Consider the following 114,731-nt stretch of genomic DNA (forward strand, 5'->3'; position numbering starts at 1 on the left):
TCCTGCCGCACGGCACCGGCAAGACCTCCCGCGTCATCGTCTTCGCGACGGGTGCCGCTGCTGAGGCCGCCATCGCCGCCGGCGCCGACGAGGTCGGTGGCGACGAGCTCATCGCGAAGGTCGCCGAGGGCTACACCTCGTTCGACTCCGCGGTCTCGACCCCGGAGCTCATGGGCAAGGTCGGTCGTCTCGGCAAGGTGCTCGGCCCGCGTGGCCTCATGCCGAACCCGAAGACCGGCACCGTGACCCCGAACGTCGCGCAGGCCGTCAACGACATCAAGGGCGGCAAGATCGAGTTCCGCGTCGACAAGCACGCCAACGTGCACTTCGTCGTCGGCAAGGCCTCGTTCACCCCGGAGCAGCTCGACGAGAACATCACGACCGCGCTCGAGGAGATCAACCGCCTCAAGCCGTCCGCCTCGAAGGGCCGTTACGTCATGAAGGGTGCCGTCTCGACGACCTTCGGACCGGGCATCCCGCTCGACGTCAACAGCATCTGAGTCACTGACCCAGTGAGAAGGCCCCGCACCGGTTCGGTGCGGGGCCTTCTGCGTACGACGCGCGTCCCGGTAGCGTTGCATCGTGCGCACCCTGGTCAACGCCCTGCGGCTCATCGCCGTGATCGCCGTCGCCGCCGCGATCGTCGCGCAGTTCCTGCGGAGCGTCGAGAGTCCCGATTACAACGTCTTCAACTTCTTCGGGTACTTCACGATCCAGTCGAACGTGATCATCGCGGTGGCGTTCGCGGTCACGCTCGTCACCGCAGCCCGGCGGAAGCGCCAGGGCCTCGGCCTCTCGGTGTTCCGGGGCGCCGCGACCGTGTACATCGCCACGACCGGCATCGTCTACAACACGCTCCTGGTCAACGCGGCGCTCGACAACTCCTTCACCGTGCAGTGGTCGAACGACGTCCTGCACAAGGTCCTGCCGGTGTACGCCGTCCTCGACTGGCTCCTGTTCTCGGATCGCGCGAAGCTCCTGCTGCGCCACGTCTGGTGGTTCCTGATCTACCCCGCGGTCTGGCTCGTCGTGATCCTGGTCCGCGGAGCGACCGACGGGTGGGTGCCGTACCCGTTCCTCGACCCGGCGCAGGGCTACGGCGTCGTGGCGCTGTACTCGTTCGGGGTCGCGGTGTTCATCGCGCTGATGGGCGTCCTGGTGGTCGGGATGAGCCGGCTCCGGCTCGTCAAGGTCTGACCCGTACCCCCGGGGAACCGGCGGAGCCCCGTCGGGTCCGGGGCTCCGCCGACCCGGGTGCAGTCCGCACCGTCCCCCTGGACGCGGGATGCACCCGACCGTGGCGTCCGATGGGCGAAGCGCTCCGTTGCGCTCCGGGACACCACGGGTCGACCGGCCGAGAACGGATCAGGAGCCTCGGCCAGCGTCGACCATGCACGACGAACGGGTCGAGGAGCATGGAGCGATGACGGCGGCCGGGGTCCGGGGCTGCTGTGGACGTCAGCATACGACCAGCGGGCGCGCTGGTCCAGAGGTACTACGAACGGGCGCTGCGGAGCCGGTCGAGCACCATGTCGGCGAGGGTGATGAGTCCCCGGATCTGGTCGTCGTCGCGATCGATCCACCGGCACTCGGGCTCATCGGCGATCGGCACGAAGTCGTCGTGGTGCTCCCAGACGAACAGGGTGCGCTCGGCGCCGAGGACGTACTGCTGCCACCAGATCTGCCGGAGGTAGTGCCGGGGGACCCGCTTCCACCCGTTCGACGTGGTCTTGATCTCGGCCAGGAGGAGCCGCCCGTCGCGGTCCTGTCCGACGCCGTCCGGTGTCGCGAGGTGGGCGCGGTTCGCGGCCGCGTGGAACAGGTGCGCCGAGGGCTGGATGCCGTGCGTGGCGGCCACCCAGGCGGCGATCACGGGCTCGCGGTCCTTGCCGTGCTCGGTGTACGCGTTGCCGGAGAACCGCGAGCCGTAGCGCTTGTCGGTGACGACGGCGTCGACCGCACGGAGTGACGCGAGCCGGGCGACGTCGGTCGCCGTGATGCCCGCGGCGCGGGCGCGGAGCCACGCGACGCGGTCCGAGGAATGCGCGACGATCCGCTCGGTGTGGCCGCGCAGGGCGGTGAACGAGTCGTGCACGACGGTGACGGACGTCGTGGAGCCGGGCACGGCCTCCAGGCTGTCGCCCCACAGGGTGGGCTGCACGATCGTCACCCGACGATTCTCACCCCGACCACCGTCAGGACCGAAACCGGCGCGCGGTCAGGAGACCAGCTCGCGGCCCTCGGCGAACGCCACGAGTTCGTCGACCCCGGCGGGGGAGAGCGCGTAGCCGATGGCGAGCGCGGCGGCGCCCTGCAGTGCGGCGATGCCCCCGGCCCGGGACGGCGCGATCACGAGGTGCTCGGTGGCGAGGGGCATCGACCGGGAGTACACGACCTCTCGGACGCCGGCGAGCAGGTGCTCCCCGGCCTGCGTCATCGACCCGCCGAGCACGATCACCGACGGGTTGATGAGGGAGATGCAGGTCGCGAGGACCTCGCCGATGTCCCGACCCGCCTGGCGCACGGCACCGATCGCGTCGAGATCCGAGCGGTTGACGAGCTCGATGACGTCGGCACTCGTGTGCACGTCGTGCCCCCGCGCGCGGAGCGCTCGGGCGATCGCCGGGCCGGACGCGACCGCCTCGAGGCAGCCGGTGTTGCCGCAGTGGCAGGGCATGTCGCCGGCGCGGGAGACCCGGACGTGCCCGATGTCGCCCGCGGTGCCCTGCGCGCCGCGCTGGAGCGTGCCGTCGGACACGATCCCGGAGCCGATGCCGGTCGCGACCTTGACGAAGAGCAGGTGGTCGACGTCCGGCCACCCGTGCTCCCGCTCGCCGAGCGCGGCGATGTTGACGTCGTTGTCGAGCAGCACGTGGGCCTGGATGTGCTGCCGGAGCCACGCCGGTACGTCGAAGCCGTCCCAGCCGGGCATGATCGGCGGGTTCGCCGGACGCCCGGTGGAGAACTCGACCGGGCCGGGGACCCCGATGCCGATGGCGATGACGTCGTCGCGGGCACGGCCGACCTCGTCGAGGAGCTCGTCGATGGCCTGGACGAGCCAGGTGAGCGTCGGCACCGGGCCGGCCGCGATGTCGATGCGTGCCTCGCGGGTGGCGAGCGGTGCGGCGACCAGGTCGGTGACCGCGACGCGACCGTGGGATGCGCCGAGGTCGGCGGCGATCACCAGGCGCGACGTCGGGCGCAGGGCGACCTGCGCCGGCGGGCGGCCTCCGGTGGACGCCGCCGTCTGGACCGGACCGACCAGTCCGACCTCGCTCAGGGCGTCGAGGCGCACGCCGATCGTCGAGCGTGCTGCCCCCGTCAGTGCGGCGAGTTCTGCCCGGGTCCGCGGCACGCCGTCGCGGAGGATCTGGAAGAGCTCGCTCGTCCCGACCGGAGGCGACGCTGCCGTCCGTGTCAAGTCGACCATGGAGGGAGTGAAACACACATCGAACGAGGCGCGCAACGAAGTCCGTCGAAGATTTGCGGACTTCTGCTTGACCGCCGACAGAAGTGCTCGTAGTGTGACGCTCGGTCGACGTCGACCACACCACTCGATGAGGAGAACACTGGTGACCCAACCGCTTTCGGTCCAGCTCTACACGGTCCGCGACGCGCTCAGTGCCGATCTGCCCGGCACCCTGCAGCGCATCGCCGGCATCGGGTTCACGAACGTCGAGCTCTTCGGCTACGTGGACCGCGCCGACGAGTACGCAGCCGCCCTGAAGGACGCCGGCCTCGCCGCGCCGAGCGGTCACGCCCGGCTGCTCGACGCCGGGGAGCAGGACCTCGAGCGCATCTTCCACGCCACCGCGACGATCGGCACCCAGACGCTGATCGACCCGCACATCGACGAGGCCCGCTGGACCACCCGCGAGGACGTCGAGGCCATCGCCCGCGAACTCAGCGCACTGGCGCCGCGTGCGGCCGACCACGGGCTCACCCTCGGCTACCACAACCACGCGTTCGAGTTCTCGAACCGCATCGACGGCGTGAGCGCCTACGAGGTGTTCGCCGGCGCCCTCTCCGACGACGTCGTGCTCGAGCTCGACACCTACTGGGCGAAGGTCGGCGGCGACGACCCGGTGGCCGTCATCGAGCAGCTCGGCGACAAGGTCCAGTTCCTGCACGTCAAGGACGGCGACGGCTCGCACGACGACAAGAAGCAGGTCGCGGTCGGCAACGGCATCATGCCGATCCGCGAGATCATCGCGGCGGCGCCGAACGCACTGCACGTGATCGAGCTCGACGACCACGAGGGTGACGTGTTCCAGGCCGTCGCCGACTCCTACACCTTCCTGCAGGGAGCGAACGCATGACCGACACCGCCGTGACCACTGCGGTCAAGAAGTCCACCAAGACCGGACCGGTCGGCGTCGGCGTCATCGGCGCCGGGGTCATCTCCGACCAGTACCTCGGCAACCTCACCGTCTTCCCGGACGTCGAGGTCCGCTTCATCGCCGACATCGACGAGCCCCGCGCCGCCGCCCAGGCGTCCAAGTGGGGCGTGCCCCGCTCGGGTTCGGTCGCGGAGCTCCTGGCCGACGACGACATCGAGATCGTCGTCAACCTGACCATCCCGGCCGCGCACGTCGAGGTCGCGCTGCAGGCCATCGCCGCCGGCAAGCACGTCTGGGGCGAGAAGCCCTACGCCCTCGACCGCGAGAGCGCCGCGCAGCTCCGTGACGCAGCGGCCGCCGCCGGCCTGACGGTCTCCGTCGCCCCGGACACGTTCCTCGGCGCCGGCCTGCAGACCGCGCTCCGCACCATCCGCGACGGCCGCATCGGCGCACCGCTGAACGGTCTGACGCTCTTCCAGAGCCCCGGCCCGGAGTCGTGGCACCCGAGCCCCGAGTTCCTCTTCGTACACGGCGCGGGACCGCTGTTCGACATCGGCCCGTACTACATCACGACCCTCGTGCAGGTGTTCGGCCCGGTGGCGAAGGTCACGGCGACCTCGTCGAAGTCGCGTGCGACGCGCACGATCGGCTCCGGCCCGAAGGCGGGCACGGAGTTCCCGGTCGAGGTCCCGACGAACCACTCGGCCCTCATCGAGTTCGAGAACGGCGGGAGCGCCCAGAGCGTGTTCTCGTTCGAGTCCGACCGCGGCCGGACCGGCGTCGTCGAGATCGCCGGCGAGACCGGGACCGTCGTGTTCCCGGACCCGAACAACTTCGACGGCGACACCGAGCTGTACGCGCTCGGCGCTGACGAGCCCGAGACGATCGCGGCCGTCGGCTCCACCTACTCGCGCGGCACCGGCGTGGTCGACCTGGCCCGCTCGCTCCGTGCGGGCGAGACGAACCGGGTTCCCGGGGCGCTCGCCTTCCACGCTCTCGACGTGATGGTCTCCATCGCGGAGAGCGCCGAACGTGGCGAGGCGGTGCTCGTTGCGAGCACCGTGTCGCCCTCCCCGACCCTCGACGAGGGCTGGGACCCCGCGGAGCAGACCCTGGTCTGACCCGTGGACCCCGCGGGGCAGACCCTGGTCTGGCCCGCGGGTCCCGCGGAGCAGACCCTGGTCTGACCCGCACACCACACAGCAAGTACCCGAAGCACCACCCACTGCACCATCTCAACGACGAGAAAGTAGAGAGTCATGCGCACTGCCATCCGCGCACTGGCCATCACCGCGGCCGCGGCACTCACCGTGACCGGCCTCGCAGCCTGCTCCTCCGGGTCGTCCGGTTCCTCCGGCGACTCCAAGACGCTCACCTACTGGGCGTCGAACCAGGGCACGTCCCTCCAGAACGACAAGGAGGTGCTGACCCCCGTCCTCAAGAAGTTCACCAAGGAGACCGGGATCAAGGTCGACCTCCAGGTCATCGGCTGGAACGACCTGCAGACGAAGATCCAGACCGCCGTCACCTCGGGCCAGGGCCCGGACGTGGTCAACATCGGCAACACCTGGGCCACCTCGCTCCAGGCGACCGGTGCGTTCCAGGAGTTCGGCTCCTCCGAGATGAAGGCGATCGGCGGCGCCGACAAGTTCGGCAAGGTCGCGCTCTCCACCGGTGGCGCCCCCGGCAAGACCGTCACCAGCGTCCCGCTCTACGGCCTCGCCTACGGCCTGTACTACAACAAGCAGATGTTCAAGGACGCCGGCATCGAAGCCCCCACCACGTGGGAGGACCTCACCGCCGACGCCAAGAAGCTGACCACCGGCGGCAAGTACGGCTTCACCATCGCGGGTGGCTCGTACACCGAGAACGCGCACTTCGCGTTCATCAACGCCGCGCAGAACGGTGGCGAGTGGTTCAACAAGAAGGGTGACCCGACGTTCACCTCGAAGGCGAACGTCGACGGCATCAAGCGCTACCTCGACCTGATGCAGACCGACAAGGTCGTCAACACGTCGAACGCGCAGTACGACAACGGCACGCAGGCGGTCTCGGACTTCGCGAACAAGAAGGCCGCGATGATGCTGACGCAGAACAACGCGAACGCGACCATCACCTCGAACGGCATGTCCGCTGACGACTTCGGCGTCGTGCCCTTCCCCGCCCCGACCGGCGCGAAGGACATCGCGAGCTTCCCGGCCGGCATCAACCTGTCGATCTTCAAGAACACGAAGAACAAGGACGGCGCGCTCAAGTTCGTCAAGTACATGACGAGCGCCGACACGCAGGCCACGCTCGACAAGCCGTACTCGGCGCTGCCGGTGCTCGCCTCCGCTGCCGACTCGGTCACCGACGAGCAGACGAAGACGTTCCTCGACATCTACAACAACAAGGCAGAGCCGCTGCCGCTGGTCCCCGCTGAGGACCAGTTCGAGTCCACCGTCGGCAAGGCGATGAACGACATGTTCGCCAAGATCGCCACCGGCGGCACCATCTCGGACAGCGACATCAAGTCCGCGCTCCAGACCGCCCAGGACCAGGTGTCCCAGGCGAACGGCTGATCCAGCCCAGCCTGGAGGCCCGGGTCGCGTCCGCAGGACGCGTCCCGGGCCTCCGCCCCCAGCTCCACAGCCGCTGCCACGGCTGCACAGCACCCGAAACCACCTGAAGCCGAAAGGCCCTGCCCATGTCCACGACGGTCCTGCCTGACTCCGAGGCCCCCGACCTGACGCACACGAAGGCGCCGACACTGTCGGGTCCGCCGCCCCGTGGGAAGCGGAAGGTCCAGTGGCTGCCCTACGCCCTCGTCGGGCCCGCCATCCTCTTCGAGCTCCTGATCCACATCGTGCCGATGCTCACCGGCATCTGGATCAGCTTCGTCCAGCTCACCAAGTACTTCATCGCGAACTGGGGCGCGGCGCCGTTCGCCGGCCTGCACAACTACGCGGTGGCCGTCGACTTCAACCAGGCGATCGGCAAGGGTCTCCTGAACTCGTTCCTCATCACCTGCGCCTTCACGGTGCTCGTGGTCGGGCTCTCGTGGGGCTTCGGCATGATGGCCGCGGTCGCGCTGCAGAAGCCGTTCAAGGGTCGCGGTCTGTTCCGCACCCTGTTCCTGGTGCCCTACGCGCTGCCGATGTACGCCGGCGTCATCACGTGGAAGTTCATGTTCCAGCGTGACTCGGGTGCCATCAACCACATCCTCGTGGACCAGCTGCACCTGTTCAACGGCACCGGGCCGTTCTGGCTCATCGGGAACAACGCCTTCGTGGCCGTCGTCGTCGTGGCGATCTGGAAGACATGGCCCTTCGCGTTCCTCATGTTGATGGCCGGCCTGCAGTCGGTTCCGTCCGACGTGTACGAGGCCGCCTCGGTCGACGGCGCGAAGCCGTTCCGTCAGTGGCGCTCGATCACGCTGCCGATGGTCCGTCCGGTCAACGTCACCCTGGTGCTCGTGATGTTCCTCTGGACCTTCAACGACTTCAACACGCCGTACGTCCTCTTCGGCTCGACGGCCCAGCCCCCGGCGGCCGACCTGCTCAGCTTCCACATCTACAACGCGTCGTTCATCACCTGGAACTTCGGTTCCGGTGCCGCGATGAGCGTGCTGCTGCTCCTCTTCCTGCTCGTCGTCACCGGCATCTACCTCGCCGTGACCAACCGGAGGTCCGTCCGTGCGTGAAACAGTGGGCGCAAAGTCCTTCAAGGTCATCGTCCTGGCACTCCTGACCGTCTTCACGGTCGTGCCGCTCTACGTGATGATCACCACGGCCATCAAGCCGCTCGGTGACGTGCAGAACGACTTCACGTGGATCCCGACCAACATCACGTTCCAGCCGTTCATCGACATGTGGTCGACGGTCCCGCTGGGGCAGTACTTCATCAACTCGCTCGTGGTCTGCACCGTCGCCACGGTGTTCTCGCTGATCATCGCGACGTTCGCCGCCTACGCGGTGTCGCGCTGGAACTTCAAGGGCAAGAGCACCTTCACGACCGCGGTGCTCTCCACCCAGATGTTCCCCGGCGTGCTGTTCCTGCTCCCGTTGTTCCTCATCTTCACGAACCTCGGGAACTCGCTCGGCATCCAGCTCGTCGGCAGCTGGACCGGCCTGATCATCACGTACCTGACGTTCACGCTCCCGTTCTCGATCTGGATGCTCGCGGGCTACTTCGAGACCATCCCGCGCGAGCTCGACGAGGCCGCGATGGTCGACGGCTCGGGCCCGATGGGTGCACTGTTCCGGATCATCCTGCCGTCGGCCCGTCCGGGTCTGGTGGCGGTCGGGATCTACTCGTTCATGACCGCGTGGGGTGAGGTCCTCTTCGCCTCGGTGATGACGAACGGCAACGGGCAGACGCTCGCGGTCGGTCTGCAGCAGTACTCCACGCAGACGAACGTGTACTGGAACCAGATCATGGCGGCGTCGCTCGTCGTGTCGATCCCCGTCGTGATCGCGTTCCTCGTGGTCCAGCGGCAGTTCGTCGCCGGCCTGACCGCCGGCGCGGTGAAGTAGCCGCCGGCGCCGATCGGACCCGCACAACGAAAGACGGTCCGCACCACGGTTTCCCGTGGCGCGGACCGTCTTCCGTTGTGCGACGCCACGCCGAACCGGACGCGCACCGCGGACGCGCACCGCGGCGCGCACCGCGGCGCGAACCGCGCCCCGCACGACAGGATGGACGCATGACAGACGTACGAGGGCGGCAACTGCTGCCCGGACAGACCAGCCGCGTGCACGTGTACGACGTCGCGTCGCGCTCCGCCAGGCTCGTGTTCGAGTCCGGCACGGTGCTCGTCGAGGCGCCGAACGTCCTCGACGCCGACACTCTGGTGCTGAACGCCGACGGGGACCTCTGGCTGCTGCGGCTCCCGGAACCGGGCACCGTGCTCGACGAGACCGCGCTCGAGCGGGTGCCGATGCCCGGCGTGCCCGAGATCAACAACGACCACGTGCTCGACCCGTCCGGCGACTCCGTCGTGGTCAGCGGCCGGGACGGCGACCTGTACCGCGTCCCGCTGCCGGCCGGGGGAGCGGCGGCGACCCTCACCAACACGACGACCGCGCTGCCGGTCGTCCGCAAGTTCTACCTGCACGGCATCGCCCCCGACGGGTCCTCGCTCGCGGCGATCGTGGGGGAGCTGACCGAGGACGGCACGTGGACCACGGACGTCGCACTGGTCGACCCCGCCACCGGCGACCCGACGTTCCTGACCCGTGACGAGTACCCGGACGACGGCGTCTCGTTCGCCGGGGACCTGCTCGTGTGGAACTCCGAGCGCTTCACCCCGGGCACCGCGCAGCTCGTGTCACTGTGGCCCGGTGCGACCGACCCCGTGCGGATCACGAACGACGACCGGGTGAACTGGTTCCCGCACGTCTCGCCGGACGGCGCCCACCTGCTGTACCTGTCGTACGAGCCCGGCGTCCAGGGGCACCCGGCCGACCACCGTGTGGAGCTCCGGCTGCTCCCGGGCACCCTGGTGCGCGGCGCCCGGATCGCGGTGCAGCCCGAGACCCTCGTCACGCTCGACGGCGGCCAGGGCACCGTCAACGTGCCGCCGTGGGCGCCGGACTCGTCGTGGTTCGCGTACTGCGACTACCCCGCCTGAACGCCGGAACGACAACTGCGCAGCCGGGGGACTGCGCAGTTGTCGTTCCAGTGAGGTGCTGCGGCTAGACCTCGCGCACCTGCCCCTGCTTGATGTGCAGGCGACGCTCGGCGCGCTTCGCGACCCAGGAGTCGTGCGTGACGATGACGACCGTCAGGCCGCGGTCCTTCCACTGCCGCTCGATGAGCCCCATGATCTCGTCGCGGGTGCCCTCGTCGAGCGCGCCGGTCGGCTCGTCCGCGAGCAGCACGCTCGGGTTCTTCACCAGCGCACGCGCGATCGCCACGCGCTGCTGCTGCCCGCCGGACAGCTCCGCGGGGAGGTGGTCGAGCCGCTCACCGAGCCCCACCTCCTGCAGGGCGTCGGTGGCACGCTGGCGGATCTCCGTCCGGGAGCGGTTCGCCAGCGACCCGGCGAACGCGGTCTCCACGTTCTCCAGCGCGGTCAGGGTCGGGATGAGGTTGAAGCTCTGGAAGACGAAGCCGATCTCCGTCGCCCGCAGGTCCGTCAACGCTCGGTCGCCGAGCTTCGCCACGTCGCGGTCGCCGAGGGCGACCGACCCCGCGCTCGGCCGGTCCAGGGCGCCGAGCATCTGGAGCAGCGTGGACTTCCCGCCGCCCGTCGGCCCCTGGATCGCGACGAGCTGGCCCTGCGGGATGGTCAGGTCGACGTTCGTCAGGGCGGTGACGGTGCGGTTCTTCTGCTTGTACGTCTTGCTGACGTTCGTCAGCCGGTACATCGGGACGGAGGCTCGGCTCGCCTCGTCGGAAGCGGCTGCGGTCTCGGTGGTGGTCACGGTTGCTCCTGTCGTCGGTTCGGTCGCGTCGGTCTCGGTGGACATCAGGCCACGCTCCGCAGGGCTTCGGCCGGGCGCAGACGCGAGGCTCGCCAGCCGCCGAGGGCGCCCGCGATGAGGCCGCCGAGGATCGCCAGACCGATCGCCAGGAGGATCACCTCGACGGTCACGGGGGCGTGCAGGACGACGTCCGTGGTCGACGCGGTGCTCGCACCGCCGCCACCGAACCCGCCGGCCGGGGCGCCGCCGGTCGTGCCGGTCCCGGCTGCCGCCGTCGCCGCGCCGCCCGGCATCCCGCCGCCGGTGCCGCCGGCTCCACCACCGGTCGTCGAGCTGGCGCTCGCCGAGATCGTCGGGGAGATGACGTTGACCACGAGGATGCCGATGAGGCCGGCGGCCGCGCCGATCACACCGCCGATGAGACCCTGCACGAGGGACTCGCCGGCGACCTGCCGGGTGATGCGGCCGTTCGACCAGCCGATCGCCTTGAGGGTGCCGAACTCACGGGTGCGCCGGGTGACGCCGGAGATCGTGAAGAGGATCGCGATGAGGAACGCCGCCGCGAGGACCAGGATCGAGAGCCAGGTGCCGAGGTTCGAGACCAGGCTCGACGCGGTCGAGAGCGAACCGGAGACGCTCGAGGCGAGGTCCGACTCCGTGGAGACCGTGGCGCTGGTGAGCTTCGCCTGCAGCGCGGACTTGAGCGTGCTGACGTCCGAGGACGACTCCGCGGACACGTAGATCGAGGTGACCTTGCCGTCGAGGTCCGCGAGGGCCTGGGCGGTGTCGAGCGGGACGTACGTGTTCGAGCCGGTGGTCGACGCCGAGCCGGTCGAGGCGACGATCCCGATCACGGTGAACTTCGTTCCACCGATCTCGAGGGTGTCGCCGACGGCCTTCGACTCGCTCTTCGCGTAGGCCGAGTCGAGCACCACGACGTCCTTCCCCGCGTCGGCGGACGTGAACGTGCGGCCCTTCGTGATCTCGGTGCTCGTCAGCGGACCGACGGTGTCCCCGGTGACCGGGATGCCGGTCACGGTGAAGGAGTCCACGTTGAACGAGCCGCCGCCGAAGCCGCTGCCGCCGGTGCCGCCGCTCGGCGGGCCCTGCTGCGTGGAGGTGCCCGAGTCGGTCGAGCCGCTGTCGCTGGAGCTGCTGTCGCTCGAGCTCGAACCCTGCTGCACGGAGCCGGAGAACGTGCTGTTCTCGAGGGTGAGGACACCGGTCGCGGCCTTCACGCCCGAGGTGTTCGTGACGGTCTTCACGTTGGCGGCGGTGAGGGTGCTCGTGCCACGCGTGACGGCGAGCCGCGACTGCGACAGGTTGGTGCTCCCCGAGGAGCCCGACGAGCTCTGGCCGCCGAAGTCGAAGCTCGGCCGTCCGGTGCTCGACGACGTCGGCGTCTCGGTCTTCGAGACCGTGATGTCGGTGCCGACGCCGTAGACGGACTGCAGCACGCTCGACTGCGCCGACTTCACACCGCTGGAGATCGAGGACACGATGACGACGAGGGCGATGGCGAGCGCCATGCCGATCGCGATGATGACGGTCTGCTTCTTGCGGTTCGTGAGTTCGCGCCTGAGGTAGGTCAGGAACATGGTTCTCCTCGGTGGTGGGCCGGCACACAGGTCACCGGCCGCGCATCGGGAGCGCGGCGGGGCCGACCCAGGAGAAGTTAGGCAGCGCGGTTATGGGCGTCCCCTCGCGTTCCTATGAGGTCGCTAAGGGCGGTGGTCAGGAGGCGTCGCCGTAGCTCCGGCGCAGGTGTTCGGCGTAGCCACCGGGGGTGCGCCCGGCGAAGCGCCCGCTCGTCACCACGGGCAGCTCGGTCGTCGCGTCCACCCGGAGCCCGAGCGCGCGCGCCCGTTCGACCAGGCGGACGTCCTCGTGCTCGGGGACGGGGTCGAACCCGCCGAGGGCGACGTACGCCGTGGCGAGCACCCCGAGGTTCGCACCGTGCACGTGCCCGAGGGTCGCGCCGGGCGGGTGCGCCGTGGTCCACCGTGCCAGGACGACCGGGTCGAGGTCGTCCGGATCCGGGACGACGGCACCGACGAGGACGTGCGCCCCGGCGGCGAGGGCGTCCGCCTGCTGCACGAGCCACTCCGGCGCGACCCGCGAGTCGGCGTCGGTGTGGGCGAGCCACCGTGTGTGCGGGGGCTGGTCGGGCGTGGCCCGGAGCGCGTGTGCGACGCCGAGCGACCGTGCCCGTCCGACCCCGACGCGCGGGGTCTCGAGGGCGTCGACCGGGTACGTGCGGACGATCCGGGCGGTGTCGTCCGCGCAGCCGTCCAGGACCACGGTGACGCCGACCTCCACGTCCGCGACGCCCGCCGCGCGACGGTCGGCGCGGAGGTGGTCGGCGGCGGCGAGCACCGCGTCGAGGCAGTCGGCGATGCGGTCTTCCTCGTCGTGGGCGGGGATGACGACGTCGATGCGCTGACGGGCGGTCACCGGACGAGCCCCTCGGCGCGGGCGACCGAGGTGACGCCGGGACCGGGCAGGACGCTCAGCACGAAGTCCGCTTCGACGTGGCGGACGAGCGCGGGCCGTGGCCACCGTTCGGCGAGCCGGGCGTCGACGGTGTCACCGCTCGAGACGGCTTCGTCGTCGGGGTGTCGCCAGTGGCAGGCCACGAGGACCCCGTCGTCGGCGATCGAGTCGAGCACCCGGTCGATCGTGCGGTCGAGGTCCTCGGCGGACAGGTAGTACCCGACCTCGGACAGCACGACCAGGTCCCACTCGCCCGCCGGCCAGTCGTCCGGCAGTGCGGCCTGCAGGAACCGGGCTGCCGGGGCGCGCACCCGTGCCCGTTCGAGCGGGGCTGCGGCGATGTCGGTGCCCAGGACGTCGTCGGCGCGCTCGGTGAGCGCCGCGGTCAGCACGCCGGTGGCGCAGCCGATCTCGAGCGCTGCGCGGTACCGCTCGCGGGGCAGGGCCGCGAGGGTGACGGCGCGCTTCCGGCGCTCGTACCAGGAGCCGTCGAAGTCCCACCCCTCGGGCTTCCTGGCGTAGTGCGCGTCGAAGGACTCGCGGGAGCGCGACCGCTGCCCGGCGAAGTACCACTCGACGGCGCGGAGGTGGTGCGCCGCGTGCCGCTCGTCGACGATCGCCTCGTCGCCCGGTGCCGGGGAGAGCGGCAGGACCTGCGAGCGGTACGCCGCCAGGGCGGCCCGCTTCCGGTCCAGGGCATCGGCCGGCAGCTCGAGTGCCTGCGCCGTGTCCCACGGGGCGGCCGGAGCGGACGGGGCGTCCCAGTGCCACGCCCAGATCGGGTAGGAGAGCAGGTCGACCTCGGTGCGTCCCGCGGCGACCGCCTCGGCGACCTCGCCGGCGACCCGGTGGTCGCGGTGGCCGTCCCCGCGCCACGGTGCGACCAGGAGCGTCCGGCCGCCGGACGTCGCGGCGATGGCGTCGAGTCGGGCGACGAGGGCGTCCCGGAGGGTGTCCGGCTGCTCGCGGAGCCCGACGTCCGGCACACCGAGCGACCCCGCGGTGACGTCCGGGTGCAGTGCGAGCAGGGCGTCGCGGAACTCGCCGGCGCGGACCGCGGCGAGTTCGTCCGGCGTGGTGGTGGGCGAGTCCGGGTGCGACCCCTCGCCGAGGGTGACGAGCACGACGTGCACGGGGATCCCGGCGGCGGCCGCGGTCGCGATCAGTCCGCCGGCACCGAGCGTCTCGTCGTCGGGGTGCGGTGCGACGACGACGACCGCGGCGACCCCGTCCAGGTCGACGGCGCCGGGGGAGCGCGCGTCGAGGAACGCCGTCCAGTCCGCCGGGTCGGTCCCCGGCTGCCGGTGGTCGAAGCTCACCACGCGACACCGCCGCGCTCGAGGACCATCCGCCCGATGCGGGCGAGGTCCCGGTCGCCGTGGTCCTGCAGCACGTACAGCTCCAGGTCCGCGACGCGGGCGGCGACGGCGGCGTCCGAGGTCAGCGGCGCCGGGCCGAGCGCGCCGACCACCCGCGTCCGCACGGTGTCCACCGCGCGGCGCACCCGGGAGCGGACGACCTGCGCGAGCAGGGCCCAGTCCGCGTCGTCGTCGGCGTGGTGGGGGTCGTCGATCCGGGCCGTGGCGCCGGCGAGCGCGTCCTCGGCGTCGGCGAGGTCCGCGACGACCGCACCGAGCGCCACCCGGAGCAGTTCGGCATCCGGGTGCGCGGCGGTGTGGTCGCGGAGGACCCGGGCGAGTCCGACGGCGCCGCCCCACCAGCACGCGGACACACCGATCCCGCCCCATGCGAAGCCCGGTCGGGTGAGGTACCAGCCGGGATCGCCGACCGGCGTCGCCCGGACCCGGTCGAAGTCCACCGGGCCGCTCGGCACGTCCGGCATGCCCCTGGCGACCCAGGCCTCGTCGTGCGTCGTGACCCCGTCCTGCCGCAGGTCCACCGCGACGAGCTGCCGGTCGTCCCCGCGGTGTGCGGTGACCAGTGCGTGCGAGAGCGAGGACGCGAGCGAGCACCACGGCTTCGTCCCGTCGAGCACCACGGCGTCCGTGCCGCTCTCGACGGCGGTCAGCCGTGTCCCCGGCGCCTCCGCGGCGAACACGCCCCAGGTCGATCCCTCGGGGACGTCGACGCCGGCCTGCGCCAGGATCCCGAGCGCGTCGAGGTGCGGTTCGACGGTCCGGGCGAGCGCGACGTCCGCCGCGGCGATCGCCGCGAGCGTGACGAACACCGGGCCGGCCGTGCCCGCGGACAGGGGCGGGACGGTGGACGCGACCGACCGCGCGAACGCGAGCCGGTCCGCCGGGGCCGCGCCGGTCCTCCCGGCCGTCGCCGTGAGGAGGGCGGCGTCGACGCGGCCTGCGTCGGCCGGCCAAGCGGTGGATCGGATCATCCTGCCAACCTACGGATGCGTTCCCGAGACGGCTGACCGATCATCCACAGACCGCGGAGTGGGTCTCCACAGACCGCTCATAGGAAACTCTCGATACTCGAAGACGTGACCATCTCCCAGCCTGCAGCAGCTCCGCGCCTCACGCGTGCCGACGGTTCCCCGTTGCGCATCCTCGTCGTCGACGACGAGGCCAGCCTCACCGACCTCCTCTCGATGGCGCTCCGGTACGAGGGCTGGGACGTCACGAGCGCGAACGGCGGGCAGGACGCCCTGGCGAAGGCGCGGGAGTTCAAGCCGGACGCGATGGTGCTCGACGTGATGATGCCGGATCTCGACGGCCTGCAGGTCCTCAGCAGGCTCCGGCAGAACAACGACGACACCCCGGTGCTGTTCCTCACCGCGAAGGACTCCGTCGAGGACCGCGTCACCGGTCTCACCGCGGGCGGCGACGACTACGTCACGAAGCCGTTCTCGCTCGAAGAGGTCGTCGCGCGGCTGCGCGGGCTGATCCGCCGTTCGCAGATCTCCGTCTCCGAGGCCGGTGACTCCCGCATCGTCGTGGGTGACCTGGTGCTCGACGAGGAGTCGTACGAGGTGTCCCGCGCCGGTCGTCCGATCGAGCTGACCGCCACCGAGTTCGAGCTCCTCCGGTTCCTGATGCGGAACCCGCGTCGCGTGCTGTCGAAGGCGCAGATCCTCGACCGCGTGTGGTCGTACGACTTCGGTGGCAAGTCCAGCGTCGTCGAGATCTACATCTCCTACCTGCGCAAGAAGATCGACGCGGGGGAGACCCCGATGATCCACACCGTGCGCGGTGTCGGGTACGTCATCAAGCCCACGTCCTGAGACCTCCCCGTTCCATGACACTGCGCCGCCGGCTCGTCCTGAGCATCGTCGCCCTCGTCGTCGCCGTCAGTGCGGTGATCGGCGCGGGCAGCATCGTCGCGCTCTTCTCGATCCAGCGCTCGGCGATCGACGAGCAGCTGCAGTACGCGACCAGTCGTGCCCAGCGCTCCGTCGAGCAGCAGGGCGGCAACGGGCCCGGGCTCGACATCGGCCGGCCGTCGGGCCAGGCATCCGGCACGCTGACGGTCTACTTCCTCAACGGGAACGCCGTCGTCGGGAGCGTCCTGGACAACGACGGCGACATCGAGCGCCTGTCCGCGACCGTCGTCCAACCGCTCGGCGGGGTCGCGGTCGACAAGCTGCCGCACACGATCGACCTGGGCGGCGACCTCGGCCGCTACCGGGTCACCGCTGCGACCGTCGGCCCCGCGGTGCTCGTCGTCGGCCTGCCGATGGCCCCGGTCTACGAGAGCGTCTGGAAGCTGCTCGGGGTCGTGCTCGTCGTCACCGGGCTCGCGCTCCTCGTGGCGTCGCTCGTCGCCGCGGTCGTCGTCCGCCGGTCGCTGCGCCCGCTCGACCGCGTCGCCGAGACCGCGTCCACCGTCGCCCGGATGCCGCTCGACCGCAGCGACGCGCTCGACGACGTCCGCGTGCCCGATGCCGATCCACGGACCGAGGTCGGCCGGGTCGGCACCGCGTTCAACCGCATGCTCGGGCACATCGCCGGCGCGATGCAGGCCAGGGAGCGCTCCGAGCAGAAGGTCCGGCAGTTCGTGGCCGATGCATCGCACGAGCTCCGCACCCCGCTCGCGTCCGTCCGCGGGTACGCCGAGCTGACCCGTCGGATGGGCGGTGACCTGCCGCCGGACGTCGTCTACGCCATGAGCCGCATCGAGTCGGAGTCGCTGCGCATGACGAGCATGGTCGAGGACCTGCTGCTCCTGGCCCGGCTCGACGAGGGCCGGGAGATCCAGTTCGACGACGTCGACCTGACCGGGCTGGTGTTCGACGCGGTGAACGACGCGCACGCCGCGTCCCCGGAGCACCCGATCGAGGTCGACGTGCCCGACACCCCGGTGGTCGTCCTCGGCGATGCCGCACGCCTACACCAGGTGATCGTGAACCTCGTGACGAACGCCAGGACGCACACGCCGGACGGCACCCGCATCACCGTGGGGCTCGCTCCCGCGGGCGACGGCGTCGACCTGACGGTCCGGGACACCGGGCAGGGGATCGACCCCGAGTTCCTGCCGAAGCTGTTCGAGCGGTTCGCCCGGGCCGACAGCTCGCGGTCGCGGAGCGCCGGGTCGACGGGCCTCGGGCTCGCGATCGTCGACGCGGTCGTGCAGGCCCACGGCGGGTCGGTCGCGGTGGCGAGCGAGCCGGGGGACACCGTGTTCACGGTGCACCTGCCGGCTGCGCCGGCCGAGTCGCCGGAGGCGGCGCAGGCCGCCGACTGGTCGGTGACCCCCGCCGTGGCGGACACGACCGCCTGACGGACAGGAGGCCCGGTGCCAGCTGGCACCGGGCCTCCCGTCCGCCGTTTGGCCGGGTCCACGGCATCTGCTACAGTTCTCGAAGCCAAAGACCGCCGGTTTGCTGCTGTGCTCGCACAGCAGTCGAAGGTCCTCCACCACGAGGCAGCCCGCGCAGGTGTTCCGAACCACTCCATCCGCTTGCGGGGGAGCTGCTCCGAGCCTCTGCGCCGGAGCTTTTTTCGTGTGTGGGACCTGGGGCTGCCGGCAAGACCCCCAAGGAGAACCATGGCGAACAAGGAAGCTGCGGTCGCCGAGCTCACGGAGTCCTTCCGTAGCTCGAACGCCGTTCTGCTCACCGAGTACCGCGGTCTCACGGTCGCGCAGCTCAAGGAGCTCCGCAACTCGATCCGTGAGCACGCCACGTACGCCGTGGTGAAGAACACGCTGACCAAGATCGCGGCGAACAACGCCGGCATCTCGTCGTTCGACGACGAGCTCGCCGGTCCGTCCGCTCTCGCCTTCGTCCACGGTGACACCGTCGCCGTCGCGAAGTCGCTGCGTGCATTCGCCAAGGCGAACCCCGAGCTCGTGGTGAAGGGCGGTTACTTCGACGGTAACCCGCTCACCGCGACCGAGGTGGACAAGCTCGCCGACCTCGAATCCCGTGAAGTGCTGCTCGGCAAGCTCGCCGGCGCCTTCAAGGCTTCGCTGTTCGGTGCTGCGTACCTGTTCAACGCACCCCTCTCGCAGGCCGTCCGCACGGTGGACGCCCTCCGCGAGAAGCAGGAGTCCGCGGCCTGACCAGGCACGCGTTCCACAACCACATCACGTACTGAGTAGTAGGAGAAAATCATGGCGAAGCTTTCGCAGGACGAGCTCATCGAGGCCTTCAAGGAGCTCACGCTCATCGAGCTCTCGGACTTCGTGAAGAAGTTCGAAGAGGTCTTCGAGGTCACCGCGGCCGCCCCGGTCGCCGCTGCCGCTCCGGCCGGCGCTGCCGCTCCGGTCGAGGCCGCTGAGGAGAAGACCGAGTTCGACGTCATCCTCAAGTCGGCTGGTGACAAGAAGATCCAGGTCATCAAGGAGGTCCGTGGCCTCACGTCGCTCGGCCTGGGCGAGGCCAAGGCGCTCGTCGAGACCGCCGACGCGAAGATCCTCGAGGGTGCGAACAAGGAGACCGCCGACAAGGCGAAGGCTGCCCTCGAGGCCGCTGGCGCCACGATCGAGCTCGCGTAAGTTCGACCGTTCGGTCACGAAGGCCGCTGCCCCTCGGGGTGGCGGCCTTCGTCGTGTGCGGGCGCTCGGCGCGGGCGCGGGCGGCGGGCGCGGCGGGCGGCGGGGCCCGCTTGCGGCGATTGCGACACCACCCGGGGGTTCGCGCGGCGCTTTCCCCGGCCCGCTGTCGCCCGATGCGTGTGCATCGGTTCGACTGCACGTTGGCGACATCAGGCAGGCGAAAGCGCGGCGCGGATCGTCGTACGGTGTCGCTCGTTCGGCCCGGCGATTCCTCCACACGGGGGCTCGACGCTCGAGTTGTCCACGGATCGGGCTGATCGGAGACCTCGGGCGAGCGGGCCCGCGAGGCTCGGGGCATGGACTTCGAACCGTCACACCGACCGCGGCTCCACCGTGCATCCTCGGACCGGACGACGGCGCGACGGCTGCAACGGATGGCCGCGAACGGTGACCTCCGGAGGATGTCGCCGGGTGTCTACGTCCGACCGGACGAATGGGATGCGCTCGACCCCCGCAGCAGGCACCTCCTGCTGATCCAGGCAGTGGCACCACGGCTGCCCCACGACGTGGCGTTGTCACACCTGTCAGCAGCCGCGGTCCGCGGGCTCGCGCACGTCGGGCGGTGGCCCGAGCGGGTGCAGGTGTCTCCACGAGGGGGCGCTCGTCACGAGATCGCCGGGGTCAGCGTCCGTCGGGCGCTGATGCCCCGGATCGAGAGCGGTGCCGCGTCGGACAGGTTCCTCGGTGTGCCGGTGGCAGATCTCGTCGAGACCGCGCTCGGGGCAGCGTTGGACGCACCCTTCGCCGCCGGAGTCGTCCTGCTCGACGATGCACTCCGACGCGGCGTCGATCGCGCAGCGGTGGCGAGCGCGGCCGACCGACTGGTCAGCCGCGGCCGGGTGCACGTCGAACGAGTGCTCGCCGCGAGCGACGTACGACACGAATCCGTCGGCGAGTCGTACTGCGCCGCGCGGTTGGTCGAGCTCGGGTTCGACGAGGTCGAGCCGCAGCACGTCTTCCGACTCGAGGACGGGTCCACTGCACGCGTCGACTTCTGGATGCCGTCGCTCGGCGTCGTCGTCGAGTTCGACGGGCGGCAGAAGTACGAAGACGCGTCGATGCTGCACGGGCGCTCCGGTGCTGATGCGGTCTGGGCCGAGAAGCTCCGTGAGGACCGGCTGCGGGCACTGCCCGAAGTGCGGGGGTTCGTGCGCGTCACATGGTGGCACCTCGTCGACCCGGAGCGGCTCGACGCGCTGTTCCGACAGCACGGGGTGCGGCCGCGGCGGGCGGGCGGCGCGGGTCAGGGGAGCGTGCTGTGACGGCGGCCGTAGAGCGCGTAGAGGGCGGCGCCGGCGACCATCCAGATGCCGAACGCGATCCACGTCCCGGCGCCGAGGAAGACCGCGAGGAGCACACAGCTCAGCGCGCCGAGGATCGGGACCACCGGGAAGAGCGGGACCCGGTAGGAGCGCTCGAGGCCGGGCTGCGACCGACGCAGGATGATCACGGAGACGTTCACGAGCGCGAAGGCCACGAGCGTGCCGATGCTCGTCGCGTCCGCGAGTTCGCCGAGGGGGACCAGAGCGGCGACGACGGTCACGACGAGCCCGACGATCAGGGTGTTCGCGATCGGGGTCCCCGTCCGGTGGGAGACGCGGCCGAAGACCCGCGGGACCAGACCGTCGCGCGCCATCGTCAGCAGGATCCGGGTCTGGCCGTACAGGACGGTGAGCACCACGCTGGCGATCGCGATCACGGCGCCGATGGAGAAGACGAGGGCGACGAGGGGCTGCCCCGTCACGTCGACGACGATGCGGACGAGCGACGCCTCGGAGGACGAGAACGACGTCCACGACCGCGCGCCGATCGCGGCGATGGCGACCAGGATGTACAGCGCCGTGATGAGTGCGATGGACCCGATGATCGCGCGGGGGAGGTCCCGGCGGGGGTTCTTCGCTTCCTCGCCGGCCGTCGACGCGGCGTCGAAACCGATGTACGAGAAGAACAGCCGGGACGCGGCAGCGGTGACACCGGCGGCGCCCATCGGTGCCAGCGGCTCGAAGTTCTGCGCACGGAACGCGCTGAACGCGACGATGACGAAGAACACCAGGAGCGCGATCTTCACGATCACCATGAGGGTGTTCACCCAGGCGCTCTCGCGGGCTCCCGGCAGCAGCACCGCCGTGGCGATGAGCACGAGCGCCGCAGCGGGCAGGTTCACGATGCCGCCGTCGCCCGGGGGTGCCGACAGTGCGGCGGGCAGGTGCATCCCGAACACCCGGAGCGTCTCGTCGACGTACTCGCTCGCACCGACCGCGACCGCGGCGACCGACACCGCGTACTCGAGCACGAGACACCACCCGCACACCCAGGCGATGCCCTCGCCCATGGTGGCGTAGGTGTACGAGTAGCTCGACCCGGACGTCGGGACGGCGCCGGCCATCTCGGCGTAGGACAGCGCGGAGAGCAGGGCGGCGATCCCGGCGACGACGAACGAGATCCACACCGCGGGCCCGGCCAGCGGGACGGCGGTACCGAGCACCACGAGGATGCCGGTGCCGAGCGTGGCGCCGACGCTGATCATGGTGAGGTGCCAGACGCCGAGGGTCCGGCGGAGCGGTTCACCGTCCACGCCAGAGGCCGCTTCGGCCTGCAGCTGGTCGATCGGCTTGCGGCGGGTGAGCTGGTGCCGCAACGACGGTGCGCCGAGGGCTCTGCTGGACGGGTCGGGGCGGGACGGCGCGGACGACATGGGACCTCGTGGTGCGTGGAACGGGACGGGTCATGCTCGCACGGCCCCGAACAGGGGTCAATTCCACGGATCCGTGCAGCAGACGGGACGACGTCCCGCGGCGGGGATACATTTGCTGCGGTGAGCGGACCGTCCGGTCGCGCCGGGCGGAAGGAGCTCGCATGAGCATGCCGGGGATGCGTGGCGGTGGTGGTCGCGGAGGCCGCATCTCGAGCGGTGACTTCGACGCGCAGAAGGCCGCGAACGCCCAAGCGCCGCAGATCCCGCACCTGCTCAAGCGGATCGCGGGGCTCTTCGCCCCGCACCGTCGGGCGATCGTCTTCACGACCGTGCTGGTGCTCATCGGCGCCGCACTGTCGGTGATCCCGCCGCTGCTGACGCAGAAGGCCTTCGACCTCGGGCTCTTCCCGAAGTCGGGCACGCCGGACATCCCCGTCCTGGCCTGGCTCGTCACGGCGATGGTCCTGCTCTGGATCGCCAGCGCCGGCGTCGGCGTGTGGCAGACGTACCTGACGGCGACCGTCGGCAACAAGGTGATGGGCGTGATGCGGATGCGGCTCTTCGCGCACCTGCAGCGGATGGAACTGGCGTTCTTCACGCGGACGAAGACCGGTGTCATCCAGTCCCGCCTGCAGAACGACGTCGGCGGTGTCGCGAGCGTCCTGAACAACACGATCTCCTCCGTGCTCGGCAACACCGTGACGGTCATCGCCGCGGTCGTCGCGATGCTCCTGCTCAGCTGGCAGATGACCCTCGTGGCGGTCGTCCTGCTGCCGTTCCTGGTCATCGCGCAGCGGAAGGTCGGGCAGGTCCGCGCCAAGATCGCCGGACAGACGCAGGAGTCGCTGTCGGACATGACCGCGATCACGCAAGAGGCCCTGAGTGTCTCCGGGATCCTGCTCGCGAAGAGCTTCAACCAGCAGCGCGCCGAGACGCACCGGTACGGGGACGAGAACCGGAACCAGATCGCCCTGCAGGTGCGCCAGCAGATGTCCGGGCAGTGGTTTTTTGCGATCGTCCAGATCTTCCTGTCGATCATCCCGGCGATCATCTACCTGGTCGCCGCCTACCTGATCCTCGGGGGCATCCCGATCACCGCGGGCACGATCGTCGCGTTCACGACGGTGCAGTCCCGTCTGCTGTTCCCGACCGTCGGGCTCCTCCGCGTGGTGCTCGACCTGCAGACCTCGGGTGCGCTGTTCGCCCGCATCTTCGAGTACCTCGACCTGAAGCCGGCGATCACGGACTCGCCGACCGCGGGCAAGGTCGACGAGTCCCGCGTCGGCCACGTCGCGTTCGACGACGTCACCTTCACCTACCCGGACGGCGAAGCCGACAAGCCGACGCTCCGCGGGGTGTCCTTCGAACTCCAACCGGGGCAGTTCACGGCCTTCGTCGGGCCGTCGGGCGCCGGCAAGACGACGGTGTCGTACCTGGTCCCGCGGCTCTACGAGGCGACGCGCGGCTCGGTCCGGTTCGCCGGGGCCGACGTCCGGGACCTCGAACACGAAGACCTCATGCGGCACGTCGGCATCGTCTCCCAGGAGACCTACCTGTTCCACGCGACGATCGGCGACAACCTCCGGTACGCCAAGCCCGGCGCCACGCTCGAGGAACTCGAGCGTGCGGCACGGGCGGCGAACATCCACGAGACGATCGCGTCGTTCCCGGACGGGTACGACACGATCGTGGGGGAGCGCGGCTACCGGCTGTCCGGCGGCGAGAAGCAGCGGATCGCGATCGCCCGCGTGATGCTGAAGGACCCGCCGGTGCTCGTCCTCGACGAGGCGACGAGTGCGCTCGACTCCATCTCGGAACGGGTGGTGCAGACCGCACTCGACGCGGCGGCGCGCGGGCGGACCACCATCTCGATCGCACACCGGCTCTCGACGATCCGCGACGCCGACGTGATCTTCGTGCTGGACCACGGGCAGATCGTGGAGCAGGGGACGCACGACGAACTCATCGCGCGCGACGGCACGTACGCGACCCTGCACCGACAGCAGAACGCACCGGTCGACGCCCTGGACGCCTGACCCGCCCGACGGCCCCGCCCGACGGCTTCGGCCGACGGTCCCGCCCGACGGCTCCGCCCGACGCTCCCGCCCGACGGCCCCGTGCGACGGCCCCGCCCCGACGCTCCCGCCGACGGCTTCGGCCGAAAGACGGCAACGCCGGACACGGATGTGACCCGCGTGGTACTCGTTGACCCACGCCGGTCCCCGGCGCTGCACCACCGGTTCCCTCAGCACGGCAGCGCCACGACCCCGGTGGCACGGGCCCTGCAGGGAAAGACGGGCACGGTGATCAGCGATGACCACCGCGGGAAGGAGACCCTCGCCGCGTACGCACCACTCGAGGTGGACGGCCTGCGCTGGGTTGTCGTCGCGCAGATGGACACGTCCGAGGCGTTCGCCCCGGTGAACGACTTCACCAGGAACATCGGGCTCGCCCTGGTCGGCATCATCGTCCTCGTCAGCCTGCTCTCGCTCCTGCTGGCGCAGGTGTTCGTCCGACCGATCCGCCGGCTGCAGACCGCGGTCAACCGGGTCAGCGCGGGTGAGATCGGGGTGGAGGTCAAGGTCAAGCAGGGCGACGAGATCGGGGACCTCGGAGTCGCCTTCAACGACATGTCGCGGAGTCTCCGGGTGAAACAGGACCTCCTCGACGAGCAGCGACGGCAGAACGACACGATGCTGCTGACGCTGATGCCGGAGGAGGTCGCCCGCCGCTACAAGCAGGGCGACGAGACCATCGCCGAGGACCACCAGGACGTCGCGGTCGTCTACGCGGACATCATCGGCTTCGACGACTTCGCCGCCGACCTGACCGCAGAGGAGTCGCTCTCGCTCGTCAACGACGTCTGGCGGTCCTTCGACGAGGCGGCCGCGCGACACGGAATCGAACGGGTGCGCACGACGCGCAGCGGCTACCTCGCCAGCTGCGGGCTCAGCGTGCCGCGGGTCGACAACGTCCGCCGGGTGATCGACTTCGCGGCAGAGGCGGAGGGCGTCCTCGAGCGGTTCAACGCCCAGCACGGGTCGTCGATCGGGCTCCGAGCGGGCATCGACACCGGCCACGTGACGAGCGGCCTGGTCGGACGCTCCAGCATCGTCTACGACATGTGGGGCGACGCGGTCAGCCTGGCGTACCGGGTGCAGGGCATCGCCCCGGCCCCCGGTGTGTACGCGACGCAGCGGGTGGTCGACAAGCTCGGCGACCGCGCCGACGTCCGCGAGGTCGGCGAAGTCCAGACCCAGTCCGGCCCGCAGCGGGTCTGGAAGCTCGATCGGCCGAGCGCATGACCGCGTTCTGGGAGCAGTCCTGGTTCTGGCCCGCGATCGCCGTGATCGTCGGTCTGCCGGTGGTGCTGCTGGTGCTCACCGAGCTGCAGTCGACACTGGAGCGCCGGGGCAACGACCTGTCGAAGATCATCGGGCTGCTGCGGAACGCCGTCGTGCCGCTCATCGCGATCCTCATCCTGTCGGTGCAGGTCACCGACGCGGTCGACCCGGGGCAGCTCACGACGAACCGGATCATCGCCACGGTGCTCGGGTTCCTGGTGATCGTGTTCGTGCTGAACGGCCTGAACATCCTGCTCTTCACGAACGCGCGGAAGGGCAGCTGGCGCGAGAAGATCCCGTCGATCTTCGTCGACATCGGCCGGATCGTGCTCATCGCGCTCGGGCTGGCGCTCGTGTTCCGGGTGGTCTGGGACGCCGACGTCGGCGGCGTCTTCACCGCGCTCGGCGTCGGATCGCTCGTCATCGGTCTCGCACTGCAGTCCGCGGTCGGTCCGGTCATCGCCGGTCTGTTCCTGCTGTTCGAACAGCCGTTCCGGCTGGGCGACTGGCTCGACGTCGGCGGCACGCGTGGCCGGGTCGTCGAGGTGAACTGGCGGTCGGTGCACATCGAGACCGGGTCCGGGATCCTGATCACGCCGAACTCGTCGCTGGCCGGCGCCTCCTTCACGAACCTCAGCCGGACCGGAGGCACGTTCCCGGTCACGACGGACGTCACGTTCACGACGGACGACCCGCCGGCGGCGGTGGTCGCGCTGCTGCAGCGCGTCGCGTCCGGCCTGCCCCAGCTCTACCCCGGCACCGTCCCGAGTGCGACGCCGAACGGCGGGGCGTCGTACTCCCTGGCGTTCGAGGTGCGCGGCCCCTCACAAGAGGGCGAGGCCCTCGCCACGTTCCGGATGTGGCTCTGGTACGCGGCGCGCCGCGCCGGCCTCGGGCTGGACGGCGACACGACCGACGACTTCACCACCGACGAGCGGCGTGACGCCGCCCTCGCGTCGATCTACCTGACCGGCGACGACGCGTCCGCGCTCGGTCCGGTGGTCAAGCTCGAGCGCTACGCCGCGGGGGAGATCATCCTGACCGCCGGGACGGTCCCCACCGCGGTCCGGTTCGTGCTGTCCGGCAGCGTCGACCTGCGGGTCCCGTTCGAGGGCGCCGACCTCCCCGCGACCCGCGTCGAGACCGGCGACTACATCGGGCAGACGGCGCTGACCCGGGAGGCCCTGCTCACGACCGCCATCGCCCGCACCGAGGTCGCGGTGCTGGTCGTGCCCGCCACCGCCCTCGACCAGATCGTGCGGTCCACCCCCGCGCTGGCGCGCGACATGGGCGACGTGATCGACCGGCGTCGCGCGGAGGTCTCGGCGGCGGTGACGGCGCACGTCGCCGCCACGACGGTCCCGTCCCCGATTGCGTCGTAGGCACCCGGACGCTCCGCTGGGACTCGGGTCCGCCGCCTAGACTCGACCGCGTGCGTTACGCGAACTCCGTCGTCGACCTGGTCGGCAACACTCCGCTGGTCAAGCTCAACCGTGTCACCGATGGCGTCCGCGCCACCGTGCTGGTGAAGGTCGAGTACCTCAACCCGGGCGGCTCCTCGAAGGACCGCATCGCGACGCGGATCATCGACGCCGCCGAGGCCTCCGGCGACCTGCGACCGGGCGGCACGATCGTCGAACCCACGTCGGGCAACACCGGCGTCGGTCTGGCGCTCGTCGCTCAGCAGCGCGGCTACCGGTGCGTCTTCGTGCTGCCGGACAAGGTCGGCGAGGACAAGCGCAACGTCCTCACCGCGTACGGCGCCGAGATCGTCGTCACACCCACCGCGGTCCCGCCGGAGCACCCGGAGTCGTACTACTCGGTGTCGGACCGCCTGGTGCGGGAGATCCCGGGCGCGTACAAGCCGAACCAGTACGCGAACCCGAACGGACCGCGCAGCCACTACGAGACCACCGGTCCGGAGATCTGGCGCGACACCGAGGAACGCATCACCCACTTCGTCGCGGGCGTCGGCACCGGCGGCACCATCTCCGGCACCGGCCGGTACCTGAAAGAGGTCTCGAACGGCGGCGTCCGGATCGTCGGCGCCGACCCCGAGGGCTCGGTGTACTCCGGCGGCACCGGTCGCCCCTACCTGGTCGAGGGCGTCGGCGAGGACTTCTGGCCGACCGCGTACGACCCCGGTGTGCCGGACGAGATCATCGCGGTGTCGGACGCCGACTCCTTCGCGATGACCCGTCGCCTGGCCCGTGAAGAAGGGCTGCTCGTCGGCGGCTCCAGCGGCATGGCGGTCGTCGCGGCGCTCCGTGCGGCGCGCGACCTCACCGAGGACGACGTCGTCGTCGTGCTCCTGCCGGACGGCGGCCGCGGGTACCTCGGCAAGATCTTCAACGACCGGTGGATGCGCTCGTACGGCTTCGCCGAGACCGACGACGCCCGCACCGTCGGATCGCTCATCGCCGGCAAGGACGGCCGCCTGCCGGACCTCGTGCACGCGCACCCGTCCGACACCGTGCGCGAGGTCGTGGACATCATGACCAAGTACGGCGTCTCACAGATGCCCGTGCTCAGCGCCGAGCCGCCCGTCGTGATCGGCGAGGTCATCGGCGCCGTGGCCGAGAAGGACCTGCTCGAACAGGTCTTCACCGGCGCCGCGAAGATGGCGGACGCGCTGACCGGCTTCGTCGGCGACCCGCTGCCGCTCATCGGCGTCGGCGAGTCGGTGTCCGCCGCCCGCCGTGCGCTCGAGAGCGTCGACGCGCTGCTCGTCGTCGAGGACGGCAAGCCGGTGACCGTGCTCACCCGACACGACCTGCTCACCTACCTGTCCGAGTGAGTGCGGCAGCGCACCCACCGCACGGTGCGCGACCGACGCGATCCGAGCCTCCCGTCCGACCTGGAGAAAGCACCATGACCGAGTTCAGCACCCGCGCCGTCCACGCCGGACAAGAGCCCGACGGCGCCACCGGCGCCGTGATCCCGCCGCTGCACCTGACGTCCACCTACGTGCAGGACGGCATCGGGGGGATGCGGAACGGCTACGAGTACTCCCGCTCCGGCAACCCCACGCGCGACTCGCTGCAGACCATGCTCGCGGACCTCGACGGCGGCGTCGCCGCCTACTCGTTCGCGTCCGGCCTCGCCGCCGAGGACGCCCTGCTCCGGGCGGCGCTGTCCCCGGGTGCCCGCGTCGTGATGGGCAACGACGTCTACGGCGGCACGCACCGTCTGGTGAACCGGCTGCACGTCCCGTGGGGCGTCGACCTCGTCGTCGTCGACATGAGCGACCTGGACCTGGTCCGCGCCGCGCTGCAGGACGCACCGGCGCAGACCGTGCTCTGGGTCGAGACGCCGACGAACCCGCTCATGAAGATCGCCGACATCGAGGCGCTCGCCGCACTCGGGCACGACGCCGGAGCGCTCGTGGTCGTCGACAACACCTTCGCGTCGCCGTACCTCCAGCAGCCGCTCTCGCTCGGCGCCGACGTCGTCGCGTACTCCACCACGAAGTACCTCGGCGGTCACTCCGACGTCGTCGGCGGTGCGATCGTCCTGGCCGACCAGGAACTCGCCGACAAGGTCGCCTTCCTGCAGTTCGGTGGCGGCGCGATCTCGTCCCCGTTCGACGCCTGGCTGACGATCCGCGGCATCAAGACGCTGCCGATCCGGATGGAGCGGCACTCGCAGAACGCGCAGGCCGTCGCCGAGGCGCTCGTCGGTGACCCCGCGGTCGAGCGTGTCTACTACCCGGGCCTCAGCGACCACCCGGGGCACGACGTCGCGGCGAAGCAGATGCGGGGCTTCGGCGGCATGCTCTCGGTGGCGCTCGCCGGGGGTCCGGACGCCGCCAAGCGCTTCGCGGAGTCCACGGAGCTGTTCGCGCTGGCGGAGTCACTCGGCGGGGTGGAGTCGCTCATCGGGTACCCGAGTGAGATGACCCACGCGTCGGTGAAGGGCACCGAGCTCGCCGTCCCGGAGAACGTCGTCCGGCTGTCGGTGGGCATCGAGGACGCTGGCGACCTGGTCGAGGACCTGCGACAGGCGCTGCGCCGCTAGGGCGGGCGCGCGCCGCTAGCCTGATGCAGTGACGACGACGGCGACGAGGACGACCCTGTTCAGCAGGGGGTACGCCCTCCCGACCATCGGGATGGTCGCCATCGTGGCCGTCGCCGCGTTCCAGAACCTGGCGATGACGACCGTCATGCCGGAGATCAGCCGTGACCTGCACGGGGAGACCCTCTACTCGCTGAGCTTCGCCGCGCCGCTGGCGGCCGGTGTCCCCGGGATGGTGCTCGCCGGCAACTGGACCGACCGCGCCGGAGGCCGAGTGGTCGCGTGGGTGTCCGCCGCGCTCTTCGCCGTCGGGACGGCGATCGTGATGCTCGCACCGACGATGCCGGTGTTCCTCGCCGGGCGCCTGGTCGAGGGGTTCGGTGCCGGGGCGATCGACGTCGTGCTCTACGTGCTCGTCGCGCGGATCTTCCCCGAGGACCTGCACGGACCGGTCTTCGCCGGGTTCGCCGCGGCCTGGGTGGTGCCGGCCCTGATCGGCCCGGCGATCGCGGGCCTCGTCACCGAGCTGGCCAGCTGGCACTGGGTGTTCGCCGGAGCGCTCGTCATCGCCGTCCTCGCGTTCTCCCTGCTCGTCCCGACGCTCCGGCACCTGCACCCGCCGGCAGCGGCACTGCGGCCGCCGTGGCAGCGCAGCCGCATCGTGTGGTCCGTCGCCGCTGCCGTCGCCGTGCTGCTCCTCAACGTGGCACCGGACCTGCCCGTGGTGTTGCGGATCGCCGCGGTCGTGGTCGGGCTCGTCGGTGCGTGGTTCGCGCTGCGCCCGCTCCTGCCCCGCCGGACCTTCACCGCGGGACCGGGCCTGCCGTCCGTCGTCCTCCTCCGCAGCGTCCTCGCGGCCGGGTTCTTCGGCAGCGAGGCCTACGTGCCCTTCCTGCTGCAGGCGCAGCACGGGCTCTCCCCGTCCGCCGCCGGCCTCGCACTGACGGTCGCCGCGCTCAGCTGGGCGGGTGCGAGCTGGGTGCACGGACGGATGGGGGAGCGTCGTCTGACCGCTGCCCGTGCGTTCGGTGTCGGGCTCGGCCTGGTCCTGGTCAGCCTGGTCGCCGCCCTCGCCGTCGCGGTCGCCGACCTGCCGGTGTGGGTGCTCGTGGCCGGCTGGTTCGTGGGTGGCGCCGGGATGGGCGTCGCCTACCCGCGGACCTCGATGCTGACGCTCCGGTTCTCCAGCGAAGGGGACGACGGGTTCGCCAGCTCGGCCCTCACCATCGCCGACGCTGCCGGCAGTGTCGTCGGGCTCGCGGTCGCCGGGCTGCTCTTCACGGCGCTCGGGGGTCGGCAGGACGCCGGCGCGTTCGCGTCGGTGTTCGCCGCGATGATCGTGATCGCGCTCGTGGGGCTGTTCGCGGTGCGGCGGCTCGGCCCGGTGCCGCCGCCGTCGTCCGCCGCGCCGAACGGGTAGCGTGGCAGACCCGTATCGAGGAGGAACCGTGCGCCGCATCCTGGCCGCCGCCGCGCTGGCGGTGAGTGCCGTCGCCGTGCTGGCCGGCTGCACGGGGACGACCTCGGAGGCCCCGACGCCCGTCAAGAGCACCGACCTGACGAGCTCCGACGGCGGGTTCGACCAGCACGCGGTCGTCGGCGTGGTGCTGCAGGCATCGGACGCCGACGCGCTGCCCGACGCGTTCCGCACCGAGCTGACCGAGGCAGGCTTCCGCCCGGACGTCCGCGTCGCCACGAGCGCCGACCCCGTGGCGTCGCAGCGCACGGCCGTCCGGGAGCTCGTCCGCACCGGGGCGAAGGCCCTGCTCATCCAGGCCGAGGACGCCTCGGCACTGGCCGGGGAGCTGCAGACCGCGCACGACGCCGGTGTCGTGGTCGTCGGCCTGGGGGACCGGTTGCCCGCGAGCGGCACCGGCGGGGACGGCGTCTCGGCGGACTACCGCGTCACCGGGGACAGCGACACGGAGCTGGTGGAGCACTCCGTCGATGCGGTCACCGCGCTGCAGCGGGGCGAGAAGCCGGCCGGGGACTGACCCGAGTCGGGAGCGCCTTGCGCGTTCGATCCCATTGCGCGCGCTCTGGGAAGCGGTTTCGCGCGTCGGGGGTCGAAAGGAACGACTGCCTACGCACGAAACGACTACCTGCGCGCTGACTACGCGCGGGTCAGCTCCACCACGCGGGGAACGACCGGGTGATCGTGTTGACCAGGGCCTTCCGGGAGCGCCTCGTGCCCGCGAGCCACGCCTCGATCGCACCGACGAAGCCCTGCGCCACGAAGCCCGCCGCGACGTCGTCGAGGAGCTCGGGCCGCGTGGCCGCGTCGAGCTCCCGGATGTGCAGCGCGCTCGACACCGTGAAGTGCTCCACGAGGAGCCGGTGCAGCGACGCGTCGTTCGGGTCGGGGAGTGCCCGGACGTAGATCTCCCGGTGCAGCACGACGTGTTCGACGACGGCGTTGATGCCCTTGCGGGTGATCGCGGCGAGCTCGTCGCGGTCGGCACCGCGCTCGTACGCCGCCCGCCGCGCGTCGGAGTCGTCGTCGCGGATCCGGTCGAGTTCCGGGGTGAGCACGCCCGCCAGGAGCGAGCCGGGCGAGACGGCGTGGGAGTAGAAGGTCGCACGGTTGATCCCGGCGGCGCGGGTGACGTCCGCGACGGTGATCTCGGAGACGGGGCGGTCCGCGGCGAGCCGGAGGATCGCCTCGCGCAGCGCTGCCGTCGTGTGCAGGATCCGAGCGTCCACCATGACGCCCACCCCCTCTTCCGTGCTGATCCGCCCGGAGCCCCGAGCCCTCCGACGGTACCGCAGGTGTGCGTACGGTGAGCACGGCGGGACACCGACACGCGGCAACGCCCGGCAACGGGTGTCGGCGGCGGCCGCTCGGGCCCCTAGGATGATCGAGCGGACGAATCGATTCGAGCGATCCCGCGATCACCCCTCCCCACCGCCCCTCATCGTCGAAGGACCCTGTTGTGACCGCGCCCGCGACCACTGGTTCGCTCACCGTCATCCTGCATCCCGGGGACTCCCTGTCCCGGGCGCAGCGTCTCGTCTACGTCTTCGTGCTCGGCGCCCTCACCGCGCTCGGGCCGTTCACGATCGACCTCTACCTGCCGGCGTTCCCGTCGCTCAAGGACCAGTTCGGTGTCAGTGACGGCGCCGTGCAGCTCACGCTGACCGCCACCACGCTCGGCTTCGCGGTCGGCCAGCTGCTCGTCGGCCCGTGGAGCGACAAGGTCGGCCGCAGGCTTCCGCTGATCATCGCCACGTCGGTGCACGTTGCCGCGTCGATCTGCGCCGCGATGGCCCCGAACATCGAGGTGCTCGCGGTGTTCCGCGTGCTGCAGGGCATGGGCGCCGCCGCCGGAGGTGTCGTCGCGATGGCCACGGTCCGCGACCTGTTCGGCGGCAAGCCCCTCGTGCTGATGCTCTCGCGGCTGGCGATGGTGAACGGCCTGGCGCCGATCCTCGCACCGCTGATCGGCTCGCAGATGCTGCGGTTCGTCAGCTGGCGCGGCATCTTCGTCTTCCTGGCCTGCTACGGCCTGGCGGTCGTCATCGCGTCCATCCTGCTCATCGTCGAGACGCTGCCGCCGGCACGCCGCCACGAGGCCGGTCACGCCACCATCGGCCAGCGGTACCGTGCGCTGTTCTCGGACCGCATCTTCGTGGGGGTCGCGCTGATCGGGGCGATGGTGTTCAGCGGCCTGTTCTCGTACCTCAGTGCGTCGCCGTTCCTGTTCCAGGACGTCTTCGGGCTCGACGCCCAGCAGTACGGCCTGCTCTTCGCGGTGAACTCCGTCGGGGTCGTGGTCGGCGTGCAGATCTCCTCCCGGCTGGCGCAGCGGATCGGGCCGCAGTGGATCCTGGCGTGCTCGACGGCGACGCTGTTCCTGGCGGCGACTGCGATCATCGTGCTCGACCTGCTCGGTGCCGGGCTGATCGGGGTCCTGATACCGCTGTGGTTCTTCATCGCGGCGTGCGGGTTCTCGTTCCCCCTGGTGCAGGTGATCGGCCTCGCGGCGCACGGCAAGGAGGCAGGGACAGCCGCATCGGTGCTCGGTGCCCTGAACTTCGGCGTGGCCGGGTTGATCTCGCCGATCGTCGGCTGGCTCGGGATCTCCCAGGCGGCACCGATGGCCGCCGTGATGGCGTGCACGTCGGCGGTCGCGATCCTGCTCCTGTGGCTCGTGGTCCGGCCGCGTTCGGTGCCCGCGCTGACGCACTGACGCGGGCGGCCGCGGCGCGCGTGCGTGCGGAGCGCGAGCGCGTGCGCATGGTTCGACACGACGCCAGTCGATCGACGTGTGCGGTGTCGAACGATGCGGACGCAGCCGTTGCCTCCGCATGAGTCGACACCGCGGCCGTCGATCGACTTGTGCGGTGTCGAACGAGGCGCGCGCAGCGATCGCGGCGCGCGGACCCCGGCGCGCGGACCCCGGCGCGCGGGCCCCGGCACGCGGACCCGGCGGACCCCGGACGAGCGGCGTCCGCGTCCATAGGCTGTGCCCATGAGCGACGCGGTGGAGCAGGCACGGGCAGCAGCAGCGGCGGCACGGGTCGCCGCCGAGGAAGCGCAGCGCCTCGCGGAGGCAGCAGCCGCACGCGCCGAGGAACTCGCTGCGGCACTCGCGCAGACACCGCTCACCCCGGACGCGGAACCGGCAGCCGCCGGGTCGCCCGCTCCGTCCGGCCTGGAGGCCCCACTCACCCCCGACGCGGAACCCGCCGTCGCGACACCCGAGACCGTCGCACCGGCGGCGCCGGAGGCGACCCCCACCGGACCGGAGGCGACGTCGAGTGCCGGCACCGAGCCTCCCGGCAGTGCGGACGCGACCGGCCCACTCGGTGCGGACGCGGTCGCGGCCGTCCGGGACGGCTACGCGGTCGAGGGCAGCGCCCTCGAACTCGGTGCCCTGGTGAACGGCGAGGCGCGCCCCGACGTCCAGGTCCGCATCCCGCTCGGGATGCTGAACCGGCACGGCCTGGTCGCCGGTGCGACCGGTACCGGCAAGACCCGCACGCTCCAGGTGCTCGCCGAGCAGATCGCGGCGAACGGGGTGCCCGTGTTCGCCGCGGACATCAAGGGGGACCTGTCCGGGATCGCGGTGGCCGGCCAGGGCAACGAGAAGCTGCTCGCACGGACTGCCGGCATCGGGCAGGACTGGACCCCGGCCGCCAGTCAGGCGGAGCTGTACTCGCTCGGCGGGCAGGGCACGGGCGTGCCGATCCGTGCGACGGTGTCCGGGTTCGGGCCGCTGCTGCTGTCGAAGGTCCTCGGGCTGAACGACACGCAGGAGTCCTCGCTCGGTCTGGTGTTCCACTACGCCGAGCGCGCCGGGCTGCCGCTGGTCGACCTCAGCGACCTGCGGAGCGTGCTGACGTTCCTGGTCAGCGACGAGGGCAAGCCAGAGCTGGCGGAGCTCGGCGGCCTGTCGAAGCAGACCGCCGGGGTGATCCTGCGCGAGCTCATCACCTTCGCCGACAAGGGCGCCGACCAGTTCTTCGGCGAGCCGGAGATCGACACGCAGGTGTTCCTCCGGAGCGCTCCGGACGGCCGCGGCATCGTCAGCCTGCTCGAGGTACCGGGCGTCCAGGACCAGCCCGAGGTGTTCTCGACCTTCCTGATGTGGCTCCTCGCGGACCTGTTCAACGAGCTCCCCGAGGTCGGCGACCAGGACAAGCCGAAGCTGGTGTTCTTCTTCGACGAGGCGCACCTGCTCTTCAGCGGCGCGTCGAAGGACTTCACCGAGCAGATCGTCCGCACGGTCCGGTTGATCCGCTCGAAGGGCGTCGGGATCTTCTTCGTCACGCAGACCCCGAAGGACGTGCCGAACGACGTCCTGGCGCAGCTCGGCTCCCGCATCCAGCACCAGCTCCGCGCGCACACCCCGGACGACGCGAAGGCCCTCCGCGCAACCGTGTCGACGTACCCGACGAGCGACTACGACCTCGGCGAGGTCCTGACCTCCCTGGCGACCGGCGAGGCGATCGTCACCGTGATGAACGAGAAGGGTGCGCCCACCCCCGTCGCGTGGACCCGACTGCGCGCGCCACAGGGGTCCATGGACCCGATGCCGTCGGCCGAGATGGAGGCCCGGGTCGCCTCGTCCCCGCTGCTCGCCACCTACGGCACCCGCGTCGACCCCGACTCGGCGCACGAGATGCTCGCCCGTCGGATGGAGGCCGCTGCGGCGCAGTCCGCTGCGGCTGAGGCGCAGGAGGCGGCGGCCACCGCCGCCGCGGACGCTGCGAAGGAGGCGGCGCGTGCCGCGGCCGCTGCTGCGAAGGAGGCGGCGGCGCAGGCGAAGCAGGAGGAACGGGAGCGCGCGGCCGCGCAGAAGGAGTACGAGCGGACGCAGCGCGAGTTCGAGAAGGCCGAGCGTGCGGCACGGTCCCGACGGTCACGGACCACCACGACCCGGCGGACGACGTCGTCGCGGAAGGCCGACGACCCGCTGTCGGACCTGCTCGGCGGTGGACTCGGCGGGACCATCGCGAAGGAGGTCGTGCAGGGGATCTTCTCGACCCTCCGGCGCCGGCGGTAGCGCACCGGGCGCGGGTGCTAGCGGGTGCGGCGGCTCGGCAGGTAGCGGCGGGCGAAGTCCCGCGCCGGCATCGGCCGCGTGATCTCGGTGACCTGCACGCCGAGGGCGTCGACGACCTGGTCGAGTCCCTGGTCGCCCCAGACGTCCCCGCGCATCCGGAAGAGGACCTGCTCGTCGGCGTCGAAGGCCACGAGCTCGCGGGCGGTGCGGTCGACGGAGCTGCCGAAGGTCGTCGCGAGGACGATGCTCGACACCTGTTCGCGGGAGAAAGTCCGGCGTGCCGCGACGACCCCGCGCACCGTGACGCCGTCCGGGCCGATGCCGACGAACGCCGAGCGGAGCCGGACGAACACCAGGCCGACGACGATCCCGATGACGACCACCACGGACGCGACGAGCGCCCACAGTCGCAGCGGGAAGGACATCCAGACGAGGGCGACGGCGAGTGGCACGGCGGAGAAGACGATGCTCAGCGCGGTGGACCTGACGAGCGCGGCACGAGGGCGCAGGACGACGTCGTACGTCATCCGATCACTCCTCGCCGTCGCCGGCGCGGTCGTTTCCCCCACGGCCGTCTCCTCGTCCCCTCGGGTGCCCGGGCACGCCGAAGGGCGTCCCACAGGACGGCGCCCCTGCCGTCGATGCACTCGGCTCGACCGTCGTTCGGGCGTGCCGTGCGGTCAGCATAGGGGACCTCGGGGCGATCGCGACAGGTCTGTCCACCCTTTCGAGTCCGTCCACGGCGAACGGGGTGCAGACGGGTCCCCAGGGTGGGGGACCGGTGACGTGTCAACCCGGCGGATCCGCTCAGGAACGCCGAAAGCGCACGGTCCGGGGACTCGTGCGCTTTCGGATGGTGTTGCTCGTGCGGTGTTGCTGGTGCGGTGGTGATCCGCTGGCGGAGAACGGGGGATTCGAACCCCGGCTGGGGGTTCTGTGCTTGCACCGTTCGTTCTGGCGGAGAATGGGGGATTCGAACCCCCGAGGGCTTGCACCCAACACGCTTTCCAAGCGTGCGCCATAGGCCACTAGGCGAATTCTCCTGGTGCCATCTCTCGATGACGACACCCCATGATACAGGTCTTCGGGGGTGTGGACGACCACGGCCGTCCACAGGTGTGTCCGTTCCCAGTGGGCGCGACGAGCCCGTGGCTACCCTGGGACCGTGTCGACCCGCATCTACATCACGTCAGCAGAAGGACACACGGGCAAGAGCACGGTCGCGCTCGGTGTCCTCGAGACCCTCGCCCGCACGGTCGGACGCGTCGGCGTGTTCCGACCCGTCGCCCGCTCGGTGGAGGAACCCGACTACGTGCTCGAGCTCCTGCTCCAGCACACCGGCGCGAACCAGTCCTACGACGACGCGGTCGGGGTGACCTACGACGACGTGCACGCCGACGCCGATGCGGCACTCGCCACGATCGTGAGCCGCTTCGCGCAGGTCGAGCGGCAGTACGACGCCGTCGTGGTGCTCGGCTCGGACTACACCGACGTCGGCAGCCCGACCGAGCTCTCCTTCAACGCCAAGGTCGCCACGAACCTCGGAGCGCCGGTACTGCTCGTGCTCGGTGGCCGGAACGCCGCCGACCGTGCCGCCCGCAGCGCCGAGGACATGGGGCAGGTCGCCGACGTCACCACCAGCGAGCTCCGGAGCGCACACGCCCAGCTGCTCGGCATCGTGGTGAACCGCGCGGACCCCGACGCGATGCCGGCCATCTGCGCCAGTGTCTCCGCCGCCGTGCAGGACGACCACCCGGACACCCCGGTGTGGGCCATCCCCGAGGACGCCGTGCTCGTCGCACCGACCGTCCGGGCCCTGCTCGCGGCCACGGACGCCACGTTCGTCCGCGGCGACGAGGCACTGCTCGACCGTGAGGCCCTGGGTACCGTGGTCGCGGGCATGAGCATGGAGAACGTGCTCCCGCGACTGATCGAGGGCGGGATCGTCGTGGTCCCCGGAGACCGGAACGACGTCCTCATCGCCACGCTCCTCGCCAACCAGTCGGAGACCTTCCCGAGCCTGGCCGGCGTGATCCTGAACGGCGGGTTCGAGACCGCGCCGCAGATCACCCGCCTGCTCGAGGGCCTGTCGAGCTCGCTGCCGATCGCGACGAACCACCTCGGCACGTACGACACCGCACTCCGCATCACCCAGACCCGTGGCCGGCTCGCGGCGGACTCCCCGCGGAAGGCCGACCTGGCGCTGTCGCTGTTCGAGCGGCACGTGCAGGCCGACGAACTCCTGGCGCGTCTGCAGGTCACCCCGTCGGGCGTCGTCACGCCGCTGATGTTCGAGCACGGGCTGCTCGACCGGGCGCGGGAGTACGGCAAGCGCATCGTCCTGCCCGAGGGCGACGACGACCGGATCCTCCGCGCCGCCTCGACCCTGCTGCAGCGGCAGGTCTGCGAACTCACGATCCTCGGCGACCCCGCGGCGATCCGTGCCCGAGCGACGGAACTCGGGCTCGACCTGGACGCCGCACAGCTCGTCTCGCCGTTCGACTCCGACCTGCGCGAACGCTTCGCCGAGGAGTACACGAAGCTCCGCGCGCACAAGGGCATGAGCATCGAGCTCGCCCGCGACACCGTCACCGACGTCTCGTACTTCGGCACGATGATGGTCCAGCTCGGCCTGGCGGACGGCATGGTCTCCGGTGCGAAGCACACGACAGCGCACACCATCCGTCCGTCGTTCGAGATCATCAAGACCCGTCCGGACACCTCGATCGTGTCGAGCGTGTTCCTGATGGCACTCGCCGACCGCGTCCTGGTCTACGGCGACTGCGCGGTGATCCCGGACCCGACGAGCGAGCAGCTCGCGGACATCGCGATCTCCTCCGCCGAGACCGCGACGCAGTTCGGCATCGACCCCCGCGTCGCGATGCTCAGCTACTCGACCGGTGACAGCGGCTCCGGGGCCGACGTCGACAAGGTCCGTGCCGGTACCGCGTTCGTCCGCGAGCGTCGTCCCGACCTGCTGGTGGAGGGCCCGATCCAGTACGACGCGGCGGCCGACCCGACCGTCGCGAGCACGAAGATGCCGGACTCGCCGGTGGCGGGGCACGCGACGGTGTTCATCTTCCCGGACCTCAACACCGGCAACAACACCTACAAGGCCGTGCAGCGCTCCGCCGGCGCCGTGGCGATCGGCCCCGTCCTGCAGGGCCTCCGCAAGCCGATCAACGACCTGTCCCGCGGGGCACTGGTCAGCGACATCGTGAACACCGTCGCGATCACCGCCATCCAGGCCGGCACCGCGACCGACGCGGCCTGACCGCCGGACGCACCCCGAGCCTCCAGACCGGCTCTCCCGAGCCATCCACAGAAAGCGAGCCACCGTGACCGCCGCACTCGTCGTGAACTCCGGATCGAGTTCGTTCAAGTACCAGCTCATCGAGCTCGAGGGCGAGCGGACGCTCGCGTCCGGCCTCGTCGAGCGCATCGGCGAGTCGAACGGTGCCTGGAAGCACACGAACGCACTGACGGGGGAGTCGTCCTCGAACGACTCGGCATCCGTACCGGACCACGCGGCCGGGTTCCAGGCGATGATCGACGCGTTCGCGAAGGTCGGACCGTCCTTCGACGAGCACCCGCCTGCGGTCGTCGGGCACCGGGTCGTGCACGGCGGCACCACGTTCGACCGCGCCACCGTCGTCACCGACCGGGTCGAGCAGCAGATCGACGACCTGTCGAGCCTGGCACCGCTGCACAACCCGGCCAACCTCGAAGGGATCCGTGCGGCGAAGCAGGTCTTCTCCGACGTCCCGCACGTCGCGGTGTTCGACACCGCGTTCCACCAGACGATGCCGCCGCACGCGTACACCTACGCGATCCCGGCCGAGCTGGCGGCGAAGTACGGCATCCGGCGGTACGGCATGCACGGCACCAGCCACAAGTACGTCTCCGAGCAGGCGGCCGAGTTCCTCCAGCGCCCGTTGTCCGAGCTGAAGACGATCGTGCTGCACCTCGGCAACGGGGCGTCCGCAGCGGCGATCGACGGCGGTCGGTCGATCGAGACCTCGATGGGGCTCACCCCGCTCGAAGGGCTCGTGATGGGCACGCGCTCGGGCGACCTCGACCCGGCGGTCCTCATCCACCTGCACCGGGAAGCCGGGCTGTCCTTCGACGAACTCGACGACATGCTCAACAAGCAGTCCGGGCTGCTCGGGCTCACCGGCAACGGCGACATGCGCGACGTCCAGGCGAAGGCGATCGACGGCGACGAGGACGCCGAGGCGGCGCTCGCCGTGTACCGGCACCGGATCCGTCGGTACGTCGGGGCCTACACGGCGCAGCTCGGCGGGCTCGACGCGGTCGTGTTCACCGCGGGCGTGGGGGAGAACAACGCGCTGCTGCGCCGTCGTGTCCTGGCCGGCCTGGGGCACCTCGGCATCGAGGTCGACAACGACCGGAACGAGCTGCACTCGAAGGAGGCCCGGCTCATCTCCACGGATTCGTCCCGGGTCGCGGTGCTGGTCATCCCCACGAACGAGGAGCTCGAGATCGCGCGGCAGTCGGCGGCGGTCGCGCTGGCGTGAGCCGGCGGCCGCGCGCGCTGCCGGCGTGAGGCGCCGCTGCGGGCGTGAGGCGCCGCTGTGTGTCCGAGACGCCGCCGAATCCGGCGGCGTCTCGGCGTGCTGGTGGTGTTTCGCGGGGGATGCGGCGCCGCGTGCGGGTCAGCCGAGGGCGCCGAGGGCCGCCGGGATCGGGGTGTTGCCGCTCGTCACCTCGAACTGCACGCCGAGCGCGGAGTCGTCGAGGAGCGCGTGCATGACGATCGCGGCGACATCGGCACGGGGGATCGAGCCACGGGGGACGGTGGTCCCCACGGCGACGGTGCCCTGCGGCGGGGTGTCGAGCAGGCCTCCTGGGCGGACGATCGTCCACCGGAAGCGGCGGGACCGGATGCTCGCGTCGGCCTCCGCCTTGGCACGGAGGTACACCTGGAACACGGCCGCGTCGTCCTTCGCCGGGACGACGGCGAGCTCCGGGTCGTACGCGTCAGCGCCCATCGCGGAGATCATCACGTACCGGTCGATGCCGAGGCGGACCGCTGCGTCCGCGAGCAGGATCGCCGCGTCCCGGTCCACCGTGAGCTTCCGTTCCGCGCCGCTGTTCGGGCCGGCGCCGGCGGCGAAGACCACGGCGTCCACGCCACGGAGCCGGAGCGCGAGCTGGTCGTCCTCGAGCTGCTCGAGGTCCGCGACGATCGCGGTCGCTCCCGTCTGCTCGACGTCGGCGATGTGTGCGGGGTTCCGGACGATGCCGACGGCCTGGTGTCCGGCGTCGACGATGAGACGAGCGAGGAGGAGGGCGATCTGGCCGTGTCCTCCGGCGATGGCGATCTTCATGTGTCCGATGATGCTCCTTCCGTCCGGTAGACTCTTCCGCGGCTCCTCACGTGACGCCATCCAGGCCAACTCCCCCAGGGCGGAAACGCAGCAAGGGTAACCGGGCTCTGGCGGGTGCGTGAGGAGTCTTTTCGTTGCCGGCTGCCCTGGGGATTTCGGACGGCGGTGTCGGCGGTCCCGGCTACCCTTGTCGCGTGGTCACCGCCCTGTATCGCCGTTACCGGCCTGAGAACTTCGCCGAGCTCATCGGGCAGTCGCAGGTCACCGACCCGCTCCGCACTGCCCTCCGGACCAACCGGGTCAACCACGCGTACCTGTTCAGCGGGCCGCGCGGCTGTGGCAAGACGACGTCGGCGCGCATCCTCGCGCGCTGCCTGAACTGCGCGGAGGGTCCGACCGACACCCCGTGCGGCGTCTGCCCGAGCTGCGTCGAGCTCGCGCGCGGCGGTAGCGGCTCGCTCGACGTGATCGAGATCGACGCCGCCAGTCACAACGGTGTCGACGATGCCCGTGACCTCCGCGACCGAGCCGTGTTCGCCCCGGCCCGTGACCGCTACAAGATCTTCATCCTCGACGAGGCGCACATGGTGACCCCGCAGGGCTTCAACGCGCTGCTGAAGCTGGTCGAGGAACCGCCGGAGCACGTCAAGTTCATCTTCGCGACGACCGAGCCCGAGAAGGTCATCGGCACGATCCGCTCGCGCACCCACCACTACCCGTTCCGGCTCGTCCCGCCCGCCGTGATGCTCGAGTACGTCGAGCAGCTCTGCGGGCAGGAGTCCGTGTCGGTGGCACCGGGCGTGCTGCCGCTCGTCGTCCGTGCCGGCGGCGGGTCGGTCCGCGACACCCTGTCCCTGCTCGACCAGCTCATCGCGGGCAGTGAAGACGGGGCGATCGCCTACGACCGTGCCGTGGCGCTCCTCGGGTACACGGACAGCGCGCTGCTCGACGACGTCGTGGACGCCCTCGCCGTGGCGGACCCGGGATCCGCGTTCGCGGCGATCGACCGGGTCGTGCAGACCGGTCAGGACCCGCGGCGTTTCGTCGAGGACCTGCTCGAGCGGCTCCGCGACCTGATCGTCGTCGCCGCCACGAACGAGAGCGCCGGCGCGGTCCTGCGCGGCGTCTCGCCCGAGGAACTCGACACGATGACCCGGCAGGCCGGCGTCTTCGGCGCGAACGGGCTGTCCCGGGGTGCCGACATCGCGAACCGTGCGCTGACCGACATGACCGGCGCCACCTCGCCACGGCTGCACCTCGAGCTGATGATCGCGCGGATGCTCGTCCCGGAAACGGACGACACCCAGCGCGGAGCGCTCGCACGCGTCGAGCGTCTCGAGCGCCGTGTCGGCGTCGGGGACGCCGGCGGGCACCAGGCAACGGCGGAGTCCGCGCCGCCCGTCCGCACGGCCGCGCCGGCGCCGGCAGCGACCACGCAACAGCCTCCGGCCGTGCCGACTCCGGCAGCGCAGGCTCCCCAGGCCCCGACCACGCAGGCCCGGGCTCCGCACGCTCCGGCGACGCCGGTGTCCACGTCGGACGCCGCCAGCACGCAGGAGCCGTCGGCGAACGCCGCGCAGGACGCCGCCGCCTCGTGGGCGGCCGTCGCGCCGAGCGCACCAGAGGCCCCGGAGACCCCGGCACGGCAGCCGGAGCAGCGCTCGGGACCGACGGCATCCGAGCCGAGCAAGCACGCCGCGGCCTCCTCGACCGGGCAGGGCACCGTCATCGGGTCCGAGCCCGTCGTACAGCCGATCGCGGCCGTGGGTCTCCAGCAGATGCGGGACACCTGGCCGCAGGTGCTCGAGCACGTCCAGCGCGCCAAGCGCTCCGCGTGGACGGTCGTCGTGACGGCGCAGGTCACGGCACTCCGCGACGACGTGCTCACGCTGACGTTCCCGAGCCAGCAGGACGTGGCGTCCTTCAAGGAGATGTCCGACCCGTCGACGAGCGTCAGCGAGCTGGTGCGCGCCGCGATCCAGGACCTCCTGGGCTTCCGGGTGAAGTTCGTCGCCCGGGGTCCCGGCGGCCCGGGGGGTGCGGCGCAGCAGCGACCGACGGCACCGCAGAGCACCGCGCCGACGCAGCCCGCGCCGACGCAGTCCGCGCCGATGCAGCCGGCGCAGCCGACACCGACGCCGAGCCAGGCAGCGGCGGAGCGACCCACCGCACCCGCCGCGCCGCGCGACACCGCGCCTGAGGACACTGCGCCCCGAGACACCGCGACGCATGACACGCAGCACCAGTCCCGGCCGCCGGAACCCGTCCGCACCCCCGACACGGACCGTGCCCCGCAGCAGGAAAGTGTCCCGCATCAGGACCCCGCGCCCGCTCCACAGCCCGCATCGCCGAGCGCCCCCTCGGGCCCCGTCACCGAGTGGGCCGTCGCGACGATCCCCGCCACCGACCCCACCGCCGGCGCGGTCCCCGACGACGTCGAGCCCACCTGGGCGGCCCCCATGGGGTCCACCGCCCCCGGTGACACCGTCGCCCCCGCGAGCGCATCCGCACCCGCGCCCACCTCGGGACCGGTCGCCGACGTGCAGGCGGCGATCGACGCCCTGCAGGCCGGGAAGCGCCCGCCGCAGGCCGCGGTGCCGGCGCGGGACGAGCCTCCCGTCCCGGTCGACGACTACCCGCTCGACGACGCCCCCTTCGACGACGGCGCGCCGTTCCCCGACCCCGGCCCCGGTGGCGGCCCCGCCCCGGCACCGAGCCAGCAGCACCAGCCAGCCCAGCAGCAGCAGCCCGCTCAGCAGCAGCCTCAGCAGCAGCCGCGACAGCAGGCCCAGCCGCAGCCGGTCCAGCAGCAGGTCCGCCGCGCCCCGGTCCCCGGCCGCTACGGCGAAGCCGTGGTGCGTGAGATCCTCGGCGCGCAGTTCATCGAGGAGACCTCCCTGAGCGAGGGCAGCTGATGTACGACGGCATCGTCCAGGACCTCATCGACGAGTTCGGCCGCCTGCCCGGCATCGGCCCGAAGTCGGCGCAGCGCATCGCGTTCCACATCCTCCAGAACGAGTCGTTCGACCCCTCGCGGCTCTCCGAGCTCCTCGCGGACGTCAAGGAGCGGGTCCGGTTCTGCGAGGTCTGCGGCAACGTGACCGAGTCCGAGCGCTGCAGCATCTGTCGCGACCCCCGCCGCCAGCCGGCCACCATCTGCGTGGTCGAAGAGGCGAAGGACGTCGCCGCGATCGAGCGCACCCGCGAGTTCCGCGGGCTGTACCACGTGCTCGGCGGTGCGATCAGCCCGATCGACGGCGTCGGTCCGGACGACCTGCGCATCCAGCAGCTCATGACGCGCCTGGCCGACGGCACGGTGGAAGAGGTGATCATCGCGACCGACCCCAACCTGGAGGGCGAGGCGACCGCGACCTACCTCAGCCGCCTGCTGGTGCCGATGGGCATCCGGACGACCCGGCTCGCGTCCGGGCTGCCGGTGGGCGGCGACCTGGAGTACGCGGACGAGGTCACCCTCGGCCGGGCCTTCGAGGGCCGCCGACTCGTCGGAGGCTGACCGAGCGCCGAGCGCCGAGCGCCGAGCGCCGAGCGCCGCACGCCGCGCGCCAGACGCCAGGCATCGAGCCCCCGCGGTGGCCCACGCAGGATCGTTGCGTGGACACCCGCCCACACGCAACATCCCCGAAACACCGTCTACGATTGTCGAAGCCGCGCTCGGTCGCGGACCCGTCCTCCAGGAGTACCCGCCCGTGGCCTTGATCGTGCAGAAGTTCGGTGGATCGTCCGTCGCGGACGCCGAGAGCATCAAGCGCGTCGCGAAACGGATCGTCGAGACGAAGAAGGCCGGCAACGACGTCGTCGTGGCGGTCTCCGCGATGGGCGACACGACCGACGAACTCGTCGACCTCGCGCACTCGGTCACCCCGATCCCGGCCGGCCGTGAACTCGACATGCTCCTCACCGCGGGGGAGCGCATCTCGATGGCGCTGCTCGCGATGGCGATCAAGAGCCTCGGCGTCGAGGCCTCCTCGTACACCGGCAGCCAGGCGGGCATGCTCACCGACGCCCAGCACGGCAAGGCACGCATCGTCGACGTCACGCCGAAGCGCGTCCGCGAAGCGCTCGACGCCGGACACGTGGCGATCGTCGCCGGTTTCCAGGGGTTCAACCGCACGACCGGCGAGATCACCACCCTCGGCCGCGGCGGTTCCGACACGACCGCGGTGGCCCTCGCCGCCGCGCTCGACGCCGACGTGTGCGAGATATACACCGACGTCGACGGCATCTTCTCCGCCGACCCCCGTGTCGTCCCGAAGGCGCGCAAGATCGACCGCATCACGAGCGAGGAGATGCTCGAGCTCGCGGCGTCCGGCGCCAAGGTCCTCTACATCCGTGCCGTCGAGTACGCCCGTCGGCACGGCGTCACCCTCCACGTCCGATCGTCGTTCAGCAACGCCGAGGGCACCATCGTCTACAACCCTGCGAAGGGGGAAACCGTGGAAGAACCGATCATCACCGGCATCGCCGGAGACCTCTCCGAGGGCAAGATCACCGTGGTCGGCGTGCCCGACCAGCCGGGCAAGGCGGCCGAGATCTTCACGATCGTGGCCCGCTCCGGTGCGAACATCGACATGATCGTGCAGAACGTGTCGGCCGCCTCGACCGGACGCACCGACATCTCCTTCACGCTGCCGAAGGACCAGGGCCAGAACGTCCTGACCGCGCTCGGCGTCGCGAAGGCGGACATCGGGTTCGAGAGCATCCAGTACGACGACCAGATCGGCAAGCTCGCCCTGGTCGGGGCCGGCATGCGCACGAACGCGGGCGTCTCCGCCGAGCTCTTCCGCGCGCTGCACCAGGCGTCGATCAACATCGAGATGATCTCCACCTCGGAGATCCGCATCTCGGTCGTCACCCGGGCCGACACCCTCAACGACGCGATGCGCGTCGTGCACGAGGCGTTCGGCCTCGACGCCGACAACGAAGCCGTCGTCTACGCCGGCACCGGCCGCTGAGCCGCACGGAGCAGGAGCACAGCATGTCTGACCTCACCATCGCCGTCGTCGGCGCCACCGGCCAGGTCGGCGCCGTGATGCGCCGTCTGCTCGAGGAGCGCGCGTTCCCCGCCACGACCGTCCGCTTCTTCGCGAGCGCCCGGTCCGCCGGCACGACGCTGCCCTTCCGCGGCGAGCAGGTCGTCGTCGAGGACTCCGAGACCGCCGACCCGTCCAGCATCGACATCGCGCTGTTCTCCGCGGGTGCCACCGCCTCGCGTGCGCTCGCGCCGAAGTTCGCCGCGGCGGGCGCGCTCGTCATCGACAACTCCAGCGCCTGGCGGATGGACCCCGAGGTCCCGCTCGTCGTGAGCGAGGTCAACCCGCACGCCATCGACCAGGCGGGCAAGGGCATCATCGCGAACCCGAACTGCACGACGATGGCCATCATGCCGGTCCTCAAGGTGCTCGACGCCGAGGCCGGCCTCCGTCGGCTCGTCGCCACCACCTACCAGGCGGTCTCGGGTTCGGGGCTCGCCGGCGTCGACGAGCTGCTCGGCCAGGCGAAGGCCGCGCTCGAGCAGGACACGGCACGCCTGACCCACGACGGTTCCGCCGTGACGTTCCCCGACCCGGTCAAGTACGTCCGCCCGATCGCCTTCGACGTCGTCCCGCTGGCGGGCAGCATCGTCGAGGACGGCCTGGGCGAGACCGACGAAGAGAAGAAGCTCCGCAACGAGAGCCGCAAGATCCTCGAGCTCCCGGACCTGCTCGTCGCCGGCACGTGCGTCCGCGTGCCGGTGTTCACCGGGCACTCGATCTCGGTGAACGCCGAGTTCGCCGAGCCGCTGTCCGCGGAGCGCGCCACCGAGATCCTGGCGAGTGCGCCGGGGGTCGAGCTGTCGGACGTCCCGACGCCGCTGCAGGCGGCCGGGCAGGACCCGACCTTCGTCGGCCGCATCCGCGCCGACCAGTCCGCGCCCGAAGGGCACGGCCTGGCGCTCTTCGTCAGCAACGACAACCTGCGGAAGGGCGCAGCCCTGAACGCGGTGCAGATCGCCGAGGTGGTCGTCGCGCGTCGCGTCGTCGCAGCGTGAGGACGTCCTGACAGGAGGCCCGGTGCCAGCTGGCACCGGGCCTCCAGTCCGTCGTGTTGCCCGCGCTGTCAGCGCGCGCCGGTAGGATCGTCGGGTGGCAGTGAAGCAGGTGGACCCCATCGACGTCGTCCTCGTCGGGGGAGGGATCATGAGCGCGACGCTCGGCGCGATCATCCACCGGCTCGAGCCGAGCTGGAAGATCCGCGTCTACGAGCGCCTCGGCAGCGTGGCGCAGGAGTCCTCGAACCCGTGGAACAACGCGGGGACCGGGCACTCGGCCCTCTGCGAGCTGAACTACACGCCAGAACTCCCCGACGGCCGCGTCGAGATCACCAAGGCCGTCAACGTCAACGAGCAGTTCCAGGTGTCCCGCCAGTTCTGGTCGTTCCTGGTGGAGACCGGCACGCTGCCGGACCCGTCGAACTTCATCAACCCGACGCCGCACATCTCCTTCGTCTGGGGTGCGGAGAACGTCGAGTACATGCGCGCCCGGTACGACGCGATGAAGGACCACCCGCTCTTCGCCGGCCTCGAGTTCAGCGACGACGCCGAACAGATCCGGAAGTGGGCACCGGCGCTCATCCCGAGCCGCAAGAAGGACCAGCCGATCGCGGCGACCTACTCGGCGGCCGGCTCCGACGTCGACTTCGGTTCACTCACCCGGCAGCTCTTCGACCAGCTCGAGGTGGACGGCGTCGAGTTCGAGCCGAACCACCAGGTGACCAGGATCAAGCGCGGCAAGGAGTTCGACGGCTGGGCCCTCGACGTCCGTAACGAGGTCGGTCGCTCGACGCAGAAGATCGCCGCGAAGTTCGTCTTCGTCGGCGCCGGCGGCGGAGCCCTGCAGCTGCTGCAGAAGTCCGGCATCCCGGAGATCCGTGGGTACGGCGGCTTCCCGGTGTCGGGCGAGTTCCTCCGCACCGACGACCCCGAGGTCGTGCAGAAGCACGCCGCCAAGGTCTACGGCAAGGCCAGTGTCGGCGCGCCGCCGATGTCGGTGCCGCACCTGGACACCCGGATCGTCGACGGCAAGGCGTCGCTGATGTTCGGTCCGTACGCGGGGTTCAGCCCGAAGTTCCTCAAGCAGGGCTCCGTGCTCGACCTGTTCCGCTCGATCCGGCCGCACAACCTGCGCCCGATGCTCAGTGTCGCGTTCTCGAACTTCGACCTGGTGCGGTACCTCGTCGGCCAGCTGCTCGCGTCGAAGTCGACCAAGTTCGACGCGCTGAAGGACTTCATGCCGGCCGCGCAGCCGGGCAACTGGCACAAGATCATCGCCGGGCAGCGCGTCCAGGTGATCAAGCCCGACAAGGACAAGGGCGGGGTGCTGCAGTTCGGCACCGAGGTCATCACCGCGGCGGACGGCTCCATCGCCGGCCTGCTCGGGGCCTCCCCGGGGGCGTCGACCGCGGTGCCGATCATGCTCGGACTGCTGCGCAAGTGCTTCCCGGACCGCTGGGACCGCTGGGAGGACGCCGTCCGGGTGATGGTGCCGACGTACGGCAAGGACCTCGGTGACGACGCCGCGCTCGCGGACGCGACCCTCGAGCGCACGGCGAAGGTGCTCGGCCTGCACCACTGACCCCACCGTCGCCTTGCGTTGCATTCGAACGTGTGTTCGAATGAGGGCATGCGATGGGACGGACGGGCGATCGACGCGTCGGGTGCTGACATGCTCCCCGGGCTCGAGTCGAACAGCGGGTTCGTCCGCAGCGTGACGACCCCGGAGTTCGCGGGTGTGACCTTCCACGAGGTCCTGGCGAAGTCGGCGCTGAACCGGGTCGGCGCCATCGACGGCGGCACCTGGGGGATGACGATCAACCCGTACCGGGGGTGCTCGCACGCCTGCGTGTACTGCTTCGCACGGCCGACGCACACGTACCTCGAGTTCGACGGCGGCGCGGACTTCGACCAGCAGATCGTCGTGAAGACCAACGTCGCCGACGTCCTGCGCCGTGAACTCGCGAAGCCGAGCTGGGACCGCCACCCGGTCGCGCTCGGCACCAACACCGACCCGTACCAGCGTGCCGAGGGCAAGTACCGCCTGATGCCCGGCATCATCGCCGCCCTGGCGGACTCCGGGACGCCGTTCAGCATCCTCACCAAGGGCACGCTCCTGCGGCGGGACATCCCGGCGCTGGTCGCGGCGTCGGAGCGCGTCCCGGTCGACCTCGCGATGTCGATCGCGGTGTACGACGACGACCTGCAGCAGTCCGTGGAACCGGGCACGCCCACCACCACCGCCCGCCTGGCGACGGTCCGGGCGGTGCGTGACGCCGGTCTGTCGTGTTCGGTCTTCCTGATGCCGGTGCTGCCGTACATCACGGACACCACGACCCACCTCGACGACGCCATCGGCCGTGCCGCCGCTGCGGGGGCGACGAGCGTGATGTACTCCGCCCTGCACCTGAAGCCGGGTGTGAAGCCCTGGTACATGGAGTGGCTCGCGCGCACCCACCCGGACCTGGTCGGGCGCTACCGGGCGATGTACCTCGACAACACCTACCCGCCGAAGGACTACCGGCGGTGGCTCGGCGAGCGGATCCGTCCGATCATGCGCGCGCACGGGGTCGGTCTGGGGCGCGTCGACCCGGCGACGGGCTCGATGGGGTTCAGCGACGGCAACGACCCGACGTCCGGCCCCGGCAGCGACCGGGCCGCCGGGGTCTCGCCGCTGAAGCGCGCAGATCGGACATGGGACGCCCGACACGACGTCCGGACGCAGGCGCTCGCGCCGGCGGGTCGCCCGCGGATCACGAACGGCGTCCCGACGCTGTTCTGAAGACCGCTCGGTCCGCGTTCGGGGGACATCGGCGCCCGGCGGCTGCCGGTATCATCGAGCCTGTCGTCGCCCGGTGCCCGATCCGGGGTACACGGCCTCTCGGATGGTGGTTGGATCGTGGGCGGCGCTCCCTGGCTCCCGGAAGGACCACCACCGTGCTCGGCATCCCCACGCATCTCGCTCCGCGAGTGAACGCGTGGTCGACGGTCCGGGCGTTCCACGCTGCGGCGATCGGCTCCCTCGGGGCTGCGGTCGTCGCGCTCGTGCTGTTCCGGATCGCGGACCCCGACGTGCACGTGGTCGGTGCGGTGCTCGCGGTCGTGCCCATGCTCGGCATGATCGGTGTCCACGTGCAGTTCGGGACCTGGCGCTCCGCCGTCGCGTTCCTGGTCGTCGGCGGGGTGTGCGCCTGGTGGTTCGCCCTGGTCGTGCAGCGGGAGATCCCGGTTCCGTGGGTGACCTCGTACCTCGTCTCGCTCGTGGTGGTGCCGCTCGTGCTCGTCGGTGGCGCCGGCGCCGTGCCCGGCCGTGTCGTGCTCTGGTCGATCGCCGGGCTCGTCGTCGGGCGGCTCGCCACGGTGATCGCGACCCTGCAGTCCGGCGGTCCCGGCCACCCCCTGGTCCTGGCCTGGGTGACGCTGGCCTTCGTGGCCGCCATCGTGCTCGCGGCCGGACGGAGCACGGCCAGGTCGCAGCGCGTCCAGCCGGAGCTCCTGCGGTCCGCCCGCGAGGAACACGTCTCCGCCTACCGTGCCCGCGTCGAGGCCGAGGCCTCCGCGATCCTGCACGACACCGTCCTGAACCACCTCGGTGCGATCGCCCTCGCCCCGGACGGCCCCATGGACGAACAGCTCGCCCGCACGGTCGAGGCCGACGTCGCGATGCTCACGGGCAAGGAGTGGCTCGCCGCCGCACCGGCCCAGGCGTCCGGCGCCGCCGAGCAGGCGTTCGAGCACGTCATCCAGGAGCACCGTGCACACGGGCTCGACGTCAGCGTCACCGGGGACCCGTCCGTGCTCGCGCGCCTCGAGTCGACGTCGGTGACGGCACTCGTCCGCGCGGTGGGGCAGTGTCTGGCGAACGTCCGCAAGCACGCCGAGACCGACTCCGCCGAGGTCAGCGTGTTCGACGACGGCGTCGCCTGCACCGTGATGGTCGTCGACGACGGTCGCGGGTTCGACGAGCAGGAGACCGGCGCGGACCGCATGGGCCTCCGCAACTCGGTCCGCGAGCGCATCGGCCGGGTCGGCGGTGACGTCCAGGTGTGGTCGTCGCCCGGCACCGGCACCAGCGTGATGATGTCCGTGCCGTACGCGGCGCTGACCGGTTCGGTCCAGACGCCGAGCCACGGCGACGGGGCACGGTCATGACCGGGCGGACCGCGCAGCAGTACGACCCGCTCGGCGTGATGGGGTCCCGGCCGCTGGCGGTCGTCCTCGGCGCGCTCGGCCTGGTGTGGGCCATCGTCGTGTCCGTCTTCGACCGGGACGTCGTCGGCAGCCCGACGCTCAGCGCGCTCACCGTCCTGCTGCTCGCCGCCTCCACCGCGGTGGTCGTCACGGCCTCGAGCCCGTTCCGCGCCCCGTTCCCGCGCTGGGCGTTCGTCGCGCACATCGCCCTGCTCGGGGTCGCCGCCGTCACCAGCGTCGCGTCGCAGTGGGGGCCGGACCGCAGCGCACTGAACGACTTCATGTCCCTGCTCACCGCGACGGGCATCGTGATGGTCGCCCCGTACCGGCCGTGGGTCGACCTCGTGGTGGGCGGCCTCGTCCTCGCGGTGATCGACGGCCTGGCCTGGGGCTTCGCGGCGTCGGTGTTCCCGCACGACGTGCCGCTGTCGGTCTCGGCGTTCCTCGCGGCAGCGCCGACGCTGGTCCTCACCGCGGCGTCCGGCGTGTTCGCCCGGACGTTCGGCGGGCTGGCCGAGCGCGTGCAGATCCGGGCCGGCTCCTACTCGGTCGAGCGTGCCGAACGCGACGGCATCGCGGCGAGCGTGCAGCAGGACCGCTCGACGATCCTCGCGCGGGACGTCGCCCCCTTCTTCGCCGAACTCCGCACCCGCGAGACCATCACCGACGCCGACCGCGCCAGGGCCCGTGCGATCGCGGACGGCATCCGAGGGGTGATGGTCGCCGACGCGGACCGGACCTGGTTCGAGCAGTCGGTGCGCGCCGAGGGCGGTGCGAACGCGGTCGTCGACGACCCGGACGGCCTCATCGCGACCCTCGACACCGACCAGCGCACCGTCGTGCGGACGTTCGTGCGGGCGGTGCTCCGAGCCAGCACCGTGGACCCGGCGGGGTTCCGCGCCACGATCACCCGTGATCCCGACACCGACCCCGACGTCGGCGTCGCCCGCGTCCGGGTCGCGCTCGACGTCGCCGTCGCGGACTCCGACATCGGCATCCACCGCACGTTCGACCCCTACTTCGCCGTCCTCCGCGTGACGTTCCCCGACCTCGACGTCGCCGTCCGACCATCGTCCCTCGCACTAAGGTTCTCGTATGACCAGCACTGACCCGAACAGGCTGACGGAGGGCTCACCCGCCCTGCCGAACCCCGGATCACGCCGGGTCCGTCTGGCCATCCTCGACGACCACGAAGTGCTGCTGGACAGCCTGTCGAGCTGGATCGCCGTCAACGCCTTCGACTTCGACCTGGCCCTCACCGCGCACTCGTGGCTCGAGATGGTGCACAGCGACAGCTTCCCGACCGACCTGGTGTTCCTGGACTTCCAGCTCAAGGAACCGGTGTCGATCGAGGCCCGCGTCCGCACCTGCCGTGCTGCCGGTGCGAAGGTCATCGTGCTCTCGAGCCTCGACACCCGTGAGTCCCGCGACCGCGCCCTCGCCGCCGGCGCCGCGGCCTTCCTGTCGAAGTCGCTCCCCATGCGCGAGGTCATGGACGTCGCCCGAGACGTGATGGGCGTCGAGCGGGAGACCCCGGCGCAGCGCGAGTGGCGTCCCCTGCCGACCGGCGCGACGGCCCACCAGCGGCCGAAGCTCAGCCACGGCGAGGAAGAGGCACTGCGGCTGTACGTCTCCGGCTACTCCACCAACGAGGTCGCCTCGCAGATGAACGTGCAGTACGAGACCGCGAAGACCTACCTGCGGCGCGTCCGCGAGAAGTACGCCAAGGTCGGTCGTCCCGCGTCGAAGAAGTCCGACCTGATCCGTCGTGCGGCGGAGGACGGCTTCCTCTCCTAGTGGCGAAGCTGTACTTCCGCTACGGGGCGATGAACAGCGGCAAGAGCACCGGGCTGCTGCAGGCCGCGTACAACTACGAAGAGCGCGGGCACCGGGTGCTCCTCGCCAAGCCGTCCGTCGACACCAAGGGCGACCGGGAGATCGTGTCCCGGCTCGGCGTCACGCGGCAGGTCGACATCGTGTTCGCCGCCGAGGACGACGTCCGCGCAGCCGTGACCGCCGCGGGTGCCGTCGACCCCGTGTCGGACCGGCTCGACGGCATGGTCCGCTCGGTGAGCTGCGTGCTCGTCGACGAGGCGCAGTTCCTCAGCCCGCGCCAGGTCGACGACCTGCTGCGCATCGCCGTGCTCGACGAGATCCCGGTGATCGCGTACGGCATCCGCACGGACTTCCGGACCGAGGCGTTCCCCGGCAGCCGGCGGCTCCTGGAGCTCGCGCACTCCCTCGAGGAGCTGAAGACGATCTGCCGCTGCGGACGCAAGGCGGTCTTCAACGCGCGCAAGGTCGACGGCCGCTTCGTGTTCGACGGGTCGCAGGTCGCGATCGACGGGGTCGACGTCGAGTACGAGTCGCTCTGCGCGAACTGCTACCTGACCGAGTCCGGTGGGCGTCTGGACGGCGACCTGGCCTGACGGGGCCGACCCGGGCCTCCCGTCCGGGTCGCCGCACCGCGGAATGGACGCGGGCCGGTCGACGTTGGCGACCACATGAGCGACGCATCCGTGCACCTGTCCGTCCTCGACCTGGCCACCCGCGAGTACGGCCAGTCCAACACCGAGGCCCTGCAGGGCTCCATCGACATGGCGGTGCACGCCGAGAAACTCGGCTACGAGCGGTTCTGGGTCGCCGAGCACCACGGCATGCCCGGCATCACCTCGTCGGCCCCCGCCGTGCTCCTGAGCGCCGTGGGCGCCGCCACGAGCACCATCCGCATCGGCTCCGGGGGTGTGATGCTCCCGAACCACGCGCCGCTCGTCGTCGCCGAGCAGTTCGGCACGCTCCGGGCGCTCTACGGCGACCGCGTCGACCTGGGGCTCGGCCGCGCGCCGGGCACGGACGGCGCGACCGCGATGGCGCTCCGCCGCACCGACCGACTCGACGTGGACGACTTCCCGGAGCGCCTGGCGGACCTGATCGGGTTCTTCACCGGGATGGACGCCACCAACCCGCTCTCCCGCATCCGCGCGGTGCCGGGCTACGGGGACGTGCCCGAGTTCTGGCTGCTCGGGTCCTCCGGGTACAGCGCGCAGGTCGCCGGCGCGCTCGGCATCTCGTTCGCGTTCGCGCACCACTTCGCCTCGGACAACACCGAGGCGGCGCTGGCGCTGTACCGCGACTCCTTCCGTCCGTCGCGGTTCCGGTCGGAGCCGAACGCCCTCATCGGCGTGCAGGTCGTCACGGACGAGGACCCGTCCGTCATCGAAGAGCAGAGCGCACCCGGCATGATCTCGTTCATCCGGATGCGGCAGGGCGCGAAGCCCGAGCCGGTCTCCATGGACGAGGCCCGCGCGTACGAGTTCTCGGACCTCGAGCGCCGGTTCATCGCGGCGCGGACCGAGCGGCAGGCGTACGGGTCCGCCGAGCAGGTCGCCGACAAGATCAACGCGCTGCTGGAGTCCACGGGCGCGAACGGCGTCATCGTGGCGCCGGGTGCGGCACAGGCGCGGTACCGGCACCAGGCGCTCGACGTCGTGGCGTCGCTGCACGAGGCGGGCCGCCTGGTGCGGCCGTCGGTCGCGGTCGGCTGACGCGGGCGCGGCGTCGCCGCGCGCTGCTCGCGTGCTCGCACGCGCTGCTCGCGCGGTCCGGATCGGATTCGCACAACCGGAACCCGGTCGCACCACGGGATCGCGTGGTGCGACCGGCTTTCGGTTGTGCGCCGTCCGGCCACCGCCACGGCCGGGAGGCTCGGGTCAGCTGAGCAGACCGAGTCGCGTGGCCGTCGCCACGGCCCCGACACGACTGGTCACGTCGAGCTTCCGGAACACGTTGTAGACGTGGCGCTTCACCGTCCCCACGGCGAGGCCCAGGTCGCCGGCGATCTCGGCGTTCGAGCGCGCGGCGGCGATCAGGCGGAGGACCTCGACCTCGCGGTCGCTGAGCGGTGACCCGGCCCGGGCGTCGGTGACCACGTCGACGGGGAACGTCACGGCCGACGCCGGGCCGGTGCTCGCCCGCACGATGCGTTCGACGAGTTCACGGCTCGGGGTGTCCTTCGTCACGAAGTCGACCGCGCCGGCGTCGAGGAGCGCACGGCGCAGGACCGCGTCCCGGTGCATGGTCAGGACGACGACGGCGATGCCCGGGTGGTTCCGTCGCACGGTCGCGATGGTCGTGCGGGCAGGGGGACCGTCGAGCTCGACGTCGAGGAGCAGCACGTCGATCGCCGCGGCCTCTGCGCCGTCGAGCACGTCGGACGGGCGTTCCCCGTGTGCGACGACGCGGATGGTCGGGACGGACGCCAGGATCGTGGCGAGGCCCTCGCGGAAGAGCCGGTGGTCGTCGACGATCGCCACGTGGGTGATCGTGCCGGCGGCGCTCACAGGGCGCTCCGCGGGACCACGAGCGTGACGGTGGTCCCCGTGCCCGGCGTGCTCGTCACGTCCAGGCCAGCGCCGATCAGCGCGGCGCGCTCCCGCATGGTGGACTGACCGAGGCGCCCCTCGGCGTGCACGGCGTCGTCGAACCCGGGGCCGTCGTCCTGCACGGTCACCGTCACGGCGTCGGCGTCCCAGTCGAACCGGACGCGCACGTCGGCGTCGCGTGCGTGCTTCCACCAGTTCGTCAGCGCCTCGAGGAGGATCGTCAGCGCCTCCTCCGCCCGCCAGTTCACCAGGACCCCCGGCGTGCCGTGCGAGGCGATCGTGACGCGCTCGGTGTCCGGGAACAGGTCGGCCACGTGCCGCGCGAGCGCGGCGTCGAGCAGGTCGTCCCCGACGCGGGCGTGCAGTGCGACGGCGAGGTTCTGCACGTCGCCGAGGGCACGTCGGAGCTGCGCGGCCGCCGCCTCGAGCTGGGCGGTGCGCTGCGGCGCCGGGGGATCGGTGAGCAGGGCGAGGTCGATGCGCTGCAGGCCGGCGAGGATGCCGTGCGCGACGCGGTCGTGCAGGTCGCGGGCGATGTGTGCGCGGGAGTCCAGGTTCGCCGTCGTGACGCGTTGGCGGAGCGCTTCCGTGTAGGCGACCGCCCCGGCGGGGAAACGGCTCCAGATGCCCGCGTGGAGCGCCCTGGAGGCACGGAGGAGCTCGGCGGCGGTGCTCGCTCGCACCTCGTCCACGAAGACGGGCAGGTACTCGTCGAAGAGCACCTCGGCCGCGAGCATCGCGCCGGCGGGGTGCTGCATGTGCTCGGCGTGCAGCGCTCCGGTCGCCAGGTGCTCGTCCGCGAGGAGCTGGTCGCTCGTGATCGAGGTCTCGTCCCCGGCTGCGTAGCGGTGGTGGGCGTCGGTGAGCATCGACGTGACGTTCTTGAACAGGCTCGCGGCCATCACCGGGTCGTCCCGGAGCTCGGGGAACATCGCACCGATGCGCTCGAGGACGGGGGCGAGGTGGTCCGGGATCTGCATGGCGGCTTCAGGCTAGCGGGGGAGCCGTCCGCGCACGTCACCGTGCCGTGCCGTGTGTCCTCGGACGTACGTCCCCGAACGGGCGCCGGGAACGGCGAAGGCCCGGATCCGTGTGGATCCGGGCCTTCATCTGTCGGGGTGACAGGATTTGAACCTGCGACCTCCTCGTCCCGAACGAGGCGCGCTACCAAGCTGCGCCACACCCCGAGGTGTGTTGGCCGCTCCGTGAAGCGACCTGCAGAAGTCTAGCGGATGTTCGGGGGTGCTCACGCCACTTCCTGATCGGCCGGGCGAGTCGCCTCCGGATCCGGTCAGACGGTGCGGGCGGTGAGCGTGACGACGACGGCCTCGGGCCGGACGGCGAACCGCACCGGCGCGTAGATCGACGTGCCGAGCCCGGCGGAGACCTCGAGCCACGACCAGTGCGTCCGGTCCTGCCAGCGGTGCAGTCCGCTGGCGTAGGCGCGGGGGAGGTCGCAGTTCGTGACGAGCGCGCCGACCCCGGGGACGGCGACCTGGCCGCCGTGGGTGTGCCCGGCGAAGATCACGTCGGCACCCTGTCGAACGAAGGCGTCGAGCACCCGGCGGTACGGGGCGTGCGTCACGCCGATGGACACCGGCTCGGGGCCGCTCTCGTCTTCGGACCACGGGACGTCGCCGCGCATCTCGTCGACGTTCGTCGGGAGCAGGTCGAGGCGGTCCCAGTCGCGGTGCGCGTCGGAGGTGCCGAAGAGTTCGAAGCGGGAGCCGCGGACCTCGATCGCGTGTGCCTTGTCGTTGAGGTCGAGCCACCCGAGCGACTCGAAGAACGCCGTCTGCCGTTCGACGTCGAGGTCGACCGGCTTGGCCTTCGCGTGCATCGTGCTCGGTCCACCGAAGTACTTCAGCGGATTCCGGGGAGCGGGGCCGTAGAAGTCGTTCGAGCCGTACACGAACGCGCCGGGGACGCCGCGGAACGGCTCGAGCGCGTACTCGACCGCGGCGTTCGCCGTCGGGTGGCCGAGGTTGTCGCCGGTGTTCACGACGAAGTCGGGCTCGACCAGGCTGAGGTCCCGCAGCCACTGCTGCTTGTCGGCCTGCCACGGGGCCATGTGGATGTCCGACAGGTGCAGGACGACCACGTCGCGGGAGCCCGGCGGCAGGACCGGCACGGTCTCCCAGCGGATCCCGAAGCGTCGCCGCTCGACGAGCGATCCCCACGCGGCCGTCGCCGCACCGGTGACCGCCCCGGCTGCCAGGACGCCGAGTGCGGCGCGACCGCGCGTCACTTGCAGTTCTCCGGGGCCTTGCCGTCCTTGTCGCCGAAGAGGGTCACGGTGACCTGTGTGGACTTCGCGGCGTTCGTCCCCACGCCGGGATCGACCGAGGCCACCCGGCACTCCTGCTTGCCGTTGCCCTTCTGGTACGAGTCGGACACCGCCACGTTCGTGAAGCCCGCGTCACCGAGCTGCGAGCGTGCATCACCGGCGGACTTGCCGGCGACGTTCGGCACCGTGGCCTGCGAGCCGTCGGTCGTGTAGACCGTGACGCTCGAACCCTTCGACAGGAGCGACCCCGATGCGGGCGACGTTGAGGACACCGTGCCGGCGGTCCCGCCACCGGCCTGCGTGCCACCGTCGACGTACGTGAAGCCCGCGGCGGCGACGAGCGAGCGTGCCTCGTCGGTGGTCTTCCCGGCCAGGTTCGGCACGGCGATGCTGTTGCCACGGATCGCCGTCTGGGTCGGTGCCGGGAACGCGCCGGCCGGGTGGAGCTGGTTGATCGGGGTCATCGCCTGGCGCCACACGTCGGCACGGTTGCTCGCGTAGGAGCCGCCGCCCGCACCGCTGTAGTAGTGGCGCAGGTTCGTGTGCGCGCCGTCCGTGTTGCCCTGCCAGTACGCGGTGGCGACCTTCGTGCTGCCGCCGACGAGCCAGATCTGCTCGGCCTCGTCGGTGGTCCCGGTCTTCGCGAACAGCTCGGTGCCGTCAGCCGTCTGGGCGCCCACAGCGGTGCCGTACTGGACCGTGCCCTTGAGGGCGTACGCAGCGGTCGCGGCCACGCTCGGGTCGAGGACCTGCTTGCACTCCTTCGGCTGACCACCGAGGCTCTTGCCGTTCGCATCCGTGACGTTGTCGATCGCGATCGGCTTGCAGTACGTTCCGCCGTTGGAGATCGTCGCGTACGCCGAGGCCATGGTGAGCGGCGCGATGTTGTTCGTCCCCAGGATGGAGGACGGGTAGGAGTTGAGCTCGGTCTTCTCGTCCGCGGAGTGCACACCGAGGTCCTCGGCGGTCTGCTTGATGTCGCAGAGGTCGAGTTTGGACGCCATCGAGGCGAACGCGGCGTTCACTGAGAGGGCCGTCGCTCGGGCCACGGTGTAGTTGCCCGACTCGCCAGCCGAGTCGTTCTTCGGCCCGTACGCCGTGTAGTCCGGCGATCCGCAGTGTGTCCACGACGTGATGCTGCGCGGTGTCCCACTGACAGTCTCGTTGAGGCCGTGTCCGTCCTTGAGCCAGTCGAGCAGGGTGAACAGCTTGTACGTCGACCCGGTCTGGAAGCCGATCGACCCGCCGTACTCCTTGTCGACGCTGTAGTTGATCGACGTCGCCGTGGCCGGGGACTGGATCGACTGGTCGTAGTCCTTGTTCTGCGCCATCGTGAGGATGCGGCCGGTGGACGCCTCGACGGAGTCCATCGCGGCGCCGAGCTTGAAGCGGGTCTCGGTGTTCGGGTCGTACGTGTTCAGCAGCGTCTTCTGCTGCCCGTTCAGGTTGATGTCGAGCGTCGTCTGGATCTTGTAGCCGCCGTTGCGCCACGCGGTCGCGCGCTCCTTCTCGGAGCCCCCGAGCTGCGACATCTGCTTGACGACCTTGACCGCGTAGTCACAGAAGAACTGCGCGCCGTTGCCCGCGGCCGCCTGGCAGCCCTGGCTCGGTGCGGTGAGGTGCACGTAGTCCGCCGGCTTCGACGCCACGGCGGTGTCGTACTGCTCCTTCGTGAGGTGCTTCTGCGCGTACATCGACTTGAGGATCACGTTGCGACGGGCGACGTTGGCGTCGTAGTACTTCGGGTCGGAGAGGTTGCGGGTGTTCGGCGATTGCACGATCGCCAGGATCGAGGCGGCCTCTTGCGGGGTGAGGTTCGTCGCGTCCTTGTTGAAGTAGTGCTGCGCCGCGGCCTGCACGCCGTAGGTCTGGTCGCCGAAGTACGCGATGTTGAGGTACCCGGTGAGGATCTCCTTGTGCGTGTACTTCTTCGCGAGGCCGATCGCGAGCTTCATCTCCTCGAGCTTGCGGGGGATGGTCTGCTCGACGGCGTCGTTGTAGGCCTTCTCGCGCTCTTCCTGCGTGGGGAGCTCGAGGGCCTGCTGCATCTTGATGTTGCGGACGAGCTGCATCGTCAGGGTGGAGCCACCGCCCGACTCGCCGAGTCCGCCGGCGACACTGCCGACGCCCGCGCGGACGAGTGAGGTCATGTCGACCCCGCCGTGCTGGTAGAAGCGCTTGTCCTCGCCGTCGATCGCGGCGTTCTTCAGCTGGTCGCTGATCTGGTCGAACTTGAGTTCCTGGCGGTTCTGGTCGTAGACCGTCGCCAGGTGCACCGGCTTGTTGTTGGCGTACGCGTAGATCTCGTTGCGCTGCGGCAGGTCACCGATCTCGATGTACTCGGGCAGCGACTCGAACACACCGATGGTCGACGTCGTGGTGACACCGGCGACGGCGATGGCCGGGGTGACACCGATGGTGACCAGCAGGCCGGCGAGCACGCTGAAGCCGACGAATCCGATGAAGGCGCCGACTGCAGAGACGGGCTTGGTCCGCGAGGCAGACGTCTTCTGGGCAGACATAGGATGCAGCCTAAACGACACCCACGACTGAAAGGCTGGCAAGGAACCGCATGACTCGCTGGGAGTACTTCACCACGCCCTTGATGATCCACAACACCACCGCGATCCTCAACAACTACGGGGACGAGGGCTGGGAACTGGTCCAGATCGTCACCGGTCCCGAGGGTGGCCTCGTCGCCTACCTGAAGCGCCCGAAGGCCGACGCATGAGCGTCGCGGACCGCCTGCAGGAGCTCGGGCTCGAGATCCCGGCCGTCGCAGCGCCCGTCGCCGCGTACGTCCCGGCGGTCGTGACCGGGCAGTACGTCTACACTGCGGGCCAGCTGCCGTTCGTCGACGGCGCGCTCCCCGTCACCGGCAAGGTCGGGGCGGCCGTGGACGCGGAGACCGCGACCGGGCAGGCCCGTCAGGCGGCGCTCAACGCCCTGGCCGCCGTGCAGTCGGTCGCCGGCTCGCTGGACCGCGTGGCCCGGGTCGTCAAGGTCACCGTGTTCGTCGCGTCCGACCCCGCGTTCACCGGCCAGCCGGGTGTCGCGAACGGCGCGTCCTCGCTCGTCGGGGACGTCTTCGGCGACGCCGGTGTGCACGCGCGGAGCGCGGTGGGTGTCGCCGTGCTCCCGCTGGACGCGCCGGTCGAGGTCGAGCTGGTGGTGGAGCTGACCGCCTGACGGCGGTGACCGACGCTGCACACGTGAGCAGGGCCTCCAGGCTGTCCGGACTGGAGGCCCTGCTCACGGTGGTCGGTCTACATGAGATCCGCGATGGTCGCCATGATCGTCGGGTCGGCCAGCGTCGTCGTGTCGCCGATGCGACGGCCCTCCGCGGCGTCGCGGAGCAGACGGCGCATGATCTTGCCGGACCGTGTCTTCGGCAGCTCCGGCACGATCACGATCTGGCGGGGCTTCGCGATCGCTCCGATCCGCTGCCCGACCCAGGAGCGGAGCTCCGCGGCGACGGCGTCGCGGTCGACAGCCTCCGCGGCCTCGGCCGTCAGGATCGTGAACGCCACGATCGCCTGTCCGGTGGTCGCGTCGGAGGCACCGACGACCGCCGCCTCGGCGACGTCCTCGTGTCCGACCAGTGCGGACTCGATCTCGGCGGTCGAGAGCCGGTGTCCTGACACGTTCATGACGTCGTCGACGCGACCCTGCACCCAGATGTCGCCCTGGCCGTCGAGCCGGGCGCCGTCCCCGGCGAAGTAGCGGCCGGGGAACCGGTCCCAGTAGGTCTCGACGAAGCGGTCCGGGTCGCCCCAGATGCCGCGCGCCATGGACGGCCACGGCTCGGTGATGGTGAGGTAGCCGCTCTCGCCGGGGTCGGCGCGGTTGCCCTCCTCGTCGACGATCTCCGCGACGATCCCCGGCAGCGGGGTCTGTGCGGCACCGGGCTTCAGCTTGGTGACCCCGGGCAGCGCGGAGATCATGATCGCCCCGGTCTCGGTCTGCCACCACGTGTCGACGATCGGCGTGCGGTCATGGCCGATCACCTGGCGGAACCAGTGCCACGCCTCCGGGTTGATCGGTTCGCCGACGCTCCCGAGCAGGCGGAGCCTCTCGAGGCTGTGCTCGTCCGGGACCCTCCGGCCGGCCTTCATCGCCGCGCGCACCGCGGTCGGCGCGGTGTAGAGGACGGTGACGCCGTACGCGTCGACGAGGTCCCACCATCGGCCGGGCTTCGGCTCGTCCGGCGTGCCCTCGTAGAGGACCTGCGTGACGCCGTTCGCGAGAGGTCCGTAGACGACGTAGGTGTGCCCGGTGATCCAGCCGATGTCAGCCGTGCACCAGTAGACGTCCTTCTCCGGGTGCATGTCGAACACGTTCTTCTGCGTGTACGCGGCCTGCGTGAGGTAGCCGCCGGAGGTGTGCACGATGCCCTTCGGCTTCCCGGTCGTGCCCGAGGTGTACAGGATGAACAGCGGGTTCTCCGCGGGGAAGGCCTGGGCCTCGTGGTGCGGGTCCGCCTGCTGGAACGCGTCGTGCCACCAGAGGTCGCGGTCGTCGTCCCAGGCGATCTCGTTCCCGCCGCGCTTCACCACGAGCACGTGCTCGACACTGTCGGTGCCCTCACCCTGCAGCGCCTCGTCGACCGCGGGCTTCAGCGGGGACACCGCGCCGCGCCGCCAGCCGCCGTCCGCCGTGACGACGAGCTTCGCCTCGGCGTCCTCGATGCGGGCGCGCAGGCTCTCCGCGCTGAAGCCACCGAAGACGACCGAGTGCACGGCGCCGATGCGCGCGACGGCGAGCATCGTGACGACGGCCTCGGGGATGAGCGGCATGTAGACGACGACGCGGTCGCCCTTCGTCACGCCGAGATCCTGCAGCATGTTCGCGGCACGCTGGACGTCGGCCGTCAGCTCGGCGTAGGTGATGCGCCGGGTGTCGCCGGGCGCGCCCTCGAAGTGGATGGCCACGCGGTCGCCGTTGCCGGCGCGGACGTGGCGGTCGAGGCAGTTCTCGGCGACGTTGAGCTCGCCGTCGGCGAACCAGGACGCGAACGGGGCGTTCGACCAGTCGAGCGTCGTCGTGAAGGGGGTCCGCCAGTCCAGGAGGGTGCGAGCCTGCTCGCCCCAGAAGGCCGGGCGGTCGGTGGCGGCGGCGTCGTGGAGGTCCTGGCGGGCGACGGCGTCGGCGACGAACTCGGGCGGGGGTGGGAACGTCGCGCCCTCGGCGGGCGTGTCGTCGTTCCCGGGAGTGGGGTCGACCGTGGTCGGAGTGGACATCGATGTCCTTTCGCGTCGTTGCGTCCGGTGGTGCTGTGCGTGGTGCAATCGGAGACTACCCCTCGCGCTCCGCCGGGATTCGCTGTGGGCGGACGACCGATCCGGCGCGCCGGGGTTGCCCACGGAGGGCGGTTGTGGGGTACAGTGGTTCCCGCCGGACTCGTTTCCGGCGGCATCGGATCGGATTCCCCCCAATCCTCCGTTGTCTTGGCGGCACCTGTTCCCCCCAACCGGTGCCGCCTCTTCTTTTTCCCGGGCCGGTCGCCCCGACGTCACGACGTCGGGGGCCGGCCCGTTCTGCGTCCGATCCGCGTGCCTGTGCGGCGGACCGGCTCGGTGTCCGCCCTGTGGTGGACAGACCGGTCCATGCTTTCGTATGGGGATCGGACGGTTCCGAGGTGCGTGCAGAGGCGGCGATCACCGTCCAGGCGGGGCGGATCGGGGGGTGTTGCGGCCGTTTCGTGGGTCGTCCCGGGCGGGGTACGCGATTCAGGTTCGGGGGACAAAAGTGCGCACTGCTGTGGACGGGAACGCCCAGTCCACAGCGGGCGGCGTCCCGGCTGACGCACCTCGTGCTGCGCCCTAGCGTGCTCCGGATGCACCGTCATCGCGCACAGTCGTCGCTCGTCGTCCCCGCAGGGAGCCCGGTGGCTCCGGTGGCACCGGTGGCTCCGGTCGCTCCGGTGGCTCCGGTGGCTCCGGTGGCTCCGGTGGCTCCGATCGCTCCGGTCGGGGCGCCGTTCGTCCCGGTCGGGACAGCGCTCGTGCCCGGAAGGGCATCGCCCGTGCCCGGAGGACGGTCGGGCCCACGGGGCGCGTCGCTCGGTTTCGGTCCACCGTTCGTCCCCAGGGGGTCGCTCCGGTCCGCGGAGACGCCGGCCGTTCCGCGCCGAGCACGCGGGGCCGGCGTGGGGCGCCCCGGGGTGGATCTCGTCGAGTTCGAGGAACTGGCGAACCTCGTCGCCGACGACCGGGTGACCGACGTGCTCGTCGTGGGTGGTGCCGGGGTCTGGGCGGACTGCGGCGACGGGCTCGTCGACGCCGGCATCGCGCTCGGTGAGGCGCGCACCCGCGAGCTCGCCACCCGCCTGGTCGCCACCGGTGGCCGTCACGTCGACGAGACGACCCCGATCGCGGACGTCCGGCACGGCGACGGTGTGCGGGTGCACGTCGTCCTGGCGCCCGTGGCCGTCCGCGGCACCGCGATCTCGATCCGGCTGCCCCGTGTCGAACGGCCGACCCTCGACGACCTCGAACGGACGGGCACCTTCGACCGGGTCGGCCGGGACACCGTCGCCGCGGCGGTGCGGGAGCGTCGGAACGTGCTGGTGTCCGGAGCGACCGGCAGCGGGAAGACCACCCTGCTCGCGGCGATGCTCGCGCTCGTGCCGCACGACGAGCGGATCGTCACGGTCGAGGACGTCGCCGAGCTCCGGATCGATCACCCGCACGTCGTCGCGCTCGAGGCCAGGCAGGCGAACACCGAGGGCGCCGGCGCGCTCGGGCTCGACCGACTCGTGCGCGAGGCCCTGCGCATGCGACCGGACCGGCTCGTCGTGGGGGAGTGCCGTGGCGCCGAGGTCCGCGAGCTCATGTCGGCCCTCAACACCGGACACGACGGGGGAGCCGGCACGCTGCACGCCAACGGGATCGAGGACGTCCCAGCCCGACTCGAGGCCCTCGGAGCGCTCGCCGGGCTGGACCCGCCCGCCCTCGCCCGACAGGCCGTGAGCGCGTTCGACCTCGTGCTGCACGTCGAGCGGCGACGCGGGGTGCGGCGGGTGGCGGCTGCCGGGAGGCTCGTGATCGATCCGGCGGGGCGGCTGGCGGTCGCGTCGGCGGTGCGGCAGTCGGGCACCCGCGTGGCGCCGGTGGGCGGGCGTGGACGGGCTCGGCACGGGTGAGGAGACCGGGTCGCGGGCACGGCGTCGACGCCGGGCGTGCGCGACGCGCAGCGGGTGCGGGGTTCGACGCGGTCGCGGCGGCGCGGGCCCTGGACCGGGTGGCCACGTTGGTGGCGGCTGGGGTGCCGGCACCGCGGGCGTGGGCACTCGGCGGTTCCGGCGTGGTGTTCGCTGCCGGGGCGCCCGCATCGGAGGGCGTCCGCACCGTGCTCGCCGTGGCCACCGGTACCGGGGCTCCGGTCGCGCCGACGCTCCGTGCGCTCGCCGCGGCCCTCCGCCGGGCCGCTGCGGGGGAGCGCGCCGTCCGCGTGGCGCTCGCCGGTCCCCGCACCAGTGCGAACGTGGTCCTGGCGCTGCCGCTGCTCGGGGTCGTGCTCGGCGCGCTGTGGGGGATCGACACCGCGTCCGTGCTCCTCGGTTCCCCGGCCGGGTGGGCGTGCCTCGTGGGCGCCGCCACGCTCGTCGCCGTGGGCCGCGTCTGGTCCGCTCGCCTGGTCCGCGCGGCCGAGCCCGACGGCCGGATCCCCGGCGTGCTCCTCGACGCCTGGGCGGTGGCGCTGTCCGGGGGCGGCGCGTGGTCCGGTGCGCGCGACGCGGTCGAGCGAGCGGTCCGCGCGGACTCGCTCGGCGTCGCGGAACGTCGTCGCCTCGCGGAGACGCTGTCGTTGGCCCGACGTGCCGGGGTGCCGGCGGCGGCCCTGCTCCGGTCCGCGGCGGAGGACCTGCGGGACGACCATGCCGCGGAGTCCCTCGCCGCGGCGGAGCGGCTCGGCGTCCGGCTCGTCGTGCCCCTCGGCGTGTGCGTCCTCCCCGCGTTCGTCCTGGTCGGGGTGGTGCCCGTCGTGATCGGCATCCTCTCCTCCACCGTCGCCGGGATCGGCTGACCTCTCCACCGGTCTCGATCGCGCGGGCGGAGGCGGCGCCGTGGCAGCGAGGCTCGGTGCACCGACACGAACGAGAAGGGACACCACCCATGACACTGCACTCCACCCGTCCATCCCTGCCACCCCGACTGCGCCGACGGCTCTCGGACGACCGCGGGTCCGCCACCGCCGAGTACGCCGTCGTGATCCTGGCCGCCGTCGCGTTCGCCGGCGTGCTCGTCGCCGTGATGCGCTCGGGAGAGGTCCAGGCGATCCTCACCGACCTGGTCCGCGGTGCACTCACACCGTGACCGCCCGGGCCACGCGCGATCGTGGCGCGGTCACGGTCGAGTTCGCGGTCGCGCTGCCGGCGGTGGCCATCGTCGTCACCCTCGCGGTCGCCGGGGTCCTCCTCGTCGACGCGCAGGGCCGGCTGCAGGTCGCTGCCGCCACCGCGGCCCGGGCCTGGGGTCGTGACGACGACGCGGCCGGCCGGGCAGCGATCGACCGCGCGGCGCCGGTATCGTCGGTCGTCGTGACCCGGCCGGAGGGGCTGGTCTGCGTGACCGTCGAGCGCGGCACCGGGCCGGGGCCCCTCGCCGGGATCACCCTGCGCGGTGTCGGGTGTGCTGCGGACGCCGGGCGGTGACCGTGACCCGGACGGCGACGACCGGGGACCGCGGGGCGGCGACGTCCGGGGAACGCGGCTCGGCGACGATCGTGTTCGTCGCGCTGGTCGCGGTCGTCCTGGTCGTCCTCGGGGCGGTGCTCGCGGCCGCCGCCACCCGGGCGGCCGTGGCCCGTGCCCAGGGCGCTGCCGACGCGGCGGCGCTCGCCGGGGCCGCGGCCGCCGCCGGGCTCCTCGCGGACGACGTCTGCGTCGCCGCGGCCCGCGTCGCCCGTGGCAACGCCGCGGTCCTCGGGCCGTGCGAGCGCTCCGGGGCGGTCGTCCGTGTCGCGGTCGTCGTCCGGTCCGGTCCGTTCGACGTCCGCGCGGTCGCCGTCGCCGGTCCATCCCCGAGAGCGGAGACACCAGGACGGCAGTCCTCTCTCGGGCATCCCCGTCACTGTGTGTATGGTGTGCCTGTCGGCCCGCCGGTCATCGATGTCCCGGTCGACCCGGATGCACGTCGTCCCAGGGCCGACAGCACCATCGATCAAGGAGTCACGTGCCAGGCACGAAGAAGCTCGTGATCGTCGAGAGCCCCGCGAAGGCGAAGACGATCGCGCAATACCTCGGTGACGGATACGAGGTCCAGGCGTCAGTCGGGCACATCCGTGACCTCATCGAGCCCAAGAACCTCCCCGCCGAGTTGAAGAAGGGTTCGCTCGGCAAGTTCTCCGTCGACGTCGACAACGGGTTCGAGCCGTACTACGTCGTCTCCGACGCGAAGAAGAAGACCGTCGCGGAACTCAAGCGCGCCCTCAAGGACGCCGACGAGCTCTACCTCGCAACTGATGAGGACCGCGAAGGCGAAGCGATCGCGTGGCACCTCCTGCAGGTGCTCAAGCCGAAGGTCCCCGTCAAGCGGATGGTCTTCCACGAGATCACCAAGGAAGCGATCCAGCGGGCGCAGGAAGCCACGCGCGAACTCGACACCGCGCTCGTCGACGCCCAGGAGACCCGCCGCATCCTCGACCGCCTCTACGGCTTCGAGGTCTCACCGGTGCTCTGGCGCAAGGTCGGCCCCGGATTGTCCGCGGGTCGTGTGCAGTCCGCGGCCACCCGTCTCGTCGTCGACCGGGAGCGCGAGCGCCTGGCGTTCGTGTCCGCGAACTACTGGGACCTGACCGCTCGGTTCGAGAAGGCCGACGACAGCGCGTTCACCGCCCGGCTCGCCCGGATCCACGGCACCCGCGTGGCGTCCGGTCGTGACTTCGACGACCGCGGCAACACCACCTCCGAGGCCGTCCGGCTCGACGAGGCGTCCGCGACCGCGTTGACCGGTGTGCTCGAGCGTGCCGGGGACGCCGTCGTCCGCAGCGTCGACTCGAAGCCGTACACGCGTCGTCCCGCAGCGCCGTTCACCACGTCGACCCTCCAGCAAGAAGCCGCCCGCAAGCTGCGCTTCTCCGCCCGGCAGACGATGAGCGTCGCGCAGTCGCTGTACGAGAACGGCCACATCACCTACATGCGAACCGACTCCGCGTCGCTCTCGCAGCAGGCGATCGCCGCCGCTCGCAAGCAGGCCGCCGACCTCTACGGCGCCGAGACGGTGCCGGACAAGCCCCGCAGCTACGCGGGCAAGAGCAAGAACGCCCAGGAAGCCCACGAGGCCATCCGTCCTGCCGGTGACGTGTTCCGCACGCCGTCGCAGATGGAGAAGGTCCTCCGCGGCAACGACTGGAAGCTCTATGACCTCATCTGGAAGCGCACGGTCGCGTCGCAGATGGCCGACGCGAAGGGCTCCACCGCGTCGGTCGTGCTCGGCATCACGTCGTCCGAGTCCGTCGAGGGCATCGCGTCGACCGCCGCAGGCACCGACGTCGAGTTCACCGCGTCCGGCACGGTGATCACCTTCCGCGGGTTCCTCAACGCGTACGAAGAAGGCCGTGACGAGGAACGCCACGAGGCATCGGCGAACGGTGCGGACGCCAAGGACGCCAAGCTCCCGTCGATGACCGAGGGCGACCACCTCGCCGTCGACGAGGTCGAGGCGAAGGGCCACGACACGTCGGCTCCGCCGCGCTACACCGAGGCGAGCCTGGTGAAGACGCTCGAGGAGCTCGGCATCGGCCGCCCCTCGACCTACGCGGCCATCATCTCGACGATCGTCGACCGCGGGTACGTCACCCCGCGCGGCACCTCCCTGGTCCCGAACTGGATCGCGTTCAGCGTGGTGCGGCTGCTCGAGGACTACTTCGGTGACCTGGTGCAGTACGACTTCACCGCCGAGATGGAGAACGACCTCGACCGCATCGCCAGCGGCGAAGAGGACCGGGTCGACTGGCTCAAGGAGTTCTACTTCGGCGGTGGCGACCAGCGCGGCCTCCGCACCGTCATCGACAACCTCGGTGAGATCGACGCCCGCGAGATCAACTCCGTCGAGCTCTCCCCGGGCCTGACGCTCCGCATCGGGCGTTACGGGCCCTACATCGAGACGCCGAGCGACGACCCGGAGAAGCCCCGGCGCGTCAACGTCCCCGAAGACCTCGCCCCCGACGAACTCACCGCTGAGAAGGCACGTGAGCTCGTCGAGGCACCCGTCGTCGGTGACCGCGTTGTCGGCATCAACCCGGAGACCGGCAAAGAGGTCCTGGCGAAGGACGGCCGCTTCGGTCCCTACGTGACCGAGCGCACCCCCGAGCCCGAGCCCACGGCGGACCCGTCCACCGGTGAGGTCATCGAGCCCGCCACGACGGCAGCGAAGACGACCGGCAAGGCCGCCACCGCGGTCGCCGAGGCGCCGGCGAAGAAGAAGACGACCAAGAAGGCCGCGGCACCGAAGGAGCGCACCGCGTCCCTCTTCAAGTCGATGGACCCGCAGAGCGTCGACCTCGAGACCGCGCTGAAGCTCCTCGACCTGCCCCGCACCGTCGGGACGGACCCGGAGTCCGGTGACGAGATCACGGCGCAGAACGGCCGGTACGGGCCCTACCTCAAGAAGGGCACCGACACCCGGACCCTCCCGAGCGAGGACGCGATCTTCGACGTCGACCTGGCCGGCGCCCTGGAACTCTTCGCCCAGCCGAAGTACGGCGCCAAGCGTGCCGCCAGTGCGGCGCTCAAGGAGTTCGAGGCAGACCCGGTGTCCGGCAAGCCGATCAAGGTGAAGGACGGCCGCTTCGGACCGTACGTGACCGACGGCGAGACCAACGCCACGATCCCGCGCGGCGAAGAGGTCGAGACGGTCGACTTCGAGCGGGCGGTCCAGCTGCTCGCGGACAAGCGTGCCAAGGGCCCGGTCAAGAAGAAGACCACGACGACCCGGCGCGCTCCGGCCAAGAAGAAGTGACCGGGCGCTTCATCACGCTCGAGGGCGGCGACGGTGCTGGGAAGACCACCCAGGCCGAACTGCTCACGGCGTGGCTCGAAGCGAACGGACGCACGGTCGTGCGGACGCGGGAACCCGGTGGCACCGACCTCGGGCTCCGCATCCGCGAGATCGTGCTGCACGAGCGCGGACACGTGTCGCCCCGTGCCGAGGCACTCCTGTACGCAGCGGACCGGGCGCACCACATCGAGACCGTGGTGCGGCCGGCCATCGCTCGCGGCGACGTGGTGCTGCAGGACCGGTACATCGACTCGTCCGTCGCGTACCAGGGCGTTGCCCGCGGTCTCGGCGCCGAGCACATCCGCAGCGTCTCGGACTGGGCGTCGGACGGTCTGGTCCCGGACCGCACGGTCCTGCTCGACCTCGACGTGACCGAGGGGCGCGCCCGGGTGGCCGCCGCCCGGGGTGACACGTTCGACCGGCTCGAGTCCGAGGCGTCTGCCTTCCACGAGACCGTCCGCTCCGCGTTCCTCGCGATGGCGCGAGCAGAGCCGTCGCGGTTCCTCGTCGTCGACGCCGCAGCCCCGGCGGCGGACGTCCAGCTGGCGATCCGCGCCGGCATCGCGCCGCTCGTCGGGATCGACGCGTGACCGACCGGTACGCCTGCGCACGCCGTGGTCGTGCCGCGTCGGTGGTCCCTGACAGGATGTCCTCGTGAGCGTGTGGGACGGCCTGACCGGACAGGAAGACGCCGTCGCCGCGCTCAGGAACGCCGCAGAGGCCCCCGACGGCACCGGCGGGATGACCCACTCGTGGCTCATCACCGGCCCGCCCGGCTCCGGACGCTCCAACGTCGCGACCGCGTTTGCCGCGGCGCTCGTCGGGTCCGGCCCGGACGACGACCACACGCTGCGTCAGATCTCCGCGCACACGCACCCCGACGTCGCCGTCCTGACCACCCAGCGCGTCATCATCACCATCGACGAGATCCGGCAGCTCGTCACGTCGTCGTACTACTCGCCGTCGGTCGGCCGGTGGCGCGTGGTGATCATCGAGGACGCCGACCGCATGACCGAGCGCACGTCGAACCTGCTGCTCAAGGCGCTCGAGGAACCGCCGGAGCGCACCGTGTGGATCCTGTGCGCCCCGAGCGAGGCGGACCTGCTCCCGACGATCCGTTCGCGCGTCCGTTCGGTCCGGCTGCGGGTCCCCGGCATCGAGTCCGTCGCCGACCTCATCGTCGCCCGCACCGGCGTCGACCGCGCCCTCGCGACCGACGCCGCACGACAGGCCCAGAGCCACATCGGCATGGCCCAACGCCTCGCCACGAGCGCCGACGCCCGTGACCGCCGCCGCCGGACCCTGCAGACGGTGCTCCGGATCCGGAGCGTCGGCGAGGCCGTGACCGCCGCCGCCGAGCTCCTCGCCGTCGCGGACGAGGACGCGAAGGCCATCACGCAGGAACGCGACTCGGAGGAGCGCGACGCCGCACTCCGCTCGCTCGGGGTCGAACCGGGCGGCACGGTCCCGCCGGCGCTCCGCTCGCAGCTGCGCGCGATGGAGGAAGACCAGAAGCGCCGGGCCACCAGGAGCCTGCGCGACGGCCTCGACCGGATCCTGGTCGACGTCTCCTCGCTCTACCGCGACCTGCTGCTCCTCGGGCTCGGTGCACCGGGGGAGCCGGTGAACCTCGCGATGCAGGACGACCTCGACCGGGCGTTGGGTTCGGTCCCGCCGGCCGCAGCGCTCGAGGTCCTGGACGCCATCGCGCTGGCCCGCACGAGGATCGCCGCGAACGTCGCTGCGCTGCTCGCCCTCGAAGCGCTGCTCGTGACGGTCGTCCGCGCGCTCCGCTGACGGACAGTGCTCGGCCACACCGAGCGCGCTGCGGGAACGCCGTGCGACAATCGCCACATGCCCGAAGCAGAACCCGGCCTGCGTGAACGGAAGCGACGCGCCACCCGACTCGCCATCCAGCAGGCCGCGCTCCGCATCGCGATCGAGGGCGGCCTCGCCGCGGTCACGGTGGACGAGGTCTCGCGCCGCGCCGACATCTCCCCACGGACCTTCTTCAACTACTTCCCGAGCAAGGAACAGGCGATCCTCGGGGACGACCCGACGCTGCCGTCCGACGACGCCCTCGAGGCCTTCGTCGCCGGCGGTCCCTCCGGTGACCTGCTCGGTGACGTCGGCGCGCTCCTGGTGCACTCCACCGAGGAACTGATCGAGGAACGCGGGCTGATCGAGGAACGCCAGCAGGTCCTCCGCGCCAACCCGGAGCTGTTCAGCCAGCGGATGGCGTCCATGAAGGAGTTCCAGGCGGAGCTCGAGGACGTCATCGCCCGCCGGCTCGCCGCCGACGACCCGACCCTCGCCACGGACGAGCGCGCCCTGCGCCGGCGAGCTCGTCTGGCGTCGCTGGTGTCCCTCGCGACGCTCCGGCACGCGTGGTGGGAGTGGTCGGAGTCGCCGGCGGAATCGCACCTCGTGGACGACCTGCAGCGCTCGTTCGACGAGCTCGGCGCGCTCGTTTCGCGCTCGCTCGTCTGAACCTGTATAGTCGTGTCCCGTGCCGCTCCGGGAACGGAGCGTCCGCCGCCTTAGCTCAGTCGGTAGAGCGATTCACTCGTAATGAATAGGTCGTCGGTTCGATTCCGACAGGCGGCTCCACCTAAAAGCCCCGGTCAGAATCCCTTCCAAGGGGCACTGAGCCGGGGCTTCCTGGTAGCCGGGTGCACACAGCAGTGCACACACAGGTTGAGGGGTAGATCGATGGTCAAGGTCTGGTGGGGGAACGAGGACACGGGCAACAGCGCCCACGAGCCCACAATGCTCGAGCACATCCCGCGCGAGGGTGACCTGGTGCTGTTCGAGGATGACGAACAGCCCGGACGTGCCTGGGAGGTTGGCGTGGTGCGGTGGGACATCGGAGGATCAGCCGGCACCGAAGTCGTCATCATGATCAACGACCCGGATTAGCAGCCGCCGCAGACGAACAAAGCGCACGCGACGGTGCACAGTCTCAGGCCGACGCCAATCGGTTACCAGTAGCGCGTTCCGGGCCGTCAGCGTGGCTGGTGCACTTCGCAACTCACGCGCTAGTGTCGCCGCATGACGGCCGCCGGAGAACTCGCGGGGATCGGCATCCAGCTTGACCAACAGGACCCCCGTGTTCAGCGCGCGCTCGTGTTCATCGTCACGCACTACCTGCGGCCCATCACTGTCGCAGAGATCCGGAACGCTGCCGGGTGCAGTGAACGGACCCTGCAGGCGCGTTTCCGGTCCGATCTCGCGATGCACCCTTCCGAGGCCGTTCTCCGTCTCAGACTGCAACGCGCGCGCCAGATCCTCCAGCAGTCCTCAGGCATCCTGCTGGTCAAGAGCGTGGCGCAGTCGGTCGGGATCGCTCACGCCGGGCGCTTCGCCGTCCGGTACCGCGAGCAGTACGGGGAGACGCCGACGCAGACGCTTCATCGTCGCCTTGACGGGGACTGGGCGGAGCGCGCTAAGCGGATCTCGCGGACGCCCTTCCCCTGGCGACGCGAGTGACTTATCGTCACTGCAAGCCCGGTTTGAGCTTGCTCCTGGGTCAGCGCCGTTACTAGGGGGCGGCGCACTGTGGTGGTGCCGACGGATTAGGCGGCATCACCACAGCCGTTTCTGTTACCCCGCACGGGGCCGCCGGGAGAGAGCGTCTGGAACGGGCTGGTGCCGGCGAAACCGCAGTCCTACCTGATCCGGGCGGCGCGGTTGGATGTGCAGCGCTCTCACTTGCGGCACCCGCGTTGTGCGGGAAGAGTGATACTCATGGGCGCAGCGCTGGTGGAACGGACCAAGTCGGTGGCCGAGACCAAATCGCTTGTGGTCGCAGCCGAGCTGATCTCAGAGAGCTACAGCACGCTCGGCCTACAGGTAACGGTCGGCGAGGAGCCCTTTTTCTTCGAGCGTACGATCACGGGGACGTCGCTCCTATCGTTGGAATCGACTCGGTGTAGCGGAACGGTCCGTGGTGAACTCGATTCCGACGGAAAGGTCATCGTCGCCTGGTTGAAGGCGGGGCGGGCGAGCATCGACGGTGACGTGTTGCGGGTCGGGACCCCGAAGCTGTACCGGGCGGGTCGCCAGGACATCTTGTGGGAGAACTTCCAGAAGGACGCCATGCGGCTCGACCGGGATCTCGTTGAGCGCGTCGCCGCGGAACGTGGTGGGTGGACGCCCGCGCCGCTGGAGTTCAAACCGCATCACGTGCCGGACGGAGCTCCGTTGGCGGCGTGGTGGCTCATGGTCCGCTCCGTCGCGCCAGAGATTCTGGGCGCAGCGGGGAAGGTCTCAGCGTCTCGGGAGCGTGAGCTTGCCCGTATCGCCGCCGCCGGGCTACTCACCGCGATCCCACACTGGCCGGTGGGCCAGAGCAAAGCGCCCCTCGCGCAGACGCGCCTAGCGAGAGCGGAGGCGTTCGTGCTTGAGCACGTAACGGATCCGATCAGTGTCGCCGACGTTGCCGCATCCGTAGGACTGAGTGTGCGTGGATTGCAGAGCGCGTTCCAGCGCGTGCACGGGATGAGCCCCTCGGCGTATCTGCGTGGTGTGCGGTTGATGCTCGCCCACGAGCGGCTCCAATCTGGCGACGCAGACTCCGTCGCGGCGGTCATCCAGTCAGTCCGGGGTGGGCATCTGGGGCGTTTCGCGGCCGCATACCGGGCTGCCTTTGGCCAGCTTCCAAGTCAGACGCTCCGCAGTAGCAGTCTCTGACTCTCCATTTGCGAGGGGCGTCTGCTCCGCCGGCCCGACGCAGACGAGCGAAGGGCCGCGCCCGAGTCCTGCTCGAGCGCGGCACTTCTACAAGCACGGACAGGCATCCGCACTCAGTCAGCGGGGTCCAGGCCGGTCACTCATCCAGCAGGGTCCGAGCCGATTGTCGCTGAGCCTAAGACGCGCATCGAACGCGCACAAGACTCTTGACGCCGATCGCACGAGAGCTACGCTGCTGCTGCAGGCAGCCCGATAGGTCGCAGTCTCGGGCTGGATGCATGGCGCACTGACGCCACGGACGCCCCTGAGCGTCCAGGAGCCGTCATCCTGCGAGGTGGCGGCTCCACCCCAGCAACGACGAAAGACCCCCACCAGGCTCCCGTGAGGGAACCGGTGGGGGTCTTGTCGTTCAGTAGGAGCGACGCCTGCGAGGCCTTGACCGGACACGCACCTCGATGAGCTTCAGCAAGACGATCGCCGGCACGACGAAGAACGGCCACACATTGGTGATCGCGTACAGCCAGAGCGCGTCCCACAGGGTGGTCAGCCCGGCCGCGACGCCCGAGATGATTACTTCGAACATCTGATTCGGGTCCATGCCCTCAAGCTAGGTATCCGGTTGGTGACGCGCTAGACCCCCGTGCTGGTGATAGCTCGGGGTTCGCACGCAAGGTGTGGCTACCGCGGGAGCGCTTCACCGTCGGGAGCTCAAGCCGCGGCGGTGGTGTGACGTGACACGATCCGGCCGATGCATGCGAGCAAGCAGCAGGCGACCTGTTTCACCCAAATAGACACCACTTCCGCTTGATCACAGGGAACTATCAGCGACCGAATGCGCGACGATATCCGTGCTTTGACTTATGCTTGCGGCAAGCATCAAAGGAGGTGCCATGAGCGACGACAACATTCCTGAGGACGGCGCACTGTTCTCCCCCAGCGAAGGCGGGAAGGCGAGGGCCCGTGCGCTCTCTCCGGCGCAACGCCAGGCGGTTGCACGCCGCGCGGCCGAGGCGCGGTGGCGGGCGAAGGTTCCCAACGCCACTCACGCTGGCGTGCTCGATTTCGCCGGTACCAAGCTGGATTGTGCAGTACTCGCGGACGGCACCAGGCTCGTGTCACAGGGCGACGTGATGACCGCGTTGGGCCGCGCTGCATCACGAGGTCGGTCCGATAGCGACAACGGAGACGCCCCGTTCCTTCGGGCAGGCAACCTCAAGCCCTTCATCAGCCCGGACCTCGAAACCCAGCTGAAGCCGATCAGCTACCGCGAACCGGGAGCACGATTCCCCTCGACCGGATACCTCGCCACCCTCCTGCCCGACATCTGTGACGTGTATCTCGCGGCCAGGCGTGATGGCCGGCTCTTGAAGACGCAGGAGCGGTACGCCGAATCGGCGGAGATCCTGATGCGAAGTCTCGCGAAGGTCGGAATCGTCGCGCTGGTCGACGAAGCTACGGGCTACGAGAAGGTGCGCGACCGTGACGAGCTGCAGCGTCTCCTCGCCGAGTACGTCGACGAGTCTTTCCGGCCATGGGTGAAGCGATTCCCGGACGACTTCTTTGCCGAGGTCCAGCGCATCTACGGGCATGAGCCGTCAGCGAAGAAGAACCGCCGACCGCAGTACATCGGGCGGTTTATCAACGAGTACATCTACAAGCAGTTCCCGGACGGTGTGCTCGATGAATTGCAGCGGGTCAACCCCGTCAACGAGAGCGGGACACGAGCACGCACCCACCACCAGCACCTGACCCCCGGGACTGGCAACGTCGCGCTCGACCGTCAGATATCGAGCGTCGTGACACTGATGAAGATCAGCCACAATTCGGCAGAGTTCAAGGAGTTCTACGCGCGGCGGTTCCCGACCTCGCGAGAGATCCTCCGTGTCACGCCGACCGACGACGGCAAGGTCGTCACGCTCTTCGAGATGGAGGACTTCTCCGAATAGTTCGCCAACGACGAATGACCCCCACCAAGCTCCCGCGAGGGGAACCCGGTGGGGGTCTCGGCTATCCGGCCGGATTTGCTGGGTCGGTGGGTGTCACGGGCGGTACGCAGTCGCCTGCGATGTCGGTCGTGGTGCTGTCGGTGAAGGTGAACCGGTAGGCGGTACCCGTGTCGGTTGCGACGCAGCTGACAGACGCGACCCCGCGGCCGTCCTTCCCGTCGGTGCCGTCCTTCCCTGCTGCCCCAGTAGCGCCCGTGGGTCCTTGCGGTCCGGTCGCTCCTGTGGCTCCGGTTGCTCCGGTCTGACCGGGCACGCCCATGTCTCCGGTCGCGCCGGTGCTGCCGGCGGCTCCGGCCTCACCTTCGCTGCCGTCCTCACAGTCCTTGCCGTTGCGTCCGTCCTTGCCGGGGGCACCCGCCTGCCCGGTCGACCCGGTTGCACCGGTCGCGCCTGGCGTGCCCGTGGTGCTACCGGATGTTGCCTTCGAGGGGACACTCGACGGGTCCGTGGTCGACGGCTTCACGCCCTGCTGTTCGGACTCGTCGTACAGCTTCGAGTACTCGTCAAACAGTCGGTCGTACCGGGTCGACGCTTGCGACGTCGTCTGCCCGAGCTGGAAGCTGCGGGTGCGGAGCGCGTCGATCGTCGCGGCTTGCGAAGCGACGAGGGCGATCACCGCCCCAATGAGGGTGAGGATCACCACCCATGTCAGCACCGACTGCCACGCCGTGTTGAACAGGGCGCGAACGAATCGGCTGGTGAGACGCATGCGACTCATCAGGCACCTCCGCGCGTGGTCAGGAACGTCACGATGAACGCGATGATCGGGGATGCAACAGCGAGTGCGATCGACAGGTTCATGTTCTTCCGGAACCGTTCGTTCTCGCCACGCTGCGCCGCCTCCGACTTGTCTCGTTCCGCGGTCTTCGTGTGGAACCCGTCGATCTCACCCTCGATGCGGTGCAGTCGTTCGTCGAGGCCCCGCTTGTCGGAGTCGTACGCGGCCTGCGACACGACCTTGTTGCCGATGCTGCTGATCTCGAGCGACAGGGAGTCGAGGCGACGCATCAGCTCCCAGCCGGTGGGTTCCGGCCCCTGCGGTTCCGGCATCAGTTCCCCCTTCCGGGAAGGTCAAGGGGTTTCAGGACGTGGCGAGGTGCTTGGGCTCGTCGCTGTCCGCAGCGATCGTGACCGTTGCCGGGGCGACGGCGTTGGCGGGGTCGGACAGGCCGTCGCCGTCTGTGAGTGCGTCTCCGCCGGCGAGGGTTCCGGCGGGCACTGTGGTGACGACAGCTTCAGCGGTCGTGGTGTCGATGCTGGTGTCGGTGCGGAGGGCGATGCCGAAGTGGGTGGCGAGTGCCTTCACGGCGGCGACGACGATCATCAGGGCGTTGGTCCACGTGAGGGTGTGGTCGATCGCGAACGGGAGGACCGCGGCGATCAGGACGCCGAAGATCTCGAGTCCCGTCTTCCACGCCCCCTGCCACCGCTTGTCGACCAGCGGCACCGCGTACGTGGTGACGGTCGTGGCGAGGAGGGTGAGGAACTGCAGGATGGGGACGAGACCGTGCCCGGAGCTGATGAGTACCTGCAGTCCACCGAACACGGTGAGTGCTGCGGACAGCAGCGTCGGGGCGTACTTCTGGACGAGGGTGTTGTCGAGGTTCATGGGTGTCTACTTCCCGGACGCGGCGAGGGCGTCCTTGAGCTGTCCGATCGCGGACCAGGTGTGGCCGTCGGAGTCCGTGTCGGGGTGGCGGGTGATCCACACCGGGTCGATCGCCTCGACGGGGATCCCGTGAGCGCGGAAGATCTGCGTGAGGGTCGCCGGGTCCGTCGCCTGTGCGACGTTGCCGGGGGTGGCCTTGACGATGAGGTCGAACTCCCGCTGAGTGGAGCAGTGCCGCACCCGGCCGACCGAGACGCCGAAGAGAGCGCCGTTCTGCGTGTTCTTGATCGCGAGCATCGTGTCCTCCTGGACGGGCGGCTTAGCGGCCGCGGTGACGGTGGTGGTGGGAAGTGGTGCGCCGGGCTGGTTGACGCCGGCGATCGGGGCGATGGTGGCCACGTAGCCGCCGTTGTGGTGCCACCGCTCTTGCGGGACGAAGAGGCGACCGGTCCAGACGATCCCGCGCCGGACCCCGCGGTCGTGCACCCACTGCGCTTCGGCTTCGGTCATCGCACGGTTGGTGCCGTCGGCCTGGGTGATGCCGAAGTCGAGGGCGCTGCCGATCTCGGGGCGGTGGGTCGACGTGTACAGCGCCGCCGCGAGAGCGGCCCACGGGGACCCGTAGTCGCGGTAGTGCTCCCACGCGGCGCGGAGGGACACCTGACGGGGCTTCTCCCGGATGCCCTCGTTCACGGTGAGCCGGTCGCCGCGCTCGGCAGCTCCGGGGAACTCGGTGTCGAACTCGTAGCAGAGCGACGCGACCTGCTGCGCGACGACGGCGGACGCGACGGTCTGCGTCTTGCCGTGTGGGGACGTTGCGGAGTCGTCGTCGTACGACGACACCCCAACGGGGAATCGGTCAGCCATGAGGGCCTCCTGAAACGACGAACGCCGCCCGGAAGGACGGCGTGATGCGGATGGTGAAGTGCTGCGGGTCAGCTCTCGGGTGGGAGCGCGTCGAGTTCGGCCTGAAGCTCGACGAGGCGCGCTTCGTTCTGCTCGGCGGCGGCCGTGTACTGCGCCGCGATCGCTCGTGAGTTGATGGCGGCGTTGTTGACCTGGTCGATCTGGCGCAGCAGGTCACCGCGCGGCCCGGGCGGGAACGGGTCTGCGGGTGGGTCGAGGTCCGGGCCGAGGGAGTTCTCGTCGTCTGGTGCGATCTCTGCCATGGGGTTCCTTTCGGGGTCAGCCGATCTTGAGGATGGCGAGGGCGAACTTCACGTTCTGTGACCCACCGGAGGTCTGGAACGCCTGGACGCGGAAGAGCCGTGTCGAGGTGACGGAGAACGGGAACGACGTCGACACGGTGTCCTCGCCCACGTTCGGCGTCATGTTGCCGCGCGGGGTCTGGACCGTGCTGTCGTTGACGTCGATCACCTCGACGAACGTGCGGCCAGTCGCCTTCGCTCCGGTGAGGTTCATCACGACCGCGATCTCGTACGCGCCAGCCTGCAGGGTGAAGCGGCCGTCGCTGCCCATCGAGATGAACGAGGTGGAGGATCCTGTCGCTGCCGAGAACGCGCCGATACCGGCCAGTGAGCCGTTGCCGACCGCCTGGGTGCGAGTGCCCGTGTAGGACCCCTGGAACCGCTCGAGGGTGGTGGCGTTGAGCATCTGGTCGACGTAGAGCGTGCCGATGTACGCCGTCTCCGCGCGCGCAGCCGCTGTGCCGCCACCCGGCACTCGTAATGAATAGGTCGTCGGTTCGATTCCGACAGGCGGCTCCACGAAGAAGGGTCCCGATCCGCTTGCAGAAGCGGATCGGGGCCCTTTCTCGTTCGTCATCCGGGCGTTCGTCCCCGTGCATGCGTCGGCAGGTATCGACGCGGCGGGCGTCGATCGACTCGCGCGCTGTCGGAAGTGTTCTGCCCTGATGAGCGCGCCGCGGGCGCACGACGCGCCCGAGCGCGCACCGGGCGCACCACCCGCCGGACGGGAGGCCCGGTGCGGGCCCGACCCGAGCCTCCCGTCCGGACGTGGTCGCGACCGCGATCGCGCGTCAGACGTCGCGCGCGCGTGCCACCGCGACGGCCGCCGCGCCGACGGCGACGACCTCCGCGGCGAGGACGCCGAAGCCGCCCCAGCCGTTCAGCACGAGGCCCGTCGCACCGCTGTCCGCAGCGGGCGAGGCGTACGTGAAGAGCTGTCCGCCGGCGTCCGACGGCAGGAAGCGGCCGACGTCGGAGATCCACTGCGCGCCGGTCAGCCCCGCGAAGATCGACAGGATGACGGGCAGCACCAGCAGGATGCCGAGCGTGATCGCGATGCCACCGGCGCTCGAGCGGACGAGCAGCCCGATGCCGTACGCCAGGAGCGCGAGCAGGGTGACGTACACCGACGACCCGAGGATCGGCAGGAACACCGCCGGGTCGCCGAGGTCCGGGCGGATGCCGTTCGCGGCCTGCAGCGGTGCCGAGACGAACACCCCGATCCAGGTCGACACCGCGCTCACGACGAACGTCGTCAGTGCGAGCACGAACGCCTTCGCCAGGATCACGCCGACCCGACCGGGGTCGGCGGTGAACGTCGATCGGACCTGACCGGTGCCGTACTCGCCGGTGATGATGAGGACGCCGAGGACCCCGACGACCAGCGCGGTGATCGACACGCCCGCGGTGTTCACGCTGACGGCGGTGGCGTTCGCCGCCTCGGTCGGCATCGTGCCGCCGTCCTGGTTGAGGAACGCGCCGATGAGCACGGCCATCGCGATGGTCAGCACGACGAGGATCGCGTAGCACCAGACCGTCGAGCGGATGCTCCGGAGCTTGATCCACTCGCTGCGGACGAGGCGGGGGAAGCTCAGGCCGGTCGAGGCCGGCAGGGTGGTGGTGGTGGTGGCGCTCATCGGGTGCCCTCCGATCGGTACTCGACGTCGTCGCGGGTGAGAGCCATGTAGGCCTCCTCGAGGCTCGCACCGACCGGGGTGAGCTCGTGCAGGACGACCCCCGCCTGTGCGGCGATGGTGCCCACGGCGGCCGCGTCCGGGCCGACGACGAGGAACGAGCCGTCCTCGCGCGGGGTGACCGCGGAGGCCGCGGGGCCGATCGCGTGGAAGAGCTGGTCCGGCATCGGGGTGCGGACCACGACGCGGGAGCCACCGCCGCCCGCGGTGCCGGCGCCGGCGACGAACTCGGCGATCGGGGCGTCGGCGAGCACCCGCCCGCGACCCAGGACGACGACGCGGTCGGCGGTCTGCGCCATCTCGCTCATCAGGTGGCTGGAGAGGAAGACGGTGCGGCCGTCGGCGGCCATGCGCCTGGCGAGCTGCCGGACCCACACCACGCCGTCGGGGTCGAGCCCGTTGACCGGCTCGTCGAGGATCAGGGTGCGCGGGTCGCCGAGGAGCGCTGCGGCGATGCCGAGGCGTTGTCCCATGCCGAGCGAGAAGCCCCCGACGCGCTTGCGGGCGACGGAGTCCAGCCCGGTCATATCGATCACCTCGTGCACGCGCGACTTCGGGATGCCGTGCGTCGCGGCGAGGGAGAGCAGGTGGTTGTACGCGCTCCGGCCGGAGTGCACCGCCTTCGCCTCGAGGAGCGCCCCGACCTGGCGGAGTGGGTCACGGAACTCCCGGTAGGGGCGTCCGTTCACGGTGGCGTGGCCGGCGGTCGGCCGGTCCAGACCCATGATCATGCGCATCGTGGTGGACTTCCCGGCGCCGTTCGGGCCGAGGAAGCCGGTCACGCTGCCCGGTCGGACGACGAAGGAGACGTCGTCGACGGCGAGCTTCGGACCGTATCGTTTGGTGAGATGGTCGACTTCGATCACGGCGGCCACGGTACGGCAGGGGTCGGGGGCGGCACGTCCCCCTCGGGGTGGAGATCGGCGCGGGCTCGCGTGGGGTGGGTGCCGGTCGGCGGGGCGGTCAGGGGTGCGGGTGCCGGTCGGGGCGGTCAGGGGCCGAACTCGTGCACGCGCGCTTCCCAGGGACGCAGGGTGCCTGGGTCTCCGGGGTGGCCGAGGTTGCCGAGCACGAGTGCGCCGGTCCGGTCGCCGATCGCCGCCGGCAGCGTCACGACGGACGACGACAGGTTCGCGACGACGACGAGCGGGGGCTCGGACTCGTCCACGAGCGTCCGGGTGAACGCCCAGAGCGACGGATGGTCGGGCTCGAGCAGTTCGAACTCGCCGAGCCGGACCGTCCGGGAGGTGTGGCGGAGGTCGATCAGCCGGCGGTGGTGGTCGAACACCGAGCGGTCGCCCGCGGCCCGGTCGCCGGCGACGGTGATCGACGGCCAGCCCTGTCCCATCCCGATCCAGGGCGTGGTGTCCGAGAAGCCACCGGCCGGTGCGGAGTCGTCCCACGGGATCGGTGTGCGCGCGTTGTCCCGGCTGCGGAACGCGAGTGCGTCGAGGGCCTGGGCGATCGGCATCCCGCGGCCGACCGCGCCGCGGAACCAGTTGAGCGACTCGATGTCCCGGTAGTCCTCGATCCGCTCGAACCCGGCGTTCACCATGCCGATCTCGTCGCCCTGGTAGACGTACGGCGTCCCGCGGTGCAGGTGCAGCACCGTGGCGAGCAGCGTCGCGGACTCGTACCGCAGCGCGAACGGGTCGGCGTCGAACCCCGCGGCAGCGGCGACGGCGGCGGCGCCGAACCGCGACACCGGACGGGGCTGGTCGTGGTTGGCGAGGTAGAGCGAGTTCCAGCCGGAGCCGGCGAGCCCGGTCTGCCACCGGGCGAGCGACGTCTTGAGCGCCGGCAGGTCGAACGGTTGGTTGTCGAACTTGGTGTCCGGCCCGTGGTCCAGCCCGACGTGCTCGAACTGGAACACCATGTCGAGTTCGCGGCGCTCGGGGTCGGTGAACAGGGCGGCGTCCGCCACGGTGACACCCGGCATCTCGCCCACGGTGAGCAGGGCCTCCCGGCCTGCGAAGACCTGCTCGTGCATCTCCTGCAGGTGGTCGTGGATGCGGGGCTGCATCACGTAGGCGGGGCTGCCGTCCGACAGCGCCGCCGGGTCCTTCGCGATGTGGTTGATGACGTCCATCCGGAAGCCGTCCACGCCGCGGTCGAGCCAGCCGTTCATCATGGCGTAGACCGCGGCGCGGAGGTCCGGGTTGTCCCAGTTCAGGTCCGGCTGCTGCGGCGTGAACATGTGCAGGTAGTACTGGCCGGTTCCGGGGTCCCAGCTCCACGCCGGGCCGCCGAACGCCGCGCGCCACTCGTTCGGCTCGTGCCCGTCGACCGGGTCCCGCCAGATGTACCAGTCGTGCTTCGGGCAGGAGCGCGAGAGCTTGGCCGCGCGGAACCACGGGTGCTGGTCGCTCGAGTGGTTCACGACGAGGTCCATCACGAGCTTCATGCCGCGGCGGTGGACCTCGGCGAGCAGCGCGTCGAACTCGTCGATCGTGCCGAACAGCGGGTCGATGTCCTCGTAGTCGCTGATGTCGTACCCGTTGTCGGCCTGCGGGGACCGGTAGACGGGGGAGAGCCAGATGACGTCGACGCCGAGGTCGGCGATGTGATCGAGGTGCTGACGGAGGCCGGCGAGGTCCCCGACTCCGTCGCCGTTGCCGTCGGCGAAGCTCCGCGGGTAGACCTGGTAGACCACCGCGTCCGTCCACCACGGCTCCGGACCACTCACTGCAGACGCCTCCTCGCGCTCGCCCTCCTCGTCGTGTCTGACGCTACGACTGCTCAGGGCAGGTAGTACGTCGGGTTCGGCAGTTTCACGGCTCGGTCCGCGGAGCCACCGAGCAGGTCGCTGTACTGGTCACCGAGGTTGGCGACGATGTCGTACCGGCCTCCGGCGCGCGACTCGATGTGGGCCCGGGTCTGGGACTTGTACTCGACGGTCGTGCACTTCGCCGTGGCGCACGTGACGTACGACGGCTGCGTGCTCGCGCCGACGCCGGTCCACTTCGTGTAGTACGTCTGCGTGCCGTGCTGCGTCGCGCTGAACTGCGGGTAGCCGACCCGCTGCAGGTTCCCGATGGTGGCGGCCTTCTGGTCGTCGTTGCGGCCGGTCAGCCCGATGACGGTGCACCCGGACCGCTGGGCGATCGACACCAGCGAGGTCATCGACGGGGTCGCCGGGAAGCGTTGCTCCTGGACCCAGACGTCCTGTTCGGTGGGGTCGAACACGAAGTGCATGTCCGCGACCTCCATGTCGTAGGTCCAGAGCGTGGTGTCGTCGGCGTCCAGCACGATCGCCGGGTTCCGGTGCTGGTGCCGGCCGACGGCGCACTGGGCGGCGATGACCGGTGCCTGCCGGGTCACGATCGACCGCATCTCGCGGATGTAGGGGGAGTCGGTCGTGTTCGCGATGCCGGTGCCCGGGTCGCCGTAGTACGTCGCGATCGTCTTCTTCACGGAGTCGATGTTCGGGATGCCCTCACCGCCCTGGGTGGCACCCGAAGACCCGTCCGCCGCCATGGTGAAGTGCGTCCGCGGCGACAGCGACGGCTCGGAGACGCCGGGCAGGTCCGTCGAGGGGAGGAAGTAGGTCGGGTTCGGCAGCTTCAGGGTGCGGTCCGCGTAGCCGCCCTGCAGGTCGCTCCACTGGTCGCCGACGTTCAGGGCGATGTCGTAGCCGAGGTCCTGCTCGATGTGCTTGCGCGTGAGCGCCTTGTACTCGACCGTCGTGCAGGACGCCGTGGCGCACGTGACGTACGACGGCTGCGTGCTCGTACCCTTCCCGGTCCACTTCGTGAAGAAGTCGTCGCTGGTGAAGCCCCGGTACCCGACCTTCGTCAGGTTCGCCAGGGTCGCGGCCTTCTGGTCGTCGGTGCGGCCGGTCAGCCCGAAGACCGTGAAGCCCATCTCCGCGGCGGTGTTCACGAACCCGACCATCGAGGGGGTGGCGCCGAAGCGCTGGTCCTGGACCCAGACGTCCTGTTCGGCGGGGTCGAACACGAAGTGCATGTCCGCGACCTCCATGTCGTAGGTCCAGAGCGTGGTGTCGTCGGCGTCCAGCACGATCGCCGGCTTCTCGCCCCGGCGGACGGCGCGGTCGTGGATCTGCCGCAGCTGCTTCGTCTGCCGGTCCACGATCGATTCCATCTCGCGGATGTAGGGGGAGTCGGTCGTGTTCGCGATGCCGGTGCCCGGGTCGCCGTAGTACGTCGCGATCGTCTTCTTCACGGAGTCGATGTTCGGGATGCCCTCACCGCCCTGGGTGGCACCCGAGGAACCGTCCGCCGCCATCGTGAACGAGGTGCGCGGCGTCAACCCGGCGTCCGGGTCGTGTCCGTGGCCCGGGGACCTCCACCCGTGTGCGGACGCCGGTGCCGCCCCGATGACGGTCGACGTCACGACGAGGGCCGCACCGGCGGCGGCGATGGAGAGGAACCGGGAGGTGGACGCGAGTCGGCGCATGGGTTTCCTGATCTGGGAGTGGTGGCCCCCGGTCGGGGGACGTGGCAGCACGCTAGCTGGCAATCAGCAGTGGAGTCCATAGCGGATCGCTGCATGTGGACAGACCGGAGTGCGGCCCCGCTGTGGAGGAGTGGCCTGGTAGACAGGGCGCATGACGGTTCGATGGGGAGTCATCGGGACGGGCGGCATCGCGCGTTCCTTCGTCGGCGACTGCCGGGCGGCGGGCGTGGAGTTCGTCGCGGTCGGCAGCCGGACGCGGTCGAGTGCCGAGTCCTTCGCCACCGAGTTCGGCATCCCGCGCGCGCACGGCAGCTACGAGGACCTCGTCGCCGATCCCGACGTCGACGCCGTCTACGTCGCGACGCCGCACTCCCGGCACGCCGACGACGCGCTGCTCGCGATCGAGGCCGGCAAGCACGTGCTCGTGGAGAAGGCGTTCACCATCACCGCGGACGAGGCCCGCCGGGTCATCGACGCGGCACGGCACCGGGACGTCGTCGTGATGGAGGCGATGTGGACGCGCTTCCTGCCGCAGATGACGATGATCCGGGAACTGATCGCCGAGGGTCGGATCGGTCGACCCCGACTCGTCGAGGCCACGCACCACCAGGACCTGCCACGCGACCCGTCGCACCGGCTGAACGACCCGGCACTCGGTGGTGGCGCGATCCTCGACCTCGGCGTCTACCCCGTCTCGTTCGCGGTCGACGTGCTCGGCGCCCCGACCGCCGTCGCCGCAGCGGGCACGCTCAGTGATCAGGGGGTCGACACGCAGATGGGCATCGTGATGACCCACGCCGGGGGCACGCAGTCGACGGTGCACTTCGCGCTCGACGTCCGGAGTCCGAACACCGCGTCGATCATCGGCGAGGGCGGCCGGATCGACATCGACGCGACCTGGTACACCCCGACCACCTGGCGGCTCCGTGACCGCGACGGTGCCGTCGTCGAGGAGTACGACAGCCGGGAGGAACTGACCGGCTACGCCCACGAGGTGCGCGCGTTCGAGTCGATGATCGCCTCGGGCGACCGGTCGGGCGGGGCGATGCCGATCGAGCAGACGATCGCGGTGATGGCCGCCATGGACGAGGCGCGTCGGCAGGTCGGCGTCCGGTACGCCGCGGACGACTCCTCCACAGCCCGGTAGCGCGGGTCGCGGTTCCACAGTTCGGCGGATCCGGCCTGGAGGCTCCTCCCGCAGTTCCGTAGGATCGCTTGCGATGTCTCCGCAACCGACCCTCCCCGACCGCTTCCGCGGCGCGGTCACCGCGATCCGCGGCTCGATCGCGCGCAAGCCGATGCCGTGGGCGATCGGCGGCCTCGCGGCCGTCCTCGTGCTCGGGTCCGGAGGAGCCGTCGCCGTGGCCGCCGCCACCGCCCCGACCGCCTCCGAGTCGACCGTCGCGGCCGCGTCTCCCAGCGCGTCGGGCACCGCGACGCGCAGCACGACGCCGGAGCCCACGCCCTCTGCCACGGTCCCCGCACGGACCGTGCCGACGGACGCACCGGGGCCGTCCGCACTCCGCACGTGCTCGATCGACGGCGCCGCATCGGCGGCGGGCCTCGGCAAGTTCGAGGGCTACGTGATGAACGCCAGCACCGGGGAGATGCTGTTCTCCCGGAACGGCGACACCGCGGCGCAGACCGGCAGCGTGATGAAGACGCTCACGACGGCGACCGCGCTCGCCGTGCTCGGTGGCACCCACACCATCCCGACCACCGTCACGAACGAGGGCAACGGCACGATCGCCATCGTCGGCCACGGGGACGCCACCCTGTCCGTCGGCGGCGCCACCGTGTACCCGGGGGCCCCGACGCTCGCCCAGCTCGCCCAGCAGGTCAAGGCGAAGCTCGGCAGCACCGCGGTGACGTCGATCGTCACGGACGACGCCTACTGGAGCGACGCGGACGCCTGGGACCCGACGTGGCCCGTCAGCGAACGGACGATCGGGTACCAGCCCGAGGTGACGGCGCTCATGGTCGACGGGGACCGTGCGAACCCGGCCGCCGCGACGTCCCCCCGGTCCGAGGACCCGGTCGGACGGGCCGGTTCGGCGTTCCGGACCGCCCTCGCGAACGCGGGCGTGGTCGGCGCCGCCAACGCCACGATCGTCAAGCGTGCGACCACCAGCCAGGACACCATCGCGCAGGTGTCCTCGCAGCCGGTGTCGACGCTCATCGGGCAGATGATCCCGAACTCGGACAACACCCTCGCCGAGATGCTCGCACGGATCTCGTCGAAGGAGTCCGGTTCGAACGGCTCAGCGGCCTCGCTCACGAGCGTGTACCAGAAGGCACTCGCCACGTACGGCATCGACCCCGCAGGCATCGTGATCAAGGACGGCTCGGGGGAGAGCGCCTCGAACGCGGTCTCGCCGAACTTCGTCGCTCACCTGATGGTGCAGGTCGCCTCGGGCGCGAAGGGCCTCGGCACGCTCGCGCAGGCGCTCCCGGTCTCTGGGGTGTCCGGCACGTTGTCGAGCCGCTTCACCGGGGCGAACGCCGTCGCCCGCGGCAAGGTGCACGCCAAGACCGGGTGGATCGACAGTGCGAACACCCTCGGCGGGTACATCGACGCCGCCGACGGTACGAAGCTGACGTTCGCCTTCTACGCCATCGGGTCCTCGCGGGCGGCAGCGCTCCCCGCGCTCGACGCCGTCACCGCGGCCACGTACTCGTGCGGGGCCAAGCTCACCAACAGCTGACGGGGGTTGGATCGTGGCATGACCAGGGCACTCATCGTGGTGGACGTGCAGAACGACTTCACCGAGGGCGGTGCGCTCGCCGTGGCGGGCGGCGCTCCGACGGCGGCACGGATCACGGCGTTCCTCGGCCGGCACGCCGAGGAGTACGACCTCATCGTCGCCTCACGGGACTGGCACCACGGCGGCGACGACAACGGCGGGCACTTCGCGACCGTCGACGACCCCGACTTCGAGACCACCTGGCCGGTGCACTGTGTCGCCGGGACCCCCGGTGCCGACTACCACCCCGCGTTCGACACCGCGTCCGTCGACGTGCACGTGGTGAAGGGACAGGGGGAACCGGCGTACTCGGCGTTCGAGGGCACGACGGAGTCCGGGGAAGACCTGGCGGACGTCCTGTTCGACCACCAGGTCCACGAGATCGGCGTCGTCGGCATCGCGACCGACCACTGCGTCCGGGCCACGGCGCAGGACGGCTTGCGCGCTGGCCTCGACGTCGTCGTGTTCCAGGACCTCGTCGTCGGGGTCGATCCCGACCGCAGCGCCGCCGCCCTCGATGAGATCCGCGCAGCCGGCGGCCACGTGGAGCTGAGCGACATGGACGAGGGACTCGCGAACCCCGACGGCGCCCAGCTCTGAGCCGGGCCGCCGCCGCGGTCGGGCTCAGACCAGGAGCTGGTGCTTCGCCAGGTCCCGGTAGAGCGGCGTCGACTCGACGAGCTCCGAGTGCGTCCCGACTCCGACGACGCGGCCGTGTTCGAGCACGACGATGACGTCCGAGTCGACGACGGTGGACAGCCGGTGCGCGATGACGAGCAGCGTGCGGTCCTCGGCGACGGCGTCGATCGCCAGGCGCATCTTCTGCTCGTTCACCCCGTCGAGGGAGGACGTCGACTCGTCGAGCAGCAGGATCGGGGGAGCGGCGAGCAGCGCGCGGGCGATCGCCATGCGCTGACGCTCGCCGCCGGAGAGCATCACGCCGTCCTCACCGACCTGGGCGTCGAGACCACGCGGGTCACGGTGCAGGACCTCGCCGAGGTTGACGGCCTCGAGCACGCGGACGCAGTCGTCCTCGGTCGCGTTCGGCGACCCGAGCAGCAGGTTCGCGCGGATCGTGCCGGCGAGGACGGGGGCGTCCTGCTCGACGTAGCCGATCTGGGCGCGGAGCTCGTCGCGGTCGAGCCCGCGGACGTCGATGCCGCCGAGTCGGATCACGCCGTCGGTCGGGTCGTAGAAGCGCTCGATCAGGGCCAGTGTCGTGGACTTGCCGGCGCCGGACGGACCGACGAGTGCGACGCGTGCTCCGTGCGGGACACGGAACGACACGTCGTGCAGCACCGCTTGCTCGCCGTCACCGGCGTCGTCGAGGCGACCCGGGCCACCTGTGCGGTCCTCGGAGATCGACGCGACCGCACCGTCGGGGCCCGACGCGCCGGACCGGGCGTACCGGAACGAGACGTGTTCGAACGTGATGGCGTCGTCGGTCGCGACCGCTGCGGCCGGTCGGACCGCTGCGTCGTCCTGGTCCTCGGTCGGGAGGTGCAGGATCTCCTCGATCCGGCCGAGCGCGCCGAGCGCCTGGGCGACGGCGACCGCTGCGCCCATCGCCTGGCCGAGCGGCATGATCATCATGAAGAGCAGCAGGATGAAGGTGATCAGGGTGGCGATCGTGATCGTCCCGGCCGCGACCTGGGCGCCGCCGACGCCGAGGACGGCGATGAACGCGACCTGCATCACGATGCTCGCGACGGGCACGACGAACGCGGACATCTTCGCGATGTCGAGACCGCGCTTGTAGGCCTCGGTCGCGTGGGTGTCGACCTCGGTGACCTCGCGCTCGGTGGCCCCGGCGGCGCGGATGGTCCGGACGGCGCCGATGCCGCGCTCGACGGCGGCGGTGAGGTCGCCGACCTTCTCCTGTGCTGCCTTGGACGCGATGCGGATGCGACGGCTGAGGCCACCGACGACCACGATCGCGACGATGACGATCGCGACCGTGATGCCGAGCAGCAGGGGGTCGATGATCGCCATCGCGATGATGGCGCCGACGAACGTGAGCATGCCGCCGATGGACTCGATGAGGCCCTGCGTGAGGACCGCGCGGAGGAGCGTCGTGTCGCTGCCGACGCGGGACACCAGGTCGCCGGTGCGGCGGGTGTCGAACTCGGAGATCGGCAGGTTGAGGATGCGCGCGATGAGCTTGCGGCGGGTGGAGAGCACCACGCCCTCACCCGCGCGCTGGAGCAGGAAGTGCTGGACGCCGTTGAGGATGCCGGCCACGATCACGAGCACCACGAGCGCCCACACGAGCATGCTCAGCGTGTTGCCGTGCTGCACCGCGGTGACGACCTGGTTCACCAGGAGCGGCTGCGCGAGGGACGCACCGGCTCCGAGGATGCTCAGCACGATGATGACGACCATCGCGGGCTTGTTCTCGAACAGGTAGGACAGCAGGCGGCCGAAGGTCGCGCGGGGTCCGTCGGTCTTCTTCGGGCGGGCGAAGGGGGAGCTCATCGTGTCCTAGTTTCTGCCGTACTTCTTGTGCACTGCCTGTCGGCTGACCCCGAGGAGCGTCGCGATCTCCTGCCACGAGGCGCCGGCGTTCCGGGCGCGGCGGGCGGCGAGTTCCTCGGTGCGGTCGAGCTCACGACGCAGTTCGCGCACGCTGGCGAGGGCGGAGAACGGGTCGTCGCCCGCTGCCCCTGCTGCGAGGTTCGTGATGGTCGGCCGGTCCATGCGTGTCAACCTACATTGACGCGCCGACATCTGTCAACCTGAGTTGACGCGCAGGGTCGGGTGTGGGTCGGCCGGGCGGGCGGGGGCGTCCGGCGTGGGTGCGATCGGGGCGGGAGCGTTCGGGGCGGGTGCGATCGGCGTGGGAGCGATCAGGGCGGGAGCGTTCGGCGCGGGGTTTCGTCACGGCATGCGTCGATCGACTTCTGCGGTGTCGAAGCATGCGGAAGCACCGGGTGCGTGTGCATGGTTCGACACGGCGGGCGTCGATCGACCGGCGCCCTGTCGGAAGCGTGGCGCGGAGCAGCGCGGCGCGGGCGCGGCGGGAGCGCGGCGGGAGCGCGGCGCGGGCGGCGCATGCAGCGGGGGAGCGAGGAGGGTCGGGCGTGGTGCAGCTCGCGCTCGTGGGAGTTCGACAGGGCATGCGTCGATCGACTTCTGCGGTGTCGAAGCATGCGGAAGCACCGGGTGCGTGTGCATGGTTCGACACGGTGGGCGTCGATCGACCGGCGCCGTGTCGGAAGCGTGGCGCGGGCGCGCCCGCGGCGGACGGCCGGGAGGCCCGGTGCCAGCTGGCACCGGGCCTCCCGGCCGTCAGGGGGTCGCGACTACGGCGCGAGGCTGCCGGACGTGTGCACGTGACCGTCCGACGCGGTGGCGTCCGCGGGAACCCCGGCGCGGGCGGCCTCCGCCTCGCCGAAGTCGCTGCCGCGGGTCTCGCGGATGAACAGCAGCGCGACGAGGGTGACCACGGCCGCGATCGTCAGGTAGAGCCCGACCAGGAAGATGTTCCCGTCGGCCTTCCACAGCGCCAGGGCGATGGTCGGCGCGAGCGACGCACCGAGGATCGACGCGACGTTGTACGCGATCGCCGACCCGGTGTAGCGGACGTTCGTCGGGAACAGCTCGGGGAGCAGGGCGCCCATCGGACCGAACGTCAGCCCCATGAGCGACAGGCCCACGATGAGGAACGTCACGACGGTGATCGGCCCGGTGGAGGCGGCGAACCAGAACTGGAACGTCAGGCCGAACAGCGCGATGCCGATCGTGGTCGGGATGAGCGTGCGACGCCGCCCGAACTTGTCGGCCAGGATGCCGGCGATCGGGGTGAAGATACCGAAGAAGACGACACCGATCATGAGCAGGGTCAGGAACTCGCCGCGGGAGTAGCCCAGGCCGACCTTGGGGACGAGCGCCGAAGCCGTCGAGCCGGTGGTGCCGTACGACAGCGTGAACGTCGTCATGAAGTAGAAGAGCACGTACGTGGCGACCATGCCGAAGGTGCCGACGATGAGGGCCTTCCACGAGGTGCGGAACACCCGGCCGAGCGGGACCTTAGCGACCGAGCCGGACTCCTGGACGCCGCGGAACACGGTCGACTCGACGAGACGGAAGCGCACGTAGAGGCCGACGAGCACGAGCACGGCGGAGAGCAGGAACGGCAGGCGCCATCCCCAGGCCTGGAAATCCGGGTTCGGGGTGCCGTCCGCGCCGGCGGGCATCGCGGCGTTGATCGCGATGAACAGGCCGTTCGCCAGCAGGAAGCCGATCGGGGCGCCGAGCTGCGGCATCGAGCCGAAGACCCCGCGCTTGCCCTCTGGCGCGTTCTCGGTCGCGAGCAGGGCTGCGCCCGACCACTCGCCGCCGAGACCGACGCCCTGTGCGAAGCGCATCACGGCGAGGAGTACCGGAGCCCAGATGCCGATCGAGTCGAACGTCGGCAGGCAGCCGATGAGGAAGGTGGCGGTGCCCATCACGAGCAGCGACGCGACGAGGGTGGTCTTGCGACCGATCCGGTCACCGAAGTGCCCGAAGATGACGGAGCCGACGGGGCGGGCGAAGAACGCGAGCGCGAACGTCACGAACGACGACAGCTGCGACGCGGTGGGGTCCTCGTTGGGGAAGAAGAGCGTCGGGAAGACCAGGACCGCGGCGGTCGCGTAGACGTAGAAGTCGTAGAACTCGATCGAGGTGCCGATGAGGCTCGCGACGACGACGCGGGACCGCGGGTTCGTCTTCGGTGCGGGGGCTGGTGTGGGTGCTGCCGATGTGGCGGACATGAGGCGGGGAGGACTCCGAGGAGAGCGTCGTCTGAGGACGCGAGCGGTACCGGACTGCGGACACCGATCGGTTCGCGCTTGGTGGCGCTGCGGGTCGATCGGGTGCGTTCGGCTGGTGGTGGACCGCTTGTGACGGAAGACCTCAGTGTACGACGGATGTCGCGAACCTGCGAATCAGTTGTGCGCGCCCGCCTCGAGGTGCGCGGGCAGCGTGTGGCCCATCCGGTCGCGCTTGGTGTCGAGGTAGCCGGCGTTCTGCACGGAGATGCCGACGACCAGCGGCACGAGGGCGTCCACGACGATGCCGTGCTCCTCGAGCTGGCGACGCTTCTCCGGGTTGTTCGAGAGCAGGCGGACGCGTCCGATGCCGATGTCGGCGAGGATGCCGGCCGCGCCGCCGTAGGCCCGCGAATCCGCGGGGAGCCCGAGCGCGAGGTTGGCGTCGAGGGTGTCGAGGCCGTCTTCTTGCAGGCGGTACGCCTTGAGCTTGTTGATCAGACCGATGCCCCGGCCCTCTTGCCCGCGGAGATAGACGACGACCCCGCCCTCGGTCGCGATCGTGTCGAGCGCGGCGTCGAGCTGCGGGCCGCACTCGCACTTCAGCGAACCGAAGGCCTCGCCGGTCAAGCACTCCGAGTGCACGCGGACGAGCGCGCCGTCCGCGGGGGCCGACCCGTCCGGCAGCGCGCCGATGATCGCCACGTGCTCGGCGCCGGTCACCAGGTCACGGTAGGCGCGCATCTCGAACGTGCCGTGCGTGGTCGGGACGTTCGTGGACACCTCGAACTGGACCGGACTGCCCGGGGTGGGGGAGGTCAGCGCGTCGGTCATGGGGTACTCCGGTCGTTACGGGCCCCGTCGTCAGCGTGCTCGCCGTGACGCCGATCGGGGTCGGCGTGGACGGGTCGTGCGCGCACCAGCAGGTCAGGGCCGAGGCTGGTGGTCGATAGTACGTCCAACCGCCGACGCTCGTTCATGCTTCCCACGCCGATGTCACCGAGCGCAACACGGGGGCCGCCGAGGAGCACCGGCGCGACGTAGACGAGGACCTCGTCGACGAGCCCGGCGGCGATGAAGGCCGAGGCGACCGTGGGACCGCCCTCGACGAAGACGGTCCGGATTCCCTGCTCGCCGAGCGCCCGGAGTGCGGCGTCGAGGTCGTGCCCGGGGAGCTGCAGGAACCCGCGCGGGTGGCGACGAACAGCCGCGTCGGCCGGCACCGTCCGGTCGCCGAGCACGACGGCGAGCGGCTGGTCGGCGAGCAGCTCACCGGCGTCGCCGCGGGCGGTCAGGGAGGCGTCGTCGGCGAGCACCGTGCCGGTCCCGACGACGATGGCGTCGTGGGCGGCACGCTGCTCGTGCACGTGCTGGCGGGCGGCCGCACCCGTGATCCACTTGCTCGACCCGTCGGCAGCGGCGGCGCGGCCGTCCAGGCTCGACGCCCACTTCACGGTGACCCACGGACGGCCACGACGGACCGAGGTGAGCCAGCGCTCGAGGAACGCCGACGCCTGGTCCGCGAGGACACCGGAGACGACGTCGACCCCGGCGGCGCGGAGTCGGTCGGCGCCGCCGTGCACGGCGGGACCGGGGTCGTCGATCGCGTAGACGACACGGCCGACCCCTGCCTGTACCAGGGCGACCGAGCAGGGGCCGGTGCGCCCGGTGTGGTCGCAGGGCTCGAGGGTCACCACGACGGTCGCGCCGCGGAGTTGCTCCGGGGTGACCTTGGCCATCGCGTCGACCTCGGCGTGCGGGGTCCCCGCGCCCTTGTGCCAGCCCTCGGCGAGGGTCTCGCCGTCGGGGGAGAGGACGACGGCACCCACGCGCGCGTGATCGCCGAGCACGGGGCCGAGCGCCGCGAGTTCGAGCCCACGCCGCATTGCCCGCACCTCAGCGACGGAAGCGCTCGAAGCGCCCGAAGCGCCGGAAGCACCCGAAGCGCCGGGAGCACCCGAAGCGCCGGACCCGGTCACGCGCCCTCACCCCCCGAGGCGTACGACTCGGGCGGCCACGGCAGCTCCGACGCGGGCGCGCCGTCCGCACGACGGAGCCCCTTCCACGCCGTCGCCGGGGAGCCGTCCCGGTTCGGGATGTTGGCGTCCCCGGTCCCCGTGTAGGCGAACCCGGCCCGCCGCGCGACGTTCGCCGACGCGGTGTTCCCCACGTAGCACTCCCAGTACACGTCCGGAGCGCCCTGCTCGAACGCCCAGTCCACGACGAGCGACACGGCGTCGTGGACGAGGCCCTGCCCGCGCGCGGACGGCGCGAGCCAGAACCCGATGTCCCGCCGCTCGGTGCGGTACGACACCACGCCCTCGAGCCAGGTCGACCCGTGTCGCCGGATCGCCCACGTGTACTCCCGATCGGACGCCCACCCCGGCCCGACCAACGCGTCGACGAAGGCGTTGGCGTCCTGGGGGCGGTACGGCGTCGGGATCGTCGTCCAGCGGATGACGTCCGGGTCCTGGCAGCCGTCGGTGATCGCGACGGTGTCCGCGCGCGTCGGGACGTCCAGGCGCACCCGGTCGGAGGCGAGCGTGACGGGCAGCACGTCAGTGCCGAGGACGCGGCACGAAGCCGATCCGGTCGTAGACGCGGGCCAGCGTGTCCTCGGCGATGGCCGAGGCCCGGTCGGCCCCGACGGCGAGCAGCCGGTCGAGTTCGGCCGGGTCGTCCAGGAGCTCGAGCGTGCGCGCGCGGACCGGCTCGAGCTCGGCGACGACGGCGTCCGCCACCTCGGCCTTGAGGTCCCCGTAGCCCTTGCCGGCGAACGAGGTCTCGAGGGAGGCGACCGGCGTCCGGGTGAACGCCGACAGGATCGAGAGCAGGTTCGTGACACCGGGCTTCTCGGCGCGGTCGGCCCGGACCTCGCGCTCGGTGTCCGTGACGGCGGACTTGATCTTCTTGGTGGTGCGCTTCGGCTCGTCGAGCAGCAGCACGAGCCCGGCGTCGGACGCGGCCGACTTGCTCATCTTGCTGGTCGGGTCCTGCAGGTCGTAGATGCGCGCGGTGTCGCTGAGGATCCGGGCGTCGGGGACCACGAACGTGTCGCCGAACCGGGAGTTGAAGCGGTTCGCGAGGTCACGGGTCAGCTCGACGTGCTGGCGCTGGTCGTCACCGACCGGGACCACCTGGGCGTCGTAGAGCAGGATGTCCGCGGCCATCAGCATCGGGTACGTGAAGAGCCCGACCGAGGCGGACTCCGCGCCCTGCCGCGCCGACTTGTCCTTGAACTGGGTCATCCGGCTCGCCTCGCCGAAGCCGGTGATGGTGTTCAGCACCCAGGCGAGCTGCGCGTGGGCCGGCACGTGCGACTGGACGAAGAGCGTCGACTTGGTCGGGTCGATGCCGGCGGCGATGTACTGCGCGGCGGTGCGGCGCGTGTTCTCGCGGAGGGCCTCCGGGTCCTGCGGGGAGGTGATGGCGTGCATGTCGACGACGCAGTAGATCGCGTCGTGCTCGTCCTGCAGGTCCCTCCACTGCATCAGCGCGCCGATGTAGTTGCCGAGGTGGAGGGATCCGGCAGAGGGCTGGATGCCCGAGAAGATGCGGGGCTTGCTCATGAGGTGGTCCTGTCGTGCTGGAGGAGAAGCGTGGGGGAGGGTCAGAGCTCGTAGTCGACGACCACGGGGGCGTGGTCGGACCATCGCTGGTCGTACGCCGCTGCGCGGTCGACCGTGTACGAGCGCACCTTCGCGGCGAGGTCGGGCGTGGCCACCTGGTAGTCGATGCGCCAGCCGGTGTCGTTGTCGAAGGCCTGACCGCGCCACGACCACCACGTGTACGGACCGTCGACGTCGCCGGCCTGCTCGCGGCCGACGTCGACCCAGCCGAGGCCGGGACCCGTCGACCCGTCGGCCCCGGACACCTGCGCTCCGTCGGCCCCGAAGAAGCGACTGAAGTAGGCGCGCTCCTGCGGGAGGAAGCCGGCACGCTTGACGTTGCCCTTCCAGTTCTTGATGTCGCGTTCGTCGTGGCCGACGTTGAGGTCGCCGACGACGACCGCGAGCGGGTTGTGCTCACGGACCTTCGGCAGGCGCTCCGTCATGGCGTCGAGGAACTTCCACTTCTCGTCCTGCTTCTCGGTGCCGACCTCACCCGAGTGCACGTACGTCGACACGACGGTCACCAGGGTGCCGCCGATCTCGTAGTCCGCCTCGAGCCAGCGTCCGGCCGAGTCGAACTCCGCCGGGCCGAGCTCGACGCGGTGGATGTGCGCCTTGTGCTTCGAGGCGATCGCGACGCCCGCGCGGCCCTTCGCCGTGGCCGGGTCGTGCACGACGTCCCACTCGTCGCCGAGGAGCGCGGTGATGTCGTCGGTCGACGCGCGGACCTCTTGCAGGGCCAGTACATCGACGTCGCGCGTGGCCAGCCAGTCGCCCATGCCCTTGCGGAAGGCGGCACGGATGCCGTTCACGTTGACGGATGCGAGGCGCAGGCGAGTCATGCAGAACACCCTATCGGCGGGCGCCGACACCCCCGGACCCCGCCGGACGCGGCCACGGGGCCGGTCGGGTCCGGCTCCTGAGGTGACCAGCAGACGGACGGGAGGCCCGGTGCCAGCTGGCACCGGGCCTCCCGTCCGGACGTGGTCGCGTCGACGACGCGACGTGCGCGGTCAGGCCGCGTCGTGGTCCGTCTTCAGGAACTCGACCAGGCTGTCCGCAGTGGTCTCGGCGTCGTCGCCGCTCACCGTGAGGGTGACCTCGTCGCCGTTCTCGACACCGAGGCCGAGGAGCCCGAGGATGCTGCCGGCGTTGGCCGACTTGTCGCCCTTGGCGATCGTGACCTGGTGGCCGGACGCGGTGACGGTCTGGACGAACAGCGACGCCGGACGGGCGTGCAGACCGGATCCGCTGGCGACGGTGACGGTGCGGGTGGCTTCGGACATCGATGAACTCCTTCGATGGGGTGGTCGGCCCATGGTAGCGAGCCGGTGGCTGGGGGGACCGGCTCAGGGCCGGCCGGGCCAGAAGACCTCGGCGCCGGCGGCCTCGACCTCCCGGACCAGGTCCAGGTTGACGCCGGGGTCGGTGATGATCGTGTCGATCGCGGCGAGCGGGGCGACGCGGCCGAACTCCTCGCGGCCGAACTTCGTGTGGTCGGCGAGCAGGATGCTCCGGCGCGCGGCCTTGATCATCGCGGACTTCACCGCGGCCTCGGCCATGTTGTGCGTCGTCAGGCCGCGCTCCGGCGTGATGCCGTTGATGCTGATGAAGGCGACGTCGACACTCACCATCCCGATGAGCTGGTGCGTCCACGTGCCGACGCCGGCGAGCGAGTCGCTCCGGATGTTGCCGCCGAGCAGGTGCAGGTCGATGCCGGGGCGGTTCGCGACGGCCATCGCGACCGGCAGGGAGTGCGTCACCACGGTCAGTCCACGGTCGGTGGGGAGCATCTCGGCGAGGCAGATCGTGGACGTGCCCGCGTCGATCATCACCGACCCGTTCTCCGGGAGTTCCTCGAGCGCGGCCTCGGCGATCACCATCTTCTCGGCCTGGTTGATGCCGCCGCGGTCGCCGACGCCCGGGTGCAGTGTGATCCGCTCGACCGGGATGGCGCCGCCGTGCGCCCGCCGGACGAGCCCGCGACGCTCGAGCGAGGTGAGGTCGCGGCGGATCGTCTCCGGGGTGACCTCGAGGAGCTCGGCGAGGTCCTTGACGTCGACCCGGCCGGCGGCGCGCGCCTGCTCGACGATGCGCTGGTGGCGCTCTGGTGCGTACATCGGACCTCGGTGTCTCGGAGGGTGTCGTGTGAGGGTGACCGCAGGCCGACTCGGACCGGAACGGACATGGACGGATGCGCACCGGCCGGTCGACGCCCGAAGTGGGGCCGTGCCAGACCAAAACGGGCATCTGTTTGTGCATTTTTATCCCCGGATGTGTTTGTTTGTCAACGCGGATCGATGTAGTGTGCTGCTCAGCCGCACGGACGTGGTCCGTTTCGTGTCGCACTGCACCGAACCGAACCACCCCACCGCAAGCGCGCGTGAGATGAAGGAGTCTCGAATGCCCGAACTGCTCGGAACCGGCGTCGGCCGTGGCGTCGCCCACGGCCCCGTGCTCCGGATGGCGGACCCGCTCGGCGAACCGTCGACGGCAGCGCTCGAGGGCTCGGCGGACGACGCGAAGCAGGCGGTCCACGCCGCCCTCGCCGCGGTGGCGGACGACCTCAACAAGCGCGGTCAGCTCGCCGGCGGCGACGCCCAGGCCGTGCTCGAGGCGCAGGCCCTGATGGCGCAGGACCCGACTCTCCTGGACGACGTGCACGCCCGCATCGACGGCGGCACGAACGCCGAGCGCGCCGTGTACGAGGCGTTCGCGCAGTTCCGCGACCTGCTCGTCTCGATGGGCGGCTACATGGGGGAGCGCGCGGCGGACCTCGACGACGTCGCCCAGCGCATCATCGCCAAGCTCCGCGGCGTCCACGCGCCCGGCGTTCCCGAGTCGGACACCCCCTTCGTGCTCGTCGCCCGCGACCTCGCACCGGCTGACACCGCGCTGCTCGACCTCGACAAGGTCCTGGCGCTCGTCACCCGTGACGGCGGACCGACCTCGCACACCGCGATCCTCGCGCGCGCCAAGGGCATCACCGCGATCGTCGGTGTCACCGGCGCCGACGACCTCGTCGACGGTGTCGACGTCGTGGTGGACGCCGCGGCGGGCACCGTCGTCACCGACCCGTCCGCGTCCCTCGTCGCGGACGTCGAACAGCGCATCGCCGACCGTCTCGCCGCCGCTGCCGCACCGCTCACCGCCGGTGCCCTCGCGGACGGCCACGTCGTGCCGCTCCTCGCGAACCTCGGCAGCCCGGCCGACGCCGCCGGTGCCGTCGCTCTCGGTGCGGAGGGCGTGGGGCTCTTCCGCACCGAGTTCCTCTTCCTCGACTCGCCGAAGGCCCCGACGGTCGACGAGCAGCAGGAGTCCTACCGCCAGCTGCTCGCCGCGTTCCCGGGCAAGAAGGTCGTCGTCCGCGCGCTCGACGCCGGCGCCGACAAGCCGCTGCCGTTCCTCACCGACAAGGACGAGGAGAACCCGGCGCTCGGTCGCCGCGGGCTCCGTGCCCTGCGCAACCACCCCGAGGTGCTCCGCGACCAGCTCACGGCACTCGCCCGCGCCGACGCCGAGACCGAGGCGGATCTCTGGGTGATGGCCCCGATGGTCGCCGACGCCGAGGAGACCGAGTACTTCGTCGACCTCGCACGCGAGCTCGGGATCCGCACGGCCGGCGTGATGGCCGAGGTCCCCTCGCTCGCGCTGATGGCCGAGCAGGTCTTCCAGTCCGCCGACTTCGTGTCCATCGGCACGAACGACCTGACCCAGTACACGATGGCCGCCGACCGCATGCTCGGCACCGTCGCGTCCTACCAGGACCCGTGGCACCCCGCCGTCCTGCGCCTCGTCGCGCAGCTCGGCAGCGCCGGCACCGACGCGGGCAAGCCCGTCGGGATCTGCGGTGAGGCCGCAGCCGACCCGCTCCTCGCGGTCGTGCTCGTCGGACTCGGCGCCACCACCCTCTCCATGACCCCCGCGGCCCTCGCCGACGTGCGCGCCGAACTCGGCAAGCACACCCTCGACGAGGCCCGCGAGATGGCCCGGGCGGCACTCGCTGCATCCACGGCGGCGGCTGCCAAGTCCGCCGCCGCGGCAGCGCACGCCGCCTAGGCCCCCTGCTCCACAACCCGTCCCCCTCCACGCAGCAGCACCACCACACAGAAAGTCACCGCACATGACAACGTCGTCCGTTGCAGCGCCCGACGCCCCCGCCAAGTCGCGGGGTGGCGCACGCGTCGCCGTTCAGAAGTTCGGCACGTTCCTCTCCGGCATGGTCATGCCCAACATCGCGATCTTCATCGCGTGGGGCATCATCACGGCCTTCTTCATCGAGACCGGCTGGACGCCCGTCGGCATCCTCGGCGGCTTCGGTGAGACGGGCGGCGTGGCGAACGTCGGCCTCGTCGGCCCGATCCTGACCTACCTCATCCCGCTCGCGATCGCGATCCAGGGCGGCCGGATGGTCTACGAGACCCGCGGCGCCGTCGTCGGGTCGATCATGACCATGGGTGTCATCATCGGCGCCTCCGGCACCACGATGATCCTCGGCGCGATGATCTGCGGGCCGCTCGGCGCGTACCTGATCAAGCAGATCGACCGCATCTGGGACGGCAAGATCAAGCCGGGCTTCGAGATGCTCGTGAACAACTACGCGGCCGGCATCCTCGGCTTCGTGCTCGCGATGATCGGGTTCTTCTGGCTCGCCCCGCTGTTCAAGCTCATCGCCGAGGGCCTCGGCGACGCGGTGAACTTCCTCGTGCAGCACTCGCTGCTGCCCCTCGCCAGCGTCATCATCGAGCCGGCGAAGGTCTTCTTCCTCAACAACGCGATCAACCACGGCGTGCTCGACCAGCTCGGCGCGCAGCAGGTCCAGGAGTCGGGCAAGTCGATCCTCTTCCTGCTCGAGGCGAACCCCGGCCCCGGTCTCGGCATCCTCCTCGCCTTCACCTTCTTCGGTGTCGGCATCGCCCGCTCGACCGCTCCCGGCGCGATCATCATCCAGTTCCTCGGCGGCATCCACGAGATCTACTTCCCGTACGTGCTGCAGAAGCCGGTCCTCTTCATCGCCGTCATCCTCGGTGGTGCGACCGGTGTCGCGACGAACGTGGCGTTCCACTCGGGTCTCGTCGCTCCGGCGTCCCCCGGGTCGATCTTCGCAGTGCTCGGTGCGACGGCGAAGGACAGCTTCGTCGGCGTCATCCTGTCCGTGGTGTTCTCGGCGGCCGTCTCCTTCGCGGTGGCGTCCTTCTTCCTCATCACCACCCGCAAGCGCGACCTGGCGACCGGTGGCGGCGACATGACCGCCGCGTTCGACAAGATGCAGGCCACCAAGGGCCGTGACGCCAACGCCGCGACCGCAGGTCTGTTCGGCAACAACAGCCCCGCCAACGAGCAGGAGTCCGAGGCCGCCCTGGGCGGTGTCGGCGCAGGCACCGCGACGACGACCCGCGTGGAGAACGTCGTGTTCGCCTGCGACGCGGGCATGGGCTCGAGCGCGATGGGCGCGAGCGTCCTCCGCAACAAGATCAAGAAGGCCGGCATCGAGGGCGTCACCGTCGTCAACAAGGCCATCGCGAACCTGTCCGGTGACGAGGACCTCATCATCACGCAGGAAGAGCTGACGGACCGCGCCAAGCAGAAGAACCCGAACGCACAGCACGTGTCGGTCGGCAACTTCATGAACGCGCCGCAGTACGACCAGGTCGTCGACCAGCTCAAGAACCAGTAACGAAGTGCAGTATCGGAGGGGGCGGGCGAAGGCCCGCCCCCTCCACCACGTCCACGAACCAAGGAGAACACCGATGCCCGTCCTGCAGGAGAGCCAGATCCGGATCCACACCGAGGACACCGCGCCGACCAAGTCGGAAGCGATGAAGGAGGCCGCCGAGATCCTCGAGGCTGCAGGCGCGGTCACCGGTGAGTACTACCCGGCCATGCTCGAGCGCGAGAAGAGCGTCTCGACGTACATGGGCAACTTCCTCGCCATCCCGCACGGCACGAACGACGCCAAGGACGCGATCAAGTCCTCCGCCCTGTCGTTCATCCGCTACGCGGCCCCGATCGACTGGGACGGCAACGAGGTCCGCTTCGTCGTCGGCATCGCCGGCGTCAACAACGAGCACCTCGACATCCTCTCGAAGATCGCGATCGTGTTCTCCGACGAGGACGAGGTCCAGAAGCTCACCGACGCACCGGACACCGCGGCGATCCTGTCGATCCTCGGCGAGGTCAACGAGTGACCTCCACCGACCAGCGCACCGCCGTCCACTTCGGTGCCGGCAACATCGGCCGCGGGTTCGTCGGACTGCTCCTGCACGAGGCGGGCTACGAGGTCGTCTTCGCGGACGTCGCAGCACCCCTCATCGACGCGCTCGCAGCCGCCGACTCGTACACCGTGCACGAGGTCGGAGCCGGTGCGAAGGACCACGTCGTCACCGACTTCCGCGCCCTGAACAGCGCGCAGGACGAGCCGGCCGTCGTCGCCGAGATCGCCGCGGCCGACATCGTCACGTGCGCCGTCGGACCGAACGTCCTGAAGTTCATCGCCCCGGTGATCGCCGCGGCCCTGCAGCAGCGCGACGTCGCTGCGGCCCCGATCGCGGTGATGGCGTGCGAGAACGCGCTCAACGCGACGGACCGCCTGCGCGAGTTCATCGTCGACGCGCTGCCCGCCGACGTCCGTGACGCCGCGCTCGCCAAGGCCGTCTTCGCGAACACCGCCGTCGACCGCATCGTCCCGGCCCAGCCCGAGGGCGCAGGCCTCGACGTCACCGTCGAGACGTACTTCGAGTGGGCCATCGACCGCACGCCCTTCGGCGGCTCCGAGCCGGAGCTCCCCGGTGCGCACTACGTGGACGGCCTCGCCGCGTCCATCGAGCGCAAGCTCTTCACGGTGAACACCGGGCACGCCACCGTCGCGTACCACGGCTTCGTCGCCGGGGCGGACAAGATCTCCGACGCGATCGCGATCCCCGCGGTCCGGTCCGAGCTCGAGTCCGTGCTCGCCGAGACGAGCGACCTGCTCATCCGTCGGCACGAGCTCGACCCCGAGGTGCACCGTGCCTACGTCCAGGCGATCATCGCCCGGTTCGAGAACGTGCACCTGCCCGACACGGTCACGCGCGTCGGTCGCCAGCCGCTCCGGAAGCTCTCGCGCGACGAGCGGTTCGTCTCGCCGGCAGCCGCCCTCGCCGAGGACGGCTCCGAGCCGATCGCGCTCCTCGACGCGATGGGCGCCGCGCTGCGCTTCGACGTCGCGGACGACGAGCAGAGCGTGGAACTGCAGGCGCTGCTCGGCTCCGACAAGTCCGACGCGGACGTCGTGACCGAGATCACCGGCCTGGGTGCGGAGCACCCGCTGCACGCGGCGTTCGCCGAGCGGGTCCGGTCCGCGCGCTCGTAGCGTTCCGACGTTCCGGACGGGAGGCCCGGTGCCAGCTGGCACCGGGCCTCCCGTCCGTGACGTGGTCACCGTCACCCCCCCGAACGGGTCAAGCCTGGACGTTCGTACCCCGAACGACGTGACGGGTGCACGACACTCGGCCCACCGGAGCGCACGCGGGGTCGTCGACGCCCGCCGGTGCACTCCGATCGCAGGCAGGGGCCGTCATGGCCAGCACGCATCCCATCCGTCCAGTTGCCGTGATCACGACGGGGATCGGACTCGCTGCGGTCCTGGCCCTGGGGTCGGCGTCGTCCGCCTCCGCGGCCACCGTGCTCGACGGGCCCGTCGGTCTCGGTATCGCGGCGACCTACGGTGTCCTCGGGGCGAGCGCGGTGACCAACACCGGCGCGACGCTGGTCACCGGCGACCTCGGCGTCGCACCGGGCACGTCCGTCACCGGGTTCGGCGGCGCGCCGAACGGGGTCGTCACCGGGACGACCCACCCCACCGACCCGACCGACACCGCGGCGGTCCAGGCGCAGCTCGACGCCACCACCGCGTACACCGTGGCGGCGTCGCTCACGCCGACCAGGACCGGGATCCGCGAGCTGAACGGGCTCAGCCTGATACCCGGGGTCTACACCGGCGGCGAGCTGGCACTCGCGAACAACGGCGCACTCACCCTCGCCGGGGACGCGGACTCGGTCTGGGTGTTCCAGGCGGCGTCGACGCTGACGATCGGATCCGGGACGCGCATCAGCATCACGGGCGGCGCGAACGCGTGCAACGTGTTCTGGCAGGTCGGGAGCTCGGCGACGATCGGCACCGGCGCGCAGTTCCAGGGGACCGTGCTCGCCGACCAGTCCATCAGCGTGACGAACGGCGCGACAGTCGCCGGCCGGCTGCTGGCACGGAACGGGGCCGTGACGCTCGACACCGACCGGATCACCGCGCCGACGGGGTGCCCGACACCGGGGACGCCGCAGCCGAGCGTCGCACCGACGATCACCTCGGGGACGCCGGCGACCGCGACCGCCGGGACCCCGTACTCCGCAACGGTGACCGCGAACGGCCTGCCGAAGCCGACCTTCTCGGACGACGGGACCCTGCCGGACGGCCTGGCCATCGACACCACCACCGGGGTGATCTCGGGCACGCCGACCACGGCAGGGACGACCTCGGTCACGATCACCGCGGGCAACGGCACCGGTCCGGACGCGACCCAGACGTTCGACTTCACGGTCGCGCCGGCGGCGGTCGTCCCGACACCCACGCCGACGCCGACGCCCGCCGTCGTGTCGCCCGTCGGGACCCCGGCACCCAGCGACTCGGCGACCGCCGGAGCCGCGGGGAGCGGGCCCGGCGCCTCGGAGCTCGCCTTCACGGGCGCCGACCCGGTTCCTGGTCTCGTCGCCGCGGGGTCGATGCTCGCCGTCGGCGCGTTCCTGCTCGTGCTGCGGTACCGCCGGCGCGCGGGGCGCGCGCGGCACCTCGCGGGGCTCGGGACGACGGCGGACTGAGCGGCGCGGGGTGGGGCGGCGCGGGCGGCGCGGCGCGGGCGCGGCCGCGCTTCGCGCGTGGCGGCCGCCGGCGCGCGTGGCGCCGCCTTCCGGGCGCGACGCCCCTGAACCGCCGAGACGCCGCCGATTTCGGCGGCGTCTCGGCCGCCGCTGGGCGTCTCGGCTGCTGAGGGGCGCGTCGGCGCCCGCGGCGCCGCCGTGCGCGCGCGGCGCCGCTGAGCGGGCGAGGCGCCGCGCGATGCGCGAGGCGCCGCCGAATCCGGCGGCGTCTCGCGCATTCGGCGGCGCCGCGCCGGCGACGGGGCGCCACGCGCGCCGCGCCGCGCGCCCGGCTACCAGCCGAGCAGGGTCAGCAGGTCCCGGACGGCCGCCGTGGTGGCCGGGGCGAGCCGCTGCGCGGCCACCCGGCCGGGGCGGGCGAGTGCCTCGTCGCGGCGGAGCACCACGACGGACGCGCCGGCCTCCCGCAGGACCCGGTCGTCGACACCCGTGGCGCGGGGAGCACGGTCGACGACGACGGCGACGGGCTGCGCAGCAGGTGCACCGGCGGCGGCGAGGGCCTCGAGGCCGGTCTCGATGCCGTCCGGGGTGGCCGCCATCACCACGACGACGGCGTTCTCCGGGGGAGCGGCGAGTGCGGCGGCCGCTGCGGGGTGCACGCCGATGTCGTGCACGCCGTGCCGTGAGGTCGCCTGGTCGAGCGTCGCGATCCGGGCGGCGAGGTCACCCGTGGCGTGGTCGCTCGCCTGCACCACGGCACCGATCCGACCGCCGATGGCATCGACCAGCAGCGCCGCGACCGTGGTGGTCCCGACCCCACCGGCCGCCCCGGTGACGATCATCGTGCGCGACCGGGCCGCCGCGGCACGCCGGGAGCCGGGCATCGGGGGCAGCGGAGCGGACGTCGGGGGCAGGTCGGTCACGAGCCGTCCTCCACGACGCAGCGGCCGCCGATCGCCTCGGCGAACGCGCGGGCGACCCGGACCCCGACGTCGCCGGCGGGGCCCCACGGAGCCCAGGCCTCGGTCCACCACACCGGGTCGTCGGTGGTCGCGGGGAGCAGCCGGGCCGGCTCACCGGGGGCCTCGAGCAGCTCCGGGACGCCGATGCTGAGCACGGCTGTACCGGAACGGTCGACGATCTCGGTCACCGCGGCGCCGTCGAGGGTGCGCAGCCGCAGGTCGGGTGCGACGTCGGCGCCGGCCACGACGAACGCGGACAGGTCGGGCGCGGCGTCCGAGACGATCACGAGGTCACGGGGCATCGGTAACGCCTCTCCGGTCGGCTGTGGGGAAGTGGGCGACCTGGATGATGCGCGGCGCCGTGCCCCGGCGGACCAGACGCCCTCGGCCGGCGGGGAACTGCTCCGCGTAGACCTTCGGGTAGATCTGTCCCTCAGAGCGTTCGCCGCTCATCACGAGGCCCGTGGCACCGGCGTCGCGGACCGACTGCAGGACGGTGTCGTACATCGCCCGACCGGCGCCCGCGACCGGGCGCGTGAGCACGACGTGCAGCCCGAGGTCCCGCGCCGACGGCAGGTACGGCAGCAGCGGTGAGAGCGGGTCGGTGCCGGCGGAGGCGACGATGTCGTAGTCGTCCACGAGCACGACGATGCGCGGCCGCGGCCCGGTGGCGGTCCCGGCCGCGCGGGCCTCGAGCTCGCCGGCGATCGCGGTCGCCAGGGCCCTGGCGTCCCGGCCGTTCGCCGCGTGGCCGCCGAGGTACTCGTCCGGGGTCCCGGCGGCTGCTCCACCGCGCACGTCCATGAACGCCAGGACGAGCTCGTCCGGCGTGGCACGGTCCATGAACCCGGCGGCGAGACCCCGCAACAGCGCGGTCTTGCCGCTGGCGGTGTCGCCGAACACCAGCAGGTGCTGGTCGAGCGCCGGGTCGAACGCGACGATGCCCATCGTGTCCTGCCGCAGCGCGAACGGCACGGTGTCCGGGGTGTCCAGCGGGTCGGGCAGCTCGGCGGGGTCGAACGACTCCGGCAGCAGGCGGATCGGCGCGGCGGCCGGACCCTCCCACGAGGCGGCGGCACGGCGGGCGAGGGCATCGAGTTCCTCACCGATGTCGTCGTCGTCCACGTCGTCGAGGAGCGGGAGGGCGATCTGGGCGAAGAGCTCGTCACCGGTGAGTGCGCGGCCCGGCTCCCCGGCCTTGAGGGTCGCCGCTGCGGCACGGGCGATGGTCGAGTCGGCGGGGTCGTTCAGCCGCAGCTCGAACCGCTGCCCGATGAGCGGCTGGACGGCGAGCCGGAGCTCGTTCCACCGGGTGAGCGCGACGACGACGTGGATGCCGAAGCTGCCGCCGCGCTGCAGGAGGTCCCCGAAGGCGTCCTCGAGCTCCTCGAACTCGGTGCGCATCGCGGAGAACCCGTCGACGAGCAGCACGACGTCCGCGGATCCCAGCTCGGGGACGCGGCCCTCGGCGTGGCGGGCCCTGAGCATCGGCAGCGAGTCGATCCCGTGCACGCGGAACACCGTCTCGCGCTGCCGGATCATCGCCTGGAGTTCCTCGATGAGGCGCAGCAGCCGGTTGCGGTCCGAGCGGGTCGCGACACCACCGACGTGCGGGAAGCCCTCGATGCGGGAGAGCCCGCCGCCGGCGAGGTCCATGCCGTACACGCTCACCTGGCGGGGCGTCTTCGTCAGCGCGATCGACGTCGCGACGGTCCGGAGGAACGTGGTGCGCCCGGAGCCCGGCGCCCCGATCACGGCCGCGTGCCCGCCGCCGAGCGTCAGGTCGACCTGCCAGGCCGCCTGCCGCTGCCGGACCGGGTCGTCGAGGAGCCCCAGTGGGAGCCGGAGTCCCGTCGTGTCCGCGGGCGCGTTGGCGTCGAGCACGGCGCCGAGCGCGAGCCGCGTCGGGAGCGGCGGCAGCCAGACCGGGGTCGTGCTGCCCTCGCCCTCACCGAGTCGCTCGACCGCCTCGTCCACGACGCTCCGGCCGACGTCGGGCGACTCCAGCGCCGCCTCTGTCGGGGCGTCGTCCTCGGCCGCGAGCGTGTTGTAGACCGGCAGCTCGAAGGGCTCCGGCGTCGTCTCGACGTCGCTCGGTGACGGCGCCGCGTCCTCCACCGGGCCCGACACGTAACCGGCGCGGAAGCGGGTGTAGACGCTCGTGTCGACCTTGAGGTAGCCGTAGCCGGGGACCGCGGGCAGGTGGAACGCGTCGCCGGTGTCGAGCACGACCTGGCTCTCGGCCTCGGAGAACGTGCGGAGCCCGAGCCGGTACGACAGGTACGTGTCGAGTCCGCGGAGCTTGCCGGCCTCGATGCGCTGGCTGGAGAGCAGCAGGTGGATGCCGATCGAGCGCCCGATGCGGCCGATGGTCAGCAGCAGGTCGACGAAGTCGGGCTCCGCCGTGAGGAGTTCGCCGAATTCGTCGATGACGAGCACCAGGTGCGGCATCGGCGGGAGCTCCGGCCGACGGGTGCGGAGCTCGCGGTAGTGCGTGATCGACGGTGAGGAGCCCGCGTCGCGGAGCAGCTCCTGGCGACGGCGGACCTCGCCGGCGATGCTCGAGCGCGCGCGCCGGGTCAGCTGCGGGTCGTCGGCGAGGTTGTCGATGAGTCCCGCGACGTGCGGCAGCCGGGCGAACGGGGCGAAGGCCGCGCCGCCCTTGTAGTCGACGAGGATCATCGTGAGGTCCTCGGGCGGGTGCGAGACCGCGAGCCCGAGGACGAGGGTCCGGAGCATCTCGCTCTTGCCGGACCCGGTCGCGCCGATGCAGATGCCGTGCGGCCCCATGCCGAGCTGCGCGGACTCCTTCAGGTCGAGCAGGAGCGGTGCACCGAAGTCGTCGACGCCGATCGGGACCCGCAGGAAGTCACGCGGAGCCCGCGGGCGCCAGGTCCTGGCGGTGTCGAGCGCGGTCACGTCGTCGGTGCCGATGAGCTCGGCGATCCCGATGGCGGCCGACGACTCGGTGCGCTCCTCGGCGTCGGCCGACAACCGGAGCGGCGCGAGCCCGCGGGCGACTGCGGTCATCACGGTCGGCTCGACGCGATCGCACACCGCGGACTGCACCGGCGCGGGCTCGCCCTCGGCGACGTCGCGGGCATCGACCACGTGCAGATCGGTCCGCCCGTCCTCGGTGCTCGTCGCGGTGATGCGCACCCGGACGTCGGACGGCTCGTGCAGACGGTCGGACACCAGGTGCACGACGGTGGTCCTGAGGTCCTCCGGTCGGGACTCGCCCTCCGGCAGGGGCAGCGGGACGGCCACGTCGCCGTGCTCGTCGGCGAAGACGACCAGGCGCGGCATGTCGCTCCGTTTCGCGGACTCGCCGGAGCGACGCCACATCGCAGCGGTCCGTGCACGCTCACCGAGCTCGGCGCCGAGCACCCGGGCGAGCGCGGTGACGTCCGGAGCGACGCGGCGTGCGTGCAGCGGGCCGTCGAAGGTGCGGTCCATCCGGCTGTGCGGCAGCAGGTCGAACCACGCCCAGTCCTCGTCGCGGTCCGCGGGGAAGGCCGCGGCGAGCTGGAGGTCGTCGGGGGAGTGCATCGCGGCCAGCTGGGCTGCGAGTGCCCGGGCGACGTCGAGCACGGCGGCCCGGTCGCCCACGACCGAGACGTCCCCGGCGTCGTCGAGCGCGACCGAGACCGGCATCGCCCGGACGGTGCCGTAGTGCTCGGCGACCTGCTCGAGCTCGACGAGCATCAGCGGGTCGAGCGGCTGCACCGGGTTCTGGTCGGCGGGGACGGTGAGGTCGAGCCAGCGGACGTCGCCGGTGCCGACCCGGGCGCGCAGGAAGTCCCCGTGCTGCCGACGGCGTTCCCAGAGCCGCGCCGGGTCGCGCACCAGTCGGGTGAGGGTCTCCGGCGCGGGGTCGACGTGCTCGGCGCGTTCGCGGACCTCGCGTGCGCGGTCCCGGAGGTCGCTCCGCAGCTCTTCGAGGTAGTCCAGGTAGCGCTCGCGCTGGGTGCGCCGGTTGCGCACGGCGTTCCCGCGCTGGGTGAACGCCATGCCGAGCCCGCCGACGAGTGCGACGACGAAGACGAGCGCCGCGACGACCATGAGCACGGGGTTGTTGCCCCGGAGCACGACCATCATGACGACCGAGGACACCGCGCCGACGACCGGCAGCAGGGACTGCAGCGGCAGGCCGCCACTCGGACCCTCCGGCAGCTGCGGCGGTGGTGCGAGCTGTTCGGCGTCGGGCCGGACGAGCGGTGTCGTGATGCGGGCCGGGCGGTGGACGATGCGGTTCATCGGGCTGCTCCCGTCTGGCGTCGGGTGGCGCCGACGGCGGCGTCGACGAGGGCGGCCGTCAGGTGGACGAGACCGGTGCGGAGTGCTGCCGACCGGACCCGGCGCGGGTCGGTGACCGCCGGGTCGTGCGGGACGGGGAGCACCCGGACGTGGTCCCAGGTCGCGGCGGTGCGGGCGGCGCGCTGCCCCTCGCCCGTGACGTCGACGGGGACCACGACGACCTCGGTCCCCGCGGCGTGTGCGCGGACGGCCTCGGCGTGCGAGACGGCCGCCTCGATCGCGGCGCGGTCAGCGGCGCAGACGAGTGCGACGACGTGCGCGTCCTCGGCCACGGCGCCGAGGTCGACGAAGGGCGACCGGCGTCCCCAGTCGCCGACGACGACGTCGAAGAACCGGGCGATCGGGTCGACGGCGTCGGCCCACTCATCCGGCGACGCCGCCCGGTCCGGGAAGCCTGCGCGCTCCGGGGACGCCGCCCGGTCCGGGAAGCCTGCGCGCTCCGGCGACGCCGCCCGGTCCGGGAAGCCTGCGCGCTCGGGGGACGCCGCCCGGTCCGGGAACCCCGCCCGGCCACGAGACGAGCCGTACCCGACCCGCAGCACGTGCAGCCCGGACGGCGCCAGCGCCAACCCGTCGGTCGCCTCCCACGACGCACGCGCACCAGCCCGGAGCGCGGACGGCGGCGTCGCGCCCTCCACCGAGGTCCCCGCGTAGCGGGCGAGCGACCGGCTGCCGGCGGCCCCGTCGACGCCGAGCACCCGTCCGGGTCGACGCCGCGCGAGCACCGTGGCGACGGCGGCAGCGGTCGCCGAGCACCCCGTCCCACCGGCCAGCGAGGTGAACGCGATGCGCCGGCTCGTGGGCACACCCTGCCGGATGGCCCGGTGTGCGTCGTCGAGCTCGCGCGCGCCCCCGGCGGTGCTGCCGAAGAACGCGCGGACGAGTGCGGGGCCGGCGTCGCGGAGATCCACCATGCTCAGAACGTCTCCAGGAGTGCGGCGAACAGTCCGAAGGTCCCGAGCAGCAGCGGGAGCGCCACCACGACGGCGATGGTCTCGAGCGCGTTCCCGATCGACCGGAGCCGTGCCCGCTGGTGCGCGGCGGGCCGGATGCCGGCGAGGAGCGCGGCCACGACGGCCAGCCCGGCGAGCACCACCACGACGATCGTCGGCGATGCGGCAGCGTGGTCCATGAGCCCCACGACCGCGGCGACGGTGACCGCGGACCAGAGCAGGACGCCCTGCAGCGCGAGCGGGAAGGCCCGGGTGCGGAGGGCGGTCACGACGACGGTGACGACACCGAGTGCGATCGCCCACGGGTCGTCGGCGCCGAGGAGCGCAGCGCCCGCCATCGCGAGCGGCGCGGCGACGGCGGCCGTGACCCAGTCGAGCGACCGGTACGCGTCGTCGAGCGCGGAGACGACACGGGGGCGTCCGACGAGCCCGCCGGCGCCGACCTGGTCGTCGAGCCCGGTGAGCCCGGCGGAGGACATCGCGGCGGAGGGCAGCAGACCGCAGGCGACGAGGGAGGCCACGGCGACGACGCCCCAGCCCGCGGCGGGCACGGCCGGGGTGAGCCACGTGACGACCCCGACGGCGGGCAGGACCACGCCGACCACGGCCGCGAGCCCGACGGTGCGCATCCGCTGGCCGACGCCGAGCCCGATGCCGAGCGCGATCCACGCCCAGACGACCACGAACGCGGCGAGCATGGCGGCGCCGTCCGCGGCGCGGGCCATCAGCGGAGCGCCGGCGAGCCCGACGGGCAGCGCCATCCCGGCCGAGGCGGCGGTGAGCACGATCCCCGTCCACCGGGCCCCGGCGCGCCCGGCGACGACGGCAGCGAGCGCCAGGACGAGCGCGGCGCCGAGGACGACCGCGGGCAGGACGACGGGCGACGGTGCCTGGTCCTGGGCGGCGCGCAGCACCCACCGGGCGCTCAGCGCGATGACCGCGAGCGACCCGAGCAGGCTGGACGCGGTGCCGACGGCGGCTGCGGCGACGGACTGCCGGGCGGCATCGGCCCAGGTGTCGTGCCGACGACCGAGCGACTCCGCGACGACGTCCGTGACGTCGCTCACCTCGGGCGGCGGCGGAGCGTCGGCCCGGCGGACCAGGTGCAGGACCTCGCCGTCCGCGACCGACTGGTCGGACGCACCGGCGCCGAGCGACAGTTCCTCGCCCGTGACGCGCACGAGGGTGACCGGGTGCGCGCTGTCCGCCACCGGCTCGTCGAGGATGTCGACGAAGCGCGGGAGCAGCCCGGCGAACGGCTCGTCGGACGCGACGACGACGTCGGCACGGCGAGCAGCCCCGACCACGGTCACGCGGGTGAAGTCGGTCACGGTGCCTCCGGGGCGTCGGTGCTGGTCGATGGTGCTGGTGTCGGCGACGACGGAGCGGTCGAGGTCGACCCCACGACGCCGCTCGTGGCGGCCTGCTTCGCGAGCGCCGTGGTCACGAACGAGTACCCGAGGCACCCGACCCCCACCACCGCGGCGAGCACGACGCTGCCGATGAACCGCCGGACGTTGTCGTTCACCTGGCGGCGGTCGGCGAGCCGGCCGAGCACGAACGCCTGCCGGAGACGCCGACGGTGGGTCGCGACGCTCTCCAGCAGGACGGAGTCACTGTTCCGTGGCACGCTGCACCCGCTCTCGTGTCGACTGGTCCATCTCGGTCGCGTCCGCCACCCGGCTGAACCCGATGTCGTCGAGCACGTCGGCGAGCTCGCGGACGGGGTCGCGATCCGTGCGCCGGCCGAACGGCAGCACGAGCGCCGGGATCCGCGGTCGTCCGGCGACGACCGCACCGAACCGCTCCGCGAGCACCGACGGGTCGAGCCCGAGGTCACGGACGGCCGGAGCGCCGAGGAGCATCGCGACCGGGGTCGGCGGCGCCTGCAGGACGGGCGACTGCAGCAGGTCGGACCGGCCCGGTCGCCGCATCACGAGTGCGAACAGCGGGAGCTGTGTCGCTGCCAGCCGGCCGAGCAACTGCGGGACGGCGGCGATCCGCATCGCGGTCACCGGGTCGCCGACGGGCCCCGCCGACACGAGTCCGGTGGTGAGTTCCTCGACGCCGTGGTCCGTGCGCTGGGCGGTCACCGTCAGCGCGGACCCGGGTCCGATCACGACGAAGCGCGTCGAGGTCGGCATCCGGTCCCGCGCCGCCGCGGTCAGGTCGTGCCGACTCCACGGTCGCCCGGCGGGTTCGTGCGTGCCCCAGCCGGTCGGCGCGGCGCCGGCGAGCTCCGCGGCGACCAGCTCCGCCGTGCTGCCGAGGATCGTCTCCGCTGCCGCACGGTGCCGCACCGACACCGAGACGACGAGCTGTTCCGCGGTCGCCGGTTCCGGTCGCAGGTACGGTACGGCGACGTCGTCCACCGAGGTGGGCGGTCCGAGCCGGACGGCGTCCGTGAAGGCGTCGAGACGTCGGCCGTCCAGGCCGTTGCGCAGACCGTCCTGCCCGCGCACCACCCAGGCGCCGCCGGTGTCCACGAGGTACTGGCGGAAGGGCTCCGTGAGCCGGGAGAGCCCGTCGGTGACCAGGATCGGCCGTGCCCCCTCGGCTGCGGCACGGCCGAGCAGGTCGAGTCGCCCGACGCCGAGGTGCACGACCGCGGCGCGGCTCTCGATGCGGACCGACCCGTCGCCGACCGAGTCGGCGAGGGGGTGCTTCGCGACCAGGTGCGCGTCCTGGTCCTGTCCACGCGACCGGCTCATGCCGCCCCGCCGACCCGGTCGAGCCGGAACGCGTGGTCGCCGATGCGCACGGTGGCACCCGGCGCCAGCACGACGTCCTGCCCGGGGAGGAGTTCGTCGAACGAGCCGTCCGGGTGCACGACGGTCGTGCCGTTGGTGGACGCGAGGTCACGGATGCGGACGACCCC

The 114,731-nt window shown here is 71.2% G+C and carries 102 protein-coding genes, 3 tRNA genes, 1 other RNA gene and 1 pseudogene (2 of these 107 cut by a window edge); 60 read left to right on the top strand and 47 right to left on the bottom strand.

Annotated elements, in window-relative coordinates; genetic code table 11:
- Together rplA and ACIPJY_RS08825 are read left to right on the top strand one after the other, a co-directional pair.
- Window positions 1-500 carry the 3' portion of a 50S ribosomal protein L1 gene (gene rplA, locus ACIPJY_RS08820; protein ID WP_400462101.1) on the top strand. Its footprint begins 190 nt before the window's first position, so 500 of the gene's 690 nt are visible here — the last part of the coding sequence; the start codon falls outside the window, past its left edge; its stop codon occupies window positions 498-500.
- A gap of 82 nt (window positions 501-582) precedes the next feature.
- Window positions 583-1,197, top strand: coding sequence for a Pr6Pr family membrane protein (locus ACIPJY_RS08825; protein ID WP_400462104.1), 615 nt, complete (start codon window positions 583-585; stop codon window positions 1,195-1,197).
- A gap of 298 nt (window positions 1,198-1,495) precedes the next feature.
- On the opposite strand, the gene ACIPJY_RS08830 is transcribed toward ACIPJY_RS08825, so the two are convergent.
- Both ACIPJY_RS08830 and ACIPJY_RS08835 read right to left on the bottom strand, forming a co-directional pair.
- On the bottom strand, window positions 1,496-2,095 hold the full coding sequence (locus ACIPJY_RS08830; protein ID WP_400462362.1) for a YqaJ viral recombinase family protein: 600 nt from the start codon (window positions 2,093-2,095) through the stop codon (window positions 1,496-1,498).
- A gap of 123 nt (window positions 2,096-2,218) precedes the next feature.
- A complete protein-coding gene (locus ACIPJY_RS08835; protein WP_185017393.1) occupies window positions 2,219-3,430 on the bottom strand; it encodes an ROK family protein in 1,212 nt (403 codons plus the stop codon).
- 142 nt (window positions 3,431-3,572) lie between these two features.
- Between ACIPJY_RS08835 and ACIPJY_RS08840 the strand changes: the two genes are divergently transcribed.
- The 6 genes from ACIPJY_RS08840 to ACIPJY_RS08865 all read left to right on the top strand — a co-directional run bounded on the left by ACIPJY_RS08840 (window position 3,573) and on the right by ACIPJY_RS08865 (window position 9,951).
- Window positions 3,573-4,319, top strand: coding sequence for a sugar phosphate isomerase/epimerase family protein (locus tag ACIPJY_RS08840; protein ID WP_400462107.1), 747 nt, complete (start codon window positions 3,573-3,575; stop codon window positions 4,317-4,319).
- Window positions 4,316-5,461, top strand: coding sequence for a Gfo/Idh/MocA family protein (locus ACIPJY_RS08845; protein WP_400462110.1), 1,146 nt, complete (start codon window positions 4,316-4,318; stop codon window positions 5,459-5,461). Before ACIPJY_RS08840 ends, ACIPJY_RS08845 begins: the two co-directional genes overlap by 4 nt.
- A 138-nt stretch (window positions 5,462-5,599) precedes the next feature.
- On the top strand, window positions 5,600-6,901 hold the full coding sequence (locus tag ACIPJY_RS08850) for an ABC transporter substrate-binding protein (RefSeq protein WP_400462113.1): 1,302 nt from the start codon (window positions 5,600-5,602) through the stop codon (window positions 6,899-6,901).
- 125 nt (window positions 6,902-7,026) lie between these two features.
- Entirely contained in the window at window positions 7,027-8,022 is a 996-nt protein-coding gene (locus tag ACIPJY_RS08855; protein ID WP_400462116.1) for a carbohydrate ABC transporter permease, read from the top strand.
- Window positions 8,015-8,854 carry a carbohydrate ABC transporter permease gene (locus ACIPJY_RS08860; protein WP_400462119.1) on the top strand — a complete coding sequence of 280 codons (840 nt, stop codon included), beginning with the start codon at window positions 8,015-8,017 and terminating at the stop codon, window positions 8,852-8,854. The genes ACIPJY_RS08855 and ACIPJY_RS08860 overlap by 8 nt, the downstream gene beginning before the upstream one ends.
- A 170-nt stretch (window positions 8,855-9,024) precedes the next feature.
- Entirely contained in the window at window positions 9,025-9,951 is a 927-nt protein-coding gene (locus tag ACIPJY_RS08865; RefSeq protein WP_400462122.1) for a TolB family protein, read from the top strand.
- Window positions 9,952-10,015: 64 nt separating this feature from the next.
- Here the strand turns inward: ACIPJY_RS08865 and ACIPJY_RS08870 are convergent, their stop codons facing one another.
- The 5 genes from ACIPJY_RS08870 to ACIPJY_RS08890 form a co-directional block, all read right to left on the bottom strand.
- Window positions 10,016-10,690 (bottom strand): ABC transporter ATP-binding protein, encoded by a 675-nt coding sequence (locus ACIPJY_RS08870; protein WP_400462364.1) that lies wholly within the window; start codon window positions 10,688-10,690, stop codon window positions 10,016-10,018.
- Window positions 10,691-10,791: 101 nt separating this feature from the next.
- Window positions 10,792-12,345, bottom strand: coding sequence for an ABC transporter permease (locus ACIPJY_RS08875; RefSeq protein ID WP_400462123.1), 1,554 nt, complete (start codon window positions 12,343-12,345; stop codon window positions 10,792-10,794).
- 136 nt (window positions 12,346-12,481) lie between these two features.
- On the bottom strand, window positions 12,482-13,201 hold the full coding sequence (locus tag ACIPJY_RS08880) for a glycosyltransferase (protein WP_400462126.1): 720 nt from the start codon (window positions 13,199-13,201) through the stop codon (window positions 12,482-12,484).
- Window positions 13,198-14,559: a PIG-L family deacetylase gene (locus ACIPJY_RS08885; RefSeq protein ID WP_400462129.1), complete on the bottom strand. Its 1,362-nt coding sequence runs from the start codon at window positions 14,557-14,559 to the stop codon at window positions 13,198-13,200. The genes ACIPJY_RS08880 and ACIPJY_RS08885 overlap by 4 nt, the downstream gene beginning before the upstream one ends.
- Window positions 14,556-15,590, bottom strand: a complete 1,035-nt coding sequence (locus tag ACIPJY_RS08890) for an acyl-CoA dehydrogenase (protein ID WP_400462132.1) — start codon at window positions 15,588-15,590, stop codon at window positions 14,556-14,558. Before ACIPJY_RS08890 ends, ACIPJY_RS08885 begins: the two co-directional genes overlap by 4 nt.
- 105 nt (window positions 15,591-15,695) lie before the next feature.
- On the opposite strand from ACIPJY_RS08890, the gene ACIPJY_RS08895 reads away from it, so the two are divergent.
- The 5 genes from ACIPJY_RS08895 (at window position 15,696) to ACIPJY_RS08915 (ending at window position 20,472) form a co-directional block, all read left to right on the top strand.
- Window positions 15,696-16,436 carry a response regulator transcription factor gene (locus tag ACIPJY_RS08895; RefSeq protein WP_400462135.1) on the top strand — a complete coding sequence of 247 codons (741 nt, stop codon included), beginning with the start codon at window positions 15,696-15,698 and terminating at the stop codon, window positions 16,434-16,436.
- Between the two features lie 14 nt (window positions 16,437-16,450).
- Window positions 16,451-17,932, top strand: a complete 1,482-nt coding sequence (locus ACIPJY_RS08900) for a sensor histidine kinase (RefSeq protein ID WP_400462138.1) — start codon at window positions 16,451-16,453, stop codon at window positions 17,930-17,932.
- 267 nt (window positions 17,933-18,199) lie between these two features.
- Window positions 18,200-18,715 (top strand): 50S ribosomal protein L10, encoded by a 516-nt coding sequence (gene rplJ, locus ACIPJY_RS08905; protein ID WP_123655473.1) that lies wholly within the window; start codon window positions 18,200-18,202, stop codon window positions 18,713-18,715.
- 51 nt (window positions 18,716-18,766) lie between these two features.
- Window positions 18,767-19,150 carry a 50S ribosomal protein L7/L12 gene (gene rplL / locus ACIPJY_RS08910; protein WP_123655472.1) on the top strand — a complete coding sequence of 128 codons (384 nt, stop codon included), beginning with the start codon at window positions 18,767-18,769 and terminating at the stop codon, window positions 19,148-19,150.
- A 752-nt stretch (window positions 19,151-19,902) separates the two neighbouring features.
- Complete coding sequence (locus tag ACIPJY_RS08915) at window positions 19,903-20,472, top strand: hypothetical protein (RefSeq protein ID WP_400462142.1); 570 nt, start codon at window positions 19,903-19,905, stop codon at window positions 20,470-20,472.
- On the opposite strand, the gene ACIPJY_RS08920 is transcribed toward ACIPJY_RS08915, so the two are convergent.
- On the bottom strand, window positions 20,454-21,905 hold the full coding sequence (locus ACIPJY_RS08920) for an amino acid permease (RefSeq protein ID WP_400462144.1): 1,452 nt from the start codon (window positions 21,903-21,905) through the stop codon (window positions 20,454-20,456). The genes ACIPJY_RS08915 and ACIPJY_RS08920 overlap by 19 nt on opposite strands.
- Before the next feature lie 167 nt (window positions 21,906-22,072).
- Here ACIPJY_RS08920 and ACIPJY_RS08925 point away from each other — a divergent pair, with 167 nt between their 5' ends.
- The 7 genes from ACIPJY_RS08925 to ACIPJY_RS08955 all read left to right on the top strand — a co-directional run bounded on the left by ACIPJY_RS08925 (window position 22,073) and on the right by ACIPJY_RS08955 (window position 31,257).
- Window positions 22,073-23,941: an ABC transporter ATP-binding protein gene (locus ACIPJY_RS08925; RefSeq protein ID WP_400462367.1), complete on the top strand. Its 1,869-nt coding sequence runs from the start codon at window positions 22,073-22,075 to the stop codon at window positions 23,939-23,941.
- A 267-nt stretch (window positions 23,942-24,208) separates the two neighbouring features.
- The gene (locus ACIPJY_RS08930; RefSeq protein WP_400462147.1) at window positions 24,209-25,210 is read left to right on the top strand and encodes an adenylate/guanylate cyclase domain-containing protein; all 1,002 of its coding nucleotides are present in this window, start codon (window positions 24,209-24,211) and stop codon (window positions 25,208-25,210) included.
- Entirely contained in the window at window positions 25,207-26,631 is a 1,425-nt protein-coding gene (locus ACIPJY_RS08935) for a mechanosensitive ion channel domain-containing protein (protein WP_400462150.1), read from the top strand. The genes ACIPJY_RS08930 and ACIPJY_RS08935 overlap by 4 nt, the downstream gene beginning before the upstream one ends.
- Before the next feature lie 50 nt (window positions 26,632-26,681).
- Window positions 26,682-28,046 (top strand): cystathionine beta-synthase, encoded by a 1,365-nt coding sequence (locus ACIPJY_RS08940; RefSeq protein ID WP_400462153.1) that lies wholly within the window; start codon window positions 26,682-26,684, stop codon window positions 28,044-28,046.
- A 74-nt stretch (window positions 28,047-28,120) separates the two neighbouring features.
- Entirely contained in the window at window positions 28,121-29,266 is a 1,146-nt protein-coding gene (locus tag ACIPJY_RS08945) for a cystathionine gamma-synthase (protein WP_400462156.1), read from the top strand.
- Window positions 29,267-29,294: 28 nt separating this feature from the next.
- Complete coding sequence (locus ACIPJY_RS08950; protein WP_400462158.1) at window positions 29,295-30,683, top strand: MFS transporter; 1,389 nt, start codon at window positions 29,295-29,297, stop codon at window positions 30,681-30,683.
- Between the two features lie 28 nt (window positions 30,684-30,711).
- Window positions 30,712-31,257 (top strand): hypothetical protein, encoded by a 546-nt coding sequence (locus tag ACIPJY_RS08955; protein WP_400462161.1) that lies wholly within the window; start codon window positions 30,712-30,714, stop codon window positions 31,255-31,257.
- 130 nt (window positions 31,258-31,387) lie between these two features.
- On the opposite strand, the gene ACIPJY_RS08960 is transcribed toward ACIPJY_RS08955, so the two are convergent.
- Entirely contained in the window at window positions 31,388-31,969 is a 582-nt protein-coding gene (locus tag ACIPJY_RS08960; RefSeq protein WP_400462164.1) for a TetR/AcrR family transcriptional regulator, read from the bottom strand.
- A 227-nt stretch (window positions 31,970-32,196) separates the two neighbouring features.
- Between ACIPJY_RS08960 and ACIPJY_RS08965 the strand changes: the two genes are divergently transcribed.
- Both ACIPJY_RS08965 and ACIPJY_RS08970 read left to right on the top strand, forming a co-directional pair.
- Complete coding sequence (locus ACIPJY_RS08965; RefSeq protein WP_400462167.1) at window positions 32,197-33,453, top strand: multidrug effflux MFS transporter; 1,257 nt, start codon at window positions 32,197-32,199, stop codon at window positions 33,451-33,453.
- 282 nt (window positions 33,454-33,735) lie between these two features.
- Window positions 33,736-35,772, top strand: coding sequence for a helicase HerA-like domain-containing protein (locus ACIPJY_RS08970; RefSeq protein ID WP_400462170.1), 2,037 nt, complete (start codon window positions 33,736-33,738; stop codon window positions 35,770-35,772).
- A gap of 17 nt (window positions 35,773-35,789) precedes the next feature.
- On the opposite strand, the gene ACIPJY_RS08975 is transcribed toward ACIPJY_RS08970, so the two are convergent.
- Complete coding sequence (locus ACIPJY_RS08975) at window positions 35,790-36,299, bottom strand: hypothetical protein (protein WP_400462173.1); 510 nt, start codon at window positions 36,297-36,299, stop codon at window positions 35,790-35,792.
- Window positions 36,300-36,727: 428 nt separating this feature from the next.
- A tRNA-Ser gene (locus tag ACIPJY_RS08980) sits at window positions 36,728-36,815 on the bottom strand.
- Between the two features lie 122 nt (window positions 36,816-36,937).
- Between ACIPJY_RS08980 and pta the strand changes: the two genes are divergently transcribed.
- Window positions 36,938-39,046 carry a phosphate acetyltransferase gene (gene pta, locus ACIPJY_RS08985; protein WP_400462175.1) on the top strand — a complete coding sequence of 703 codons (2,109 nt, stop codon included), beginning with the start codon at window positions 36,938-36,940 and terminating at the stop codon, window positions 39,044-39,046.
- A gap of 64 nt (window positions 39,047-39,110) precedes the next feature.
- Window positions 39,111-40,310, top strand: a complete 1,200-nt coding sequence (locus ACIPJY_RS08990) for an acetate/propionate family kinase (RefSeq protein ID WP_400462178.1) — start codon at window positions 39,111-39,113, stop codon at window positions 40,308-40,310.
- A gap of 138 nt (window positions 40,311-40,448) precedes the next feature.
- On the opposite strand, the gene ACIPJY_RS08995 is transcribed toward ACIPJY_RS08990, so the two are convergent.
- A complete protein-coding gene (locus ACIPJY_RS08995) occupies window positions 40,449-41,123 on the bottom strand; it encodes an SDR family oxidoreductase (protein WP_400462181.1) in 675 nt (224 codons plus the stop codon).
- A gap of 37 nt (window positions 41,124-41,160) precedes the next feature.
- On the opposite strand from ACIPJY_RS08995, the gene ffs reads away from it, so the two are divergent.
- The 12 genes from ffs (at window position 41,161) to ACIPJY_RS09055 (ending at window position 54,908) form a co-directional block, all read left to right on the top strand.
- Window positions 41,161-41,257, top strand: an RNA gene (ffs, locus tag ACIPJY_RS09000) — signal recognition particle sRNA small type.
- A 60-nt stretch (window positions 41,258-41,317) separates the two neighbouring features.
- Window positions 41,318-44,038: a DNA polymerase III subunit gamma and tau gene (locus ACIPJY_RS09005; protein WP_400462184.1), complete on the top strand. Its 2,721-nt coding sequence runs from the start codon at window positions 41,318-41,320 to the stop codon at window positions 44,036-44,038.
- A complete protein-coding gene (gene recR / locus ACIPJY_RS09010) occupies window positions 44,038-44,637 on the top strand; it encodes a recombination mediator RecR (protein WP_400462187.1) in 600 nt (199 codons plus the stop codon). The genes ACIPJY_RS09005 and recR overlap by 1 nt, the downstream gene beginning before the upstream one ends.
- A 193-nt stretch (window positions 44,638-44,830) precedes the next feature.
- Window positions 44,831-46,096 carry an aspartate kinase gene (locus ACIPJY_RS09015; RefSeq protein WP_400462190.1) on the top strand — a complete coding sequence of 422 codons (1,266 nt, stop codon included), beginning with the start codon at window positions 44,831-44,833 and terminating at the stop codon, window positions 46,094-46,096.
- A gap of 23 nt (window positions 46,097-46,119) precedes the next feature.
- On the top strand, window positions 46,120-47,172 hold the full coding sequence (locus ACIPJY_RS09020; protein ID WP_400462193.1) for an aspartate-semialdehyde dehydrogenase: 1,053 nt from the start codon (window positions 46,120-46,122) through the stop codon (window positions 47,170-47,172).
- A gap of 94 nt (window positions 47,173-47,266) precedes the next feature.
- The gene (locus ACIPJY_RS09025) at window positions 47,267-48,754 is read left to right on the top strand and encodes a malate:quinone oxidoreductase (protein WP_400462196.1); all 1,488 of its coding nucleotides are present in this window, start codon (window positions 47,267-47,269) and stop codon (window positions 48,752-48,754) included.
- A gap of 48 nt (window positions 48,755-48,802) precedes the next feature.
- The gene (locus ACIPJY_RS09030; protein ID WP_400462199.1) at window positions 48,803-49,954 is read left to right on the top strand and encodes an Rv2578c family radical SAM protein; all 1,152 of its coding nucleotides are present in this window, start codon (window positions 48,803-48,805) and stop codon (window positions 49,952-49,954) included.
- 155 nt (window positions 49,955-50,109) lie between these two features.
- A complete protein-coding gene (locus ACIPJY_RS09035; RefSeq protein ID WP_400462202.1) occupies window positions 50,110-51,324 on the top strand; it encodes a sensor histidine kinase in 1,215 nt (404 codons plus the stop codon).
- Window positions 51,321-52,472: a hypothetical protein gene (locus ACIPJY_RS09040; RefSeq protein WP_400462205.1), complete on the top strand. Its 1,152-nt coding sequence runs from the start codon at window positions 51,321-51,323 to the stop codon at window positions 52,470-52,472. Before ACIPJY_RS09035 ends, ACIPJY_RS09040 begins: the two co-directional genes overlap by 4 nt.
- Window positions 52,459-53,160 carry a helix-turn-helix transcriptional regulator gene (locus tag ACIPJY_RS09045; protein WP_400462208.1) on the top strand — a complete coding sequence of 234 codons (702 nt, stop codon included), beginning with the start codon at window positions 52,459-52,461 and terminating at the stop codon, window positions 53,158-53,160. The genes ACIPJY_RS09040 and ACIPJY_RS09045 overlap by 14 nt, the downstream gene beginning before the upstream one ends.
- Window positions 53,160-53,792 carry a thymidine kinase gene (locus tag ACIPJY_RS09050; protein ID WP_400462210.1) on the top strand — a complete coding sequence of 211 codons (633 nt, stop codon included), beginning with the start codon at window positions 53,160-53,162 and terminating at the stop codon, window positions 53,790-53,792. The genes ACIPJY_RS09045 and ACIPJY_RS09050 overlap by 1 nt, the downstream gene beginning before the upstream one ends.
- A 75-nt stretch (window positions 53,793-53,867) precedes the next feature.
- Window positions 53,868-54,908, top strand: coding sequence for an LLM class flavin-dependent oxidoreductase (locus ACIPJY_RS09055; RefSeq protein ID WP_400462212.1), 1,041 nt, complete (start codon window positions 53,868-53,870; stop codon window positions 54,906-54,908).
- Between the two features lie 165 nt (window positions 54,909-55,073).
- Here ACIPJY_RS09055 and ACIPJY_RS09060 read toward each other — a convergent pair whose 3' ends face one another.
- From ACIPJY_RS09060 to ACIPJY_RS09080, 5 genes are all read right to left on the bottom strand, one after another.
- Complete coding sequence (locus tag ACIPJY_RS09060; protein ID WP_400462215.1) at window positions 55,074-55,703, bottom strand: response regulator transcription factor; 630 nt, start codon at window positions 55,701-55,703, stop codon at window positions 55,074-55,076.
- The gene (locus tag ACIPJY_RS09065) at window positions 55,700-56,725 is read right to left on the bottom strand and encodes a sensor histidine kinase (RefSeq protein WP_400462218.1); all 1,026 of its coding nucleotides are present in this window, start codon (window positions 56,723-56,725) and stop codon (window positions 55,700-55,702) included. Before ACIPJY_RS09065 ends, ACIPJY_RS09060 begins: the two co-directional genes overlap by 4 nt.
- A gap of 133 nt (window positions 56,726-56,858) precedes the next feature.
- Window positions 56,859-56,932: transfer RNA gene (locus ACIPJY_RS09070), tRNA-Pro, on the bottom strand.
- 104 nt (window positions 56,933-57,036) lie between these two features.
- Window positions 57,037-57,993: a metallophosphoesterase gene (locus ACIPJY_RS09075; protein WP_400462221.1), complete on the bottom strand. Its 957-nt coding sequence runs from the start codon at window positions 57,991-57,993 to the stop codon at window positions 57,037-57,039.
- Window positions 57,990-60,554, bottom strand: a complete 2,565-nt coding sequence (locus tag ACIPJY_RS09080; RefSeq protein ID WP_400462224.1) for a transglycosylase domain-containing protein — start codon at window positions 60,552-60,554, stop codon at window positions 57,990-57,992. Before ACIPJY_RS09080 ends, ACIPJY_RS09075 begins: the two co-directional genes overlap by 4 nt.
- Before the next feature lie 50 nt (window positions 60,555-60,604).
- Here ACIPJY_RS09080 and ACIPJY_RS09085 point away from each other — a divergent pair, with 50 nt between their 5' ends.
- On the top strand, window positions 60,605-60,763 hold the full coding sequence (locus ACIPJY_RS09085) for a DUF4177 domain-containing protein (RefSeq protein WP_017888699.1): 159 nt from the start codon (window positions 60,605-60,607) through the stop codon (window positions 60,761-60,763).
- Window positions 60,760-61,221 (top strand): RidA family protein, encoded by a 462-nt coding sequence (locus tag ACIPJY_RS09090; protein ID WP_400462229.1) that lies wholly within the window; start codon window positions 60,760-60,762, stop codon window positions 61,219-61,221. Before ACIPJY_RS09085 ends, ACIPJY_RS09090 begins: the two co-directional genes overlap by 4 nt.
- Window positions 61,222-61,298: 77 nt before the next feature.
- Here the strand turns inward: ACIPJY_RS09090 and acs are convergent, their stop codons facing one another.
- Window positions 61,299-63,272: an acetate--CoA ligase gene (acs, locus tag ACIPJY_RS09095; protein ID WP_400462231.1), complete on the bottom strand. Its 1,974-nt coding sequence runs from the start codon at window positions 63,270-63,272 to the stop codon at window positions 61,299-61,301.
- Between the two features lie 923 nt (window positions 63,273-64,195).
- Between acs and ACIPJY_RS09100 the strand changes: the two genes are divergently transcribed.
- The 13 genes from ACIPJY_RS09100 to ACIPJY_RS09160 all read left to right on the top strand — a co-directional run bounded on the left by ACIPJY_RS09100 (window position 64,196) and on the right by ACIPJY_RS09160 (window position 74,726).
- Window positions 64,196-65,176, top strand: coding sequence for a TadA family conjugal transfer-associated ATPase (locus tag ACIPJY_RS09100; protein ID WP_400462233.1), 981 nt, complete (start codon window positions 64,196-64,198; stop codon window positions 65,174-65,176).
- A 98-nt stretch (window positions 65,177-65,274) separates the two neighbouring features.
- Window positions 65,275-66,060, top strand: coding sequence for a hypothetical protein (locus ACIPJY_RS09105; protein ID WP_400468169.1), 786 nt, complete (start codon window positions 65,275-65,277; stop codon window positions 66,058-66,060).
- Between the two features lie 89 nt (window positions 66,061-66,149).
- Entirely contained in the window at window positions 66,150-66,350 is a 201-nt protein-coding gene (locus ACIPJY_RS09110) for a DUF4244 domain-containing protein (RefSeq protein WP_400462237.1), read from the top strand.
- Window positions 66,347-66,688 carry a TadE family type IV pilus minor pilin gene (locus ACIPJY_RS09115; protein ID WP_400462240.1) on the top strand — a complete coding sequence of 114 codons (342 nt, stop codon included), beginning with the start codon at window positions 66,347-66,349 and terminating at the stop codon, window positions 66,686-66,688. The genes ACIPJY_RS09110 and ACIPJY_RS09115 overlap by 4 nt, the downstream gene beginning before the upstream one ends.
- A complete protein-coding gene (locus tag ACIPJY_RS09120) occupies window positions 66,685-67,233 on the top strand; it encodes a hypothetical protein (RefSeq protein WP_400462243.1) in 549 nt (182 codons plus the stop codon). Before ACIPJY_RS09115 ends, ACIPJY_RS09120 begins: the two co-directional genes overlap by 4 nt.
- Window positions 67,209-69,995, top strand: coding sequence for a type I DNA topoisomerase (gene topA / locus ACIPJY_RS09125; protein ID WP_400462246.1), 2,787 nt, complete (start codon window positions 67,209-67,211; stop codon window positions 69,993-69,995). The genes ACIPJY_RS09120 and topA overlap by 25 nt, the downstream gene beginning before the upstream one ends.
- Window positions 69,992-70,624, top strand: a complete 633-nt coding sequence (gene tmk, locus ACIPJY_RS09130) for a dTMP kinase (protein WP_400462249.1) — start codon at window positions 69,992-69,994, stop codon at window positions 70,622-70,624. The genes topA and tmk overlap by 4 nt, the downstream gene beginning before the upstream one ends.
- Before the next feature lie 64 nt (window positions 70,625-70,688).
- Window positions 70,689-71,831 (top strand): DNA polymerase III subunit delta', encoded by a 1,143-nt coding sequence (locus ACIPJY_RS09135; RefSeq protein ID WP_400462252.1) that lies wholly within the window; start codon window positions 70,689-70,691, stop codon window positions 71,829-71,831.
- 57 nt (window positions 71,832-71,888) lie between these two features.
- Window positions 71,889-72,524, top strand: coding sequence for a TetR/AcrR family transcriptional regulator (locus ACIPJY_RS09140; protein WP_400462255.1), 636 nt, complete (start codon window positions 71,889-71,891; stop codon window positions 72,522-72,524).
- 44 nt (window positions 72,525-72,568) lie between these two features.
- A tRNA-Thr gene (locus ACIPJY_RS09145) sits at window positions 72,569-72,644 on the top strand.
- Window positions 72,645-72,746: 102 nt separating this feature from the next.
- Window positions 72,747-72,953, top strand: coding sequence for a hypothetical protein (locus ACIPJY_RS09150; RefSeq protein WP_400462258.1), 207 nt, complete (start codon window positions 72,747-72,749; stop codon window positions 72,951-72,953).
- 132 nt (window positions 72,954-73,085) lie between these two features.
- Window positions 73,086-73,523 (top strand): helix-turn-helix domain-containing protein, encoded by a 438-nt coding sequence (locus ACIPJY_RS09155; protein ID WP_400462261.1) that lies wholly within the window; start codon window positions 73,086-73,088, stop codon window positions 73,521-73,523.
- Between the two features lie 258 nt (window positions 73,524-73,781).
- Window positions 73,782-74,726, top strand: a complete 945-nt coding sequence (locus ACIPJY_RS09160) for a helix-turn-helix domain-containing protein (protein WP_400462264.1) — start codon at window positions 73,782-73,784, stop codon at window positions 74,724-74,726.
- Between the two features lie 409 nt (window positions 74,727-75,135).
- Here ACIPJY_RS09160 and ACIPJY_RS09165 read toward each other — a convergent pair whose 3' ends face one another.
- On the bottom strand, window positions 75,136-75,324 hold the full coding sequence (locus ACIPJY_RS09165) for a hypothetical protein (protein ID WP_400462267.1): 189 nt from the start codon (window positions 75,322-75,324) through the stop codon (window positions 75,136-75,138).
- Between the two features lie 292 nt (window positions 75,325-75,616).
- Between ACIPJY_RS09165 and ACIPJY_RS09170 the strand changes: the two genes are divergently transcribed.
- Window positions 75,617-76,672 (top strand): P63C domain-containing protein, encoded by a 1,056-nt coding sequence (locus ACIPJY_RS09170; RefSeq protein WP_400462270.1) that lies wholly within the window; start codon window positions 75,617-75,619, stop codon window positions 76,670-76,672.
- Window positions 76,673-76,733: 61 nt separating this feature from the next.
- Here ACIPJY_RS09170 and ACIPJY_RS09175 read toward each other — a convergent pair whose 3' ends face one another.
- The 10 genes from ACIPJY_RS09175 to ACIPJY_RS09220 form a co-directional block, all read right to left on the bottom strand.
- The gene (locus ACIPJY_RS09175; RefSeq protein ID WP_400462273.1) at window positions 76,734-77,441 is read right to left on the bottom strand and encodes a hypothetical protein; all 708 of its coding nucleotides are present in this window, start codon (window positions 77,439-77,441) and stop codon (window positions 76,734-76,736) included.
- 8 nt (window positions 77,442-77,449) lie between these two features.
- Complete coding sequence (locus ACIPJY_RS09180; RefSeq protein WP_400462275.1) at window positions 77,450-77,782, bottom strand: hypothetical protein; 333 nt, start codon at window positions 77,780-77,782, stop codon at window positions 77,450-77,452.
- A 31-nt stretch (window positions 77,783-77,813) separates the two neighbouring features.
- Entirely contained in the window at window positions 77,814-78,341 is a 528-nt protein-coding gene (locus tag ACIPJY_RS09185) for a hypothetical protein (protein WP_400462278.1), read from the bottom strand.
- Window positions 78,342-78,347: 6 nt separating this feature from the next.
- Window positions 78,348-79,208, bottom strand: a complete 861-nt coding sequence (locus ACIPJY_RS09190; RefSeq protein ID WP_400462281.1) for a hypothetical protein — start codon at window positions 79,206-79,208, stop codon at window positions 78,348-78,350.
- A 68-nt stretch (window positions 79,209-79,276) separates the two neighbouring features.
- Window positions 79,277-79,510, bottom strand: coding sequence for a hypothetical protein (locus ACIPJY_RS09195; RefSeq protein WP_400462283.1), 234 nt, complete (start codon window positions 79,508-79,510; stop codon window positions 79,277-79,279).
- A 16-nt stretch (window positions 79,511-79,526) separates the two neighbouring features.
- On the bottom strand, window positions 79,527-80,069 hold the full coding sequence (locus ACIPJY_RS09200; RefSeq protein WP_400462285.1) for a hypothetical protein: 543 nt from the start codon (window positions 80,067-80,069) through the stop codon (window positions 79,527-79,529).
- Window positions 80,070-80,340: 271 nt separating this feature from the next.
- A complete protein-coding gene (locus tag ACIPJY_RS09205) occupies window positions 80,341-81,186 on the bottom strand; it encodes an ABC transporter permease (RefSeq protein WP_400462288.1) in 846 nt (281 codons plus the stop codon).
- Window positions 81,183-82,109: an ABC transporter ATP-binding protein gene (locus ACIPJY_RS09210; protein WP_400462291.1), complete on the bottom strand. Its 927-nt coding sequence runs from the start codon at window positions 82,107-82,109 to the stop codon at window positions 81,183-81,185. Before ACIPJY_RS09210 ends, ACIPJY_RS09205 begins: the two co-directional genes overlap by 4 nt.
- 125 nt (window positions 82,110-82,234) lie before the next feature.
- Window positions 82,235-83,929 (bottom strand): alpha-glucosidase, encoded by a 1,695-nt coding sequence (locus tag ACIPJY_RS09215; RefSeq protein WP_400462294.1) that lies wholly within the window; start codon window positions 83,927-83,929, stop codon window positions 82,235-82,237.
- Between the two features lie 53 nt (window positions 83,930-83,982).
- Window positions 83,983-85,662 (bottom strand): HAD family acid phosphatase, encoded by a 1,680-nt coding sequence (locus ACIPJY_RS09220; protein WP_400462296.1) that lies wholly within the window; start codon window positions 85,660-85,662, stop codon window positions 83,983-83,985.
- Between the two features lie 151 nt (window positions 85,663-85,813).
- Between ACIPJY_RS09220 and ACIPJY_RS09225 the strand changes: the two genes are divergently transcribed.
- The 3 genes from ACIPJY_RS09225 to ACIPJY_RS09235 all read left to right on the top strand — a co-directional run bounded on the left by ACIPJY_RS09225 (window position 85,814) and on the right by ACIPJY_RS09235 (window position 89,006).
- Window positions 85,814-86,809, top strand: a complete 996-nt coding sequence (locus ACIPJY_RS09225) for a Gfo/Idh/MocA family protein (RefSeq protein ID WP_400462299.1) — start codon at window positions 85,814-85,816, stop codon at window positions 86,807-86,809.
- 73 nt (window positions 86,810-86,882) lie between these two features.
- Window positions 86,883-88,367, top strand: a complete 1,485-nt coding sequence (gene dacB / locus ACIPJY_RS09230; RefSeq protein WP_400462302.1) for a D-alanyl-D-alanine carboxypeptidase/D-alanyl-D-alanine-endopeptidase — start codon at window positions 86,883-86,885, stop codon at window positions 88,365-88,367.
- Window positions 88,368-88,385: 18 nt separating this feature from the next.
- Window positions 88,386-89,006, top strand: a complete 621-nt coding sequence (locus ACIPJY_RS09235) for an isochorismatase family protein (RefSeq protein WP_400462305.1) — start codon at window positions 88,386-88,388, stop codon at window positions 89,004-89,006.
- Window positions 89,007-89,030: 24 nt separating this feature from the next.
- On the opposite strand, the gene ACIPJY_RS09240 is transcribed toward ACIPJY_RS09235, so the two are convergent.
- The 10 genes and pseudogenes from ACIPJY_RS09240 to ACIPJY_RS09285 all read right to left on the bottom strand — a co-directional run bounded on the left by ACIPJY_RS09240 (window position 89,031) and on the right by ACIPJY_RS09285 (window position 98,888).
- A complete protein-coding gene (locus ACIPJY_RS09240; protein WP_400462308.1) occupies window positions 89,031-90,881 on the bottom strand; it encodes an ABC transporter ATP-binding protein in 1,851 nt (616 codons plus the stop codon).
- 6 nt (window positions 90,882-90,887) lie between these two features.
- Window positions 90,888-91,103, bottom strand: coding sequence for a hypothetical protein (locus ACIPJY_RS09245; RefSeq protein ID WP_123656074.1), 216 nt, complete (start codon window positions 91,101-91,103; stop codon window positions 90,888-90,890).
- A 605-nt stretch (window positions 91,104-91,708) separates the two neighbouring features.
- A complete protein-coding gene (locus tag ACIPJY_RS09250) occupies window positions 91,709-93,160 on the bottom strand; it encodes an MFS transporter (RefSeq protein WP_400467404.1) in 1,452 nt (483 codons plus the stop codon).
- A 174-nt stretch (window positions 93,161-93,334) separates the two neighbouring features.
- Window positions 93,335-93,976 (bottom strand): annotated as a pseudogene (ribA, locus tag ACIPJY_RS09255) (GTP cyclohydrolase II); the annotation flags it as partial.
- An 11-nt stretch (window positions 93,977-93,987) separates the two neighbouring features.
- Window positions 93,988-95,043, bottom strand: coding sequence for a bifunctional diaminohydroxyphosphoribosylaminopyrimidine deaminase/5-amino-6-(5-phosphoribosylamino)uracil reductase RibD (gene ribD, locus ACIPJY_RS09260; protein WP_400467402.1), 1,056 nt, complete (start codon window positions 95,041-95,043; stop codon window positions 93,988-93,990).
- A gap of 89 nt (window positions 95,044-95,132) precedes the next feature.
- The gene (locus ACIPJY_RS09265) at window positions 95,133-95,714 is read right to left on the bottom strand and encodes a GNAT family N-acetyltransferase (protein WP_400467400.1); all 582 of its coding nucleotides are present in this window, start codon (window positions 95,712-95,714) and stop codon (window positions 95,133-95,135) included.
- Between the two features lies 1 nt (window position 95,715).
- On the bottom strand, window positions 95,716-96,726 hold the full coding sequence (trpS, locus tag ACIPJY_RS09270) for a tryptophan--tRNA ligase (RefSeq protein ID WP_400467398.1): 1,011 nt from the start codon (window positions 96,724-96,726) through the stop codon (window positions 95,716-95,718).
- A gap of 41 nt (window positions 96,727-96,767) precedes the next feature.
- Complete coding sequence (locus ACIPJY_RS09275) at window positions 96,768-97,610, bottom strand: exodeoxyribonuclease III (RefSeq protein ID WP_400467396.1); 843 nt, start codon at window positions 97,608-97,610, stop codon at window positions 96,768-96,770.
- A gap of 171 nt (window positions 97,611-97,781) precedes the next feature.
- Entirely contained in the window at window positions 97,782-98,054 is a 273-nt protein-coding gene (locus ACIPJY_RS09280; RefSeq protein ID WP_111106577.1) for an HPr family phosphocarrier protein, read from the bottom strand.
- 63 nt (window positions 98,055-98,117) lie between these two features.
- A complete protein-coding gene (locus ACIPJY_RS09285) occupies window positions 98,118-98,888 on the bottom strand; it encodes a DeoR/GlpR family DNA-binding transcription regulator (RefSeq protein WP_400467395.1) in 771 nt (256 codons plus the stop codon).
- A 283-nt stretch (window positions 98,889-99,171) separates the two neighbouring features.
- On the opposite strand from ACIPJY_RS09285, the gene ptsP reads away from it, so the two are divergent.
- From ptsP to ACIPJY_RS09310, 5 genes are all read left to right on the top strand, one after another.
- The gene (ptsP, locus tag ACIPJY_RS09290) at window positions 99,172-100,827 is read left to right on the top strand and encodes a phosphoenolpyruvate--protein phosphotransferase (RefSeq protein WP_400467394.1); all 1,656 of its coding nucleotides are present in this window, start codon (window positions 99,172-99,174) and stop codon (window positions 100,825-100,827) included.
- Between the two features lie 64 nt (window positions 100,828-100,891).
- Window positions 100,892-102,445 (top strand): PTS mannitol transporter subunit IICB, encoded by a 1,554-nt coding sequence (locus ACIPJY_RS09295; RefSeq protein WP_400467393.1) that lies wholly within the window; start codon window positions 100,892-100,894, stop codon window positions 102,443-102,445.
- 73 nt (window positions 102,446-102,518) lie between these two features.
- Entirely contained in the window at window positions 102,519-102,956 is a 438-nt protein-coding gene (locus tag ACIPJY_RS09300) for a PTS sugar transporter subunit IIA (RefSeq protein WP_400467392.1), read from the top strand.
- Window positions 102,953-104,119 carry a mannitol-1-phosphate 5-dehydrogenase gene (locus tag ACIPJY_RS09305; protein WP_400467390.1) on the top strand — a complete coding sequence of 389 codons (1,167 nt, stop codon included), beginning with the start codon at window positions 102,953-102,955 and terminating at the stop codon, window positions 104,117-104,119. The genes ACIPJY_RS09300 and ACIPJY_RS09305 overlap by 4 nt, the downstream gene beginning before the upstream one ends.
- Before the next feature lie 206 nt (window positions 104,120-104,325).
- The gene (locus ACIPJY_RS09310; protein WP_400467389.1) at window positions 104,326-105,621 is read left to right on the top strand and encodes an ice-binding family protein; all 1,296 of its coding nucleotides are present in this window, start codon (window positions 104,326-104,328) and stop codon (window positions 105,619-105,621) included.
- 332 nt (window positions 105,622-105,953) lie between these two features.
- On the opposite strand, the gene ACIPJY_RS09315 is transcribed toward ACIPJY_RS09310, so the two are convergent.
- The 8 genes in view from ACIPJY_RS09315 to ACIPJY_RS09350 are tightly spaced (at most 2 nt apart) and all read right to left on the bottom strand, a layout consistent with a single transcriptional unit that may run on beyond the window.
- Window positions 105,954-106,544: a hypothetical protein gene (locus ACIPJY_RS09315; RefSeq protein WP_400467387.1), complete on the bottom strand. Its 591-nt coding sequence runs from the start codon at window positions 106,542-106,544 to the stop codon at window positions 105,954-105,956.
- Window positions 106,541-106,885, bottom strand: coding sequence for a hypothetical protein (locus ACIPJY_RS09320; RefSeq protein WP_400467385.1), 345 nt, complete (start codon window positions 106,883-106,885; stop codon window positions 106,541-106,543). Before ACIPJY_RS09320 ends, ACIPJY_RS09315 begins: the two co-directional genes overlap by 4 nt.
- Window positions 106,875-110,840 (bottom strand): type VII secretion protein EccCa, encoded by a 3,966-nt coding sequence (gene eccCa / locus ACIPJY_RS09325; protein WP_400467383.1) that lies wholly within the window; start codon window positions 110,838-110,840, stop codon window positions 106,875-106,877. Before eccCa ends, ACIPJY_RS09320 begins: the two co-directional genes overlap by 11 nt.
- Window positions 110,837-111,814 (bottom strand): hypothetical protein, encoded by a 978-nt coding sequence (locus ACIPJY_RS09330; protein WP_400467381.1) that lies wholly within the window; start codon window positions 111,812-111,814, stop codon window positions 110,837-110,839. The genes eccCa and ACIPJY_RS09330 overlap by 4 nt, the downstream gene beginning before the upstream one ends.
- A gap of 2 nt (window positions 111,815-111,816) precedes the next feature.
- Window positions 111,817-113,184, bottom strand: a complete 1,368-nt coding sequence (locus ACIPJY_RS09335; RefSeq protein ID WP_400467379.1) for an EsaB/YukD family protein — start codon at window positions 113,182-113,184, stop codon at window positions 111,817-111,819.
- Entirely contained in the window at window positions 113,181-113,483 is a 303-nt protein-coding gene (locus ACIPJY_RS09340) for a hypothetical protein (protein ID WP_400467378.1), read from the bottom strand. The genes ACIPJY_RS09335 and ACIPJY_RS09340 overlap by 4 nt, the downstream gene beginning before the upstream one ends.
- Window positions 113,467-114,564 carry a DUF6177 family protein gene (locus ACIPJY_RS09345; protein WP_400467377.1) on the bottom strand — a complete coding sequence of 366 codons (1,098 nt, stop codon included), beginning with the start codon at window positions 114,562-114,564 and terminating at the stop codon, window positions 113,467-113,469. The genes ACIPJY_RS09340 and ACIPJY_RS09345 overlap by 17 nt, the downstream gene beginning before the upstream one ends.
- On the bottom strand, window positions 114,561-114,731 hold the 3' end of the coding sequence (locus tag ACIPJY_RS09350; RefSeq protein WP_400467376.1) for an FHA domain-containing protein. It continues 879 nt past the right edge of the window; only the last 171 of its 1,050 coding nucleotides appear in the window; the start codon falls outside the window, past its right edge; the stop codon is at window positions 114,561-114,563. The genes ACIPJY_RS09345 and ACIPJY_RS09350 overlap by 4 nt, the downstream gene beginning before the upstream one ends.

Origin of the sequence: Curtobacterium sp. NPDC090223 (assembly GCF_044746585.1) — a bacterium.
Lineage (GTDB): Bacteria > Actinomycetota > Actinomycetes > Actinomycetales > Microbacteriaceae > Curtobacterium.

Excerpts from the sequence above, each read along its gene's own strand:
- ACIPJY_RS08890 (WP_400462132.1), bottom strand. The coding sequence starts at position 15,590 with ATGATCCGATCCACCGCTTGGCCGGCCGACGCAGGCCGCGTCGACGCC.
- ACIPJY_RS09280 (WP_111106577.1), bottom strand. The coding sequence starts at position 98,054 with ATGTCCGAAGCCACCCGCACCGTCACCGTCGCCAGCGGATCCGGTCTG.
- dacB (WP_400462302.1), top strand. The coding sequence starts at position 86,883 with ATGTCTCCGCAACCGACCCTCCCCGACCGCTTCCGCGGCGCGGTCACC.
- ACIPJY_RS09205 (WP_400462288.1), bottom strand. The coding sequence starts at position 81,186 with ATGAGCGCCACCACCACCACCACCCTGCCGGCCTCGACCGGCCTGAGC.
- ACIPJY_RS09160 (WP_400462264.1), top strand. The coding sequence starts at position 73,782 with ATGGGCGCAGCGCTGGTGGAACGGACCAAGTCGGTGGCCGAGACCAAA.
- ACIPJY_RS09185 (WP_400462278.1), bottom strand. The coding sequence starts at position 78,341 with ATGAACCTCGACAACACCCTCGTCCAGAAGTACGCCCCGACGCTGCTG.
- ACIPJY_RS09220 (WP_400462296.1), bottom strand. The coding sequence starts at position 85,662 with ATGCGCCGACTCGCGTCCACCTCCCGGTTCCTCTCCATCGCCGCCGCC.
- ACIPJY_RS08945 (WP_400462156.1), top strand. The coding sequence starts at position 28,121 with ATGACCGAGTTCAGCACCCGCGCCGTCCACGCCGGACAAGAGCCCGAC.
- acs (WP_400462231.1), bottom strand. The coding sequence starts at position 63,272 with ATGTCCACTCCGACCACGGTCGACCCCACTCCCGGGAACGACGACACG.
- ACIPJY_RS09065 (WP_400462218.1), bottom strand. The coding sequence starts at position 56,725 with ATGCAGATCCCGGACCACCTCGCCCCCGTCCTCGAGCGCATCGGTGCG.
- ACIPJY_RS08920 (WP_400462144.1), bottom strand. The coding sequence starts at position 21,905 with ATGTCGTCCGCGCCGTCCCGCCCCGACCCGTCCAGCAGAGCCCTCGGC.
- ACIPJY_RS08845 (WP_400462110.1), top strand. The coding sequence starts at position 4,316 with ATGACCGACACCGCCGTGACCACTGCGGTCAAGAAGTCCACCAAGACC.
- ACIPJY_RS09190 (WP_400462281.1), bottom strand. The coding sequence starts at position 79,208 with ATGGCTGACCGATTCCCCGTTGGGGTGTCGTCGTACGACGACGACTCC.
- ACIPJY_RS09330 (WP_400467381.1), bottom strand. The coding sequence starts at position 111,814 with ATGGTGGATCTCCGCGACGCCGGCCCCGCACTCGTCCGCGCGTTCTTC.
- ACIPJY_RS09140 (WP_400462255.1), top strand. The coding sequence starts at position 71,889 with ATGCCCGAAGCAGAACCCGGCCTGCGTGAACGGAAGCGACGCGCCACC.
- ACIPJY_RS08875 (WP_400462123.1), bottom strand. The coding sequence starts at position 12,345 with ATGTTCCTGACCTACCTCAGGCGCGAACTCACGAACCGCAAGAAGCAG.
- ACIPJY_RS09275 (WP_400467396.1), bottom strand. The coding sequence starts at position 97,610 with ATGACTCGCCTGCGCCTCGCATCCGTCAACGTGAACGGCATCCGTGCC.
- ACIPJY_RS09020 (WP_400462193.1), top strand. The coding sequence starts at position 46,120 with ATGTCTGACCTCACCATCGCCGTCGTCGGCGCCACCGGCCAGGTCGGC.
- ACIPJY_RS08975 (WP_400462173.1), bottom strand. The coding sequence starts at position 36,299 with ATGACGTACGACGTCGTCCTGCGCCCTCGTGCCGCGCTCGTCAGGTCC.
- ACIPJY_RS09195 (WP_400462283.1), bottom strand. The coding sequence starts at position 79,510 with ATGGCAGAGATCGCACCAGACGACGAGAACTCCCTCGGCCCGGACCTC.
- trpS (WP_400467398.1), bottom strand. The coding sequence starts at position 96,726 with ATGAGCAAGCCCCGCATCTTCTCGGGCATCCAGCCCTCTGCCGGATCC.
- ACIPJY_RS08865 (WP_400462122.1), top strand. The coding sequence starts at position 9,025 with ATGACAGACGTACGAGGGCGGCAACTGCTGCCCGGACAGACCAGCCGC.
- ACIPJY_RS09180 (WP_400462275.1), bottom strand. The coding sequence starts at position 77,782 with ATGCCGGAACCGCAGGGGCCGGAACCCACCGGCTGGGAGCTGATGCGT.
- ptsP (WP_400467394.1), top strand. The coding sequence starts at position 99,172 with ATGCCCGAACTGCTCGGAACCGGCGTCGGCCGTGGCGTCGCCCACGGC.
- ACIPJY_RS08935 (WP_400462150.1), top strand. The coding sequence starts at position 25,207 with ATGACCGCGTTCTGGGAGCAGTCCTGGTTCTGGCCCGCGATCGCCGTG.
- ACIPJY_RS09170 (WP_400462270.1), top strand. The coding sequence starts at position 75,617 with ATGAGCGACGACAACATTCCTGAGGACGGCGCACTGTTCTCCCCCAGC.
- ACIPJY_RS09240 (WP_400462308.1), bottom strand. The coding sequence starts at position 90,881 with ATGAGCTCCCCCTTCGCCCGCCCGAAGAAGACCGACGGACCCCGCGCG.
- ACIPJY_RS08900 (WP_400462138.1), top strand. The coding sequence starts at position 16,451 with ATGACACTGCGCCGCCGGCTCGTCCTGAGCATCGTCGCCCTCGTCGTC.
- ACIPJY_RS09320 (WP_400467385.1), bottom strand. The coding sequence starts at position 106,885 with ATGCCCCGTGACCTCGTGATCGTCTCGGACGCCGCGCCCGACCTGTCC.
- ACIPJY_RS09235 (WP_400462305.1), top strand. The coding sequence starts at position 88,386 with ATGACCAGGGCACTCATCGTGGTGGACGTGCAGAACGACTTCACCGAG.
- eccCa (WP_400467383.1), bottom strand. The coding sequence starts at position 110,840 with ATGAACCGCATCGTCCACCGCCCGGCCCGCATCACGACACCGCTCGTC.
- ACIPJY_RS08995 (WP_400462181.1), bottom strand. The coding sequence starts at position 41,123 with ATGAAGATCGCCATCGCCGGAGGACACGGCCAGATCGCCCTCCTCCTC.
- ACIPJY_RS09165 (WP_400462267.1), bottom strand. The coding sequence starts at position 75,324 with ATGGACCCGAATCAGATGTTCGAAGTAATCATCTCGGGCGTCGCGGCC.
- ribD (WP_400467402.1), bottom strand. The coding sequence starts at position 95,043 with ATGCGGCGTGGGCTCGAACTCGCGGCGCTCGGCCCCGTGCTCGGCGAT.
- rplL (WP_123655472.1), top strand. The coding sequence starts at position 18,767 with ATGGCGAAGCTTTCGCAGGACGAGCTCATCGAGGCCTTCAAGGAGCTC.
- ACIPJY_RS09310 (WP_400467389.1), top strand. The coding sequence starts at position 104,326 with ATGGCCAGCACGCATCCCATCCGTCCAGTTGCCGTGATCACGACGGGG.
- ACIPJY_RS09085 (WP_017888699.1), top strand. The coding sequence starts at position 60,605 with ATGACTCGCTGGGAGTACTTCACCACGCCCTTGATGATCCACAACACC.
- ACIPJY_RS08970 (WP_400462170.1), top strand. The coding sequence starts at position 33,736 with ATGAGCGACGCGGTGGAGCAGGCACGGGCAGCAGCAGCGGCGGCACGG.
- ACIPJY_RS09345 (WP_400467377.1), bottom strand. The coding sequence starts at position 114,564 with ATGAGCCGGTCGCGTGGACAGGACCAGGACGCGCACCTGGTCGCGAAG.
- ACIPJY_RS09225 (WP_400462299.1), top strand. The coding sequence starts at position 85,814 with ATGACGGTTCGATGGGGAGTCATCGGGACGGGCGGCATCGCGCGTTCC.
- ACIPJY_RS09030 (WP_400462199.1), top strand. The coding sequence starts at position 48,803 with ATGCGATGGGACGGACGGGCGATCGACGCGTCGGGTGCTGACATGCTC.
- ACIPJY_RS09295 (WP_400467393.1), top strand. The coding sequence starts at position 100,892 with ATGACAACGTCGTCCGTTGCAGCGCCCGACGCCCCCGCCAAGTCGCGG.
- ACIPJY_RS08960 (WP_400462164.1), bottom strand. The coding sequence starts at position 31,969 with ATGGTGGACGCTCGGATCCTGCACACGACGGCAGCGCTGCGCGAGGCG.
- ACIPJY_RS08850 (WP_400462113.1), top strand. The coding sequence starts at position 5,600 with ATGCGCACTGCCATCCGCGCACTGGCCATCACCGCGGCCGCGGCACTC.
- ACIPJY_RS09090 (WP_400462229.1), top strand. The coding sequence starts at position 60,760 with ATGAGCGTCGCGGACCGCCTGCAGGAGCTCGGGCTCGAGATCCCGGCC.
- ACIPJY_RS08855 (WP_400462116.1), top strand. The coding sequence starts at position 7,027 with ATGTCCACGACGGTCCTGCCTGACTCCGAGGCCCCCGACCTGACGCAC.
- ACIPJY_RS09155 (WP_400462261.1), top strand. The coding sequence starts at position 73,086 with ATGACGGCCGCCGGAGAACTCGCGGGGATCGGCATCCAGCTTGACCAA.
- ACIPJY_RS08870 (WP_400462364.1), bottom strand. The coding sequence starts at position 10,690 with ATGTACCGGCTGACGAACGTCAGCAAGACGTACAAGCAGAAGAACCGC.
- ACIPJY_RS09040 (WP_400462205.1), top strand. The coding sequence starts at position 51,321 with ATGACCGGGCGGACCGCGCAGCAGTACGACCCGCTCGGCGTGATGGGG.
- ACIPJY_RS09285 (WP_400467395.1), bottom strand. The coding sequence starts at position 98,888 with ATGTACGCACCAGAGCGCCACCAGCGCATCGTCGAGCAGGCGCGCGCC.
- ACIPJY_RS08835 (WP_185017393.1), bottom strand. The coding sequence starts at position 3,430 with ATGGTCGACTTGACACGGACGGCAGCGTCGCCTCCGGTCGGGACGAGC.
- ACIPJY_RS09110 (WP_400462237.1), top strand. The coding sequence starts at position 66,150 with ATGACACTGCACTCCACCCGTCCATCCCTGCCACCCCGACTGCGCCGA.
- ACIPJY_RS09175 (WP_400462273.1), bottom strand. The coding sequence starts at position 77,441 with ATGCGTCTCACCAGCCGATTCGTTCGCGCCCTGTTCAACACGGCGTGG.
- ACIPJY_RS09245 (WP_123656074.1), bottom strand. The coding sequence starts at position 91,103 with ATGGACCGGCCGACCATCACGAACCTCGCAGCAGGGGCAGCGGGCGAC.
- ACIPJY_RS08925 (WP_400462367.1), top strand. The coding sequence starts at position 22,073 with ATGCCGGGGATGCGTGGCGGTGGTGGTCGCGGAGGCCGCATCTCGAGC.
- ACIPJY_RS09045 (WP_400462208.1), top strand. The coding sequence starts at position 52,459 with ATGACCAGCACTGACCCGAACAGGCTGACGGAGGGCTCACCCGCCCTG.
- recR (WP_400462187.1), top strand. The coding sequence starts at position 44,038 with ATGTACGACGGCATCGTCCAGGACCTCATCGACGAGTTCGGCCGCCTG.
- ACIPJY_RS09300 (WP_400467392.1), top strand. The coding sequence starts at position 102,519 with ATGCCCGTCCTGCAGGAGAGCCAGATCCGGATCCACACCGAGGACACC.
- ACIPJY_RS09150 (WP_400462258.1), top strand. The coding sequence starts at position 72,747 with ATGGTCAAGGTCTGGTGGGGGAACGAGGACACGGGCAACAGCGCCCAC.
- ACIPJY_RS09055 (WP_400462212.1), top strand. The coding sequence starts at position 53,868 with ATGAGCGACGCATCCGTGCACCTGTCCGTCCTCGACCTGGCCACCCGC.
- rplJ (WP_123655473.1), top strand. The coding sequence starts at position 18,200 with ATGGCGAACAAGGAAGCTGCGGTCGCCGAGCTCACGGAGTCCTTCCGT.
- ACIPJY_RS09080 (WP_400462224.1), bottom strand. The coding sequence starts at position 60,554 with ATGTCTGCCCAGAAGACGTCTGCCTCGCGGACCAAGCCCGTCTCTGCA.
- ACIPJY_RS09250 (WP_400467404.1), bottom strand. The coding sequence starts at position 93,160 with ATGTCCGCCACATCGGCAGCACCCACACCAGCCCCCGCACCGAAGACG.